Consider the following 113,251-nt stretch of genomic DNA (forward strand, 5'->3'; position numbering starts at 1 on the left):
TGATCGATGAAGAGCGCGGCGAGTTCCGCCTCCGTGAAGAGCTTGATGAACAGGGACCTCGGGCCCTTGGTTCCGGCCCCGACATCGATCTTGAGTTCGGGCATGAGCGCATGCACTTCAGCAACACGGCTTTCGTTCCCGCATTCTCGCATGCCGCGCCCCAGGCGCCTCCCGAGAAGATGGCCTGACCATCAAGAGCCCGCTCCGTGGTAGACGTCTACCTCTGGTGGGGGCAGATGTGCTCGATTCAAGGTGTAGCGAGGAAACGGGTTGCGGGACATCCAGCTCGAAAGCCATGGGCGATTCCACCCGGACTGCCTGCCGCTTCAGAATCCTCCGTGCTCCACCTGTGGTGTCGCCATGGGCCACGGCGTCCCGGACCCGTATTGCCTCGATGCCGCCTCACTGCCGCGGCACGTGGACCTCTTCCGGCTGGCCGACACCTCGACGCTCATCGTCGCCAACGAGCGTCTGGTGGACGCGGTGCGCCGCCTGGGTCTACTTCACGAACTGGTTTTCGAAGGTGGCGAACTGCGTCTCCATCTTCCACTGGAGGGCGGCGCGCTTGTGGGAGGCGAGGTAGGTCTTGCAGCTGGCCGACGAAGCGGCCTCTCCGAGCTTATCCTGGGCACAGGCCCTCACCGTGGCCGTGAAGTCATTGCGGTTGGCCCAGAGGCTGCCGCCCTCCACGAAGGCGTACTCCAGGCTGGTGCGCGCCATCTGCTTGAGCGTCTTGTAGTCGAGCCCCTGGTCGGTGGCGGCCGCGATGTACTCCTGGGAAATGTCCCCGCGCAGGATGCCCGAGTCATCGGTCGCCAGCGCCACCGGCACCTTGTTCTCCAGGTACGAGGCGAGCGGGTGTTGCGCGCCCGAGGCGCCGAGCAGGACGCGGTTGGAGGTCAGGCAGATCTCCACCATGACACTCAGGTCGTGCATGTCTCGCAGGAGGTCCGCGGCGCCATCGCCAGCCGTCTCGCCCAGCACATCCACGCCGTGGCCGATACGCTCCGCGTGGGCCTTCTCCACGGCGTTGCGGATGTGGAAGCGCAGGTGCTGCTGATCCTCGGCCTTGAGCACGGCGGGGATGAGCTCGCCGGCGTGCAGGGCGATGTGGACCGTCTTGCGGCCGACCGTGTTGTCATTGAAGTCATCCAGCGTGCCCAGGGCGAACATCTCGTCGTCGTAGTACGCGAGCGACTTCTCGTTCTCCTCGGGGGACACGAGGTTGACACCCACGAGCTCGGGCACGCGCTGGGCCAGCTCATAGGCGTGCACCCACTGGCCGAAGACGTTCGCGCGCTCCGCCGTGCGGTTGGCCGAGGAGAGCAACCGCACCTCCACGTCACAGCCTGGATCCGCCTCGGCGGTGCCGCACTTGAGCAGCTCCCGGGCGCCCTTCAGGGTCGCCGCGATGCTGGCGGCCTGCCGGTCGATCGAGGCCTGGAAGTCGGGCAGCGCGATGAGCTGCTTGCGCCTGGCCAACAGGGTCGCCGCATCCCAGGTGTCCGAGGTGGTGAAAAGCCCCTCGGCGAGCCTGCCACCGGTGCTCGCGCCAAACCCCTGCATCAGCTCCACATAGACCTGGTGGTGCTTGCCGGCGCGCGAGAGGATGTCCGCGTAGCTGTCGTCATTGCGCGAGTCGAGCTGTACCGCGCCGTACTTGCCGAAGGCGTCGAAGAAGTGCTGGTGCGCCTCCAGCAGCGAGCCCGTGTAGTCATGCATGGACCAGGCGCCCAGCACGGCGTCGTAGAAGGCCGGATCCTCCCAGACGTTGGCCAGCGGCGTCGTTCCGGCCGCGCACGGGTTGCTGGCCACGAAGGTCGTCGTGTTCACGCACGCGCCGTCCTCGGCGCCCCACTTGAGCAGGTTCTCGGTGGTGATGGCGCCCGAGGTGTGGCTGTGCAGATCCGCGCCCTTGGGCATGGCGAGCAGGAAGGCGCCGAGCGCCGCGGGGTCGCCTCGCAGCGACTCCATGTGCTAGTGCACCACGTCCTCCCGCGTCGGCTCCACGGGGGTCGGCTGGGGGTTCGGCTCCGCATCCTCGCCGCACGCGCTCATGCCGAGCGCCGCGACGACCGCCAATCCAAGGTTCTTGTAGTTCATATGTGTGGTCCACGCGGACGGAAGCGTCGACGTGGGTGTCTCCTGGTCGGGATGGCCGAACACCCTAGAAGGGACGCGCACACACTCCTCGTGAATTCGCCTTCCGAGTGTTCTTCACGAGGAGTCCTGGTCACGCCGACCTGGATTTTTTCACCGACCTTGTGCCTGCACACCTCACGCAGGCCAATCCGGAAGACGGTTGAACACAGAGGTCGCAGAGGCACAGAGGTCGAGTCTCCGTCGCGCTTCGAACCGGCACGCCAGCAGGCAGGGACACCTGCTGCCACGCGCGGAAGTATGCTTGTGCGCCTGGGCCGGCGCGGCAAGTCTCCTGCTATACCCCGCCCCTATGAAGCTCATCCTGCGGAATGTCCTGGCCGTTATTGCCGGGTTCATGCTCGGAAGCATCGTCAACATGTCGCTCGTCACCGCGGGACCGCATGTATTCGCGCTGCCGCCCGGCGTGGACATGAACGACATGAATAGCCTGAAGTCGTCGGCGCACTTGATGCAGCCGAAGAACTTCGTCTTTCCGTTTCTCGCGCACGCGCTCGGCACGCTCGTTGGCGCACTGACGGCTCATCTCATCGCCGCGAGTCATCGCTCGGTGTTCGCCTACATCATCGGTGTGCTGAACCTGGCTGGCGGCATCGCGGCGTCGTTCATGATTCCCGCGCCAACCTGGTTCATCGCGCTCGATCTCCTGGTGGCCTATATTCCGATGGCGTGGCTCGCGAGCAGGCTCGGTCGTACCCTACGGCCGGATCGCGCCGCGGTAACAGCGTAACCGGAGCCGAGGGCACCATGTCCTCGGAGAGATCGACGCCCATCACGCGCGCCGCCCCCCCGCGGAACTCGAATTCCGCGGCGGGGGCCCGCTTCATGCCCGAGGCCTACTTCTTCGGGAAGTTCGGGTCGGCCTTCACCTCTTCGATCTGCGCGATGTGCCGCTTGGAGTGCGCGGCCATGAAGAGCATCCACTGGTAGGCATCCAGATCACCTATGGGCGACGGACCGCTGACGTGGCTGCGCAGCTCGCTCTCCGGCGTCCCCTTGACCAGGGTAATGCTCGCCTCGCGCCTGGCGTTGAAGGCCTTGGCGGCCTCCTTGGCCGAGGCGAACTTGCTCGCGGGCTGGAGCTTCTCGGGCGCCTTGTACTTGTTGGTCCGATCCGGAATGCCCTGGAGGATCTTCTCCTCGAGCCCCTGGGTCTTGGCCTTCTGCTCGGCCGTCGCGGCGGGCGTCTTGAGGATCTTGCCCGTGATGTTCTCGCCGAACATCTCCTCGGACAGGGCGATGTGCTCGGCCACCTCCGCGACCGACCAGCGATCCGGCGCGGGCTTGAACTTCCACTGCGCCTCCGAGAGCCCATCGATGGACTTGAGGAAGTCCTTCTGGGTCTGGGTGAGGTAGTCGACGAGGAACTTCGAGTCCTTGGGCGCCGCCTTCGCGGGGGCGGCCGGCTCGGCGGCGAGGACCAGGGTGGGGAGCAGCACGGCGAGGGCAAGCACGGCACGATTCATGGTGTGATTCCTCCGATGGGGAGGCGCACCGTGTAGCGCAGGCCCCTGACATGCCCTGTTGGCAGCCGGGCGAGGCCGCCAAGGCGCGTGCCAGCGAATGACATCCTCCACGGCGGGTGCCGGCATCCGCGCACGCCCAGCATGACGGAGCGGGACTCCTCGAAGCGCTCGGCGAGGAATCCCATCAACGCGCGCACCCGTGGCACCTTCCGGGCCTCGCGCGAGGCCACCAGCCACACGTCCTCCAGGGGCAGCTCCACCTCCGGGAGTACGGGCCGCAGCTCCGGGTAGAGGCTGGCCAGCGCACACGGCAGCGCCGCCACGCCCTGGTGGGCGGCCACCGCGCCCGCAGCGGCCATGGCCGCTTTGCTGCGAAAGACGAAGCGTCCCGCCTTCCATTCCTCCAGCACGCGCAGTTGCGGCATTCGTGAGAGCACCGCGTCGAAGCCCACCAGCGCATGGCCCGCCAGGTCCTCCGCCGAGCGCAGGGGTGCGGCACGCTCCAGGTAGCGTGCACTGGCGTAGAGCCTCCAGGCGAGCTGCCCCACCTTGCGCGCCACCAGCGAGTCCCCCCTGGGACGCACCGTGCGCACGCCCAGGTCCGCCTCCCGTACGAGGTGTTTGACACCTTTCGGGCCTTTCGGAGGACATCCTGCCGTTGCACACCATAGCCTCGGGGCGCCCATGACCCGAACCCTCCGGCCTCGCACCCTGCTGCCGCTGTTCCTCTCCGCGCTGCTGCTGGCCGCGTGCGCCACCTCCCCACGCACCTGGGAGGCAACCGAGCCCAACGACACCACCGTCTGCGACGATGCGGATGCCGACCGGTGCATCGTGCTCGCCTGTGACGAGGGCGAGTGCGCCGTCTTCGACTGCGAGGACGTGGACCCGGAGGCGCTCACGCGAGGGCCCCTTGCGCAGGGGGCGGAGCTGGCACGATTCCCTCGCCCGCCTTTTCGCGCACCTGGCACCCAGCGCAACTGGAGGCGCGCGGGGCTCCGGGAGGACGCCCGACCCCGGATGACCTTCCACTTCCGCTACCGCCAGGGCTTCCTTCCGGCCTTCCCTCGGCTCGAAGGAAAGCTGATCAAGCACCACCTCTTTCCCCAGGCGCAGGAGTTCAGGACATGGCTCAACCGCAGTGGCATCAACATCCACGAGTGGACGATGCTCATCCCGGAACAAGTACACCTGCGCATTCACCGCGGTGCCAATGGAGGTACGTGGAACGCCGCGTGGCGGCAGGTCATGAGGAGCAGTCCCGGAGTCGTGCCAAAGGAAGTCCTGATCCGCAAGGCCTTCGAGCTGGCCCTGCGCTTCGACATCGCAGGTCCCCTCAGGTCGTACTACGCTCCAGTGCCTGCACCCGGACCCCAGCTTCTCGTTCCTTGACCTTCGGGTTCGAGACCCGGCCACATGAAATTCTACGAATTGGATGGAGACCCGTCGCCACGCTACACGGGCAACCTGAACGCTTCCCACAAATGGAGTCTGCCCGGTGTGGAACCCTGCCCTGTCTGTGATTTGCAGCCAGAGGGAGGGACATCGGCTCAATACCCGTGCGTGGACCTGTCGGCTCTGCCGCCCGAGGACCAGGAGAAGCTACTGGATTCCTGGCCCGTTCCGCGCGAGGAATTCATCCGGCGGCGCGAGCTCGTGCGTCCATTCGCGCCTCCCTACGCCGTACTGGAATCGGGAGCAGCGTTCGGCCCGCTCCAGGGAACAGGCTTGGGCTACTTCGGCCAGCTCATCATGCAGAACCCCTGGTCCCTCTGCATGCGCCGCGAGGCCCTGGAGCGCTTGCGGAGCGCGGGCGTGCGCGGCCTGACCGGCTGCCTCACCCAGGTGCGGTTCCGCACCAGACACGCTCCCGAGTTGCGGGACATCCAGCTCGAAAGCCATGGGCGATTCCACCCGGACTGCCTGCCGCCTCCGAATCCTCCGTGCCCCACCTGTGGTGTCGCCATGGGCCACGGCGTCCCGGACCCGTATTGCCTCGACGCCGCCTCACTGCCGCAGTACGTGGACATCTTCCGGCTGGCCGACGCCTCGACGCTCATCATCGCCAACGAGCGCATGGTGGACGCGGTGCGCCGCCTGGAACTGGACGGGGTCGTCTTCAAGGAGCTGGAGGTCCGCTGAGCCGGGGCGAAGGAGCGGCAGCGGGCGGTGCGCGACCTGCTGGAGGAGGTGGAAGCCGAGGCCCGAGGATTGGGTACGCCTGCATTGGGGGCACGGGTCGTGCGGGCACAGCACCGCATACTTGGCCTGAGCGCCTCAAGCGCAGTCTGCGGCCATTGGGGCATGCCTCCACGCGCCATGCGTTGAAGGAGTTGCGCGAGCAGTACCGGACCTTTGTCGCGGTGTTCCGAGAGGCGGCAGAGCGGTGGAGTCGGGGGGATTTCTCGGCTCGCTTTCCTCTCTTCTTCTTCCTACCGCGCGTCTTGCCGGGTCGTGCTGCTCAAGTTCTTTGACACCCTCTCGTGCTCGAGCAGTGCCTCAAGGAACTCGATCAGTGGCCCGCGGAATCCTGCTCCCACATCCCAGGTCGCCGTGGTCGCCTCCGGAATGACCTCTACGCTAGCGCGCCACCCTACACAATGCGGGAGAGCCACAAAATCGGGGCAGGCGCAGTCCAGCCGGTATGGTTTCTAGAGTGGTGTGGGGAATGCGGCTCACCAGTGACCGAGCCGACCCGGCAGCAAGCTGACCAGCGTCTGGATGGAGCTGGCCTGCTTCGGAAGCAGGTGGGCTCCACGGGGGGCCGAACAGTTCAGGTACCCGGAGGGCTGCTCAGGCCAGGACCCATCATTGTTGCGTCGGTATACCATCAGTCGGCCGCCATCCGCGGTGACGATGAGACGGCATCGCGTGAGATCCAGTCGCTCGACATAGACTCGGGCCTGCTCAAATGCTCTGTCGAGGGGCTCTCCCAATCCTTTCGCCTCGAACACCGCGACGCAGTTCTCTTGGGTGGTAGGCGTGCGGTCGAACACCGCGACGTCCACTCGGTTCCATTCAACCCCCAGGAGTTGCTCAGACCACCCCAGGCTTCGGAGGAGAGGGACGAGGATGTGTGCGACCACCTCGTGTTCCGTGGGCCGGTCTCCTGCGTACTTTCCCTTGTACCAGGCCGAGAGGCGCTTCACCTGTTCGAGCACATTGATGAGCCGATCCACGACGTCATTCGCCACGCCTGATGCGAACAATTCGATCCCGAGTTCCTCCCGCTTGAGTACGGGGCCGACAGTAGGCAGTGGCTTGAGTTCGCGCGCGACGAAGCGGGAGGCAAGCTGCTGGACGCGAGCACTGTCCACGACGTGGACACGCGTGAAGGTTGGCTGCTGCTTGCGGGTCGCGAAGACTTTCTTCAAATCGGGGAACTGCGCGAGGAGATCGGGCTCCCATTGGACACGGCGGGTATGTTGGAGATCCCAACCGAGGACATCATCGTAGTGCTCCTCCCAGGAGTATCCTCCTTCCTCCGGAATGATGCCGACCGCCACGACGTCATGTCCCAAGCGCATGAGGACCGGGTCTCCGGGGCTTGGCTCCGTCGCGAAAGAATGGATGGCGCCCATCATGCCGGCACCTTTGTAGGCAGGTCCTGGAGCGGGTCCCGGGGTGCCCGGGCCAATGAGCATCAGGTCATGCTCGAGAAAGAGTTCCCGGTAATCGCGTGCCGGTTCTCCCGCGGCGATCTGCCACAGCTGCGGCATGAATTTCCTCCTCGTTCACTCCGGTCGGATGGTCGTCGAGCGAATGCACTTCCGTTGGGAACACGGGTAGCTTCAAGCCACGGTGATGCGTGTGCCGGTGAGGCCCTCGCGCTCGATGGCCTCTTTGAGATCCTCGGAGACGACGAGGGCCAACGTCCAGCCCCAGGGGCGAACAATGTTCGTGCCCCTCGCTCTCGTCGGGTCGATGCTCATACCGTAGACGATCCGGTCTGGCCCACCCTCTCCGGCTGGCCGTCCTCGGGCTTGAAGTACCGCACCTCTTCGCAGCGCGCATCGTCGATGCAGCGGATGCTGCTGGGGCGTGACCGTCCCGGTCGCCTGCACCCACTGCAACGACGGACTTCAAGCGGTTCCCGGCGTACTTGGCAGACACGTATCCTACCTCGTGGTTCGGGCGGCGAAGGTTCAAACACCTCGTACCGCTGGGCTGGCGTGTGTCCCAAGGGGCTGCACGGCCTGTACTTCGGCCCCGCGCACAACCTGGGTGGCACCTGTCAGCGGCCCTCCTCGGCCCCTCTGTACCGTCCCTCCCTCTCAACAGGGCCTCCATTCCTCTTATGCGTCACGGAGATGCCGCGCGTCTGGGGCCTCCATGATATCCACCATTCTCCGTCCTCCGTAGCAGACCGGCTTGGTCAGCCACGGCGTCCGCGCCCTCTTCGGCTCATCCCTCGCTGCTGTCATCAGCAGCGCGCACCCCTCTTCCGATCTCAGCCCCATTTGAGGGAGCCGGGCCGGGCCCTTTCTTCGCCCCGTTCAGAGCAGGCATAATCGCCACGAATGGCCGAACCAGAGAGCAGAGCAGGAGAATGCATGACCGGTGAGGTGGTTGCCAGCGACCAGCAGTCGCATTCCCTTGCACAAAGGATCGGGGTGGAGGCGCTAATTGAGGCCACTGGGGAGTCGCTGGCGACGAGCGCTCCCAAGGATGCGACAATCAGCCTTCGCGCCGCTCGTTTTAACGTGGCTGCGAAAGCCGCAGCACCGGTGACCCAGGGAGTCGCTGATGGCAGGTGACGACACCCGAGTAACCAAGGTCTCCTCGGTCAAGGAACTCGCCCCGGTCGAGACGGAATGCTGCATCGTGCAGATTCACGGGCCGGAGTTGGGGAAGAAGTACACGCTCCAGGAGAGCGAGTTCACCATCGGGCGTGAAGAGGGCAACCGCATCGTGGTGGACCTCGACAACGTCTCGCGCAAGCACGCGCGCATCCTCCGCAGGCAGGGGAGGATGTTCGTGCAGGACCTGGGGTCCACCAACGGCACCTACCTGAACGACCAGGAGGTGACGCAGGAGACGCCGCTGCGTAGTGGGGACCTCATCAAGGTGGGCGGCTCCATCTTCAAGTTCCTCACCGGCGACAACGTGGAGCTGCAGTACCACGAGACCATCTACACGCTGACGATCGTGGATGGCCTGACCGGGGTGAACAACAAGCGCTACTTCCTTGAGCACCTAGAGCGGGAGATGGTGCGCTGCCACCGCTACGGGCGGCCGTTGACGCTGGCGATGTTCGACATCGACTTCTTCCAACGAATCAACGATGTGCACGGGCACTTGGCGGGTGACTACGTGCTGCGCGAGCTGGCGCAGACCATCAAGCGGCTGGTGCGCAAGGAGCAGTGCTTTGCGCGCTACGGCGGCGAGGAGTTCGCAGTCGTCATCCCCGAGGACGGGGGCGAGAAGGCGCGCATCTTCGCGGAGAAGATCCGCCGGTCCATCGAGGAGAAGCACTTTGCCTTCGAGAACCAGGAGATTCCGGTCACCCTTTCGATGGGGATGGCGGATATGACGCCAGACACGTTGGAGCCCCTGCAACTCATCAAGGTGGCGGACGCCAACCTCTACAAAGCCAAGAAGGGCGGACGTAACCGGGTTGTTGGTTCGAGCACACCGCTTCCGGCTCCTCCCGCCTCGCTGAAGCCGGGCTCGTCGGATGCGCTCACGACAATAACCCGGCTACCCCGTCGGCCCATTGACGGAATGGCACTTGTGCGACGCAACCTCGGCAGGTCTCCTCCGGGTCCCGTGTTGGCCTTCGAGGTGGCGGACGAGCGCACCATAATCGAGTTCCTGGGCTCATCGGGCTTCGAGGCATGGACTTTCGAGTTGGAGCAGGAAGTCGAAAAAGCCATCGGCCCCGTGGATCTCCTGGGAAGCTGGCGGGACCGCTACGTCCTCGCTGCCCTCGAAGTGAGGGGGCATGAGGACCGAGCCCATACCGTGGTCGATGCTGTCAGGACTGCGTGGACTGCGCGACCTGTTCCGGATGCCGCTAGCGGGAGGCTGACGCGCTCGTTGCGCACAGCGGTCCTCCCTCCGGACGCTGTCGTGGCTACTGGAGAGCGTTGCCTGGATCGTCTCGCGGTCCAGCTCCTCGATGACGCGGGGCGCGCAGTCTTGCAGGATGCTCGTTCCGATCTACCCTTTCCCCTGGCCGCACCGCGTGCGCTCGTGCTCGCCCAGCGCACGGCGTTCACCCGACTCAAGGCCATCGTGGATGCGCTGGAGTCATCGCTACGCTTCGTGGTGGCCCTGGAATTCGCTTTGTTGCGCGAAGGCGAGCACGCGGAGGCTCGTAATGAGGCTGCGGGTCTGCTCGCCAGTCATACCGGCCGGCCGCTCACGCTGGGTACATGGGAGGAACTGGCCATTCGGCTCGCCGCGCTCCTTCCTACGCCATCGAGCGAGCCCGTGATGGGCGCGCTGCGGAACCTGGTGCGCCCCGATGGTCAACGCTCCGCGCTGTCGGAGCGGGTACACGAAGCTGTCCACGAGCGGGATCGGCTCATCGGCCACGGCATTACCCTGTCCGATGATGCATATCGCGAGCAGGAAGAGGTATTCGGGAAGCTGCTCGATGAATTCCTCAAGCTGCTGGAGCCGCTCAAGCAGGCACGACTCGTCAGCGTGGCCGAGATCGAATCGCTGGAGACGGATGACGACAACGTGCGTTATGCGCTCTACGGCCACCAGGGAGCTACCGAACATTTCCCCATCGGCCACGAGAGCCTTGAAGCGCGTCTGGCTCGCGATTGGTGCTATCTCCTCGTCCCGGGTCGTGCTCCACTGTGCCTCGCGCCGGTCGTGGCTGCACGGACGTGCGAGAGCTGCGGGCGGATAGAGGTATTCCTAGCCGAGGGACTCTGGCCGGGACCCAAGGGGGCCGAGGCTCGCGTCAGGGGCGTTACCTCCAACCACAAGGCCTCGATCCGTGTTCCCTTCGACACACGAGCCCGGCTCTTCTTTGAGGCCATCAAAGCTGTCACCGATAAGAACCTCCCATCATCCACGGCTGTGCCCACGTCGAGTCCTACGTCTGAACGGCAATCGACCGTATCCGCCGGGCTCACGGCCACCTTGGCGGCATCAGCGACAGTGTCCCCGTCCACCACCGTGACGACGAACTCTATTGTCCATGCAACTCCGCCCCACTTGAGTCCTCCGTCTTCGCAAGGCCCGACGATGGCTGGGCAGGCTACTTCGTCTCCATCCATTACCGCGCTGACGACCCCGCTCATTCCCGCCGCACTACGTGCGGCGCTCGTCACCGGGCGCGTCATCCCCTTCGTTGGCGCTGGTGTGTCGATGGCGGTGATGGACGCGACACGGCCGGGCGAGCGCCTCTTCCCGAGCTGGGGGGCTCTACTCGGATTGACAGCGCAGCGGTTGGACGCGGAAGGGCTCACCGGCGACGCGATGGCGGTGCGGGGCGCGTTGTCGAAGAAGGTGCCGAATCACCTCGATGCCGCCCGCACCGCACGCGAGGGTCTTGGCCCAACCTGGTACAAGGTGCTTGGCGAGATGTTCGATCCGCCCCGTGGCCGCGCGCTAGAAGAGAGCCTTGAGTTGCCGCGTGCCATCTGGGAGCTCGGCAGCAAGCTCGTGATCACGACGAACTATGATCGCGTCCTGTTCTGGTCGAGTCCTGATAGGGATGACCTACGCTTATGGGACATCCAGGCACCCGCAGAGTTCGTGAAACTCCTGCGCAATGAACTCGACCACCCAACGATCTGGCATCTGCATGGCACAATCGCGAACGCAGCGAACCTGATCCTCACGCCCGACGGTTACAGCCGTCTTTATCCAGCGAGCGACGCGGGAGGCGTTCACTACGAGGCCGCGCTTACCTCGCTGCGTCACCTGCTCGCATCGCACACGCTGCTCTTCGTCGGCTTCAGTTTCGAGGACACGAGCTTCGGGGATCAACTCCGATGGCTAGAGGAGACGTTCCGGGGCGCTGGGGGCCCGCACTATGTGCTTGTGCGTGAGACCGAACGCGACCGCATGCGCGCTCGGCTGCAGGGGCTTCCCCTGGAGCTCCTGCCCTACGCGGATCATGGCAAGCCGCTCGTGGCTCGTGTACGAGAGCTCGCAGCTATACGCCAGCAACATTCATGAGCCTGTAATGGAGGCTGCTGGAACCCGGCAGCCGCACCCGCAGTCACGATTACGGTAGTTCCACCAGGCTCGAGGTTCGGGCTGCTCGCCTGGGACCGGGACGCCGTGCTCCGCACCTTCTTCGCGTATCCCGCCGATACCTACTCAGGGCTGACGCTCCAACTGCTCTCGTCGTCCTACGACGGGCGGGCCAACGCGCGGTACCTCCTGAAGCGGGGGACGCAACACACTTTCCTGGGCGGACTCGAGACCCTCACCAGCACCACCGGTGTGGCGCTCAATGATTGGGTCACACAGTGGGTCGCGGGGGATGCGGCCTGGAACAACGTGCTGGAACCGTGAGCGCACTCCTGGTGGAGTCATATGCTCAGCCCTGCAACTCCCGCAGCGTCACCGAGGGCGGCGCGTCCAGCACTCGCCGGGTGGCGAACATCCCCGCGCTCACCGCCGCCAGCACCCCCAGCCCGCCACCCACCAACACCAGCCGCCAGTCCGCCTGCCACGGCAGGTTGAACACCTGCGTGGCGATGACCCCGGCCAGGACGGAGGCCGCGCACGCCGCGGTGAGGCCCGACAGCAGGCCAATGGCCGCGAACTCCGAGGCCTGGGCGAGCCGCAGCTGCCGGCGGCTGCCGCCCAGCACCCGCATCACCCCTCCCTCCAGCAGCCGCTCGTCCTGGCTGGCGCTGACCGCGGCCATCAACACCAGCAAGCCCGCGAGCAGCGAGAAGTAGAACACCACCTCCACCACGGTGGAGACCTGGTCCGCCGTGGCGCGCACCTGCTTCAGCAGCGCGTCGATATCCACCACCGAGAGGTTGGGATGGCGCGCCACCAGCTCCGCGGTGAAGCGCGTGCGCTCGGCGGGCACGTGCACCGCGGTGATGTAGCTGGCCGCATAGCCCACGAGTGCGCCCGGCGAGACCAGCACGATGAAGTTCGGCCGGAAGCTCTCCCACTCCACCTCGCGCAGGCTGGTGACGGTGGCCTCGAGCCGCTGGCCCGCGATGTCGAAGGCCACGCGGTCGCCGAGCTTCCAGCCCATCGATTTGGCGAAGCCCTCCTCCACCGAGAGCTCCGGCTTCTCCGGGCGCCGTGGGCCCCAGAACGTGCCGGCGGTGATGCGGTTGTCCTCGCGAAGCGTGTCGGCCGTGGAGAGGTTGTACTCGCGATCCGTGCGCCGCTGCCTGCGACGCTCCTCCTCGGAGCCGGCGTCACCCGTGTCGGGCGCCGCCTTCACCGGCTCGCCGTTGTGCGCCACCAGTCGGCCGCGGACCATGGGGAAGAGGTCTGGCGCGGACAACCCCTGCTCGGCCATGAAGGCACGCACCGGCTCCATCTGGTCCTCCTGCACGTTGAGGATGAAGCGGTTGGGCGCCTCCTGGGCGAGTGACACCTGCCAGCGGTCGAGCAGGTCGGTGCGCACGAAGGTGAGCAGCAGCAACGCCATCAGCCCCAGGCCGAGCGCCGTCACCTGCGCGACGCTGGTGGCCGCCCGCCGGCTCACGTTGGCCAGTCCGTAGCGCAGGCTCCCGCGCAGCCGCGAGCGCAGCCGCCGCACCACGGCGATGAGCCCCCACGCCAGTGCGGCCAGCACTCCCAGCGTGGCGATGATGCCGAGGAGCATCGCGGACGCCAGCCCCGCCGAGCCGGCCTTCCACCACAGCAGCGCGGCCAGCCCCAGCACGCCCAAGAACCCCACCAGCCAGGAGCTCGGCTCGGTGCGGTCGAGGTCCCTGCGCAACACGCGCAGCGCGGGCACCCGGCGCAGCGCGAGGATGGGGGGTGCTCCGAAGGTCAGCAGCACCACCAGGCCCACCCCATACCCCTGCACCGCGGGCACCCAGCCCGCCGCCGGGATGGACAGCTTCAGCGCCTCGGAGAGCCAGTTGCCCACCAGCCACTGGAGGACGAAGGCGATCAGCACGCCGAGGGAGCTCGCGATGAGCCCGACGAGCAGCAGCTCGCCACCGTGGGTGGCCACCAGCGTGCGCTGGCTCGCGCCCAGACACCGCATCACCGCGGTGCTCGACAGGTGCCGCTCGCTGTGCCGGCGCGCGGCCATGGCCACGGCCACCGCCGCCAGCACCACCGACACCAGCGCCGCCAGGCTCAGGAAACGGTCGGCCCGGTCGAGCGCGGAGCGCATCTCCGGCCGCGCGTCCTGCACCGTCTCCAGGCGCTGGCCGCGCACGAGCCCCTGGCGCGCGGTGCGCACGAAGCGCTCCACCGCGGTCGGCTCTCCGGCGACCACCAGGCGGTAGCGCAGCCGGCTGCCCTCCTGCACCAGCCCCGTCGCGGGCAGGTCGGCGAGGTTGAGGAACACCCGGGGCGCGATGTTGAAGTAGTCGAGCGCCGCGTCCGGCTCCTGCACCACCAGCGCGGTGAGCCGCAGCCGCGACTCGCCAATGCCAATCATGTCCCCCAACCGGGCGCCCAACGAGTCCGCGCCGGCGCGGCTCATCCACACGCTGCCCCGCTCGGGGATGCCGTCGGCGTCATGCTCCGGGCCGTCCACCGTCTCCACGATGCGGAAGCGGCCCCGCAGGGGAAAGCCCTCGCCGAGCGCGCGGACATCTCCGAACTTGAGCCGCTCATCGTCCGCGTCGCCGACCCGGACCATGCTGGACAGCTCCTGCGTCTGGGTGCTTCGCAGCCCGGGGGCCCCCGCCGCCTCGCGCACCACCCCGTCGAGTGGGGTGTCGCCGATCACCACCGCATCACCCCCGAGCAGCCGGTTGGCCTCCAGGGCGAGCGCGCGCTCGGCCCGGTCGGTCACGAAGCCAATGGCCGTCACCGCCAACACCGCGAGCACCAGTGCGGAGAAGAGGATGCGGAGGTCTCCGGAGGCGAAGTCACGGCGCAGCTGGCGCCAGGCCATCCCGAGCAGCCTCATGACTGCCGCTCCTCGGCCACCAGTCGGCCGCCGTCGAGCCGCAGCCGCCGCCCGCAGCGCGCCGCGAGCCGCTCGTCATGGGTGACGAGCACCAGGGTGGTTCCCGCCTCCGCGTTGAGCGAGAACAGCAGCTCGACGATGGACTGGCCGGTGTTCGTGTCGAGGTTGCCGGTGGGCTCGTCGGCGAAGAGCACCGCCGGCCGGGTGACGAAGGCGCGCGCCAGGGCCACGCGCTGCTGCTCTCCCCCCGACAGCTGGCGCGGGTAGTGGCCGAGCCGCTCCCCCAGCCCCACCTTGCCGAGGATGGCCCGGGCGGGAGTCTCCACGTCCGCGTCTCCGCGCAGCTCGAGCGGGAGCATCACGTTCTCCAGTGCCGTCAGCGAGGGGAGCAGCTGGAAGCTCTGGAAGACGAAACCCACCTTCTCGCCGCGCACGCGCGCACGTCCGTCCTCGTCCAGGGCGGACAGCGGCTCGCCATCCAACAGCACGCTGCCGGAAGTGGGCGTGTCCAGCCCGGCCATCAGCGACAGCAGCGTGCTCTTTCCCGAGCCGGAGGCCCCGACGATGGCCACGGTGTCGCCATGGGAGATGGAGAAGCCCACCCCCTCGAGGATGGTGAGCGCTCCGGACGGCAGTGGCACCCGTTTGCCCAGTTCCGACACCTGCAGGGCCAACCGCTGGGGGTCGGGCTGGACTGGGGTGTGCATCGCGATGTCGTGGGGCATAGTGGTGTCTTCGTCAGGGGAGTGTCTGCTCGCGGAGCAGGCTTGTAATGGCGAGCCGGAGGAGTCGCAGCGAATGAGTCAACGATACATGAGGGAGCGCACTTGGGCCCGCGGTGTGCTCGGCTGCCTGGTGCTGACGCTGGCGGTGTCGCTGCCCGCTCTGGCGGAGCCAGCCGCGACGGCCGCACCCGTGCGGACGGTGTTGGTGATGGGAGACTCGCTGTCCGCCGCCTACGGGATCGCGCCGGAGGAAGGCTGGGTGGCGCTGACGGCCGAGCGCATGGCCAAACAGGCGCCTGGGTGGCGGGTGGTGAATGCCAGTGTGAGTGGTGAGACAACCGCGGGGGGCGCCTCGCGGATAGGGGGAGAGCTGGCGCGCAACCGGCCGGAGGTGGTGGTCATCGCCCTGGGGGGCAACGACGGCCTGCGGGGCCTGCCGCTCAAGCAGACCCGGGCCAACCTGGAGAAGATGGTGAGCGCGGCCAAATCCTCCGGGGCGCGGGTGCTGCTGGTGGGCATGCGCATGCCGCCCAACCTGGGGAAGGCCTACACGGAGGGCTTCACGGCCAACTACCGCGCGGTGGCCGAGGCGCATCAGGTGGCCCTGCTCCCGTTCCTGCTGGAGCCCATCGCGCTGGACCGCAACGCCTTCCAGGCCGACAACATCCACCCCATCGCCGCCGTGCAGCCCAAGCTGCGAGATCACGTCTGGCCCGCGCTGGCTCCGCTGCTGAAGTAGGCAGGAGAGCGGCCACGTCGGCGGCGGGGTGGGGGGTGTTCCGGCACCTGGATGCGTAGAGTGTGCGGGATGAGTGCCTCGCCCGACACCTCCACCCCTTCCTCCTCGTCCCAGGCCCGCCCGCGCCGACGCTGGCCGCGCCGCTTGCTGTGGATGGGCCTCGGTCTGGCTGTCTTGTTGGTTGTCGGCTCGGTGTACCAGGCCGTGTCCGCGGCGGCGGATGCGCACGACTTCCCCCCGCCGGGACGGATGGTGGACGTGGGCGGCTACCGCCTGCACCTGAACTGCACGGGGGAGGGGAGCCCCACCGTGGTGTTGGAGACGGGCGCCAACGCCATGTCCTCGGGCTGGGCCTGGGTGCAGCCGGAGGTGGCGAAGTCCACGCGCGTCTGCTCGTACGATCGGGCGGGGACGGCCTGGAGCGAGCTGGCTCCAGGGCCTCGCGACGCGGCGCACGTCGCCGAGCAGCTCCACACGCTGCTGGCGAACGCGGGTGAGCGGGGTCCCTTCGTCCTGGTGGGGCACTCGCTGGGCGGGCTCTTCGTACGCCTCTACGCGGACCGTCATCCGGGAGAGGTCGCCGGCATGGTGCTGCTGGATGCCTCGCACCCGGACCAGATGCAGCGGCTGCCGGAGTCCGCCCGGAAGCAGTTCGAGTTGGGCATGAAGGTGATGGACCTCGCGCCCGCGCTCATCCACGTGGGCCTGGTGCGCGCCACGGGTCTCTTCGCCGCGATCGGGCGGGGGCTGCCCGAGCGGGCCTTCGCGGAGGTGGAGGCCTTCTCCGCCACGACCCGGAACCTGGAGGCCGCCTCCGCCGAGATGCGGGCCTGGGACGACTCCGCGGCCCAGGTGCGTGCCACGCGGGGACTCGGTGAGCGGCCCCTGCTGGTGGTGAGCGCGGGGTCGGCCGCGGGGGCGGAGGAACTCGTTCCGGCGTTCCAGGCCCTGCACCGCGAGCTGGTCTCGCTCTCCTCCCGTGGCGAGTACCGTCTCATCCCCGAGGCCAACCACCTCTCGTTGCTCACGGATGAGGCACATGCCCGCCAGACGAGCGCCGCCATCCTCGAGGTGGTGGGCAAGGTGCGTGCCCCGCCGGTGGCCGGAGCGGCCTCGCCCTAGCCGCTCTGCAGAAGCATCAGACGGAAAGTCCAGTCGCCGCGTCCGCTCCTTCTTCGGTTCCGCCTTCGTTACTGCCTCAGGCGCTGGGGGACCGGACAATCTCCAGATTTCACCTGACGATATCACTCATCCATCCTTCAATGACTGGCAAGGGGCCGAGGAGGGGTCGTTCGTGCAACCGCTGCCGGCGAAATGGGGATAGGTTGGGTCGAAAAGTTCGAGAGAATCGATATGTCCTCCGAGCCCGGTACGCCGACCCTTGACCAGTTGCGAGTATTCCTGACGGTGGTGGAGGTGGGCAGCTTCGCCGGGGCGGCACGCCAGCTGAAGCGGGCCACGTCGGTCATCAGCTACACGATCGCCAACCTGGAGGCGCAGCTCGGCGTCTCTCTCTTCGACCGCGAGTCGACCCGGAAGCCGCGGCTGACCGAGGCGGGGCGCACGGTGCTGGCGGAGGCGCGCACCATCTCCAATGGCGTGGACGGGCTGCGCGCCAAGGTGAAGGGGCTTCTGCGGGGACTCGAGGCGGAGCTCCGCGTCGCGCTCGACGTGATGCTGCCGGCGTCGCGCGTGGTCGACGCGCTCACGTCCTTCCGCAAGGAGTTTCCGACGGTGTCGCTGCACCTGTACATGGAGGCGCTCGGCGCGGTGACGCAGCGGGTGCTCGATGGCGCGGCCACGCTCGGTGTCAGCGGACCGCTCGACGCGGGCATCGGCGGAATCGAACGTATCTCGGTGGGCAGCGTGGAGATGATTCCCGTGGCGGCACCGGAGCACCCGCTGGCGCGGGCGAAGCGGAATCAGCCGGGCGCCGGGCGGGCGCATGTGCAACTCGTGCTGACGGACCGCTCGACGCTCACGCAAGGCAAGGACATCGCGGTCCTGAGCCCCCGGACGTGGCGGCTGGCCGATCTCGGCTCCAAGCACATGCTGCTGAGGGAAGGAATCGGGTGGGGGAACATGCCCATCCCGATGGTGCGCGAAGACCTCGAGTCTGGACGCCTCGTCCACCTCGACATGCCCGACTTCAGGGGCGGGTCCTACGGCTTCCACGCCATCTACCGGACGGACTCTCCGCCGGGGCCGGCCGCTTCCTGGCTCATCTCCCGTTTCCAGGGGCAGCGCTCGGAGTAGACATGCCGATTTTCTCGAACGTTTCGACCGAGATTATGCCAGTTTCGTCGTAACAACAGACGCAGTACTTCTTCCTCATCAAGCCGGCCCGAACACCTCGGGACGGGTCGTACCCACGCCGTGCTCACTGTTGATGGAGGAAGTCTCACATGCGCCAGAACCTGCTCATTGCCATTCTTTCGCTGTCCTATGCCCTCGCCGCTTGTGGCGGAGACGCGCTGACCTTGGAGGAGGGCCTCGGGGTGAACGAGGACGGCGTGGTGACGCTCACCACCGCGACCTTCGACACGACGTACCAGGCGCCTTTCTGCGCCGACGCGGGTGCGAATTGTGATTCGGGCTCGCTGCTCAACGGCCGCTCGGACGCGGTGCCCGAGGCGAACGGGCCCAACACGCTCGAGGCGAGCTGCGCGGACGGCACCTGGGGTGGCTACTTCGTGAAGCGGGCCATCGAGCACCTCTCGGTGAGCACCCCGGACGGCTCGGCCCTGGCCGCGGGCAAGACGGTGAAGCTGGAGGCGACCGTGTATGCCTATTCGCTCGTGCAGGACAAGCTGGACCTGTACTACACGGCGAGCGTCGAGAACCCATCGTGGACGTACCTCGGCACGTACACGCCGGACCGCAGTGGCCTCAACACCTTCGCCGTCACGTACACCCTGCCCGCGGGCGGTGTGCAGGCCGTGCGCGCCAACTTCCGCTTCGTCGACTCCAACAACACCAATAGCCCCCCGTCCATCTGCAGCAGCGGCAACTACGACGACCACGACGACCTGATCTTCGCGGTGCGGTCTCCGGTTGCCCTCCGCTGACACACCCTGCCTGGGGGCACGGGCCGTCCAGCGCGGCATCCACATGCCCCGCCCGAGCGCCTCGGGCACAGCCCGGGGCCGTTGGGGCATGTCTCCTTGCCCCATCTCGACCCTCCTGACGCTCCGAGAGCCGGCTTCCGGGCGCGATTTCGAGCAACTGGTCCGATGGTCGGACCAGTTCGGGCCGACTGCGACCGGAAGGTGTTCCTCTCAACACGGCTGGAATCTCTGCCGACCATGTCCAAGAAATTCGTGGACAGTCCGCTAGAGGCTCCCGGAAATCGACGGGAGGGCCGATGAGCTCGAGCCGGTCCCACCGTCCAACGCTCAACCGAGAAGGAGCCGTCATGACGATCAAAGCAGCGACCCCCTACTTCATCCTCAATGGCAGGGCCGAGCAGGCCATCGCCTTCTACCAGCGTGCCCTCGGCGCGAAAACGGAGGCACTCCAGCGGTTCGGAGACGTCGACCAGAGTTGTCCCGTGGCGATGAAGAGCCGGGTCATGCACGCGGCCCTGCGCGTGGGCGACGCGCTGCTGATGATGAGCGACGGCTCCGACGAGGAGCTGCCGCCACGGAGCGGGAACGTGAGCATCGCCCTCCAGTTCGATGATCCCGACCAGGCCCGGCAATGCTTCGACGCGCTGGCGACGAACGGCAAGGCCATCCAGCCACTCATCGACGCCCCCTGGGGTGAGCTGTTCGGCGTGGTTTCCGACGAGTTCGGCATCAACTGGATGTTCAACAGCGCCAAGGTCAAGAAGGCCTGACGCACGTTCCCGCTGGCCATTGGCGCCGCCAGCGTCTGGGTCTTCAACGGAGCGTGCGTCCTCGGCGCCGTCGTGATGGGGGCCCTGACGCTGGGGCTGGCGTGGCGTTACCAGGTGACATCGACCCGCGCGGGCGCGGTGGTCCGAGCGGACCCGGAGCCCGCCAGGAAGCGCTCCAGCACCGTCTTGCGGAAGGGCAGGAACTGGTCGCGGAGCGCCGGGGAGATGGCGTAGCGGCCGGAGTCCGCCGGGTCATCGGTCTCGGTGCTGTGGACGAAGTTCGCCGACGCGGGCCACGTCAGGCCACCGCCCACGGGCCTGCCGCTGTTGCGCTGGTGGCAGCCGCCGCAAGAGAGGGCCTGGGCGCGGGCCACGACATCCCGAGGCGTCAGCGAGCTGCCCACTCGGGCGAGCTCCTGGCCGATGGCCTGGTGGAAGGCGCTGGGGCCGGGGCCGAACCGGGCGAGGTAGTCATCCGCCCCGCCCGGGGTCTGGGCATCATCCTGGGCGGCGTTGAAGGTATCCGGCACCGAGTAGTTGAAGCGGTCGAGGTCATCGAGGGCCAGGCTCGCCACCTGGGTGACGAAGTGGCTCTGGAAGGCGGAGGCGCGGGAGTCGGTGGACGCGGGGTTGAACAGCCCTCCGAAGGGGTTCGTCTTCACCGTCGCCGGGACGAACGCGAGCGTGCACGCGGCCCGCGAGGTGCAATCCCTCACCAGCTTGAACTCACGCAGCATCCACGGCACCGGAGGCGCGTCCGGCCCGCCCCGGAAGAACTGGTTGGTGCGCACCTGCCCGAGGCTCCTCGGGTTGTTGCCGTACAGGTTCATGCCCACCACCGGCTCGAAGCCCGGCAGCCCCGAGAAGTAGAAGGACTCCAGCTTGTCGGCGCGCGCCAGGGGGTCCGACACGGAGGACAGCCCGCTCCAGAACTCGGCCACGGGCCGGCAGCCCTCGAGCCCCAGCTCGGGGTGCGGGTTGGGCAGGACCGACTCGAAGTTGATGAAGTTCCGCATGCCGGGATTGAAGGGCAGCTTCGCCAGGACGATGCGGTATTGGCCGCAGTCGGAGCCGTCCGCGGCCGCCAGGTCGAAGCGGTTGTAGAGGCCCACCGCCCCATAGCTGTCCAGGTTGATGACGGACCCGAGCCGCGCCTGTCCGCCCTCGCTCGGGCGGCACACGTAGGGGAAGCCGTTGAGCGTGTTGCCGTTGTCGGTGCAGTGCGGCATGCCCGGCAGGTCCGCCTGCCCGGGCGCCGGGTTCTGCGTGTCCCAGAGCTGGCGGAAGAGCTGGTCGGCGGTGAAGCCCGTCCCGCCGTTGTCGGCGACCAGCCGGGTGAACACCCGCCGCCCGTTGAACCGGGACAGGATGCTCTTCTCCGTCACGATCAGCGAGCGGAAGGGATCCACGGGAGCGGGAGCCGTGGAGGGCTGGGGGGAAGGAGGCGGGGGAACCATTCCGATGCCGGTGCGATCCGACTGCGGCGCCTCGTCCGCTTCGGAGCCCGCGGGCCCCTCACACGCACTCAACATGGCGGCGGCGATCGCCACCCGACACACCCGATTGAAACGCTCGTGGCCCACGGAGTTTCCCTTTCGCGCGGCGCGAGGAGGCGCCGGACGAACAGTTGGACCCGTGAGCGCCCCCAAGTGGGCAACGCATCCCGCTTCCGAGGGCAAAGGAGTCTCGCAACGAGCCCTATGCCCGAACGGAAGGGTTTCTCAATCCTTGTCGTCCACTGGGACCTTCACCGCGACCGGCCGGATGCTGAAAGGCACGTCGATGTAGGAGTCGATGGTGTTCAGCACCCGGGCCATGACCGTCGGCCGCTCTCCTCGAGCCTGGGCCAGCCGCATCTGAGCCTGATGCCAGGCCGTGACGGAGCGGAGCGTCGGCGGGGTGAGGTTGATTGCCCGGCGCATCGTGCCCTTCAGGAGCTTCCACGCGCGCTGCTCTCCCGGTCCCCAGGCCAGTCCGTACGCCTCGCGCCAGCGCTCCGGCAGGAGGCCGGCGGTGAGCAACTCATCGAGCTGTCCCCGGGTGAATGGCGAATTGAAGAGCAGGCTGGCCAACTCGAGCGCCGTGTCTCCCGTGCGCAGCGTATCCCCCGCCAGCTGCTGGTCATACCACTCGTAGAAGGTCTCGAGCGTGGGCGACACCTGCTCCGGCAGGAGCCCGAATTGCGCCGCGGCGAGCAGCGTCTCCTGATAGTAACGGCGCTTCTCCTCGATGCTGAGCGGCCGCACGAATGTCTCGAAGACCTGGATGGCGCCGTCGATGAGGGTGGCGAGCACCCAACGCTGCAGCGCGGGATCGTTCGCGCGATAGTGGCCGTCGCCCCGCGGGCCGGCGCCGGCCGGAAGTGAGCCGTAGACGCGGCTGTGGAGGCTGTGGACCCGCTTCGCGGCGCCCGTCGCCTCGCGGAGGCCACCGAAGACGAGCTGGTACATCGCCGTATAGGTGCGTCGCGCACGGCCGAGCAGGTCACCCCGGAAGTTGCTGTTCTGGGATACGCCGTGAGCCACCGCCGGATGGGCGATCTGCAGCAGGATGGCGCGCAGTCCGCCGAGGAGGATCACCGGCTCGCGATAGATCAACCAGGTCATGCTGTCGGGGCCGTAAATGCCCTCGAGCTCGCCAGCCGCGTGCTCCCGCAGGTAGTCGAGACACTTGCGGAAGTGCTCGCGGTCCTGGCTGATCTGCTGCTCCACTTCCGGCGATGGCGACCACCGCTTCGGGTTCACCTGCGTTCCCACGACTCCGCCTCCATCGCGCTTGTCACGGCAGCCGCCGGGTGCCTGAGCGGCCTATCTCATGGGGTGGACTACCACACGTCCTGTCCCTTGCGCATTTCTGCCCCGGGGTCTCTCCCGCCGAGCCCGGGTCCAGGGGAACGAAAAAAGAATTCCCACGAAAAATCCCTCGGGCGACGGACGGGCATGTCGAGCCGAGAGCTCGCCTCCACCCAGGAAGAGACCATGCCCGTGTTCAAGTCCGCTTCGTCCTCCCCGTGGCTGTGTGCCCTGCTCCCGCTGTGGCTCGTGGCGTGCGGCCCCGGTGAGGAGGACATGCCCTCGAACGAGCCGAGCTCCCTCGCCACCCAACGGTCGCCCGTGGACATGCCCCTCGAGGATGACGAGTGTCACGAGTGGACGCGTGAATACACCACGACCTCCTCGGAGAGGCAGGTCCTCGGGACCTGGACCGCGCAAGGCTTTCCGGTGTGCTGGGTTTGTGTCAACTACAACGACTGTACGGTCACCAGGACCTGGCGTGAGTCGTACGTGTGCATGGGACCCACGGTCGAGGGCGCCGTCCTCGAGGTGCACCAGCTGTCCGAGAGCTGGTCCTGCGACCCCACCCTGCAGAGCGACTGCGGGTTCCGCCTCTTCTGCTGACCGCTCGCGAGCCCCTGGCCGTCGTGGGCTCCCGCGAAAAGGGTGTCAGACGATTTGTCTGCTACCTTCCCTGGCGAATTGGAGCCGAGCGAGGCGCCACGGCGACTGAAGCGCTGCGTGGAGGACCACGACCCCGACGAAGAACCGTCCTGTATTCAACATTCTCCGGAAGAGACGGTTTCGCCCGAATTCCTTCGCAATCTGATTGCAGTTACTGTAACCAGGAATGACAACGTTACGATTCATTCCTTCCCCTCTTGTGTCCGCGCGCTCTGTCCCGTTGCCATCGGGTTGAAATCTTTCTGTCGGCCGAAAATGACAACGTTACGATTCGCTCCTCCCCTCTTGTCCTGCCGCTGGGAATTGTCTCGGTTGGGCATGGCCACGGACTGATTCAGAAACCGCCATCGCGCAAGGGGTTGGACCGCGCCCATTCACCGGGCCTCGCGCTCCATCGACCGAAGTCGTGGATCCGCCTCGATCACTCACTTCTGGAGACACCTCATGTCCCGACAGACTCACCACGCTGATACCCGTAGTGCCTGGTTCTGGTGGCGAAGGCTCCTCACCACCGCGACCACCGCGGTGCTGACCGCTGCGCTCTCCGTCCTCGTGCCCAATGCCGCCCATGCCGCTGACGGCGGCTTCCATATCGCCAACGGCCGGCTCCTCGACGCGAACGGCAACGACTTCATCATCCGCGGTATCAGCCACCCGCACGCGTGGTACCCGCAGAGGACCAGTGCGTTCGCCGACATCAAGGTGGCGGGGGCCAACAGCGTCCGCGTCGTGCTGAGCGGTGGCCGGTGGCCGGTCAGCGACGTGGCGAACGTCATCTCGCTCTGCAAGCAGAACCGGCTCGTCTGCGTGCTCGAGAACCACGACACGACCGGGTATGGGGAGGTGGTTGGCGCCTCCAGCCTCGCTCAGGCCGTCGACTACTGGCTGAGCATCCGCAGTGCGCTCGTTGGCCAGGAGGCCTACGTCATCATCAACATCGGCAATGAGCCGTATGGCAACACCAACTACACGCCCTGGGTCGCGGAGACCATCGATGCAATCCAGCGCCTGCGGAGTGCCGGGCTGACGCACACCTTGATGATTGACGGGCCGAACTGGGGGCAGGACTGGTCCAACACCATGCGGGACAACGCCCAGACGATCTGGGAGGCCGACCCGCTGCGCAATTCCATCTTCAGCATCCACATGTACGGCGTCTACAACACCCCAGCGAAGGTCAAGGGCTACCTCGACTCGTTTACCAGCCGTGGCCTGCCCATCCTCGTCGGCGAGTTCGGGTGGTACCACTCCGACGGAGATCCGGATGAGGTGACGCTCGCGGAGTACACCACGTCGCAGGGTCTCGGCTACATCGGCTGGTCGTGGAGCGGCAACGGAGGTGGCGTCGAATACCTCGACATGGTCACCAACTTCAACCCGGCCAGCCGCACGGACTGGGGTAACTGGCTCATCACGAGTGCCAATGGCCTCGAGGCCACCTCCGTCGAGGCCTCGGTGTTTGGGGGAGGTGGTGGTGATACGCAGCGCCCGACCGCGCCCGGCAACCTGGCGGCGGCGGGTACGACGTCGAGCAGCGTGTCGCTCGCGTGGAGCGCCTCGACGGACAACGTCGCGGTGACCGGCTACGATGTCTACCGCGGGTCCTCCCGAGTGGCGACGCTCCCCAGCAGCATGCTGTCGTACACGGACACGGGGCTCTCGGCGAACACGGCCTACAGCTACAAGGTGTATGCGCGTGATGCCGCTGGGAACGTGAGCGATGCGTCCAACACCGTTTCCGCGACGACCCAGTCCTCCGGGGGAGAAACCGGTGGCTGCACGGCGACCTACCAGCTCGATAGCCAGTGGGGCACCGGCTTCGGCGCCACCGTGACGGTGAAGAACACCGGGAACACCGCGACCAAGGGCTGGACGATCAGCTGGACCTTCGGTGGCAACCAGCAGATCACCAACATGTGGAACGCCACGCCGACCCAATCCGGCGCGAGCGTGACGGCGCGGAACATGAACTACAACGGTGTCATCCAGCCAGGGAGCAGCACGACCTTCGGATTCCAGGCGGCGTATTCCGGTTCCAACACCTCGCCAACCGTGACCTGCACTGTCAACTGATGGAGCCCGTGGCTGGGAGGGTCGAGGTGGGGTCCCTCCCGGCCCGCGGGGAAGAGTGTCCGAAGCGAAATTGAATAAACGGGCCTGCCCTGCGTCGCGGACCGTCACATCCTCGCTTCCGTGCCACCCATGCTCCTCACGATCCTCGGCATCACCCTCCTCGCCTCCACGCCCTCGGTTCCGCCCGTCTCGTGTGTGTACGTCAACGGGAAGACGGCCTGTGGCTACTCCTGCCAGACCAGCGTCGACGACGCCCGCTGCGCCAGTACGCCCTATGGGACGTGCGCCATGTTCCAGGGCCAGGTGTACTGCTTCGATCCTCCGCCCTCGGCCATCCATCACCCTCCCGACGAGGGCCTGCGTCCCGAGTGCAAGGCCGTCGGCACCGAGGCGGCCTGTGGTTTCAACTGCCTGGTGGCGAAGGGGAAGGTGGCCTGTGCGCGGACGCCCTATGGCGTGTGCCGGGAGCACTTCGGCGAGCTGAAGTGCTGGGACCCGTCGGAGACCGCCATCCACGAGCTCGGCTCGGAGATTCCACGGCCCACGTGCCTCACGGCGTCGACGGTCATCGAGTGCGGCTATGACTGCAAGAACAACCGCACGGAGGTGAAGTGCGCGGCGACCCCTCGCGGCCGGTGCGAGAAGAACGACTTCCGGATCGACTGCTTCGATCCTCCGTCGCTCCTGCAGTGCGCGCACACCCAGCCGCCCGACCCCGCCGAGGTGCGCAAGCCGAAGTACCAGCGGCGGGAGGAGAAGCAGGCGGAGGCCGAACGGGCCGCGCACTGACGTGCGCCTCTCTCCTCTCCCACCGGGGATGCTGGGCCCGATGACGCCAGAACGGTGGGCTTCCCGCGCGCCAGAGCGCGAGCAGGGCCTGGGATAGCACCTGGCCGCGCGAGAGGGACTCCTCCCCTTCTGGGTTGCCCGGCGTCCACCGCGCGTGGGGAAAGCGGACGGGACCACTCGCCGCCGGATGGGGCTCGCGACGCGGTACTCCGGTGGCGGGCAGCTGCTCTAGCGCCGCTCGTGCCGCTCATCCAGCCCATCGAGAACCTGGCGGGCCTGCGCCTGGAGATGATGCGGCTCACAGCCGCACGAGCAGCCTACCGTCCCAACTCCCTGTCCCAAGCGTACAACTGCCCGTTCACCGCGTATTTGCAGGCGCTGGAGAGCGACTCGAACTTCTTCGAGGAAAGCGTGCCGAGGCGCTCACGCAGGAACCCCGGGTCACGGAGCACGTCGCGGTTCTTCAAGTCGCGGTTCACCTCCACCACGGCGGGAATCACCCGGAGCACGGCCTCCAGACAATCCTCCCGGGTCGCGCGAGCCATGCGCTCCACCGTCAGCGCCAGGTGCTCGCGGACCGGGGGGGGGCCTCCGGGACACCAGGCCTCCAGCGTCTTGCGCCAGCGATCCTCCATGAGCCCTTCCAGCGTGTAGTTGTCATCGAACGACCAGAACGCGTAGCGGGGGCCCTGGAGCGCGTCCCAGAAGCGCAGCACCGAGGCGAGCCGGACCGCCATGCGCTCAGCGCTCCACGGGGGCAGCGGAGACACGGCATGATGGAGTGCCCCCCAGGGAGTGCTCAGGCAGAAGGACTCAAAGGCCTCCTCCGTGCGTTGGTGCGCCTCCTCCGGGACACATTCGTCCAAGTGGGTGAAGACCTCGGCGAACAGGTGCATCCGCCAGCAGGAGTGAGGCGCGCCGAATTCGGCCCCCGCGTGCATCACCAGGACCTCACCGGGCTGCACCGGGAGCAGTTGCCGAGACTGGGGAAAGGCACCGGTCTCGAGGTACTTCCGGGCCCACCACTTGCCCTCGGCTCTCGCCTTGCGGAGGATGGCGGCGGTGGTGCCGTGGAGCCACGCTGGAAACTCGAGCACCGTGGACTGTTCCTGGGTCATGGCTTCTCGCCCCACCATAGCGGTCAGATGCTCCTTGAGCGCCAAGCCCTTCGCCGCTCCGAGGGCAGCACATACCTTCCGCCCGTTCAATTGCAATCCCCAGGTAGGTAGACCTGGCCCTGGAATCCCTCGGGACGTTCGCCCTTGTCATAGGCAGTCTGGATGGCCTGCTCGGCCAGCTCACCGCGCTGTTCTACTTCTTCCCTGGGCAACGCCTCTTCTTTCTGGGCCGCCCGCTCCTTCCAGGATGCATTGGGTTTCTTGCGCCGGTAGCTCCAGCGGTACAGCGTCACTCCGGGCTCTGGCGTGCGCCAGGACAACTGCCAGAGTGCTCCCCCGTTCTCGAATTCGAGGAAGAGGGACCCCTCGAAGTCGCTGCCCCCCTTGAGCTGCTTGTCAGGGTCGACGGCCTCATTGAGGGCCGTCAGATAGCGCCTCGCCTGTTCTCTGCCTTCCCCGCGCGACTCCTCATCGTCTGGCTTGATTTCGAACAACACGAGTGCGTGGGTATCAGTGATGTCCGGGCGCAAGAGCCTCACGAATTCCGAAAGACGCTTGGGGTTCCCCAAATTCCCCTCCTTCACAATTCTGGAGAGACTGGCGGGATCGAGGAAGACGCGGTTGGTGGGATGCCGCACGCTGTACTCCCTGCTAATGGCCACATGTGCGGCCTTGCCAAGGAAAGCGCCCCAGGACTCCCGGGAGTCTGGTTTTCGGCCTGGAAGCGTGAAGGAGGGCGGCTGCGCTTGAGCGCCGAGTGCCTCCACGAGCACCAGGAGAAAAACCGCCAGCCCCCAGGTGCTCCGCGTTCTGGTTCCATGCTCTCTCATGGCCAACGGGCTTCTCACGGTGCGAATACTACAAGGTCATTTCCTCCCCCAGTCCTTCCCAGCACGGCAACCACCAGCCCTTCCTTCACTCCGTGGGCGAGCACGTAGCGCAGTCGCCCCACCAACGCCGTGTCGTCCAACACCGGCTTCGCTGAGTAGCGCCGCTCCCAGAAGCCACCCCTCCAGTCCACCAGCCTCCCCACCTTCTTCCTTTGGGCCAGCCCTCTCTCGCCTCGCGGGAGCTTCGCGCTCCTCCCCCCAGGTGCCGCCTTTCGAGTAAAGTGTGGCTTCGTGACGGAGAGGCCACGTATTCCGCGGCGCGACGAGCTCGCGCGATTCCTCCGCAGCCGTCGTGCGCGCGTTCGTCCGGCGGATGTGGGTTTGCCGGACGGCAGCCGGCGGCGCACGCCGGGCCTGCGCCGCGAGGAGGTCGCCGTTCTCGCGGACGTCGGCGTGAGTTGGTACACGTGGCTCGAGCAGGGACGAGACATCCACGTGTCGGAGCCGTTACTCGAGCGCCTCGCCCAGGCGCTCCGCCTGACGCCCACGGAGCGGGCGCACCTCTTCGAGCTGGCGCACGGCCGTCCGGCGGCCCGTCCCACGCGCGCTCCCGAGGCGGTCAGTGACACCCTCCAGCGGGTCATCGATGCCCATCCCTATCCGGCTTTGGTCTCGACGAGGCGGTGGGACGTGCTCGCATGGAACGCACCGGCGGCGATTGTCTATGGGGATTACGGACAGCTTCCCGTCGGGCGGCGCAATGGGCTGTGGTCGATGTTCACGCAGCCCGAGCGGCGTGCGCTCATGCCGGACTGGGAGAGCGCCGCGCGCAGGTCCGTGGCGGGCTTTCGCCTCGACGCCGCGCGCGCCGCCGACAGGGCGGAGTTCGATGCGCTCGCGGCGGAGCTGGCGAGCGTCAGCCCGGAGTTCGCGCGCTTCTGGAGCGAGCACGATGTGATTGATCAGGTTCCCGAGGGACGCAAGGCGCTCGTCTTCCCGGAGGTGGGGGTGATCGAATTCGAGCACGTCACGCTCACGCACGCGGAGCCCGATGGCCGGGAGCTCCGCGTCTCGCTCTATTCGCCGCGGCCCGGAGAGAGCACGGCGCGCGCACGCAAGCTGTTCCGGCTCACGGGGTGAGCTTCACGCCGGTCCACTCCTCGCTCTTCGTCCAGAGGCGCTCGGCCAGCTCCGGATCCCTCGCCCACGGCTTCACCCCCCGTTGCTCGGGGGAATCAGCGGGCACCGGTTCGGCGAGGTCCACGTCCTCGCAATACACGCCGCCCATGCCGTCGAGCTGAGGGCTCGTCGCGCACCAGACGCTCGTGGCCGCGCCCTGTTCCAGGGTTTTGTAGAAGTCGCCTGGGTTCGCGGCCTGGATGGCGCGCAGCTCCTCGTTCGACAGCGAGCGCACCAGCTCCGTCAGGATGGCTCCGGGGTGCACGGAGAATGCGCGGATGCGATGCGGCTCTCCGCGCACGTCGAGCGCGAGCGCGAAGAGCGCATTCGCCGTCTTCGACTGGCCGTAGGCGGCCCACTTGTCGTAGGGGCGCCGCTCGAAGTGCGGATCCTCGAAGTCGATCGCGGCGCGGCGGTGGCCTCGCGACGACAGGGTGACCACGCGTGCACCGTTCGCCTTTCGCAGCGCGGGCCAGAGGCGTGCCGTGAGCTGGAAGTGGCCGAGGTGGTTGGTCGCGAGCTGGGACTCGAAGCCGCGGGCATCCCTCACGAGCGGAGTGGCCATGATGCCCGCGTTGTTCACGAGCATGTGGATGGGGCGGCCGGACTCGAGGAATCGCGCGGCGAAGGAATCGATCGAGGCTGGCTCGAACAAGTCGAGACGCTCGAGCTCCACGCGCTCCAGTCCCGCCAACGCCGTGCGCGCCTTGTCGGGCGTCCGGGCGGGAACGATGACCGTCGCACCCGCGGCCGAGAGCACGCGCGTGGTTTCGAGTCCAACGCCCGCGTACCCGCCGGTCACCACGGCGATGAGGCCATCGAGCCTGCGGCTGCCAATGACCTCACGCGCTGTCGTCCGCGCGCCAAAACCAGAATGAATGGGGGCTTGTTTCGTTGTCATGGCCAACACCTAACGTCGCGTGGCCCGGGCGAAAAGAGCGTGAATTCATCCTATGTCCCGCACCACCAGGATGCGCGCGACGTTCATCGCGCTGCTGCGCCGCGTGGTGCACAACCTCGACCCGGAGGCGGACACGCCGGGCGAGGGATGAAGCGTCGAGCTACGTCGCGAGGTACTTCTTCAAGGAGTCGTTGGCGGCGTTGCGGTACTCCGGGATGCGGTGGCGCTCGGCCTGGGCGAGAGCCTGCTTCAGGCGCGCCTCATCGAGGTCTTGGGTGTAGGCCGGGGTACCGGGCTGCTGGCGCCACGAGTCCGAGAGGCCGCCGGCATCGACGGGCTCGAACCCGAGTTCGTCCACGAGCCGGATCACCTTCGCCCGGGCTTCGGGCGGATCCCCCGCGACCGGCAGCGCAGTCCTCCCCGGTGTGCCCTTGGCCGTGCCCTTCTCCAGCAGGCTCTTGAAGTAGATGTTATTGAAGGCCTTGACGACGGGGCGGCCGAGCCGTGACGCGACCCACTCGCTCTCGACCATTCCGCCGTCGAGTTCCGCGAGTTGTCCGTCGCGGATGGGGTAGTAGTTGCCCGTGTCGATCACGACGACGTCCTTGGGCACGTTCGCGAAGAGATCCCTGGGCAGGTCCAGGACGGCCTTCTGGGGGATCGTCAGGACGACGACCTCGCCGGCCCGCGCCGCCTCGGCGCGGGTGACGGCCTTCGCGCCCGTCTCCGCCGCGAGCTCTCCAAGCGTCTCGGGCCCGCGAGAGTTCGCGATGAAGACCTCGTGCCCGAGTCGGGTCCAGCGTCGAGCGAGGGTTCCACCAATCATTCCAGCGCCGATGATTCCGATCTTCATGCCGCCATCCTCCTGGGAGTGATTCCCATGACTCCGTGCGCCGGTTTGATGCCCGACCCCCACGAGCGGTGCGCGGTGCGTGCCGGATTCTCGACCCGACCAACGGCTCCGGCTCCGGCGGCCCGGCTGTACGAGGTGTTTGACACCTCCACGGACACCTCCACGGCGCCTGTACGAGGTGTTTGACACCTCCACGGCGGCCCGGCTGTACGAGGTGTTTGACACCTCCACGGCGGAAGGAACCCGCGACCAGGGCCGTCCGGGCTCCGTCGCCGCCAATCCGAATCGACCCGACCCCGCGGGCCCGCTGGCATTCGCCATGCGCGAGGTCGTGCTGTACGAGGTGTCTGACACCTTCTGGCCGGCTGGCATTCGCCATGCGCGAGGTCGTGCTGTACGAGGTGTTTGTACGAGGTGTCTGACACCTTCTGGGGGTGGTAAGGGCCATCGTCGAGGCGAACTGGCCAGAGCTCGAGACGCTCACGCTCTGGTTCGGTTCCGCGAAATCCGGAGCCGAGGTGGACGCGCGCGAGCTGGCTCCGCTCTTCTCCGGTGAGCGCTTCCCGAAGCTGAAGCACCTTCGGCTCCAGGCCTGCGAGTTCGCCGACGAAGCCGTCGGCCTGCTCCTGGAAGCACCGCTGCTGTCGCGCCTGGAGAGCGTGGATCTCTCCTACGGGCTGCTCGGCGATGCGGGCGCGGACGCGCTGCTCCACGCGGCGCCGAAACTCGGCCAGTTGCGGAAGCTGACCCTCGTGGAGACGGCGGTGGGAGCCACGGCACGAGAGCTGCTCCGCGCCGTCGGCCCCCAGGTGAAGGTCGAGAACAGCGGGTATGGCCCGAACGACTCGGTGGACCACTTCGTCCCGAGCGCCGCGGGGGATGGGTTCGTCCACGTCCTCCACGTCGGCTGAGGCGGCAGTTGCGCGTGGACCAGCAGCAGCGGCTCGTCCCCTGGACTCGACGTCACCGGGTAGCGGTTACGTGGCGCTCCCGGCGCGGCAATCAGGTCCCGGGCGCCCATCCACTTCTCCGAAATCCAGACGCGGCTAGCGCGCGCTGCCCGCCGGGGCCCCGAGGCGCTGCTCATAGGCCTCCAGCGTCCGCCGCCAGGCGGGCCGTGCCTCACAGCGCTCGCGGTAGGCGGAGACCCGGGGGAAGCCGTCGAGCACGCCCGCGTTGCGCACCTCGCGCAGCACCGTGGTCATCAGGATGTCCGCCACGGTGAACGCCTCGCCGGTGAGATACGGACGCTCCCGAAGCCAGTCCTCGAGCGCTGTCAGCGCGCGCCCGGCCCACTGCACCAGCTCGGGACGCCGCTGCGCGCCGGTGGGATCGGCGGCGCCGAGCAGATCGATCATCACGATCTGGAACAGCGGGGGCTCCAGGGTGTTGAGCGCGGCGAAGCACCAGCGCGTCACCTGGGCGCGGCCTTGGAGATCCGCGGGTATCAATCTGCCCGTCTTCTCCGCCAGGTACAGCAGGATCGCGCCCGTCTCGGTGAGCACGAAGCCGTCGTCCTCGAGTACCGGCACCTGGGAGAAGGGGTTCAGCCGCTGGTACTCCTCGCTCCTGAGTTCCCCCGCGGGATGATCCAGGCCGTGCACCCGGTAGGGCACGCCCAGCTCCTCGAGTGTCCACAGGACGCGCAAATCGCGCGTGAGACCCACTACCTTCGAGTTGACGCGGCCGAAGCCGTAGAGCGTGAGCATTCCAGCATTGTTGATGCCGTGCCCGCCCGCTGTCGAGGAGGACGACGATGCTCACCGGCTCATGCTAGCGGCGACGACGGCTGGTCAGTCGATGAGCCCGTGCGCCCGGAACATCCGCTCGAGGATGTCGCGGATCACCGGCTGCTTGCGCTGGTTGTAGTCCATCACCACGCCGCCCTCCGCGTTGATCTGCTCGGCCGACGCGAACTTCGCCGCGGCGTACAGCTCGCGGTCCTCCGGATGCGCGATGAGCCAGTCCCGCAGCATCCGGTGCCGGATGGCCTCGGGGCAGTCGGGGCTCCAGATGTGGATGTTCGCGGGCGGCGAGTCACTGCGGGCGAACCGGTGCTCGTGGAAGACCGGCTCGCGGAACAGCACCGGGAAGCCCGCCGCCTCGAGCGCCGGGCGGTAGGCGTCCTCGTCTCGCGAGTCGGGAACCGTGAGGTCGATGTCGATGATCGGCTTCGCCGGCAGGCCGGGAACGGAGGTGGAGCCGACGTGCTCGATCGAGAGCGCCACCTCGCCGAGGGCGGCGCGGAGCCGTGCGGCGAGCTCGGCGAAGGCAGCCGGCCATGATGGGTCGTACGGCACCACCTCGATGTGCTCGCTCTTCGGAGGGGGAACGATGTACTCGACGCCGTTCGGGTCGTACTCGTGGTTGCGGACGATCTCCGCTGCGCTGGCCATGGCGACCGAGTGTAGTGAGCGACTGCGTCTTCAAGAAGACGCGGCTTTCGAGCGGTACGCGGTCGCCGGCAGCACGGCAACCAGCGCCGCGAGGGGGGGCCACGGCCGAGCCCTCGCGGGGCACCTTCGTGTCCGCCACCCGCCGGTGAAGACACCCAGGGGCTTCGGGAGCGCTCGGCGGCAGCGCATGCCGGGCAAGGCAGCCTTCCCGCTCGAGACGCCGGAGGTCAACCCACGCGGGGGAAGTCCACCTCCGTGGCGGCCACGACGTTGAGGTAGTTGGTGAGGACGTTCTGGGCGACGGCCGCCACCACCTCCACCAACTCCGCGTCCGTCAGCCCGGCCCGGCGCGCCTGGGCCAGCTGCGGGCCCACGTCCGCGCCGCGCGTGCGGGCGATGGCCAGCGCGAGGTCGAGGATGGCCTTTTCACGGGGGTCCGTCGACTGGCCCTTCCTGAAGCCGCTTGCCTCGTCGGGGCTGACACCGTGCCCCCTGGCGAGCGCCGTGTGCGCCGAGAGGCAGTAGGTGCAACGGTTGAGCTCGGCCACGGCAATGGCGATGGCCTCCTGGGTACGCGGCGACAGGGCCGCCTTGCCCATGGCGGTGAAGTAGCCCGCCACCGCCTCCAGCGCCGCGGGTGAGTGGGCGAAGGTGGCGAACATCTTCGGCACGCCGCCGAACTTCGCCTTCAGTGCGGCGAGGGTGGGCTCGGAGGCGACAGGGGTGTTGGAGGAGTCGACGGGGTGGATGGTGGGGGTGTTCATGGAGAACCTCATGGGAGGACCGCGGGTGGAGCGGGCACACGGGTGGCTGCAGCGCCGCTCCGGTCAGGAGCGGCGCACGACGGGTGCCCGGGACTGAAGGGAGAGAGGGGGCCTGCTGCGTCAGCGCAGCACGCGGCCGGGAAGGCTCAGGTCACCGGAGGCGACGTCGAAGGTGCCCGTGACGCACAGCAGCGGGTCGTGCAGGTTGGCGTTCACCTTGAGGGCCGCGGTGACACCGTCGTAGTTGAACTGCGCGGGGAAGGCGGCGGCCTCCTCGGGGATGCGCACCTCCACCACCTGTCCCCGCAGCGCGGGCTTGAAGCCCGGGGAGTCGATGAGGATGGGCAGGCCGGGCCACGTCTTCGGCAGCTTCGGCCTGGTGCCCTCCGGGATGTCGCGCACCTTGAGGCCGCCGGGACAGGAGGCGTCCTTCACCAGCACCACCCAATGGCTGTGCCACAGGTTGCCGTCGTTGCCCTTGTTGCCGTCCCCGTTCTCGTCTTCCAGCGGCGTGTCGTCGAAGTCCGGGTGGGCCGTCAGCACGAAGGCGAGGATGCCCTGCGCGGCGTCGAAGCCCACCGCCCCCGAGTCGATGGAGGTGGGCCAGACGTAGGAAAACACCTCGCTGCCGGCCAGTTGCCCGGTGGGCGTGGGAGTGAGCTTTCCTGCCTCCTCCCGCACCTCCTGACGGAAGAGGATGTGGCCGCCTTCGCGCCGCACCTCGGTGCGCACCAGGTCGAAGGAGGCCGTCACCTTCGGGGAGACGGGCGAGACGAGGCCCTTGGTGGGCTTCTCACGCTTGGGCGGTGAGTGGCCCTGAGCGCCGTGGGCGAGAGCGAGCGTGGGGATGAGGAGCAGCGGAGCGAGTAGGACATGGGACTTCATGGGGAGCGCCTCTATTTGGTTTCGACTCGATACTAAATGCGCGTGGCGCTCCGTCTTGTCAAGGAGGTTTCGGCTCGATACCTTCATCCACATGGGAGCCGACCGCACGTACGCGCTGCTCGAGCGCATCACGACGCTGCTGCGCAACGAGGAGCGCGCCGCGGGGCTACCCCACGGGCTGCAGCCGGTGCACTTGCAGGCGCTGGGCTACCTCGCCGCGTGCAACCGCTACAGCAACACGCCCGCGGCGCTCGCCGAGTACCTGGGCCTGACAAAGGGCACGGTGTCCCAGACGCTGCTGGTACTCGAGAACAAGGGGCTCCTCACCAAGCAGGGCAGCGCCGAGGACCGCCGCGTGGTGCACCTGCACCTGACGCGGGAGGGCCGGAGGGTGCTCGAGGACGCCGTGCCGCCGGAGCTCTTCCGGCGGGCGCTGCCCGCGCTCGGACAAGGAAGGGAGGCCCTGGAGCAGCAACTCACCCGGCTGCTGCAAACGCTCCAGTCCGCGCACGGACAGCGCTCCTTCGGCCAGTGCGACAGCTGCCGCCACTTCCAACACGAGGGCCCAGGCCGCTTCCGCTGCGGGCTGACCGGCGAGCCCCTCTCGCGCGAGGAGGGGACGCTGCTGTGCCGCGAGCACGTGGCGGTCGGAGGCTGAGGCGCGGGACTCCGCTCCTCGGGGCTCGGGGCCACGGGGCCGGCGTCTGGGGAGAAGCGGCGAGCGGCGTCTGGTGCCTCTGACGCGTGCTCTCTAGTCTCCGAGGCCGCTGGAGCACCAGGGGGGCACATCATGAAGCGGTTGCAGGACAAGGTCGCGGTCATCACCGGCGGCGGCAGTGGCATCGGAGCGGCGACGGCCGTGCTCTTCGTCCAGGAGGGCGCCCGGGTGGTGGTGGTGGGCCGGAACGAGGAGAAGCTCCGCAAGACGGCCCGGTTACGTGGCCGGCTGTGTCACCGCTCCAGCGACTGGGGTACCGGTTGTTTGGCGCTGAAGGCGGGCACGTAGCACTTGCCCTGGTATTCGTAGAGCTCATCCGGGCACGGGGCTTTGAGTTCGTGAGGCATCCAGCAGGCGCCGATGAGCTCGACCTCGCTGTAGCGCTTGCAGGGAGGACGCTTCTGCCCCTTGAAGGGCTCACTCGGTAGCGGACGGGCGAGCACGGGTTCTCCGCCATCCGTGGTGTCCGTGAGAAAGCCGCTGGAGAATGGGTCCGAAGTCCCGCCCGCCGTGAATTCCTCCATCTCGGGAGTCGACGGTGGTGGGGTTGGATGACCCATCGGACGGTTTCCCATACCCAACCAGAGACCTCCGCCCAGCGCGAGCACGGCGAGTCCCGCGGCCGCGAGTGCTTTCAGTGAAGGGCGACCCAGCCACCGGCCCATCGGCTCGCGGGTGAGGTGCGCGCGCGTTCTGGCGTTGCTCCCCACGGCGTCGAGCCCCGAGAGGAGCAGGGTCAGCAGGTGGGCCAACTCCGCCAGCGTGCCCGAGGCCGGCGCCTGCTCCATCTCCAGCGCGAAGAAAGGGGGGTGGGTCTGGAAGGAGACGCGCACCTGCCAGTTCTTCTTGGGGGACCGCCGTGGCCCGGGCATCATCACCAGGGCCGAGGTGCCCGTCTCGACGTTGCGCGCCTCGTGGATGTGGCCCAGCTCCGCCGCCGCGTGCTTGCACCGTCTTCCGAGCTGGAACGGGCCCAACCTCCTGCCCTGCTGCTTCTTCGTGGTTGTCATGCGCTGTCCTCTCCCGTGCTTGCCGGCCACGCCCGAGTGGCGTCGGCGGAAGCCCGGTGCGCTCGCTTCATACCACGGCCGGAGTCCCTTCCCGTTGGAGAACTCAAGAGGTCATGTCTCGGTTGCTCCTGGAGGAATCCACATGAGCCCTGCAGTGGATGGATCAAATGTGGGAGAGGCGTGGTGCAGAGACCGTGTCAGCGGCTCTCGCGCAGGACTCCGCCCCACTCCACGACCGAGAACCCCCTCGCGCGCGGGCACCGCCTCCGGCAGCACGGGGGCTTGGAGTTCGGGGCACTCCTCCACGGGAGTCGCGTCCATGAGGATGCGAATCATCCACGTGGGAGTCGGTGACACCCGCACCGGAGCCAGCATGTCCACCACCTCGCGCGGGTGGAACCCGATGACGTTGAAGGCCGCTCCCTCCATGCGTGGCACCCACGCGGCGAGGAAGTCCTCCGTCTCATGTGCCTGCAGACCCAGGCGCGGCAGCACCTCGCGGAAGTACTCGCTCGTCCGCGAGCCGGGGAGGCACACGCCCTCGGCCGGAGGGAAGCGCATCGACGTCCCCTCCCAGAACAGGTGCGGGAGGGGTGTTACCCCAAGCACCCCTGGCCGGATGAGCCGCTCTCCGCTCACCCCCGGCGGTGGTCGCGCCGGTACGCTCCGGGCGCAATCCCTCCCCAGCGCTTGAAGGCCCGGTTGAACGAGGCCTCGCTCTGATAGCCGATGGTCTCCGCGACCTCGCTCAGGGGCAGCTCGCTCTCGCGCAGGAACTGGGCGGCCTTCGTCATCCGCCACTTCGCGAGGTACTCCAACGGCGGCTCTCCCACGAGCTCGCTGAAGCGCGCGGCGAAGCCGGAGCGTGAGAGGGCCACGGCCGTCGCGAGACTCTCGACGGTCCAGGGCTCGGAAGGCCGCTCGTGGATGAGCGAGAGCGCCTTGCGAATCTGAGGATCCGCGAGCGCGCACAGCCCGTGCTCCTGGCACTGGCTTCCCGCGATGTGCGCCCGCAGGGCCTGCACGAGCAGGATGTCCGCGAGCCGGCTCATGATGACGGTCGCCCCCGGGCTGCTCGAGGCGCTCTCCGCGATGAGCAGCTGCACCGTCGACGCCAGCGTGGGGGAGGTCTTGGGGTCGTCCGCGGTGAAGTGGATGACGCGCGGAAGCCCCTCGAACAACGGCGTGCGCGGCACGGCGCCGAGCCGGAAGGAGCCCGCGACCAGCGCCGTCCGGGCTCCGTCTCCTCCGAGCCGGATGGTCCCCACCCCCCGGGCCCGCTGGCACTCGCCCTTTCCGAGCTCGTGCAGCGGACTTCCTTCCGCGTCGCGGAGCGTGTGCCCTGCGCCGTGCGGAAGCAGCGCCAGGTCTCCGGCAGACAGCGTGATGGCTCCCTCGACGCCCTCCACCTCCAGGCGGGCTCCCCCGCGAGCGATGACCACGATGTGCGCGCCAGGGCTCCCGGGGAACTGGATTCCCCAGGGTGCATACAGCTCGAAGCGGCCATACATGTGGGTCGCCAGGCGCATCGTGTCCAGCACATCCGCCAGGACGTCCGTTACCGGCTCGTCCAGGGCGTCTGGACGCTCGGCTAATTTTTTTGGACTGGATGCCATGGCACGTCCATAGCGGCCCCGGCATTTTCTGTCCACGCAAGCCGCTTTCCCCACCTCGCCGAGGAAGAGCCATGTCCAACCACTCGAATCTCCTGTCCCCCTTCCGACTGGGCCGTCTCGAGCTGAAGAACCGCACGGTGATGGCGCCGATGACGCGCAGCCGGGCGCTCGTCGACGGCAACGTGCCCAACCCCCTGGCGGTGACCTATTACGTGCAGCGCGCCTCGGCGGGGCTCCTCATCACCGAGGCCACCCAGGTCAGCCTCCAGGGCGTGGGCTACATCCGCACGCCTGGCATGCACTCGCCCGAGCAGGTGGCGGGCTGGAAGAAGGTGACGGACGCCGTCCACGCGGCGGGCGGGGTCATCTACGCCCAGCTGTGGCACGTCGGGCGTATGTCGCACCCGGACTTCCATGACGGCCAGCTGCCCGTGGCGCCCTCGGCGATCCCCGCCGATGGGGAGGTCTTCACGTTCAAGGGCAAGACGCGCATGGTGACGCCGCGAGCGCTCGAGACCGCGGAGATTCCCGGCATCGTCGAGCAGTTCCGCCGCGCGGCCGAGAACGCCAGGGAGGCGGGCTTCGATGGCGTGGAGCTGCACGGCAGCAACGGCTACCTGCTCGACCAGTTCCTGCGGGATGGCTCCAACCAGCGCACGGATGCCTACGGCGGCAGCATCGAGAACCGGGCGCGCTTCCCGCTGGAGGTGGCCCGGGCGGTGGTGGGCGTCTGGGGCGCGGAGCGGGTGGGCTACCGGCTCTCGCCGCAGCCGTTCCCCTACGGTGGCATGACGGACTCCAACCCGGTCGAGACGTTCACCTACATGGCTCGCGAGCTGAACCGGTTGAAGCTCGGCTACCTGCACGTGACGGAGGCCGTGTCGGGCAAGTCGGTGCCGAGCCCCGAGCAGCGCATCTCCCCGTTGCTGCGCAAGGCCTTCCAGGGCGCCTTCATCGTCAACGGCGGCTACGACGCGCGGACCGGTGAGGCGGCCATCGCAAGCGGAGAGGCCGACCTCGTGTCCTACGGCGTGCCGTTCATCGCCAATCCGGACCTGCCGGAGCGCTTCCGGCACGAGGCTCCGCTCGCTCAGCCCGACTTCGCCACCTTCTTCAGCGGCGAGGAGAAGGGCTACACGGACTACCCGGCGCTGCGCTGACCCGACGGGAGGTGGCGAGCGGAACGTCGGAACCGCTCGCCTCGCCATGAGGCACCCGGTGCGTCACTTCCTGGAGGCCGCATCCACGGCGGCCTCGGTCACGTCCAGCCGGGCCTTCCACGGATCGGGCTGGGCGACCGGCTCTCCGCTCGCCGAGAAGTCCAGGAGCACGTCCGTGGCGGCTTCATATCGAGGCCACTGGGGCAGGCCCTGCCCGTTCGGGTCTCCCGTCCTGGCGAAGTTGGCGAAGTAGGTGTTGGCCACGCGTCCGACCTGTCGGTCGCGGTCGGTCGTCTTCGCCTCGTACTTGAGCTCGACCGTGTCGAAGACATAGGGAATCTCGGTCGCGTGCGGAGCCCCGGTCTTCCACTCGTCGCGCATGGAGTCGGCGACGTAGGAGAAGCGGTAATGCCAGGCGGGAATCCCCTGGGAAGCCACGGCGCGGGCCGTGTACCGCGCGGGCTCGAGCATGAGGCGATCCATCCCGATGAGGGCGACCAGGGTCTGTACGTCTGCCTTCCCGTCCGGGTCATAGGTGGCACGGGCCGCCGCCTTGTCGGGGAAGAGCGCGAACGCCTCGTCCCGGGTCCGGGCGGAGAGGAAGCCGATGTCCGCGCGGGTGGCGCCCACCATGACCGGCACCTGGGCCCAGCGGCCGGCGCGATAGGCGGCGTCCGGCCACTCGACGACGAGCTGCCCGTCGAGCATCGGGCCCGAGTAGGTGGGCACGTTCAGGGTCATCAAGTTGAAATCGCAGAGCCGCTCCGCGGGCAGGGCGCGCAGCGCGGCCAGGGCCTCCGGGCCGGTCCGCTGGATGCCGACGCTCCGGGCGAACTCCACGCCGATCGACTCCGCCGAGCGCGGCCCGCCCGGGGTGTCCTCGCTCAGCCTGCTTCCGCCGAGCAGCGGGCCGCGTCCGCCACCGGACATGATGATGGCCTTGTGGAACAGCCCTCGTGATTTCGGAGAGGTCAGCAGGGTGTGGACCGAGCCGCCGCCAGCGGACTCGCCGAAGACGGTGATGTTGTTCGGGTCTCCCCCGAAGGCGGCGATGTTGTCGCGCACCCACTCCAGGGCGGCGATCTGATCCATGTAGCCGAAGTTGCCGGTGGGAGCGCCTCCCGCCTCGGCCGTCAGCGCCGGGTGGGCGAAGAAGCCCAGCCGCCCGAGGCGGTAGTTGAAGCTGACCAGCACCACGCCCTGCCTGGCGAAGCGCGAGCCGTCGTACACGGCCGGGGAGGCGCCACCGTTCACGAAGCCGCCGCCGTAGATCCACACCATCACCGGCAGCTTGCCGTCCTTGGGCGCCTCGGCCGCGCGCCAGACATTGAGCGTCAGACAGTCCTCGGCGGGAGACGTGCCCAACGGGGCGGCGTCGGCCGCGAAGGGGATCTGCATGCAGTCGTGACCGAAGGCGGTGGCCTGGCGCACGCCGCTCCACTCCTGGACGGGTTGGGGCGGGCGCCAGCGCAGGTCGCCCACGGGGGGCGCGGCGAAGGGGATGCCCTTGAAGGACAGGACGCCGTCTCGCACCGAGCCCTGCACGACGCCTCCGGAGACGCGCACCTGATGGGGCGCGGTGGCGCTCTGGACCGTTGCGCACCCGGAGAGCATTCCCGCCAGCGCCGCCAACATCACCCTCGCAGGCTTCATGGATTCCTCCTCCAACTCAGTCCCCGCGCGGGCGGGAGCTCTCCTCGACGGAGGGAGGATACTCGTCCCAGAAGATGGGCGAACCGACTGGCTGGAGAACTCGAAGCCGCTCTTTTTTTGGATGGCGAGGCGCGAGAACCCTCTTCCAGGAAGAAGGGGTTATCCGGCATTGTGACTCCTTCTACAAGAAAATGGGAAACCGGTAAGTCCACTTTTTCAAGGAGACGGTTGCATGCGCTCGAAGCTGCGGTCCACGTTCATGACGGTGATGTTGGGAGTCGCGCTGGCGGAAGGTGCCGCGCTCGCGGAGACCCCGAAGGAGTCCGCCGAGGCGTCCGTGCGTGCCGTCGCGCCGGGGAGCGCGAGCGCCGTGCGCTGGTCGGAGGAGCTCTCCACGGGAGAGGGCACGGGCGAGCTGGTGCGCACCCGGGACGGTCTGTTGTTCGAGCCCTACGCCGTCATGCGCAGGCCCGAAGGGCAGCTCAGCCTCACGGGCCTCTACACCTTCCCGGCGCGCAGGCTGGAGCAGCCGGTGGATACGATCCGGCCGGTGCTCCAGACGAAGGCGCTCCTGGGGACGGGGGTCGAAGTGGACGTCCGGGTGCGGACGGAGAGCGGTGCCTGGACGGAGTGGCGCACCTCCAGCGCGGGAGAGGCCGTGCGTCTTCCCCGTGCGGGCACGGAGGTGCAGGTGAGGCTCGCGCTGCTGGCGGACGAGCACGGCCGCGGTCCCGTGGTGCATGAGGTGGCGCTGGAGGGAACGCTGGAGGGTGGCCCCGAGGCGGACGCCCAGCCCCTGGCGGCGTTGACCTACCGCATCTACGCCACGCGCGAGGGTCTGGTGGGCGGCACGACGGCCAACGGCCATGTCATCAAGTCGTATGACCGTTTCGTCGCGCTGCCGTCGCGCCGGGCGCTCGCGAGCAATGGAGGCAGCGAGTACCAGGTGCGCGTGTGCTACCCGGTGACGGGCAAGTGCACGACCGCGTCCGTCTGGGACGTGGGGCCCTGGAACACGAAGGATGACTACTGGAATCCCTCCAGCGTGCGCGAGATGTGGAAGGACCTGCCGCAGGGCAAGCCCGAGTCCCAGGCCGCGTACCAGGATGGCTACAACGGCGGGTTGGATCAGTTCGGGCGCCGGCCGGCCAACCCCGCGGGCATCGACCTGGCCGATGGGACGTTCTGGACGGACCTGGGGATGAGCAACAACGACTGGGTCAACGTGACGTACCTGTGGACGTCGGGCGGTGGGACGACCACGGGCCTCATCATCGACAGCAACAACACCAGCAACGACACCACCAAGGGCTACATCCAGTTGGCGGGCACCAGCTGGACCTCGTCCACGAACGTGGCGGGCTACTACGGCTCGGGCTACTACGCCTCGGCCACGGCGGCCGTCTCGGAGCCGGCGACGTTCTGGTTCTACCTGCCGGCGGCGGCCACCAAGACGATCGACGCCTGGTGGACCTCGGCCAGCGACCGCTCGACGACGGCGCCCTTCATCGTCTGGAACGCCAGTGGCACCCAGCTGGCCACCGTGAAGGTGAACCAGCAGCTCAACGGCGGCAGGTGGAACACGCTCGGCACGTGGAGCTTCACGGCGGGCTGGAACAAGGTGCAGCTGAGCCGCTGGACCACGGCGGGCTATTACGTCATCGCCGACGCCATCCAGGTGCGGTGAGGACCCGGACGTAGCGGGTGGAGCGCGGCGCCCGGCCGCGCCCACCTACTTCTCGCCGGTGACGACCTGACAGCTATGCCGCTCCGTGTACTGGCGCATGGGGCGGCATTGGAGCACGGGCGCGCCGGCCTTGGGGGAACCGCGCAGCGGCTGGAGCTTCTTGGAGAGCGTGCAGCTCGGCGCGTTGGGGTCCTTCCAACCGCAGGTGGCCGCCGTCAGGCGCTCGAGCGGCATCCACTTCGCGGCACGGCTCTTCTCCTCGTCGCACACCTCCTCTTCGGGGCCGGGCTTGATGCACCGGAACGCGAACCTCGCCTCGTCGCTCGTGGGCGCCAGCCGCTCGCACCACCGGCGGATGATCGCCCTCCGGCACGGCTCGTCCGTGGGGACGACCTCGTGTGACGTCTGGACGAGCTGGAACGCTCGATTGTCCCGGGTCATCCCCACCTCGACGACGACGCGGTCGTCGCCGCCGGGGCCAGGAGTCCGGAAGGGGCGCTGCTCCTCGTAGGCCCGGCGCGCTGCATCCGCTCCCAGGATGGGGACGCCCGCGACGGTGTCCACGTCACAGGGCTTGCAGGTCACCACCTCACGCCGCAGGGCCACGGGAGTGACGGGAGCCTTCCCCGTGCGGAGCCACGTCAGCTCCATGTCATCCGCCCGGGCCTGGACCTGCCGGGTCCGTGTGCACAGTCTCACGCTCGTGGGCTGGCCATGGGCGTACACCAGGTAGTCGTTTCCCTTCTTGAACGGGAAGGTGCAGTCGCCTCCGCCGCCGGAGGGGAGCTGGAGCCGGGTGCCCACCGCGAGCTCCCCCTCTCCCTTGAACACCTCGAGCACCTCCACGGTCGCGGTGCCGCCACTGCGCAACCCATCGGCCGCGTGGACGCGGGCGAGGTAGACGTGGCTCGCCTTGTCGCGAGCGGTCCGGAACGCCTGGGCGGGCGGGGCATGGGGGGATTCGCTCACGCACCGGCAGGCGTGTGACACCTGGGGCCACAGCCCGAGCAGAACACCGAGCACCACGACGGCCAGTCGCATCACGAAACTCCGGGGGATTGGCGCGTCACGCCTCCGGCTGTTCCACCGGAATCTGCTCCGGCTGGCGCGAGGTGTCCACCCAACCGGCGCTGGCCACGACGAAGGTCAGGAAGACCACGAGCATTCCGAGCGCGAGGGACAGGCCCGCCACGTCCGCCACGAAGCCCACCAGCGGAGGGCCGGCCAGGAAGCCGCCATAGCCCGCCGTGGACATGGCGGCGATGGCCAGGCCCGAGGGCATTCCCGGCGTGCGGCCGGCGGCGCTGAACATCTGCGGGCTCATGTTGGACAGGCCCAGGCCCATGCAGCCGAACCCGACCACCGCGGCCAGGGGATGGTGGAGCAGCAGCGCCGCGCCCAGTCCTCCGGCGGCCAGCACCCCTCCGGTGCGCAGCAGGGTCACCGGGCTGAAGGCCGCGGCCAGCCGATCCCCCACCAGCCGCCCGGCGGTCATGGTCAGCGAGAACACGGCATAGCCCGCGCCCGCCAGGTGCGTGTCGGCGTTCAGCGCGTTGCGCAGGTAGACGGCGCTCCAGTCCGCCACCGCGCCCTCGGCGAGCAGGACGAGGAAGGCCAGCGCCCCCAGCATCAGCAGCGGCCCGCGCGGCATCACGAAGAAGGGCGTGTTGCCGCCGCTCCCGGCCGAGCCCGGCCCGAGGAAGCGCGTGGCGATGGCGACGAGCAACAGCCCTCCTCCCGCCGCCACCACCATGTGCGTGGCCGGGGCGAGGCCCAGCTTGAGCGCCAGCATGGAGCACCCGGCTCCCACCAGTCCTCCGAGGCTGAACAAGGCATGCAGCGAGGAGAGGATGGGCCGGCCCATCCAGTTCTCGACGGCCACGCCATGGGCGTTCATCGACACATCCATGGCTCCGTTGGCGGCGCCGAAGGCCGCCAGGGCCAGCACGAGCGCGAGCTGGCTGGGCGCGCGCACCGGCAGGGCCGACAGCGCGCAGAAGAGCACGGAGGTGACGAGCGTCACCCGGGCGCTGCCCCACTTCCCGAGGAAGATGCCCGTGAGGGGCATGGACACCAGCGCTCCCCCGGCGACGGCGAGCAGCGCCAGTCCGAGCTCTCCGGCGCTCAGCCCCAGGCGCGCCTGGACGGTGGGGATGTGCGGCACCCAGCTCGCGAAGGCGAAGCCATTGACGAAGAAGATGGTGGCGATGGCGCTACGGCGGACCAGGGCCAGCCGCGCGTCGACGGGAAGGCTCGTTGCGTTCATGCAGTGAGGATCCTGAGTTGGAGCTTGTGAAAGGGGGCGAGCAGGGCCTCGCTACTGCTGGCCTCCGTCACCAGGGTGGTCAGCCGGCTGGCGGGCGCCACCACGAAGGGCGACACGGTCCCGAGCTTGTCCGCGGTGAGCACGGCGACGGTCTCGGTCGCGCTGTCGATCATGGCGCGCTTGGTCGTCGCCTCCTCGGCGTACGCGGTGGAGATGCCTGTCTCCGCATGCAGGCTGCACACGCCCAAGAGACAGAGGTCCGCCCGCACCCGGCGCAGGGCCTCCACCGTGTCGGCTCCCACCAATGTCAGGGCTCCAGGGTGGAGTCGGCCCCCGACCAGATGGACCTCGAGGCCCGAATAGTCTGCCAGCGCCACCGCCACGGTAGGGCTGGGAGTGATGATTGTCGCGCGCAGATCCGCTGGCAGGGCGCGTGTCACTTCCAACAGCGTGGTGCCTCCATCCAGGAACACCACCTGTCCGGAGCGGATCAACCCGGCGGCGACCCGGGCCACGGCCTGCTTCGCCGGTTGGGGCGTCCCGAAGGCTCGACCCACGGACCCCTGGGTGATGGGCAGGGCCCCGCCATGCACCCGCTTGAGCAGGCCCGCCTCGTCCAGGTCCTTCAGGTCCCTCCGGATGGTGTCCTCGGAAACCTGCAACATCCGGCAGAGATCCTGGGCCAGCACCCGGCCTCGAAGACCGAGCTGTTCGAGGATGAGGCGCCGACGCTCGTCGGGCAGCAGGACCGGGGCAGGGGCTTCTGGGACGACTGGAGGTTGCGGGCTCATGCGTTCATTCTACGTGAACACGCATCTTCCCGCATATTTCATGTGAAAACCAAGAAGAATCCGCGTGAATCCGGCAGGAAACGCGTTGTTCCCGGGCAAAACCCATGATATTCCGGCATCTGTCGAGATGAACACGCGGGTTCATGCAGCGCGGTACGCGGGACGAGGTGGCGCCTCGGTCCAGGTCCAGGGCCCCCGGGAGCACGCAGCGCGGGGCCGTCAGGAGCACGGAGTGTTTGACCCGATTTGTCCGCCAGCCCCCTCTTCACCGCCATCAGGATGATGCGCGGCGAGGGGCCCAGGCGGGCCGCGGCGCGTGTGAGTGGCCGCTGCCCGGAGGACGACACGCGAGGTGTTCGCGACGTCAGTCTTTTCGTGCGCGCGCCCTGTCAACCCCCATGTGAGTGATTGACAGTTTGAAGCTAGAGATTCGGGCGCATGGCGCACGCCGTGCCAGCCATTGGAGAAAATTTCCAATGACAGGCCTTCCAATCTTCTCGCCCGCAGGAAAAAACATCTGACAACTTCATGTCACTTGCGATGTTTTGAACCTTCCGTATAAAGACTCGCGAGCCGTGAGGATCCGGTGAAAGCCGGAAGACGTGTTATCGCGGTTTCATCAACAGGAGGCATGACAACCGTGGGAAATGCAGCCAAGTCCGTGGTGCAGGACGGGGAGAAGTTCGTTCAGCGGGACGTGCGTAAAAACATCTATTACGACGTCAGTGACCTGGTCATGGAGCGGGGCCAGGGCGTCTACCTCTATGACTCGGACGGCAAGGAATACATCGACTGCGCGTCGGCGACCTTCAACCTCATCCTTGGCTACACCAACCATGAGGTGCTCTCGGCGGTGAAGAAGCAGGCGGACAGCCTGGTTCACGTCACCTCGAGCTTCCAGACGGGCCCCATCAACGAGGTGGTGCAGCGGCTGGTGGACCTGGCGCCCAAGAACCTGACCAAGGTTCACCCGAAGGTCTGCAGCGGCTCCACCGCGAACGAGGGCGCCATCAAGATGGCGCAGAACTTCAACGGCGGCCGTGACGTCATCTCCCTGTTCCGCAGCCACCTGGGACAGACGATGATGATGGCGAGCCTGTCGGGCAATGCCTTCCGCAAGGAGCCGTTCCCGAACCTGTTCCCGGGCGGCATCCAGGTGCCGGACCCCTACTGCTACCGTTGCTTCTACAAGCAGAAGCCGGAGACGTGCAATTTCCTGTGCGTCGAGCGCATCAATGACTTCATCGACTATGGCAGCACCGGCAAGGTGGCCTGCATGGTGGTGGAGCCCATCTCCGGCAATGGCGGCAACATCATGCCGCCTCCCGGCTACTTCCAGGCGCTCAAGAAGCTGTGCGACGAGCGCGGCATTGCCCTCATCTTCGACGAAATCCAGACGGGCTTCGGCCGCACCGGCCACATGTTCGCCGCGGACTACTACGGCGTGCAGCCCCACATCATGACGGTGGCCAAGGGCCTGGGTGGCACCGGCTTCCAGATCGCCGCCATCATGACCGAGGAGAAGTACGGCGGCCTCGAGGGCCACCACCACTCCTTCACCTACGGCGCCAACGTGCTGGCCGCGGCCGCCGCCGCCAAGACGCTGGAGATCGTCGCCCGCCCCGGCTTCCTCGGCAACGTGCGGGTGGTGGGCGAGTACATCATGGGCCGCCTGCACAAGATGAAGGAGCGCTTCTCCTTCATCGGCGACGTGCGCGGCGCGGGCCTGATGATCGGCATCGAGATCGTCGACCAGGACGGCGAGCCGGATGTGGCGCTCACCAACAAGATCGCCAAGAGCGGCATGCACTACGGCATCATCCTGCGCACCTCGCGCTACGGGTTCGGCAACGTCTTCAAGATCCGCCCGCCGCTCATCATCACCCCGGACGAGGCGGTCAAGCTGTGCGACCAGCTCGAGAAGTGCCTGGCCGAGGTGAAGAAGTAATGCAGCGCTACCTCATCGAGATGGCCGCGTACGTGCGCGAGGCCGTCCTCAACACCAAGGGCACGCTGAAGAACCGGCAGGTCAACGGCTACTCGCCGGGCGGCGATGCGCAGTTCGACATCGACGAGGTGGCGGAGTCGGCCGTCTGGCGCTTCGCCCAGGAGCGAGGCGAGCCCATCGCCCTGTACTCCGAGGACGAGGGCCTGCGGCGCATCGGGGATCCGAAGTACGTGCTCATCGTGGACCCCATCGACGGCACCCGGCCGGCCGCGGCCGGACTGGAGATGGCGAACATCTCCATCGCCGCCGCGCGCTTCAAGGAGAACGCGCGAATCGACGACGTGGAGTTCGCCCTGCTGCAGGAGATCAAGTCCGGGGCGTTCATCTTCGCGGACCGCGCCAAGGACGGGCTCCTCTCCGAGGGCTACCGCACGCCGGTGCCCCGGCTGTCGAGCACCACCTCACTGGAGCGGATGTTCTGGTCCATGGAGTTCAACGGGCACCCGGCCCAGATGATGACGAAGGCCTACGGGCACATCATCGACCGGTCCGCCAACACCGGTGGCGTGTTCGTCTTCAACAGCGCCTCCTACTCCATCTCGCGCGTCGTCACCGGCCAGCTCGATGCCTACGTGGACATCGGCAACCGGATCCTCAAGGACCACCCCGCCACGAAGGCGGACTTCGAGCGGGTGGGCAACGGGAAGGTGCTGCACCTGTTCCCGTATGACATCGCGGCCAGCGTGCTCATCGCGGAGAAGGCGGGCATCATCATCACCGATGCCTACGGCAAGTCGCTCGGGTCGACCCTGCTGATGGACCTGTCGCCCGAGAACCAGCGGTCGTGCATCGCGGCCTCCACCCGGGAGCTGCACGGCCGGCTCCTGGACAGCATCCACTGGAAGTAACCGGAGAATCCCTACATGAAAGCCATCATCTTCAAGGGCGTGAACCGCCTGGCGCTCGAGGAGCGCCCGGAGCCCGCCATCACCCACGCCGACGACGTCGTCGTCCGCATCGACTCCACGGGCATCTGCGGGACCGACCGCAACATCTACCTGGGCAACTTCAAGGCGCGCGAGGGCGTCATCCTCGGCCACGAGTCGGTGGGCGTGGTGGCGGCGGTGGGTCCGGCCGTGCGCAACTTCAAGGCCGGGGACCGGGTGATCGTCAACCCCACCCTGAACTGCGGGCGGTGCGACTTCTGCCAGCGCGGGGAGCTCAACTTCTGCGACAACAAGGCCGGCTCGGAGATCGGCGTCGACCGTGACGGGACGTTCGCCTCGCACTCGGTGTTCCCCGAGCAGTTCCTCTACAAGCTGCCGAAGGGGATGGAGTTCAGCCGGGCGGTGGTGGTGGAGCCGCTGGCGTGCGTGCTCAACAACGCCAAGGCGGCGAACCTGCGGGCCGAGGATGACGTGGCCATCATCGGCGCCGGGCCCATCGGCATGGTCTGGGGGCTGTACGCCCAGCGCGTGGCCCTGCGCACGACGATGCTGGAGAACAACCCCTTCCGCATCCAGTTCGCCCGCAAGCACCTGGAGCGCGTCATCGACTCGGGCGCGGACAACGCCGTGGCGGCCGCCATCGCCGCCAACGGTGGGCGCAAGTTCCGCGTCGTGGTGGACACCACGGGCGTGATGCTGGAGCGCTCGCTGGAGCTGGTCTCCAAGGGCGGGTGCGTGGTGCTGATGGGCTTCAACGCGGGCTACAAGGCCACCATCCACCCGCTCACCCTGGTGGGCAACGGCATCCGCATCATCGGCGCCGGTGACTACAACAGCCAGATCTTCCCCGCCGCCATCGACCTGGCCGCCACGCTGCCGCTGGAGAGCCTGGTGACGCACCAGATCGGGCTGGATGAGTACGAGAAGGCCTTCGGTCTGATCGCCGGTGGTTCCAACAACGCGGCGTACGGCGCGATGAAGGTCGTCATCCGCTCCTAGTCTCCGAGGAGTACAGCCATGCAGGGACGAAGCGCGCGGTTCGAGGACGGTGTCCTGGTGGTCGATGGCGACACGCGCCTGATGATCTCCGGGGACTATCCCTACTACAGGGACCGGCCCGAGCACTGGGCGGCGAAGCTGGCGGAGCTGCGTGACGCCGGCATCCAGGTGGTGACGTTCTCCATCCCCTGGCGCCACCACGTGGTGGAGGGGGAGGGGAGCCGGCGCTTCGTCTTCTCGGGCGGCTCCGAGGACAACCGGAATGTCCTGGGCTTCATCGAGCAGCTCGGCCGGGCCGGGCTGCTGGGACTCGCCAGGACGGGGCCGTTCGTCCACGCGGAGGAGCGGCTGGGCGGAATGCCGGACCACGTCGGTCCCGCCCATGGGGGAGCATCGCCCGCGGTGCTCTCCGCCGACGGCACGCCGCTGCTCTTCCAGGGGCTGGCGCTTCCGTCTCCGCTGGCGCCCACCTTCCTCGCGGAGACGAAGGAGTGGCTGCGGGCCCTGACGAACGAGGTGCTCGCGGACCGGCTCCACCCGCGAGGGCCGCTGCTGGGCGTGCAGCTGGGCCACGAGGGACTCTACGGAGACGCCGCCCTGGCGCTCGGTGCCTTCGACTACTCCGAGCCGGCGCTGCGAGGCTACCGGCGCTTCCTGGCCCGCAAGTACCGCGTCATCGACATGTTGAACGAAGCGCATGGCACCACCTGGAAGTCCTTCGGGGAGGTGCCACCCGTGAAGGGCTGGGAGGGCATGGCCACCCTGGGCGCCTGCCTCGACTGGGGCGAGTGGTGCGGGCACTACCTGGGGGAGGTGCTCCAGGAGTGGGCCACGGGCCTGCCGGGCTCGTGCCCGAGGTTCGTCAGCCTCCCGCCTCCCGAGCGGGCCCGGCTCGATGACTGGCTCGGACGCGTAAGGCCCGAGCGCCTGCGCGGCCTGCAATACGGCTTCACCCGCGGGACGGGCAATGTCCGGGAGGACGACGGCGCCTTCCTCGGTACCGTGCTGGCCGCCCGCCGCCAGAGGGGGCCCGACCTGGAAGCGGCTCCCAGCGCCGAGGCCTACTCCGCCCTGCTCGCGCTCGCTTCCGGGGCCACGGGCATCGGCGTTCCCACCGGAGCGCGGGGCCCCACCTCCGAGGCGCTCTCGCTGCTCACGGACTTCCTGCGCCACGAGGGCCAGTCGCTGCCGGGCCGTGCCCACCGCGCCGAGCTGGCGTGGGGCATCTACACGTCCTACGACTACGTGGCGGCGTGGGAGTCGGCGTCCGCCCAGCGCTACAAGGGACTGCGCCTGCCGCGGCCGGCCAGGGAGTCACTGGCACACTTCGCGGACGACTGCCTCGCCAAGGGCGTGGACTTCCGCCTGGTGGACCTGGAGCAGGCCTCCGCGGAGGAGCTGGCCTCCTGCCCCCGCATCATCCTGGACGGCAGCTTCTACATGTCCGAGGCCCTGCAGGAGAAGCTGGCCGACTACGTGGAGAAGGGCGGGTTGCTGGTGGTGTGTGGAGAGAGCCCGCTCTTCGACGAGCGGCTGCGCATCTGTGAGATCTTCCAGGAGCGCGTGCTCGGCCACCACTTCCAGGGCCGGGAGTCGGTCCAGAGCGTGAAGGGACTTCCGGGAGAGGTGGCGTGCCGCCCGTTGGGATTGCCCGAGGGCGCCGAGCCGTTCATGGCCTCCCCGGCCGGAGTGCACGGCTACCGGGTGCGGCGGGGCGAGGGTTACGCGCTCTACCTGGACGTGCGCGTGGGCCCCGGCGTCATCTGCCGGGTGCTGGAGGTGCTGGGGCTGGGTGGGACGCCCGCGCGGCCGAGGGCCTTCGTCACGGAGTACGGGGGCGAGGAAGAGGCCTTCCTCTTCGCGCTGGGCCGTGGCGCGGGCGGGACGGTGAAGCGCACGTTGCTGGGTGTGCCGCTCGAGCTGGAGCTGGCGGACCAGGGCTGTGCCGTGGTGAAGGTGCGGCGGGGCGGAATCGTCGGCTGCTTCGTCCAGGGCCGGGATGAGCGACCGGGACGGGGAGCGCCCGTGCGCATCCGGTACGGCGAGGAGGAGCTGTCCACGGACGTGCCCTGCGACCTGTCGGCCATCTCGGAGGAGGGCGGCCTGCGCGTGCGGTGGGCCTCCGGTGGAGCTCCGGTCCGGGTGCGTGTGCCAGGGAAGGGCGAGCCCCGGCCTTGAAGCCCACGAGGGCCCTCGTCCGCGGATGTTCTTCGCGACAAGGGCCCTCGTGTTTCTCAGGCTCGACTAGTTGAGCTGCTTCTTGATGCGGATGTTGCGCAGCTGGAAGTGGATGTTGCCACCCTGGTCACCCCAGGCGGGCAGCATCTCCATGACGGAGCTGACCTTGGTCTTGTCCCAGGTGGCCGGGTAGGACGGGTCGGAGAAGGGCATCTTCACCGTCGTCCAGGTTCCGACCTCCGGGTGCCCGACGAGCGTCTTCAGGTCGCCCGTCGCGCAGCTGTCCGGCTTGCGGTTGCAGATGCTCTTCACCCAGAAGTCCTGGGTGGTGGTGCCGTAGTCGAGGATCCGCACCTCGAACTGCACGCCGCCCGTCTCGGCGATGGCGGAGACGTCGAACAGGTTCGGCTCCTTGAGACCGAAGGCGAAGCCTCCGTTGCCGCCGCCCTCCTTGAGGCCCTTCATGTCCACGTCGATGACCTTCTCACCGCCGCCGATGTCGAACGCGGAGTTCACCGTCACGGTGCCCGTCGTGCCACTGGTCCACCCGTTGGGCGTGGCGAAGAGCGAGGTGTCGGAGATGCCGTTGACGAAGGCGTCCTTGTCGTCGGTGATGGCGATGGGGGCCGGGGGCGGCTCGCCGCCGGTGCAGCTCACGTTGCCCGCCTTGTTCGGCTCCCAGCGGATGTTGGCGAGCGTCAGGTCCAGCGTGCCCGTGGTGTAGAGCAGGAAGGGCGAGTTGACGTTGGTGAAGTCCAGACCCGTCTGCTCGAAGCACGAGAGCGGAACCGCGAGCTCGTTCCAGCCCTTGCCCGCGAGGTTCGTGAGGGTGTCGGTGAGCCTGATCTCCCCGAGGCACGGGTAGACGCAGTGCATGGAGAGGTTCACCGAGGCGGCCGGCGCCACGTTCACCTTCACCGAGAAGACGAGCGCGCCGTTGGAGTTCAGGTAGGCCTGGAGGTCACGGCCCACGCCGCCATTCTTGTTCTGGGTATAGACCTGACCGGTGCCGTTGAACTTGACGTTGACGGCGGCCCACTGGAGGCCGCCCTGGTCGTCGACCGGGGTGACGCTGAGCTCATTGGGGGCGAGGCTCGTGGTGCTGCTGGTGTTCTGCAGCACGTCGATGCCGCCCCAGTTGGACGGCGCGCCGATGCGCATCACCCAGTCGTCCTGGTTGCCGCGCTCGAAGATGGCCAGGGGCACGTCGGTGGTGCCACCACCGCCCGGCGTCATGCCACAGCCGTGGGTCTGGGTCGTCTCCTCCAGGGCGCTCAGCGCCTGGGGCTGGGCGTAGGTCAGCCCGTAGCCATAGGCGAAGAGCGGGTCATAGCCGGCATCGCCCTTGTTGAGCGAGACCTGGCAGGGGGCCTTGGGCCACGAGTAGGAGAGCTTGCCGTGGAAGTCGAAGTTGATGGAGCCGTCGTCCTTGCGGAACAGCACGTCCGCCATGCCATCACCCTCGGTGCCGGGCAGCCACGCGGCGACGAAGGCATCCGACACGTTGAGCTCCTTGTTGGTGAAGAGCGGACGGCCGGAGTAGAGCACGGTGACGATCTTCTTCACGCCCTTGGCCTTGAGGCTCTGCAGGAGCGTGTAGTCCTCGGAGCGCAGCCGGGCGAGCTCCAGGGTCTTGGTCCTGGCGATGTCACCCTGGCCCTCGGCGTAGGGCGTCTCGCCGATGACGACCACGGCGGCGTCGTAGGTGTCATTGGCCATGGCCCCATCCGCGCTGGTGTCGAGCGTGGCGTTGGGGGCGATCTTCTGGATGGCCTGCCAGAGGGTGGTGCCGCCGCCGAAATCGGCGTTGGTGTTGTCCGTGCCCTGCCAGGTGAGGGACCAGCCACCGGACTGGTTGGACAGGTTGTTGGCGCTCTTGCCCGCCACGAGCACCTTGGCCGCGCGCGAGAGCGGCAGGGTGCCACCGTTGTTCTTGAGGAGCACCAGCGACTTGCGGACGGCCTCGCGGGCCACGGCCCGGTTCTCGGCGGTGCCGATTTCATGCGAGGCGTTGCGCGCCGAGGGCTTGGGCCTCTCGAAGAGGCCGGCGCGGTACTTCACGCGCAGGATGCGGCGGACGGCGTCATCCAGGCGCGCCTGGGGAATCTCTCCGCTGCGCACCGACGCGAGGGTGTTGGTGATGAAGGCCTTCCAGTCGTCGCGGTAGGGCACCATCACCATGTCGACGCCGGCGATGATGGCCTGCGGGCAATCGCTGTTGGTGCAGTCCCTGGGCGAGTCGCTGTTGTTCTTGGTGATCTGCCCGATGCCGTTCCAGTCGGAGATGACGAAGCCGTCGAAGCCCATCTTGGTCTTCAGCACGTCCGTCAGCAGGTACTTGCTGCCGTGCATCTTGTAGGCCTTGGCGGTTTCGGGCTGGTCCGCGTCCTGCCAGCTGTTGAACGAGGCCATGACCGTCTGGGCCCCGGCCGCGAGCGCGGGGAAGTAGCCGCGGCCATGGATGGTGCGCAGCTCCTTCTCGGTGACGCGGGTGATGCCCTGATCCTTGCCCTCCTTGGTGCCACCGTCGCCCAGGAAGTGCTTGGCCGAGGCGATCACCTTCTGGTTCGCCTTCGCGTCCTTGCCGAGCTGGCCCTGGAGTCCCTCGATGATCTTCCCGGCGTAGGCCTCGACGATGGCGGGGTCCTCGGAGTAGCCCTCGTAGGTGCGGCCCCAGCGGTCGTCGCGCACGACGGCGAGCGTCGGCCCGAAGGCCCAGTCCAGACCCGTCTGGGCCACTTCGCGCGCCGTCACCTCGCCGATGCGCTTCATCAGCTCGGGATCATTCGCGGCGCCCAGGCCGATGTTGTGCGGGAACAGGGTGGCGCCCTTCACGTTGTTGTGGCCGTGAACGGCATCCACGCCCCAGATGATGGGGATGCGGTGGGGGTTGCTCGGGTCCATCGAGGCCTCCCACAGCTGGTCGGCCAGCGTGTACCACTCCTCCACGGTGGAGCTCTTCTTGGCGTTGGGCCACGAGCCACCGCCGTTGAGCACCGAGCCGAGGTGGTACTGCTTCACCTCGTCGGGGGTGACGTGGCCGATCTCCACCTGGGTGATCTGCCCGACCTTCTCCTCGAGCGACATGCCGGCCAGCAGGGTGTCGACCTTGGCCTCGATCGCGGGATCCTTGGGGATGGCGCTCTGGACGGGCGTCCAGTCGTCGGTGGGCTGGGTACCCGCGTCCGTGCCCGCGTCGGTGGGATTGTTGGTCCCCGCGTCGTCGGGCCCCGGGGTGGGCTCGGGGTCCTTACAGGCCGCGAGCGTCAACATCAGGACAGCGGCGAGCGAGACACTCTTCCGCAGAGAGAACGACCATTCCATTGACATCTCCAGTGTGTCGGGCGCGCCGACGCCGCTGACGCGAGGGAATGGAGGCCCCTGCTGTCGGCGGCGGATCAACGCGGGAGGGTCAACCTAGAAGGAGATGAAAGCGCTTGCAACAAGGTGGACTCGTGACGAGGTGCGTCGAAATCACGCCGGCCGATCGAGGCCAGGCCCCTCCCCACCACGGGTGAATCGTCTGGTTTCGGACTCGCATGGGGCGCGGCGGCCCGGCCCCGCCGCGGCCCCGGGGCTCCTCATGCCGCGCGCTTGTTGCTCACGTGCTGGAGCACGGGCTTGTGAGTCGAAGGCAACCAGAGCAGCGGAAAGCCGATGGTCGGGTAGCGGGAGATCATCTCCCGGAGGTCGCGGGACATGCTGAGGACCATCGTCACCCCCATGACCAGGAGCAGGCCGTGGTGGAGCGCGGGCTGGAGCGACGAGGGCAACAGCGACAGGGGAAGCACCAGGAGGAACAGCGCGCACTCGGGCGTCAGCCAGAGGGGCGGCTTGTTGACGAGCTGGCGCGCATGGACGCTCACCGTGAGGCTGCTCATGGCGATGGCGACCAGGGCCCGGGCGGAGAAGACATCGCTCCAATGCTGGAGCCAGGCCACGTACAGGCCGAGGATGAGCGTTGGCGCGGTGAGGATGCGCACGTAGAAGCGGAGGGAGGAGAGCGGCGAGCGGTACATGAGCACGAGGTCTCGCAACAGGGACCAGAGGCCGACGCCGAAGGCCAGGAGGCTCAGCAGGGAGTAGGTGAGCTGGAAGCCGGGCGTGTCGAGAACCGCCACGCCGTGGACGCAGACGGACAGCCCCAGGAACAGACAGAAGACATAGTTCCAGAGGTGGTTGCCGTAGGGCTCGCGCATGATGCCCGTGGCGAAGTAGCGGCACAGCCCGAGGTAGAAGAAGAGCTGCCCGATGGCGGTGAGCAGGATGTAGGGCAGGAGGAGGACACCCTGGCGGGGACCGAGCTGGGCGATGATGAGCACCGCCATCGCGGAGTTCACGACGTCGACCCAGTGGTCCCAGAAGTGGCGCGCGGTGGACTGTGTTCCGTTGCGCCGGGCGAGTGTGCCGTCCATGGTATCCAGACAGAAGTGGAGCACGCGGCAAACGACCCAGAGCGCATACATCCACCGGGCGCGCTCGAAGGTATGGACGGCGACGAGCAGGAACAGATGGAGCAGCAGCCCGGGAACGCCGAGGATGACGGGGGAGAGCCTGTAGGGGAGGTGGTGGACGGCGAAGTACCGGCAAGCCTCCCGGACGGACCGGATGAGGGCATCCTCCTCCAGGCGCTTGTAGCTCTGTTGCGTATCGAGGACCAACACATGGGGTTCCAACGCCTGTGCTTGCGGCTTGCTCATCGCGATGCTCTCGGTGTTCGTGCGCCACGGGCCGGTTTCGTTGCCCGGGCGAGTCGAACAATCGCGGAGGAGAGGGCTCGGGCGCGGTGCGCCACGTCACACCAGGGCTGTGGGCTGCGTCACAGCTCAGTCGAGGAAGCGTCTCCATCAGCGCCAGGCCTCACTCTCGGTGAGGCGAAGCAACGCGTAGCGTGGTGGCTCCACGGACACCGTGGTTCGCGGAGGACCTTCCGGTTGCGCATCGTGCGAACTGGTCCGACTGTCGGACCAGTTGCTCCCGAGCGCGCCCGGGGACCTCCTCCCTGCCTGGACCTGCCCCACCTGGCTCAGGCGACCGTGCCCTCGGGGAAGTCGATCTGCTCCCACCGGTGGCCGGTCATGATCGCGCGCTGCTCGGCGGCGGCGAGCAGCTCATGCGGGTAGCCGAGCGGGACCGCGGTGATTTCGTCCAGGCGGCGGAGCTGCTCGTCGCTCAGCTGGAGCGTGGCGGCGGCGAGGTTGTCGTCGAGTTGGGCGCGGGTGCGCGGTCCGATGACCGGAAGGACGCCCTTCGCCTTCACCCAGGCGATGGCGACCCGGCCCGGATTGGAGTCGAGCTCCCCGGCGATGGCGGTGAGCGCGTCGAGCACGGGGGCATTGCGCACGGGGTCGTCATGGAGAACGCTTCCCTTCAAGTCGGTCGCGCGGCCCTTCTCGCCCTTGCGGTACTTGCCGGTGAGCAGCCCTCCGCCCATCGGTGACCACCCCATGATGCCCAGGCCGAGGCCATTCGCCATCGGCAGCAGCTCGCGCTCGGCCGTGCGCTGGATGAGGCTGTATTCGAGCTGCACGGCGGCGATCGGTGCCCAGCCCCGCAGGTCGGCCGTATTGGCAGCGGTGGCGACCCGCCACGCCGGGAAGTTGGACAAGCCCCCATAGACAATCTTGCCGGCGCGCACGAGATCATCGAGGCCGCGTGCTATCTCCTCGGCCGGCGTCACGCCGTCGTCCATGTGGACGAAATAGAGGTCGATGCGGTCCGTCTTGAGTCGCTTCAAGCTGGCCTCGACCGACTGCACCATCGCCTTGCGGTTGTTGCCGAGCGCCGCCAGCGACGGTGCCCTCGTGGCGCCGCGACTGTATTTCGAGGCGATGATGAAGTCATCGCGATGGGGCGCGATGAACGCGCCAATCAGTGTCTCGGATTCGCCGAGCTGATAGTTGTCGGCGGTGTCGATGAAGTTGCCGCCCGCCTCGGCATAGCCTCGCAGGATGTTGCGGACTTCGTCCGGCGCGGCGCCATAGCCAAAGGCAGTGCCAAACATTCCAGTGCCGAGAGCCAGCTCCGAGACCTTGAGGCCCGTCCTCTGGCCAAAAATCCTGTAGCGCATTGAGTGCTCCTCTGATTGCGCCCGCGTTGCGCGGGCTGGGTGCGATGCGCGCAAGGTATCGGTTAGGATTTCGGCATGACAAGAACGCACGAAAAAGTGGGGGACTCACCAGAAGGTAAGGGCGTCGAGGTGGTGTCGGACGCCGAGCTCGCCGACTGTGTTGCTCGTGCGGTCAAGGGCACCGAGGAGGCGCTGAGCATGCTGGAGGGGCGCTGGAAGATGATGATCCTCTTCCACCTCTTCGCCCGGCCCGTGCTGCGGTTCTCGGAGCTGGAGCGAGCCATTCCGGCCATCTCGCAGAAGATGCTGAGCCAGCAGCTCCGAGAACTGGAGCGCGATGGAATCGTGCGGCGCACCGTTCATCCCCAGGTGCCACCCAAGGTGGAATACGCCCTGACGGACTGGGGGCGCTCCCTGTGCCCCGTCCTGGACGCTCTCCTGAAGTGGTTGGAGTCGCGAGGCGCCTCGCCGACTGGGTGACGGGACAGCCGTCACCACTGGGTGTGGCGATAGTCCTTGAAGAAGTTGCCCCACACGTACTGTCCGGTGTTCACCGAGGAGATGACCGGATCCACCACGCGCGCGGCGCCGTCGACGATGTCCAGGGGCGGCTGGAAGTCGAGCTCCTGCTGCTTGCGCTCGGCGAGCATCGCCGGGTCCTCGTCGGTGACCCAGCCGGTGTCCACCGCGTTCATGAAGATGCTGTCCTTCGCGTAGTCGGGCGCCGAGGTCAGCGTCATCATGTTCAGCGCGGCCTTCGCCATGTTGGTGTGCGGATGTCTGTCCGTCTTCGTCCCGCGCGAGAAGCTGCCCTCCATGGCCGACACGTTCACGATGTGGCCGGGTGAGGAGCGGTCGCGCGTCATCAGCGGCTTCAGCTTCCCGCAGAGGATGAAGGGCGCCACCGCGTTCACCAGGTGCACCTCGAGCATCTCCGCCGTCGTCACGTCCGCCAGCTTCATCCGCCAGGAGTTCATCTGCCGCAGATCCACCTGCTGGAGATCCGCGTCCAGCCGTCCCTCGGGGAAGAGGGCGCGCGTGTCGCCCTCCTGCTCCATGGCATACGGGAGCAGCGACAGCGCGGCGGACGAGTGGATGCCGAGCGCCGGATCGCTGCTGCGCCACGTGGTCTCGAGCGCCGAGGCCCCAGCGCCGCCTTCACCGAGGGCGGGCCGCACCGCCGCGACGCACGCCTGGTGTCCGGCGAGCAGCGGGCGCGTCTCCTCGGGGAGCTCGTCGAGGGGACGCAGCTCGCCCTCCAGCAGGTGCGCGTAGAAGCCGGGCGGACGGCGCACGGTCTGCGCCGCGTTGTTGATGAGGATGTCCAGCCGGTGGTGCGTCTGCTCCACGTGCCGCGCGAAGAGCTCGACGCTGGGCGCGTGCCTCAGGTCCAGGCCATGGATGTGCAGCCGGTGCGACCACTCCGCGAAGTCGGGCTCTCGCGCGTAGCGATGCGCCGCGTCCTGGGGAAACCGCGTGGTGGCAATCACTCGCGCCCCCGAGCGCAGCAACATCAGTGACGCCTGATAGCCGATCTTCACGCGCGCGCCGGTGATGAGCGCGACCTTCCCGGACAGCGGGGCCCGCTGGGTCCGCTTCGCGTAGTTGAAGTCCGCGCACGTGCCGCACATGGAGTCGTAGAAGAAGTGCAGCTTCCGGAACTCCGCCTTGCAGACGTAGCACCTGCGCGCCACCTCCAGGAGCCGCTCCGGCTCCTCCGTGGGCGGCGGGGGCGGAAGCAGCGGCACCGTGAACACGGCGGTCCGGCGCAGCGTGCGAATCTCGGTCGTCGCGCGCAGGCCCCGGTCGTGCTCGCGCTTCGTCTGCTTGCGCTCGCGCCTCAGCGCCTTCGCCAGCCGGGCCTTCGTGTCGCGATCCGGATGCACCAGGTGGCCCGCGGCGGCCAGCAGGGCGATCCTCTCCGCCTCGGGGAGATTCGTCAGCAGGACACGTTCCTCGCTCATCCTCTGGAGGATGTGCGTGCATCGGCGCACCTCGTCCAGTGACAAGGGGGTCGGCTGCTCGGCGGGCGGTGGCGTCTGGGTGGTCTCGGCGTCCTTCATGCCACCGGTGCATACCCTCAGCGGCGGTGCGCGGAAAGGACAAGGATGGGATCGGGCTCGATGGGCGGGTGGGGGACCGTCCGGCCGAGCGGTCCGGGTCAGACGGCCTCGGAGGGCTCGCCGATGGGGACGTGGTTGCGGCGGCGGCGGTAGTCGGCCGAGGCCTTGTAGACGGCCCTGCGAGCGCGGTTGATGCTCCCCACGGGTGCGTGCTCCGGGAGCGCGTGCCAGGGCGAATAGGAGAGGTTGTCGATCGCCTCGGGCTGGCCAGGGGTGTCGATGTCCTGTCCCGCCGGCAGCTCGAGGGTGGCGACCTGGATGAGCGGTGAGAGCTCCTCGCTCCAGCGCACGGTGGCCTTCTCGAGGGGCATGGACTCCGGGTCCTTCTGGAACTGGAGGAAGAAGTCGAAGCGGGCCCCTCGCTCGAGCAGCCGCCGGCGCAGGTCTCGCCGCAGGTGGTTCGGGCCGCGCTTCTCCTTCGGGACGGGCGGCGGGTCGCAGCTGTCCGCGCGGGGCCGGAGGGCGTATTTGACGAAGCGGTCGCCGAACGCGTAGGGCACCGTGCTCGAGTAGCGGGCGAGCAGGGCGCTGTCCTCTTCCTTCGCCATCTCCTGGAGGATGCGGGCCGTGTCGGGGTGGCTCGCGAGGAAGGCCTCGAAGGCCTCCGCGCTCGCCAGGGAGACCTCGGTGAAGTCGGCGAAGGTCTCGGCGTCATCGACGAAGAAGACATCGTGGTTCTGCAGCACGAAGTCGTGCGTCAGGGCCTGCTCCTCACCCCCGAGGAGCTTGGGACCCGGCACGTCGAGCAGCTTGATGGCCAGTCCGAGGGTGGCGTTCGCGGCATCGGGGATCTGGGGCGAGGTGTCGGAGGAGAAGCGGACCCAGGCGGAGCTCTCCTCCAGGGCGAAGACTCCGACGCGCAGCTCCGCGGGAAGGTCCGGCCGGATGGTGAACACGCCGCGGGCATGACCCTGGGGCTTGAGGAAGACCGGGCGCTGGACGCGGCGATCCAGGCCGACATAGCGGCTCGCCTGGAGGCCGAGGAACAGGTTCTCGAGCCGGGTGATCGCCGCGCGCTCGCGGTCTGACGGGGTCGCCATGGGTCCTCCACACGGGGTAGATGCCGGGGCCTTGGAGTCCCAGGCCGTGAAGACAGAGGGCGCCCGAGGTGGACGTGATGGCGCGCCGGGAGGGATGCGTGCACGGAGGGGGCGCGGCCGAGTGCGCCCACGAGTCACAGGTAGGGATGGCGACTCCAACCAGATGCCCGAGCAAGGGCATGACAAGGAGGACGCCATGAGTCGTCGAGAGCAGATCATCCGAGCGTGGAAGGACCCGGAGTACCGGGCGAGACTGTCGGCCGAGGAGCGCGCGGAGTTGCCGGAGAGCCCGGCGGGCCAGTCGATGGGGGAGCTCGAGGAGTCGCAACTGGACCAGGCCGTGGGCGGCGGAGGTCCGGGCTTCTCCTCGCCCATCCGATGCCGCAGCCTGAATGTGATCACCTGCGGAACCGTCGGCTCCGTGAAGATCGCCCTGTGCCCTCCCCCCGTGCTGACGGTGCTGGAGTGAGGGAGTACGTCGTTGGCGCTGGAGCCCGCTGCACCGGGCTCCAGCCCGTCACGGGACGGCGGCTTGGATGAACAGCAGACAAGGGCTCAGCGACTGAAACGTTCCGCCACCGGAGTGCTGCCATTGAGCAACAGCACCTCCCCGGTGTGGAGCAGCACGGCGGCGCCGCGCGAGGTGGAGGCGGTCGCGGACGCGGCGGGCAGCCACGCGTTCTGGGTCGGAGAGTAGAGCGCCGCCTGCCCGGCGTTGTTCACCACCAGCACCTCCCCCGAGTAGAGCAGTGTCGCGGAGGTGGGCTGGGTGAAGGGAAGGGCCGGGCCCGAGAACCAGCGCCCGTTGTAGGGGTCATACATGTCCACCGGCGTCTCGGAGGCGCCCATGGTGGTGACCAGGACCATCACGTTGCCCGAGTAGAGCCGGAGGGCGCGATGCTCCCCGCCGGGGTGGGGCATGGGGCTCGTGGCCGTCCAGGTTCCCGTGGAGGGATCGAAGAGCTCGGCCGGAGCCTCCGATGAGGCGCCTCCCGTCACCAGGACCTTTCCCGAGTAGAGCAGCGTCGCGCTGTGTCCGTATCGCGGTGTGGTCATGGACCCTGGCAGCGGGGTCCACGTGTCCGAGTCGGGGTCGTACTCCCGTGCGGTCGCCAGGGGGACCAGGTTGCCGCCCAGGTAGGTATAGCCTCCCGCGAGGAGGACCTTGCCCGAGTCGAGCAACGTCACGCTTCCACGGGAGTAGGACGCGTTCGCATGGGACCAGGAGTCGGTGCCCGGATCGTAGAGCATCATGCCCGGGGTGCCTCCCATCCGGCCGGCGAACATGACTCCCGCCAGGACCTTGCCCGAGGGAAGTTCCGTCAACACGGCGTTGGAACAATAACCCGGGGAGCACATGGGGTTCATGGCCCGCCACGTGTTGGTGTACGGGTCATAGCGATGCACGAAACCGAAGTAGGGATCCAACACCTCGCCCGTGCCGCGAAGCAGAATGGCGCTCGTGCTGGGATAGGTCTTGGCGGACGTGGGAGTCCATGTCCCGACTTCGCCCGCCAGCGCTCCGGCCCGGCTCTCCAGGGTGGGCGCTTGGGTCTCGGGCTGACACCCCACGGCCATGGAAAACAATCCCGTCAGCAACACGGACGACCACTTGAGCGTCATGACGCACTCTTTCAATGGAAGTGCACACTCGGGAGCGGGCGTGCGCTGACAGGGTAGGAGAGACGCGAGGGCCATCAAAACCCAGCACTTCTCACGACGAGCCGCGTCATTTCCGGAAAATGCCGGGAAACTTGGTTTTTATGTTTTTCAATTGACCCGAAAATCATATTCCCCGCCTCTTCGGGACTTGGATGCGTGCGTCCATCGCTTTCTCAGAAAGAGGGAATAATGAGAGGTAGAACCATGACAGATTGGACCCGGGCTGGCGGCTTCGTGCTGCTGCTCCTGCAGATGGTGCTCACCGCCTGCGGGGCCCAGCCGTCGGCTCCGTCGGACACGGGCGCCGTGGCTCTCGGCCTGGCGACGAACGTGGCGCTCGGCAAGGCCATCTCGACCTCGGGCTATACCCAGACGTACGTCCCGGCGAACGCGAACGACGGCAGCCGGACCACCTACTGGGAAGGGACGGCCAATGCCTATCCCAATACCCTGACGGTGAACCTGGGCGGCAATCACGACATCACCTCGGTCGTGGTGCAGCTCAACCCGGACAGCGTCTGGGGCACGCGCACGCAGAACATCGCGGTGCTGGGTCACAACGCGAGCACGAGCACCTTCTCCACGCTCGTGGCCGCGCAGACCTACACCTTCGACCCCGCAAGCGGCAATCAGGTGACGATTCCCCTGACGGCCACCGCGAGCGAGGTCCGTCTTCAGTTCGCGTCGAACAGTGGCGCCCCGGGCGGGCAGGTCGCCGAGTTCCAGATCTTCGGCGCGCCGTCCGGCGGAACGCAGACCTATGCCCTGACCGTCAACAACGGCACGGGCAGTGGCTCGTACGCGGCCGGCACGGTCGTGAGCATCACGGCCAACGCCCCTCCCTCCGGTCAGGTCTTCAGCTCCTGGTCGGGTGGCGTCGCCTCGAGCTTCGGCAACATCTACGCGGCCTCGACCACGTACACCATGGGCTCGGCGGCGGCGACCGTCACCGCCACCTACGCGCCGAGCACCGGCGGCAGCAAGTACGAGGCGGAGTCCGCCACCCTGAGCGGTGGTGCCGCGGTGACCACCAACCATGCCAACTACAGCGGCACGGGCTTCGTGGAGGGCTACTGGGCCCAGGGCGCCAGCACCCGCTTCAACGTCTCCGTCGCCAGCGCCGGCTGGTACGACGTGAGCCTGCGCTACGGCAACGGCTTCGCCGACTCCAACATCTCCGTCTACGTGAATGGCTCGCGCATCGTGCAGAGCGCCCTGCCCACGACGGGCAACTGGGACACCTGGGCCAACAAGGCCGAGACCTTCTATCTGAACGCGGGCTCCAACCAGGTGGCCTACCAGTACGACTCCGGTGACGGCGCGAACATCAACCTGGACTTCATCACCGTCGCTCCCTCGGCCGTGAAGAAGGCCGACCTGATCGTCACCGACATCCAGTGGACCGCGGCGCACAATCCTCCCCAGGAGGGCGAGGCCATCACCCTGAAGGCCGTGGTGAAGAACAATGGCACCGCCGCCAGCCCCGCCGGCGTCCACAAGGTCTCCTTCCGCATCAACAACCAGGAGATCGCCGCCTCGACGCTCCCCACCACCACGTCCATCGCCGCCGGCGCGAGCGCGACCCTGTCGGCCAATGCCACCTGGTCCACCGCCAATGGCACGTACTCCATCACCGCCATCGCGGATCCGGACAACGCCATCGCCGAGTTCAACGACGGCAACAACAGCTTCAGCAAGAGCCTCACGGTGACGCAGCTGCCCGGGCCGGATCTGGTCGTCCGCGGCATCTCCTGGACGCCGAACACCCCCGCCGCTGGCGCCGCCGTCAGCTTCCTGGTGACCATCGCCAACCAGGGCCTCAACGCGGCGGGTAGCGCCGCCACCGTCCGGCTGGTCATCGATGGAACGACGACCCTCACCGGCGTCTCCTCCACGGCCCTCGCCGCGGGCGCCACCGCCGTCGTCAACCTGAGCGGCACCTGGACCGCCACCAATGGCAACCACACCCTGCTCGCCACCGTCGACCCCGCCAACGCCATCTCCGAGGCCGTGGAGAGCAACAACACCTCCGCCACCAGCTTCTACGTCGGCCGCGGCGCCAACGTGCCGTGGATCGAGTACGAGGCCGAGAACGGGACGACCAACGGTCAGGTCCAGGGTCCCAGCCGCGCGCTCGGCACCATCCCGGGCGAGGCCTCCGGCCGCAAGGCCGTCGTGCTCAACGCGACCGGCCAGTACGTGCAGTGGACCACCACCGCGGCCGCCAACGCCATCGTCGTGCGCAACAGCATCCCCGACGCCCCCGGCGGCGGCGGCATCACCGCGACGCTGAGCCTCTACGTCAACGGTAGCAAGCTCACCACCCTCACCCTCTCCTCCAAGGAGGCGTGGGTCTACGGTGGCGATGACTTCCAGTCCAACAGCCCCTCGGCCGGCGCCCCTCGCCGCATCTACGACGAGTCCAGCAAGCTGCTGAGCACCACCATCCCCGCTGGCGCCACCGTCCGTCTGCAGAAGGACTCGGGCGACACCGCCGCGTACTACGCCATCGACTTCATCGACCTGGAGCTGGTGGGGGCCCCCATCGCCAAGCCCGCTGGCTACATCGACATCACGGAGCCGGGTCACAGCTGGACGCCCGCGGTGCCCAACGACGGCGTCTCCGACGACAACGCCATCAACCAGGCGATCATGGCGGCCATGGCCGGGCAGTACAAGGGCGTCTACTTCCCGCCGGGCGTCTTCGACCAGACCAACAAGTACCAGGTCAAGGGCATCCCCATCCAGGGCGCGGGCCTCTGGTACACCAGGCTCTACAACGCCAGCCTGGCGGAGGACGCGGGCTGGGGTCAGACGGGCTTCATCATCACCGGCGACGGCGCGCAGTTCCGCGACTTCGCCATCTTCGGCAACACCGACGGTCTGCGCACCCAGGGTGGCAAGGCCTGGGTGAACTCGGCCTTCAAGAACACCGTCATCGAGAACATGTGGATCGAACACGTCCACTGCGGCTACTGGGTCGGTGGTAATTCCGAGTCCACCAACCTGCGCATCAGCAACGTGCGCATCCGCAACACCGGCGCGGACGGCATCAACCTCTGCAACGGCACCAAGGACAGCGTCATCGAGAACTCCCACGCCCGCAACACGGGCGACGACGCGTTCGCCATCTGGTCCGCCACCGACCTGTACCCCCAGCCGAACATCAACAACGTCATCCGCAACTGCACGGTGCAGATCACCTGGCGCGCCGCGGCCTTCGCCATCTACGGCGGACGCGGAAACCGCATCGAGAACAGCATCGCCTATGACACGCTCACCTATCCCGGTCTGACCGTCAGCTCCGAGTTCCAGCCCTTCCCGATGGAGTCGGCGACGATCGACGGGCTGACCCTGGTGCGCACCGGCGGCACCTACTGGGGCGGGCAGCAGTTCGGCTCCATCTGGCTGCGCGCCGACATGAACCCGACCAACGGCATCACCATCCGGAACGTCGACATCATCGACCCGACCTACCAGGGCATCAGCATCCAGAGCAACAACGGGGGCGTCTTCACCAACGTCGCCTTCGAGAACGTCACCATCTCCAACCCCACGACCTACGGCCTCCAGGTCCTGTCCACCGCCAAGGGCAGCGGCACCTTCACCAACGTGACGGTGAACAACGCCCCCAGCGGCAAGGCCGTCAACCAGAGCAACGGTGGCTTCACCATCGTGAATGGCGGTGGCAACAACTGGTAGGCTGAACCCTTCGGTTCATCCCTCCGAGGCCGCCCCTTCACGGGGGCGGCCTTTTTTCTTTCCGGGCCGGGAGAATGAGGGATGCTTCCGCGCGTCGTTCTTTACCCCCCACAGGAGGCAATTCCGAATGCGTCGAATGATGCTGGCGATGAGTGTCGCCACCACCCTGGTCATCCCCACCGTGGCCGCCGCGGAGACGATCGCCATCGCGTGTGGCACCGTCGGCAAGGAGTTCGAGCTGTGCAAGTCGGGTGCGGAGGCCTGGGCCAAGAAGACCGGCAACGAGGTGAAGCTCATCAGCGGCTCCACGGACGCCAGTGAGCAGCTCACGGTGTTCCAGCAGCAGCTGACCGCGGGGGCGACCGACCTCGATGTCCTTCGCATCGACATCGTGTGGCCCGGCATCCTCGGTGCCCACCTCATCGATTTGAAGCCATACATTCCCAATGACGTGGTGCAGCAGCACTTCCCGGCCATCGTTCAGAACAACACGGTGGAAGGAAAGCTCGTGGCCATGCCCTGGTTCACCGACGCGGGCGTGCTCTACTACCGCAAGGACCTTCTGGAGAAGCACGGCCAGAAGCCGCCCACCACCTGGCAGGAACTGGCCACGGTGGCCAAGACGGTGCAGGACGCCGAGCGCAAGGCCGGCAACACCAAGATTGTCGGCTTCGTCTTCGAGGCCAAGGCGGCCGAGACCCTGACCTGCAACGCGCTGGAGTGGATCGACTCCTTCGGCGGCGGGACCATCGTCGACGAGAGCGGCAAGGTCACCATCGACAACCCCAAGGCGGTGGAGGCGCTGAAGACGGCGGCCTCGTGGATCGACACCATCTCGCCGCGCGGCGTGCTCAACTACGAGGAGGAGGGCGCTCGCGGCGTCTTCCAGTCCGGCAACGCGGTGTTCATGCGCAACTGGCCGTACGCATGGGCCCTGGCCAACGCGCCGGACAGCCCCATCAAGGGCAAGGTGGCCGTCATCGCCCTGCCCAAGGGCGGCGCGGAGGGCAAGTCCACCGGCACGCTGGGCGGCTGGCAGCTCGCGGTGTCCAAGTACTCCAAGCACCCGGCCCTCGCGGCCGACCTGGTGAAGTACCTGACGAGCGCCGAGGAGCAGAAGCGTCGCGCCATCCAGGGCTCCTTCAACCCCACCATCGTGAGCCTCTACAAGGACAAGGAGATCCTCGAGGCCAACCCGTTCTTCGGCACCCTGCTGGACACCTTCACCAACGCGGTGGCGCGTCCGGCGAAGGTGACGGGCTCCAAGTACAGCCGCGTGAGCGCCGACTTCCGCAACGCCGTGCACTCGGTGCTGTCCGGCTCCGGCAAGCCCGAGGCCAAGCTCAAGGACCTGTCGCAGAAGCTCGGCCGCATGAACAAGGCGGGGAAGTGGTAGTCCGTCCCTCTCCGTAGCACGCCGCTGCCGGGCACTCCTTCCCGCCCGGCAGCGGGTTACAGCCTTTCGGGTGTGTCTAGAGCCGGACCTCGACGCGGCTCCACCCCGCCTCCACCTCCAGCAGCAGCAGGCCGTCCACGAAGCGGTGCTCCCGCGCGCCGTGCACCTCGCGCGGCGGCGTCAGGGCGTAGACGCACAGCGTCTCCGTCTCGCGCGCCAGGGGCAGCGTGCCCTCCGTGCTCCGCTCCAGCACGAAGCGGTCTCCCTTCCACCCACCGGCCAGCCGCGTCAGCCGCGACGCGCCGTAGCCGTCTCCCTCGTCCTCGTAGAGGCGGGCCTCCACGTGCTCGGCCGCGTGGATGTGCCAGGTGAGGTGCGCCCAGTTGGCCGTCGTGGTGTGCTGCGCGGGCTCGGTGAGGGCCAGCGCGCCTCCGGCCCGCAGCCACATGGGCACCGTGCCCAGCGGCGCCTCGGCGAGGACGTGCTGGCGGCCCTCGAGGGGCTCTCCCGACAGTCCGAGGTTGGAGAAGGGCAGCCACCTGCCCTCGGGCAGGTACATGTGCCGCCGCGTGCGGCCCTGGCGCACCACGGGGGCCACGAGCAGGTCCCTTCCGAAGAGGAACGCGTCGTCCATGCGCAGCGCCTCCGTGTCCCCCGGCGCGTACATGACGAGCGGGCGCAGCGCGGGCAGGCCCTCCTGGGAGGACTCGTGCATGAGCGAGTAGAGCGTGGGCAGCAGCTGGTAGCGCCGCTCGAGCCACTCGCGGGCGATGGACAGGTAGGGCTCGCCGAAGCGCCAGGGCTCCTGGAAGCGCGTGCCCTTGGCGGAGTGGTTGCGCAGCAGCGGGTAGAAGGTGCCCAGCTGCTGCCAGCGCACGAGCATCTCCCCCGTCGTGTTGCCCATGAAGCCGGCCACGTCCGAGCCGGTGAAGGACACGCCGGACAGGCCCAGGCCCAGCAGCATGGCGATGGACAGCTCCATGTGCGACCAGTAGCTGGAGTTGTCCCCCGTCCACACCGCGGTGTAGCGCTGGATGCCGGCCGAGCCCGCGCGCGTCAGCAGGAAGGGCCGCCGCTCCGGTGCCAGCTTGCGCAGGCCCTCGTACGCCGCCTGGGCCATGCCTATCGCGTAGACGTTGTGCACCTCCAGGTGGCGCTTGTCGCCGTGCCGCGCGTCGTGCGGCAGCGTGGGCCCTTCCACCTTGCCCTTGTCCCGGGCGGCCGCCGAGATGATGGAGAAGGTCTCATCGCCGTTGACGAGCCGGAAGCAGGCCGGCTCGTTCATGTCGTTCCAGAAGCCCGCGATGCCCGCCTCCACGAAGCCCTTGTGCAGCCCGCCCCACCAGGCGCGCGCCGCCTCGCGCGTGAAGTCCGGGAACACGGCTGGCTTCGGCCACACCTCGCCCACCAGGACGCTGCCGCGGTCGTTGCGCACCAGATGGTCGCCCGCGAGCGCCTCGTCATAGACGCGGTAGCCCGGCTCGGCCTTCACCCCGGGGTCGATGATGGTGACCAGCCGCACGCCCTGCGCGGCCGCCTCCTTCGCCAGCCCCGCCGGATCCGGATAGCGCGCCCGGTCCCACGTCCAGACCTTGTAGCCCTCCATGTAGTCGATATCGAGGTACACGCAGTCCAGGGGCAGCTTGTGGGCGCGGTAGCCTTGGATGACGGAGCGGATCTCGTTCGCGTTCTCGTAGCCCCAGCGCGACTGCTGCGCGCCCAGGCTCCACAGCGGCGGCAGGGGCTGCCGGCCGGTGAGGGCGGTGTAGCGCCGCACCACGTCCGCGGGCAGGGGGCCGGCGAAGAGGTAGGCGTCCAGCTCGGGTCCGGTGGACTCCCAGCGCACGGCCGTGGGGTCCTCGGCCGCCACGTCCGCCTCCAGCCGCCAGGACTCGTCGAGGAAGAAGCCCCAGGCGACCCCGTCGCGCAGGCCGAGGCTGAAGGGGATGGACTGGTAGAGGGGGTCCGTGTCCGGGTGGTGCGGCACCACGTCCGTGTTCCAGAAGACGAAGTGCATGCCGCGCTTGTCCAGCGCGCCCACCTTCTCACCGAAGCCCAGCCAGGCCTCGTCGGGGGGCGCGTGCAGGGAGATGCGCGAGCGGAAGCGCGTCACGGGGTAGTCCGGCATGGCCTCGCCGGAGAAGCCCTCGCACCGGGCGAGCTCCCGGCCGGAAGCGTCCCGCAGCAGCCAGTTGCCCTGGGCGAGCCCCACCTCCAGGGACAGCTCCTCCGTCGCCACCACGGCGACCTGGCCGTCCATCTCGCGGCGCAGGGAGAGGGGCCGCTGCCCCTGCTCCACGACGGCCCAGGACTGCTTGGGCGCCAGCTCGCGGGGGCCGAGCGCGGAGTGGCCGAGCGACGGGACGTGGCGCAGCCTCAGGACTCCGGGAAGGGGGCTGCGGACCTCCAACGCGGTACGCGGGCCCCAGAACGTGATGCGGGTGGACTCGATGGAAATGTCGTCGAAGCGCATGGGCGCGCGCAGCCTATGCGCTGTGAGCCACCCGGCGCGGCACTTCTTCGCACCGCCCGTGTCGCCGCTTTCACGGGGATCGGATTTTTCGCCGTATCGAGGTGGGAAGCGGACCAGCACTGGTTCACGGCCATCCCGCGGTGGCCTCCGCCATCACATCCGGCACCTTGCTCCTCTGTCGTTCATAGCAGGGCAAGGCAGCGCGGGCCTTTCAACCAGACCACCGCGTGAACACACACGTATGGAGAAAGGAACCCATGAACATCATCGGAAGGACCCGCTCGCTGCTGGGGAGTGTATTCCTCATCGCGGGTACCGCCATGGCCCCCGTCCAGGCCGCCAATGTCGCCGTGCAGCCCCAGGCGGGCACGTGCGAGAAGACCTGTGACGCGCAGTATCTGGCCTGCTCACGCCCCTGTGGCGGCTCGGATCCCTGCCTCAACCGCTGTGATCGCCAGTTCGAGCGCTGCGTCACCGCCTGCCCCGGCTCCGACCTCGATGGAGACGGCGTCCCCCGGGAGCAGGACAACTGCCCCAAGGTCGCCAATGCCTCTCAGTCGGACTGTGACCAGGATGGCCTCGGTGACGCTTGCGAGACCGACCCCGGTGTCTTCGTCTTCAAGGAGCCCACCATGCTGCTGTGCCACTTCGACGCGGACAAGAACCTCCTCAGTGGCTTCACCGTGGAGATCTACACCGCGGACGCGTACCGGGACAGCAGCTGCCTGAAGCTGCCGGATCGCTACCGCAAACGGATGGTGACCAGCGTGCACTGCGGTTTCAACCTTCCGAGCACGTGTGAGGGCCGCGTGGCCCGGCGTGCGGCGGAGCTGGTGGCTCAGGGATACAAGCCCCCGAGCTCGAGCCCGGGCGACCAGTGTCCCCAGCCTCGCATCTGAGCGCCCGCCTTCCGCTCCACCGATGGCTGCGAGACAGAAGGGCGTGAAGTCATGAGAGGACCTCCCGGTGCTGGGGCAGAGTACCGTCAGGTGCAATCCCGGAAACCGGCGAGGACCTTTCATGAAGCAAGCGGCCCAGGTGGTGAAGGAGATCAGCGAGGCGCTTCGGGAGGTGGACGAGCAGCTCCGCCACCATCCCTACCCCGCGGCGCTGGAGCGGGGCGAGGTGACGGTGGAGGCGCTGCGAGCCTTTCCCGGGACCCAGTACCACGTCGCCACGAGTGACCTCCGCTCGATGGCGATGATGGTGCAGCGCTTCGGTCACACCTCCGCGCGTGGCTTTCTCAACGGCATCCTGCAGGGCGAGTTCGCCGCGCTGGACGGTCTGCGGGTGCTGGCTCGCAGGCTGGGGATGACGCAGGAGGATCTGGAGCGGTACGAAGTGACGCCCGAGGGCTTCGCCTACGCCACCAACATGGCCTGGATGGCGGCCAATGTGTCGGCGGCGGAGTTCGTGGTGGGCATCCTGGTCAACTTCCCGGCATGGGGGCTCACCTGCGGCCGGATGAGCCAGGCGCTCCGGACTCGCTACGGTTTCACGGAGCAGGAGACCGTGTTCCTGGATGCCTTCGCCCAGCTGCCTCCACTCGAAGGCGCCGCGCTCCCCATCATCCAGGAAGGGCTGGACCAGGGGGTGGAGCCCCGGTTGCTCCACCGCGCGGCACGCTTCTTCCAAGCTTACGAGAAGATGTTCTGGGACGCGATGATGGAGGCCACCCGGCATGCCCGCGTGGGAGGCGGTGTGTAGCATCCGCGCATGACCCCAGTTCGACTGTTCGTCCTCTGTCTCACCCCGCTGCTGTTGTTGGGTGCGTCCGCTCATGCGGCTCCCACCCCGGCCACTCCTTCCGCCGCGTACCAGTGGCTGGACATCACGCTCGAAGCCACGGCCCGGGAGGTGGAACGGCGCGGCGCACGGCCCACGGTCATCTCCCGTGCGCACGCCATCGCCGTGACCGCCATGTTCGACGCCTGGGCGGCGTACGACGCGCGGGCGGTGGGCACCCGGCTGGGGGGCACCCTGCGCCGGCCTCCCGCCGAGCGGACCGTGGCCAACAAGGAGAAGGCCATCGCCTACGCCACCTACCGCGCCCTGGTGGAGCTCTACCCGGAGGACCGCGCGTGGTGCGCGGACCAGATGCGGCGGATGGGGTTCGATCCGGAGGACACCTCGACCGACGTCTCCACACCCCAGGGCGTGGGCAACGTCGCGGCGGCCGCGCTCCTCGACTGGCGGCGGCACGATGGCTCCAACCAGCTCGGTGACGAGCCCGGCTCCAGTGGCGTCCCGTACTCCGACTACACCGGCTACGCGCCCGTCAATCCACCGGACCGCATCATCGACCCCGACCGGTGGCAGCCCATCTCGTTCGATGATGGGAAGGGCGGCACGATCACTCCCGGCTTCCTGACGCCCCACTGGTACCAGGTGAAGCCCTTCGCGCTCCAGTCCAGCAGCCAGTTCCGCCCGCCGCCTCCTCCGAAGGTGGGCTCGTACCAGCTCGCCCGGGATGTGTGGGAGGTCATCTACTACAACGCCCACCTCACCCCGGAGCAGAAGGCCCTCGTCGAGTTCATGCGCGATGGTCCCCGCTCCACGGCGCAGTCCGGCCACTGGCTGCGGTTCGCGCAGGACGTGTCCCGCCGCGACCAGTACGGCCTGGACCAGGACGTGAAGCTCTTCTTCAGCGTGAGCAACGCGGCGCTGGATGCCTTCATCGCCGCCTGGGAGGCCAAGCGGTTCTACGACTCCTCCCGCCCGTGGACGCTGGTGCGGTACTACCGCGCGGGTGACGAGCTGTTGGGCTGGGTGGGACCGGGCCAGGGTGTGGACAAGATTCCCGCCGAGCAGTGGCATCCGTACTCGCCCACCACCTTCATCACGCCGCCCTTCCCGGGCTACGTGTCGGGGCACAGCACGGTGAGCGCCGCTTGTGGCCGGGTGCTGGAGCTGTTCACCGGCAGCGACTCCTTCGGGAAGGTGGAGCATCTCACCGCGGGAGCCCTCACGGAGCCGGGCTTCGCCTGCAACATCATCCAGCAGCGCAAGGGGAAGCCCTCCAAGGACACGCCCGAGGACTGCGAGGTGACCCTGGTGCTGCCGACCTTCAGCGAGACGGCGGAGATGGCCGGCATCTCGCGCGTGATGGGCGGCTACCACATCCAGGCGGACAACATCGCGGGACTGACGCTGGGGCGCCAGGTGGCGGATTACCTCTGGCCCCGGACGCGCGCCTACTTCGACGGCACGGCGCCGGTGCCCTGAGCACGGCCCTCCGGTGAGGTCCGGGCCCTCGGGCCCGGGCTTCCCGGCTCGCGGGCGCCATTCCCAGCAAATGCCTGGGTCTGGCGCACTGTCGCTCCCTCATTGAGCAACGGGTTCCTGGATGGTGGGCTGCTGCTGGGCCGCCGCCTGCTTCTGCCGCCGGAAGTGCAGCCGCGCCAGATAACCGCGCACGGCGCTCTGAATCACCGGTGCCGCTTCCTGCCGCTTCTTCGCCAGGTCGATCCGGTCCTGGAAGACCTCCAGCTGCGTCTTGGGCTTCACGGGCACCACCGGCGGCGGCGCGGCGATCCGCGGCCGGTACGTCGACAGGTCCGGTACCCTGCTCCAGTCGTTCTTGTTGATGCCGCTCACCAGCAGCTCCAGCTGCGTCCTCAGGTTGGCCTGGAGCCACGTGTCGAATTCCGTGGTCGGCGCCTGGGTCTGGTGAAGTGACATCATCCAGGTGATGAGCAGCTCGACGCAGCGGTCGAAGTAACGCCAGTCGTCGTAACGCGGCTCTCCCTTGTTCTTGTAGAACTTCATGGCATCGACGGCGCCGTCGGTCTGCGGAGCCCAGAGCTCGTCCTTCACGAGCGTGCCCCACGGAATCACCCGCTGGCGCACCAGCTCGATACCGATGCGCCCCAGCAGATGCCATTCCACGTGGCGGCCGGACTCGGCCAGACACGCCACCATGAACCACAGCCGCGTCGGCCAGTCGAGCCCCGGGTTGATGATGTCGCAGGGACTCGCGAGGAGTTGTTGCAGAAGACTCGCATCCGGAGAGCCCGCACCGGCGAGGATCTCCAGGTACCGCAGCCCCAAGAACGTATGGCTCTTCTCGGGCTTGAGCTTGCCCGGCATGTCCATGTGGTTGGGGTCGTAGTACTTCGTCTCCTTTGCCAGCTGTGTCTTGGGCTTGAGCAGGCGGTGGTCGATATAGACGTACCAACTCGGCCCTACGAGCGGCAGGAAGGTCGTTCCCAGGTCGGTGGTCGAGAGCCGCGTCTTGAAGTAGGTCGTCGCCTTGGTGAGCAGATCCCTCGAGAAACCCGAGACGCAGCTCACACTCTCGCTCGCCCTGATCAGCTCATCGATCATCCACAAGCCAGGGATCTTCTCCTTGCTCTTCATCTGCTGGACCGTCGTGTAGGCCTGGTCCCTGAGCGATGGGGCCGAGGGCGCGCTGGTGGACGCCTTCCCCTGCTTCTTCTCCTCTTGCTTCCCCGGCTTGGGGAAGAGGTGCAGGACGGCGTCGTCACTCCGGCAGAGCTCGATGAATTCGAAGTACGCGGTGAGGATCTTGAACTGCCGGCTGGGGACGTTCTTCTTCGTCACCACGGACTCGGCCACGCCATCGAACTGCTTGAGCGTTTCGATGAGCCAGTTCGCGTTGTGTTGGGCGGGAGAACCCTTCGTCTCCTTCACGACATCATTGGCGCTGAGCCCCGTGCCGTATTCCAGGATCTTCATCAGGGTCCTCCCCTCGTGGGCGTGTCTCGTGAACGGCGCCCATCGTAGAGGAGGACCCCAGAGCTGTCAGCCCGGAGAGCCCGGAAAGAGGCGAGTCTGGATTCTCACGGTGTGGGAAGGATGCCGAGGCGGAAGGGGCCGCACTCGGTGTCGTAACCGTCGACGGTGACGAGGACGGTCTGCCCGGCCGACAGGCTCACCGTCACGGACGACTGGAGCGTCTCGTTCGCGTCGTCGTTGCACCCCAGCGACGTGCCGGAGGCGGAGTCCGACACCTCAAGGCTCGTGTCATAGCTGGAGCCCGCCGTGGTGAAGGTGAAGACCCCCGCCGAGGGGGCCGTCCAGGCGAACGTGGAGTCCGGAGCCAGGGCGTTGTAGGTGCAACTGGGAGTCACATGGCTCGCCGCGGTGCACGTGGTGCCCTGGACGACGGCGGTGCCGGTGGCCGAGCCGAGGTCCCTGGGGATGGCGAGGAACCGCGGCTCGCGGCCGTACGCCTTGTCACCCGCCATGAAGAAGAGCCTGTCCCCCACGCGGGCGAACGAATCGGGTTCGGAGGAGTCGGGGCCGGGCACGAGGTCCAGCATCCGGAACGTGCCCGCCACCGTCCCATCCGTCCGCCACAGCTCCGCGCCGCCGGCCTCGTCCACACCGGTGAAGAGCGCCAGGCCCCGCTCCTCCAACCCGAGGATGTCGACGAGGTAATCCTGCTCCCTGGGGCGGACGCCTCCTCGCGGACCCGGAAGCAACTCCACGAGCAGGTGCGTCCCGGCCTCCGTGCCGTCGGTTCTCCAGAGCTCCCAGCCGTGGGTCTCCTCGTAGGCCACGAACACCACTCCCGAGCCCGTGGCCGTGAGCGCATGCGACGCGGAGCCCCCGAGTCCGGGATGGATGTCCTCGAGCAGGTGCGTCCCGGCCTCCGTGCCATCGCTCCGCCACAGCTCGTAGCCGTGAACGCCATCGTCCGCGGTGAAGTACAACAGGTTCTGTGAGGGCACCGGGTGGGACATCTCCAGGGCCTCGAACCCGCCCTTGACGAGGACCGTGCCGCTCTGCGTGCCATCGCTCTTCCAGAGCTGCTCCGCGCCGTATCCGTCGCGAGCGCTGAAGAACAGCGTGCCGTTCACCGCCATGAACATGCCGAGCGAGGCGTAGTTATTGGCGAAGGGCACCTTGACCAGGCTCGTCCCGCCCGGAGTGCCGTCACTCTTCCACAACCCCGGCTCGTGAAGGCTGTCATCCGCCTCGAAATAGAGGACGCCTCCCATCACCGTGAGCTCGTCGACGCTCCCCGAGGAGTCCTCCTGGCCCATGGACTTGACGGGAACGGTGCCGGCCTCGGTTCCATCGCTGCGCCACAGGGACATCCCGTTGACGTCGTCATACGCCTTGAAGAACAGGGCGCCGTTGAACGCGGTGAGCTCCCCGGGTTCGGAGGAGTCGGGGCCCGGGCGGAGGTCCTTGACCAGCACCGTCCCGACGGCGGTGCCATCGCTCTTCCACAGCTCGAGGCCATGCACCCCGTCGTCCGCCGTGAAGAAGAGCGTCCCGCCCACGTGCGCCGCTCCGGGCGTGCGCAGCCACGTGTCCTCCTCCGGAGCCACCCGCGCCAGGGCCCTGAGCTGGACCGTGCCGGCCGCCGTCCCATCGCTCTTCCAGAGCGCCTCGCCGGGGTTGCCATCCGAGGCGACGAAGAAGACCGTGCCCCCGACGACGCCGAGCGGGCGCTGCCGGGTCTGGGAGCTCCGGGTGCCGGCCCAGACGCCCGCCAGCTCCCGGGTTCCCTTCACGGTCCCGGTCGTCCTCCACGTGTTCCGCGGCCTGCGGTCCAGCGGGGAGCCCGACTCGTCCACCGGGCCCTCCGGCACGGAGAAGAGCAGCGCGCTCCCCACCGGGGTGAGATAGGGAGACTGTCCGTACCAGGGGTTCTCCGCTTCGGCCCACGTCTTGAGGGCGAGCGTTCCGGCGGCGGTGCCGTCGCTGCGCCACAGCCCGCGCGTGCCCACCGCGGCCGAGGCGGTGAAGTAGAGGCCACCGTTCCAGGGGACGAGCTCCTGGGGGGCCGAGCCGTCCACGCCCGGGACCAGATCCTTCACCTGGCGCGTGCCCGCCGTCGTGCCATCGCTCGTCCACAGCTCACGTCCGCCCAGGGCGTCGGTGCCAATGAAATACAGGGCATTGCCGAGCGCGGTGAGCGAGCCCGGCGCGTCATCGAAGCTCCGGACGAGGACCGGCGCCGTGCCATTGCTCTTCCAGAGCGACGCGGAGCTCGAGAGGAAGAGGGTGCCGTTGACGGCCTCCAGGTCGGCGATCCTGGAGGACTGCGTGGCCACGGCGACCGTTCCCGCGGGCGTCCCGTCGCTCTTCCACAGGACCTTGTCCACGGTGAAGAAGAGCGAGCTGCCCACCTGGGTGAGGAGGTGACTGGAGATGTAGGAGCTGGACGGCACGGGGATCGTCTTGAGGAGCACGGCCGCGCCGGTCCCAGCCCGCTTCCACAGCACCAGGTTGTTCGCGGCGTCCCTGCCGGTGAAGAACAAGGTGGTGCCCGTGGAGAGCAGCTCGAAATCGCAGCCGCAGCTGTCCGTGGGAGCCAGTTGCTGGAGGAGCACGGTGCCCGCCTCGGTGCCATCGCTCTTCCAGAGCTGCTGCAGATAGTTCCCGTCGTACTGGTGGTAGATGAAGAACACCGTTCCACCCACCTGGACCATGGCTCCAATCTGGTCCGAGTCACCGGTCCTGGGCAGGCGCTTCACCAGGACGGTGCCCGCCGCGGTGCCGTCCGTCTTCCAGAGCTCCTCGCTCCCGAAGTCGTCCGCGCCCCCACTCTGGGCCGCGAAGAAGACCGTCCCCTGCGCGAGCGTCAGGAGCCGGGGCCCAGAGCCCTTCAGTCCTGGCGCGAGGTCCTTCACCAGCGAGGTGCCCGCCTCGGTCCCGTCACCGCGCCACAGCTCCCTGCCATGCAGCTCGTCTTCCGCCACGAAGAGCGACACGCCACTCGTCAGGGCCACGGACCCGGGGCGGTGCTGGGGAAACCGGACCGGGCGGGTGTTGATGTCCCGCACCTGGGCCGCACCCAGCGGTAACACCTGGCTCGCGGTGCTCGGAGCCGGTTCCTGAACGTCATCCCTTCCACGTGTCTCCGTGCAGCCGCCGAGCACAACCACCATTCCGGCGAGCAGCAACCGGGTTGCCTCTGTCACCTTCATTCACATCCCCTGTGGGGGAAGGAGGACAGAGGCGGCACACGCCTCCCCCGTGAGCGCGCCGCGTGGCCCCCGCGGCGCTCCCGGTATCAGGCCCTCGAGCCCGCGTGCGTGAGGATCGCTCGCGCCATCTCCCCGAGCAGTGGGCGGGGAAAATCGTGGCCCAGCCCTTGTAGCATGAGCAGCCTGGCTCCGGGGATGGTCTCGGCCACGGCGACCCCGTGCGCGGGAGGAAGGATCGGATCCTCGGATCCGTGAATGACGAGCGTGGGGACGCGCAGGCGCTTCAGCGCCTCGGCCTGCTCGTGAGTGGCGGAGGGCACGAGCCCGTGGTTCATCGCGGCGGCCGGGTTGCGCGCACGTTCGAGCATCCGTTCCACCTTCCGCCGGATATCCGGCTCGTCGAAGGGGGCCGCGCTGCCGGACAGGGCTCGGACCATCTTCACCTGGAAGTCGATGTGCTCCTGGCGCGTGACGGGCGGTTTGCTGGCCGCCGCCATGTGCATCTCGATGATGTGTGGGGCGGGCGGTGGCAGCGGCGCCTCCGTCGTTGTCCGACCCTGGATGGCCTGCTGGATGGACTCCAGGGTCGCGGGCCGCAGCGGCGTGGACATCATCACGGTGAGGGTACGCACGCGCTCGGGGTGGAGGATGCTCACCATCTGGGAAATCATTCCTCCCATCGAGGCGCCCACCAGATGGGCCGCGGTGATGCCGTACGCATCGAGCAAGCCCACCGTGTCCGCGGCCATGTCCGCCAGCGTGTAGGGATTCTTCTGGAAGTCGAAGCAGGTCGACTGGCCGGTGTCTCGATGGTCGTAGCGGATGACGAAGTGCCCTCCGGCGACCAGCTGCTCGATGAGCTCCTCGGGCCAGGCGATGCCCTGGGCCGAGGCGCCCATCACCAACAGGATGGCTGGGTCCCTGGAGTCGCCAAAGCTCTCGGTCCACAACTCGATGCCATTGGACTGCACCTTGCGTTCCGCCATGCCGCTCTCCTTCTTCTGTGATTGAACCTGGGCGCGCGTGACGATGCCGAGGCTCGCACACGTCCGCATCAAGATTCGTGAAACGCTCCCCGCCGCGCTCAGGTGTGACGCGAGCTCCCCATCCGGGTCACACGCTGAAATCGTACGGGCACCTTGGGAATAAATCCTCCCAGCGGCGTTATGTCCGCAGCGCTTCATCGGAGCCCGAGCTCGATGGGGCGGCTCGCAAACCCTACATGGAGAACAACATGAGCAAGATGCAGCCGAAGACCCGCCTCCAGGTGAAGGACATCGCCGAGACCTCGAAGCGGCTGGGTGAGCGCGAGATCTCCGAGGCGGAGCTGAAGTTCGTCACGGGCGGCCAGGGCCCCACCCAGGGTGGCACCACCTCCGACACCGGTGACACCGACCAGTAAGAAGTAGGAATCAGGCGCGTCTGGTCCGCCAGATGGCGAGCCGGGCGCGCCTGCTTCACCAACCCCTTCCGCGGAGCGGGTCATGATTCTCATCGTGAGTGAACCCAAGGACCTGCACGCCAACGCCGTCGAGGCGAAGCTGCTCCAGCGCGGCGCCAGGGTGTGCCGCTTCGACTGGGCCGAGTTCCCTGGCACGGCGGCGATGTCCATCTCCTATCGCGGCGGGCACAAGAGTGTCCGGCTCACCCGCGGCGGCGAGGTGTTCGAGCTGGCCGAGTGCACCAGCGCCTGGTTGCGCCGCCCGAGCAAGCCTCGCGTCCCCACGCACATCCCCTTGCCGCTGCTCAAGGAGTACGCGGACGAGGAGTGCTACCGGCTCGTCCAGGACACCACCAACGCCTTGGAGGAGGTCCCCTGGTTGCCAGGGCCCATCGACGCCATCCGGCGCGCGGACAACAAGCAGCTCCAGCTTCAGTTGGCCACGCAGCTCGGGCTCGAGATTCCTCCCACGCTCATCACCAACGAGCCGGATGAGTTCCTGGAATTCTATCGCCAGCATGACGGGCAGCTCATCGACAAGTTTCCCAGTGTCGCCATGCCCGCCAGCCAGCGCACCGGCCGCGAGCTGATCCGCTACACGCAGCCAGTCACCACCCGCGACGTGGGCTACGCGCGGCGCCTGCGCCACAGCCCCATGTTGTTCCAGGCCCGTGTGCCCAAGAAGTTCGAGCTGCGCATCACCGTCGTCGGTGAGGCGGTGCTCGCCGCCGAAATCCATTCCCAGTCCACCAAGCGCACCCAGCTCGACTGGCGTCACTATGACCTGGGCCACACTCCGCACCGCGAGCACCACCTGCCGGACTCCGTCCGCCGCGCCTGCCTGGAGCTCGTCGCCCGCCTGGGACTGTGCTTCGGCGCCATCGACATCATCGTCACCCCGGATGACCGCTACGTCTTCCTGGAGATCAACCCCAACGGCCAATGGTTGTGGATAGAGGAGCAGACGGGCCTGCCCATCGGCGATGCCATCTGCACCGCGCTCATGAACCCGGGCGCTCCCACCCGTTTTCCCACCAGCCGGCCCTCGCGCGCCTCACAGGAGAAGTGCCCATGAAGGAGTCCCTGCTTGCCGCCGTCCGCGACTCGCTCGAGCTGCTGGTGCGGCTGCGCCAGGAGCGGCTCGAGCCCGACCAGGCCAAGGAGCTGGTCCGCGAGTTGAAGGCCCGTCACCCCGCTCACTGGATGAACATGGTCTGGGAGCAGGAGACGTACGAGGACAAGCGTCACTACGACATCCTCGTCGGCGATGATGACGGCACGTACTCGCTGGGCTACTGCGCCGACGAGTCGCTGCCCTGGCCCGCGCGCGGGCTACAGCGGATGAACGAGTCGCTCGTGGTGCGCGTCAACGACGAGCCCATCCGCATCAACCAGGTCATCACCAGCCTGGACTACGCGTGGCACACCCTGCACATCGGCCGTCACCTCATCAACGTGGCCATCATCGAGCAGGAGCTCCAGGGCGGCGTCGTCGAGGTCACCGACGAGGACTTCGCCGAGGCGCTGCTCGAGTTCCGCCAGCGGCGGCGGCTGTTCACCGCGGCCCAGGTGGAGCGCTGGATGCTCGAGCACGGCACCACCGAGCAGCTGCTGGAGAATCACCTGCGCTCGACGGTGGCGCAGAAGAAGCTGCGCCAGCGCGTGTCCGAGGGCCGTGAGGAGGCGTGGTTCAACAGCCACCGTGCCGAATTCGATCGTGTCCAGGTCGCCCGGGTGTTCATCGCCGACCAGGCCGAGGCCCAGCGGACGTACGAGCAACTGCGCGGCAAGCCGGGCCAGTTCCTCCAGATGGCCCAGACGCGCTTCCTGGAGCGCAACGAGCCGAGCGACCTGTTCGTCACGCTGCGGCGCGGAGAGGTCGAGCCCCAGCAAGCCGAGGTCCTCTTCTCCACCGAGCCGGGGCAGTTGGCCCCTCCCGTCAGCAGCGGGAATGGCTGCGAGCTGGTGCAGGTGTTGCGCTTCCTCCCCGCCCGGTTCGACGAGGCGATGCGCGCGAAGGTGGCGGACCAGATGTTCGAGGAGTGGCTCGCCCAGAAGCGCCGCGAGGCCCGCGTGGAGTGGTACTGGGGCGCGGCCGAGGCCGCTCCGTTGCCCGCCGTGTCCTTGTGAGCCGAGGGGCCTCGCGCCCCTGTGCCCTGGAGGTCTCTCATGAAAAGGTCTCTCGCGTTCCTGGCGTGTGCGCTCGCCGTGGCCCTGCTCGGGCCGGGGTGCGCCCACGCCCCGGCACCCACCGCCGCTTCGGCGCCCGCTGTCGCTCCGGCGCCCACCGCCGCTCCGGTGGATGCGAATGCGCTGAGGCAAGAGGCCGAGGCGGCGTACTTCGCGCTCGACTTCCCTCGCTGTGCCGAGCGCTACCGCTCGTCCGCGGACGCGAGCCCGGAGGCCGCCACCCGTGGCGAGCTCCTCTATTCCGCGGCGTGCTGCGCATCGTTGGCCGGTGCTCACCAGGAGGGGCTCGGGCTGCTGCGGCGCGCGGTCCAGGAGGGCTACCCCCAGGCCGACACGCTGGCGAATGATCCCGAGCTCCGCCCGCTGCGCGCGCTCGAGGGCTGGGACGCGGTGCTCGCCCAGGCGAGGGCCAATGCCCAGAAGGCGCCCAAGCCCCCACCGCCCCTGCGCGTGCTCGCGGGGGTCGACGTGTATGGCTCGCGCCGCGTCGATGCCGAGACGGTGCGCCGCGCGTTCGGCTTCGAAGTGGGCCGGCCCTTCGTGTTCAGCCAGGCGCTGGTGACGATGAAGGAGACCGAGCTCCGGAGACAGTACGCCCTGGCCTTCTCCCATGTGGCGTACATCAGCTACCACGCGGGCGCCGAGGCGGGCCGCGACTACATCACCGTGGACCTGGTGGACGAGGACGAGGCCTGGCGGCTGAAGTTCCTCCCCGAGCCGGCCGGGCATCCGGAGGACCCGGAGGGGCTCGTGGCGCGGTGGCGGGAGTACGAGGACCGGGCCTGGACGCTGCTGCGCCGGGGCGAGCTGGACCTCGCGAAGCCCGTCTGCCGGGTGACGCACTGCTCGCTGGGCTTCGGCCACCCCGAGCTGTCGTCCTTCGAGCCCGTCTTCGTGGAGAAGGTCCCCGCCCGCGTGGACGCGCTGGCCCGCGTGCTGCGCGAGGACGCCGACCCGAAGAACCGGGCCGCCGCCGCCTTCCTGCTCGCGTATGCCTCCGAGTCGGGTCCAGCCATCGAGCGGCTCGTGGGCTCCATCCGGGACTCTTCCCCGCTGGTGCGCAACAACGTGCTCCGCGTGCTGGGCGCCCTGCAGCGCAACGCGGACCGGCCGCTCGTCGAGCTGTCCCGCGTGCTCGATGCCATGGCCCTTCCGCAGACGACCGACCGCAACAAGGCCACCAGCCTGCTCGCGGCCGTGCTCGAGAAGACGAGCCCCTCGGAGCTGACGGCCCGTCGCGCGGACATCCTCCGTCAGGCCGGTGCGCAGCTCGTGGCCATGACCGCGCTCCAGCAGCCCATCAACCGCGACCCGGCCCGCACCGTGCTGGAGCGCCTCTCGGGAGAGCAGCACGACTCCGAGGGCTGGCGAGTGTGGCTCCGGAAGCAACAACGGCCGTGAGCCCGTTTTTCCAGTCCTCGCCTTGATTCGAGGTCTGGCTCGCATTCATGCTCTCCCGGTTCGACGGCATGCTGCCGTCGAAGGGGAGGAAGACCTGGATGCGTACCCGCATGCTCGCAGCTTGTCTCACGTTCGCCCTCACGGCCTGTGGCACGGAGCAGTCGGACCCTTCCGCCGGTGAGGCGAAGGTCGATGCCACCGACCTCGGCTCCACCCAGGACATCGAGGCGGCCCTCGCCGCCTTCCCCTCGACGCAGGTGCTCGGCACGCACGACAACGGCGTTCCGTACATGGTTCGCGGCGACTTCGGCTCGACCGACCTGTCGCTTCAGGGGCTCGCGGCCCGGGATGCTCACGCGCAGGTCAACCAGGCCCTGGCCGGCATCGCTCCCATGTTCCGCTTGAATGCCGCCGACCTCGTCGTGCGCCACCTCACCCAGGACGAGCAGGGCCACACCCACATCCGCTATGCCCAGATGAAGAACGGGCTGCCGGTCGTGGGCCAGGAGCTTGCCGTCCACGTGGACGGTGACGGCCGCATCTACGCCGCCAATGGCTCGGCCCGCGATGGCGAGCAGCTCCCCTCCCGCGCCCGCATCTCCCCCGAGGCCGCGCGTGTCGTGTCGCTCGAGAGCACGCCGGGTGGCAGCTCCACGCAGGAGTCGCCCCGGCTCGTCTACATCCGCTCCAGCGCGGACGGGCGGTTGAAGCTGGCCTTCGAGACCCTCGTCACGGGCTCGCACGAGGGCATGCCGGTGAAGGATCGCGTCTTCGTCAACGCCCTCGATGGTGCCGTCGTGGAGCGCATCTCGGAGATCCACGACGCACTCAACCGCGCCATCTACTCGGCGACCCCTCCGCCCACCCACCTGGTCCGCAGCGAGGGGCAGGCTCCCACGGGGGACCCCGTCGTGGACAAGGCCTATGACAACCTCGGCCTCTTCTACAATTGCTTCTCTCAGAACCTCGGCCGCGACTCGTTCAACGGCGCCGGGGCGCAGCTGCGGGCCACCGTCCACTACGGCAGCAACTACGTCAACGCCTACTGGGACGGCAGCCAGATGACCTGCGGTGACGGAGATGGCGTCAACAGTGGTTCGCTGTGCAACGACCTGGATGTCGTCGTCCACGAGTTCACCCACGCGGTGACCGAGTACGATTCCAATCTCATCTACTCGGGCGAGTCCGGCGGCCTCAACGAGGGCATGAGCGACATCTTCGCCGCCTACTGCGAGAGCTGGACGCGCACCTGGGCCACGGACCTGGACGTGTGGAAGGTGGGCGAGGACATCTGGACGCCCTCCACCGCGGGTGACGCGCTCCGCTACATGTATGACCCGGCGCTGGACGGCTCCTCGCTCGACTACTGGACGAGCAGCGCCGGCAGCGTGGACGTGCACTACAGCTCGGGTATCGCCAACCTGGCGTTCAAGCTGCTGTCCACGGGCGGCACGCACCCGCGCGGCAAGTCGACCACGGTGGTGACGGGCATCGGCGTGCAGAAGGCCGGCGCCATCTTCTACAAGGCCAACAGGGATTTGATGACGGCCTCCACCACCTTCGCCCAGGCGAAGACCTACACCGAGCAGGCCGCGATTTCGCTCTACGGCACTGGCTCGGCCGAGGTGGCCGCGGTGACGGCGGCCTGGACGGCCGTGGGCGTGGGCGTGTCGGTGCCTCCTCCGCCGGCCAGCCCGCTGACCAACGGCGTGGCGAAGACGGGCCTGTCGGGCGCCACGGGCTCGCAGACCTACTACTACCTGGACGTGCCGGCCAGCAAGGCGTCCAGCTTCGTCATCAGCGGCGGCACGGGTGACGTGGACCTGTATGTGAAGGCGGGCTCCGCGCCGACCACGTCCTCGTACGACTGCCGTCCGTACCTGAGTGGCAACAACGAGACGTGCAACATCGCGGCGAAGACCGCGGCCACCCGCATCTACGTGTTGTTGCGCGGGTACTCCACGTACGCGAGCGTCTCACTCAAGGGCAGCTACTAGCCTCTGGGCGCGGGGGGCACCTCGCCCGGGGTGCCCCTCGGAGTGTTGGTTGCTTGACACATGGGTCTCCGGCCACGGAGCATCCCGCCTCCCCCTGCACGGACGTGGAGCCCATTTCCGAGGCTCCCTCCCGTGGCAGGGTGGGGGAAGACATGCTGCTCAAGGACAAGGTCATCATCGTCACCGGCGCCACGTCTGGCATTGGAGCCGCCACCGCCGTGGAGGCGGCCCGGCAGGGTGCCCGGGTCGTGCTCGCCGGCCGCCGCGCCGACAGGGGCGAGGAGCTGGTGGGGCAGATCCGCGCCAGCGGAGGCCAGGCGCTCTTCGTGCGCACGGACGTCTCGCAGGAGTCGGAGATCGAGGCGCTCGTCGCGCGCACCGTCCGCGAGTACGGCAGGCTGGATGGTGCCTTCAACAACGCCGGCATCCCCGGCCCGCTCGGCAAGCTCGCGGACCTCCCGGCGGCCGAGTACCGCCAGCTGATGACGGTCAACCTGGACTCCGCCCTGCTGTGCATGCGTTGCGAAATCCAGGCGATGAAGAAGACCGGGGGTGGCTCCATCGTCAACTGCGCCTCCATCCTCGGGCTCGTCGCCGGTTCCGGCTTCGGGGCCTACACGACGGCCAAGCATGGATTGCTGGGCATGACCAAGGCCGCGGCCCTGGACTACGCGACGGAGGGCATCCGGGTGAACGCCGTGATGCCCGGCCCGATCGAGACGGAGATCTGGAGCCACATCCAGCAGGGCGAGCCGGTCCGCCAGGCCTTCGTCGACGGCGTGCCGATGCAGCGCGCGGCCCGCTCGGAGGAGGTGGCGAAGCCGGTGCTGTTCCTGCTGTCCGACTGGTCGTCGTACATCACCGGCACGGCGCTCGTCATCGACGGCGGCTACACGGCCCGGTAGGGCTCCAGGGCGCTCCTACCGCTCGTAGAAGAGCAGGCCCGGGTCGAGGATGGGCCCGGAGCCTGCCAGGGTGCCGAACACGATGGCATCCCAGGTGCGGCGCCAGTTGGTGTACCGCGCCACCTGGGCGATGCTTCCGCGTCCATCCACCGCGTACAGCTCTCCCTGCCCCACGCTCCGGTCGTAGAACAGCAGGCCGTTGGCGCCGGTGTCGGAGATCCTGCAGGGGATGATCATGTCCCAGGTGCGGCGCCAGTTCGTGTGCGCCGCCAGCAGGGCGATGCCTCCTTGCCCATCCACCGCGTACAGCTCTCCGTGGCCCGCGTTCCGGTCGTAGAACACCAACGTGGTGCGATTGGCGTCGCTGGTGGACTGGGTGAAGGGGACGATCAGGTCCCAGGTGCGGCGCCAGTTGGTGTGACTCGCCACCCGGGAGATGCGTCCCTGTCCATCCGTCGCGTAGAACTCGCCGTGGCCCGCGGCCCGGTCGTAGAAGAGGATCGAGTCGAAGGCCAGCGGGGCGTCGGGAGCCACGTCCAGGGGGAGGATGGGAAGGATGGCGTTCCAGGTGCGGCGCCAGTTGGTGAACCGCGCGACCCGGAAGATGTCCCCCTCATCGCCCGTTCCATAGAGCTCTCCCAGCCCCTCCTCCCGATCGTAGAAGAGCAGCGAGTCACCCTTGCTGGCCTCCAGGAAATTGCTCGGGACGATGAGATCCCACCCACGGCGCCAGTCGGTGTGTCGCTTCAGGAGCTGGGGCTCGCCCCCTTCCCCGCTCGGCAGGTAGAACTCCCCCACGCCCGCCGTGCCGTCATAGAAGAGAAGGTTCGTGGCTTCCGTGAACTCCAGAAAGGCGCCCGGGATGATCATGTCCCACGTGCTCCGCACGTCGCGCTGGGTGTACGCGCGCTCGAGCTTGCCGGCCAGGAAGGTGTAGCCCTCGAGCTCTCCGTCGAAACGGATATCCGGGGCCCTGGCATCGGACAGCTCCTGCGTGGATGGGGCCTGCTGTGTCTCGGTCGACATGATTGTCTCCAGGTGTTGGAAGCGCACTGCGCTGGAGATTGAGTGGGCTGGCAGATGATGTGAGCCGCGCGGTCCAATGGCAGGCGGGCGGGCGAGGCCGTGCTCGCCCTCTTCCACGGTGGACCCTCCGAGACTTCATCACCCGCGAGGGAGTTCCTCAGCCCGCCTTGTCGTGCTTCAGCTCGGAGCCGGGGGCGTGCACCAGCGTGGCGTAGAAGCCTCCCCGCCGCATCAACTCCTCGTGCGTGCCGGACTCCACCACCTGCCCGGCGTCCATCACCAGGATGAGGTCCGCCGCCTGCACCGTGCTCAACCGGTGTGCGATGACCACCCGGGTGCAGCGCAGCTCCGCCAGCGCGTCCTGCACCCGCCGCTCGGTGACGGTGTCCAGCGCGTTGGTTGCCTCGTCCAGCAGCAGCACCGCGGGCTTCATCGCCAGCGCCCTCGCCAGGGCCAGTCTCTGCCGCTGGCCTCCCGAGATGGCTCCGCCCATGTCCGACAGCAGCGTCTCGTAGCCCATGGGCATTCCCATGATGTCCTGGTGCACCTGCGCCAACTGCGCCGCCCGCTCCACCTCCTCGAGCGTCAGCGACGGGTCCGCCAGCGCGATGTTGCTGCGGATGCTGCCGCGGAAGAGCGCCGGATTCTGCATGACGATGCCCAGCTGCCGCCGGACCGCGCGCAGGTCCAACGAGGCCAGGTCCACCCCGTCGTAGAGGACCCGGCCCGAGCTGGGCAGGTACATGCCCACCAGCAGCTGCGCCAGCGTCGTCTTCCCCGCTCCGGAGCGGCCCACGATGGCCACGAACTGCCCGGGCGGGATGTCCACCGTCACGTCCTTCACCACCAGCGCGCCCTGGGCGGAGTAGCGGAAGGACACCTGCTCCAGCTTGATGCCACCGCGCAGCGTGTGCGGCGGCCGGGGCTCTCCCCGGGGCTGCTCGGGAGGGCTGTCCAGGATGTCTCCCAGCCGCTCCATGTACCCGCCCAGCAGCTGCAGCTGGTTGGCGGTGCCCACCAGCGTGGCCAGGGACGTGAGGAAGCCCGCGGCCAGGGCGCTCAGCGCCAGCATGGTGCCCAGCGACAGCTGGCCCTGGAGCACCAGCGAGGCTCCCACGCACAGGATGACGAGCGGCGAGGCCAGCCTCAGCGCGTTGCCGGCCGACTCGGTGAGCGCGTTGAGACGGCCCCGATCCAGCGAGCTGTTGAGCACGTCCACGTAGAGGTTGGACCAGTGCTCCACCGAGCGGGGCTCCACGCCCAGGGCCTTGAGCGTCGGCATCCCCGTGAGCATCTCCAGCAGGTAGCTCTGCGAGGTGGCTTCCGCCTCGAGGTTGCGCGCCAGCAGCTCGCGCTGCTTCGCCATGGGCACCACGAACACCAGCACCTGCACCACCGCCAGTCCCAGCGAGAGCAGTCCCAGCGCCGGGCTGAGCACCATCAACAGCACCAGGTAGCCGCACACCATCACGCCATCGAGCAGTCCGGAGAGCGCTCCCGTGGTGAGCATCTCGCGGATGGTGCTGTGGCTGTTGACGCGGCCCATCAGGTCGCCCGCCGAGCGCAGCTGGAAGAAGGAGAGCGGCAGGTCCACCATGTAGTCCAGGAAGCGCAGTGTCATGCGCGCGTCCAGCCACGTGCGCAGGTGCAGCAGCAGGTGCGCGCGCACCAGCGTGACCAGGAACTGGAAGACGGTGAGCGACACCAGCCCCGCGCCCACCACCATCAACAGCCGTGAATCCCCTCGGGGGATGATGCTGTCCACCACCGCCCCGGTGAGCGATGGCACCGCGAGCGCGAAGAACTGCAGCGCGGCGGACACCAGCGCGACGCGCGCCAGCAGCGGCCACTGCTGCACCACCTGGCGCACGTAGCGCCCCGCCGGGCTGGTCCGCGTGCCGCCCTTCTCGAAGCCCTCGCCCGGCTCGAACAGCACGGCCACGCCCGTGAAGGAGCGCGCGAAGGACTCCAGGGGGATGTGGCGCCGCCCCAGCCCTGGATCCAACAGGTCCACCCCGCCGTCGCGCACCGCCTCGAAGACGACGAAGTGCTTGAACTCCCAGTGGAGGATGGCGCCGGGCTCGAGCAGCTCCACCTCGTTCAGCTCCACCTTCACCCCGCGCCCGTGCAGGCCGTAGGCCCGGCCCGCGCGCAGCACGTCCAGCGCCGTCGTCCCGTCCCGGCCCACCCCCATCGTGCCGCGCAGCTCGTCCAGGCTCACCCGGCGGCCGTGATACGCCAGCACCATGGACAGGCAGGCCGCGCCGCACTCGGTCGCCGCCAGCTGCCGCACCAGCGGAATGCGCCGCTTGCGCCCGCTCCTCCCCAGCTGGAGCAGGGCGGGAAACCTGTCGAAGAAGCCTCGGGGGTTTTCTTCACTCACGGGAAGGCCACAACGGCTTGAGGACGGGGAAGAGCGCCACCAGCGCGCCGCGCGTACCCACTCGCGCCCGCGCCGTGCCGGTCATCCCGTCGTGGTAACGGTAGGTGCGTCCCTCGCTGGAGAACTCGCGCGAGGGCAGTTGCGCCCGGACGAGCACCAGCGAACCCTGCTGCAAGGACACCACGTCCCCTCGCGCCTGGCCCAGGTAGCGCCGCACCTCGGTGGGGCCCACCAGCTCGTCCGCCATCTCCGAGATGGTCAGGTCCACGTACTCGTAGGGGAAGCCGTGCAGCTCCAGGCGCACGGCGCCTCCCACGCGCAGCATCGGGCGGGAATAGCCCGGCAGCAGCACCGTCACCGAGACGGGAGCCGCGTCCCGGCGCAGCGACAGCAGCACATCGCCCGGGCCCACCGCCTGTCCCGGGCGGACGCGGATGTCACCCACCACGCCGTCGGTGGGGGCCCGGAGCGAGCGCTCGTCGAGGCGGGCCTGGGCCAGCGCCAGCTGCGCCCGCAGGGAGGTGAGCGTCTGGCGCGCGCTCTCGTCGGTGAGATCCAACATGCGCCGGACGAGCTGTGCGTCCAGCTCGCGCTGGAGCCGATCGCGCTCGGCGAGCTCCTGCGCGGGGTAGAGGCGCAGCAGGACGCGGCCCGCCGTCACGCGCTGCCCGGGGCGCACGTCCACGTTCGTGACGATGCCCGAGGCCGTCGCGGTGAGGTCCTGCCCGCCCTCCACCTGGACGAAGGCGGGCCCCTCGGCGTACTCGTCGATGGAGGCCAGGACGAGGCCCAGCACGCCCGCGGCCAGCGCCCCGGTGAGCACCCAGAAGCTCGCGCGCAACCAGACGGGCGTGAGCGTCAGCAGGTTGCCCTGGGCGGCTCCGGCGGCATGCTCCTCGAGTGCCTGGCGTCGGAAGATGGATTCAGGCCCTGCCGGCAACGCCCCGACCTCCCCGGCGCGTCCGCCGCGCTGGTGAATGGCAATTACCACACCGGTTCCGCTGGGAGGAGCGGCTCATGGGGTCTCACCCACCCGCGTCGTCCGAGGCCCGCCGAGCGCCACGCGCACGGTGGTGCCGCCGAAGACGCGCGCGGCCCCGGCGTCGGGCGTGAGGGTGGCCAGGGCGAAGACCTGCTGGGAGGCCGCGTCGACCTCGGGGGCCACGCTCTCCACGGTGGCCTGGAGCAGCCGGCCGGTGGCCTCGACGGACACCTGGACGGGAGCGCCCGGGGCGAGCCGCGCGGCCACCTGCTCGGGGACGGCGAAGCGCACGCGCAGTACGTCGGCGCTGAGCAGCCGCAGCACGGGCGTGCCCTTGGCGAGCCGGGTTCCAGGGCTCACATAGCGCGCGGCCACCATGGCGTCGAAGGGCGCGCGCAGCCGGCCTTCCTCCAGTTGGGAGCGCAGCTGCGTCACCCGCGCCTGCTGCTCCTGTTGGCGTGCCTCGGCCGCCACCAGGCGCGCCTCGGCTCCGCGCTTCTGGTACTCGGCGATGGAGAGCTCCTCCGCCGACAGGGCCGCCTCCTTGGTGGCCTGGCGCCGCGCCAGACGCTCCCTGGCCTCCTCGACCTCCAGGGCGATGCTCTCCCGCTGGGCGATCGTCACCTGCAGCGCGGCCTCGGCGGCCAGGAGCTCCTGCTGCGTCTCCCGGGCGTCCAGGGCCGCCACCACGCTGCCTCGGTTGATCCGCTCACCCACCTGGCAGCAGACGGAGGCCAGCCGCCCTTCCACTCCGGCGGTGAGCTCCACCACCTCGCCGTGGAGGACCACGCCGAGGAACTGCTCTCCCGGCTCCGCCGCGTCCGAGCCGGGCCCCCGTGAGGCCTCGGGTACCGGAGCCGTGCTGGAGGGCGATGGAGCCTGGGCGCCACGGTTGGCCAGGACGACGCCCAGCCCACTCAGCCCCAGCAGCCCGGCGATGAGCCATGTGCTCGGAGGAATCCGCCGCCTGCCCCGTCCGCCTGTCATTCCAGAGTGCTCGTCCATGACGCGTCGTGAAGTGGAGCGCCCAGGGTAGAGGATGGGCGGGCCGGAGCATAGGCGGACATGGCTGCGTCTCCAGTCCCTGGCGAACGGATGCGACCGCCTGCCTGCTCGTCATCCCGGAGGGAGGAATCCCACCCCGGCGGACCAGCGTGGGCGTCAGCTTCCCTGGAGCGCTCGGGTGAGGGTGATGGCCAGCTGGCTGCGCACCAGCTCGAGGATGTCATTCAGCTCCTCGGCCTCCACCTTCAGGAGTGATTGCAGTTCCCGCTGGGTCGCGAGCAGCAGCCGCGTTCGGGCGTGCGTCAGCCAGCGTGCCATGGTGATGCGGTGCACGTTGTACAGCTTGCCCAGCTGCTCCTGGGTGGCTCCTCCCACGAAGTGCAGGCGCAGGATGTTGAGCTCCTGGTCCGTGAGCGTGTCGAGCGCGGCGCGGAAGGCCCGCTGGAATGCCTCGCGGTACTGGCTCTTGATGAGCTGGAGCTCCGGGCCCGCGCTGTCCGTCCTGAGCCCGGTCGCCAGACGTTCATCCAGCGGAACCTCGGCCGAGGCGCCGCGACGCAGGTTGATGGCCGCCCGGAGCGTGACGGCGCGCACCCAGCCCGCCAGCGGGCCCGTGCCCGCGTAGGACGCGATCTTCGGGCCACTCCGCTCCCGGCGCAGGAAGAGCCGCTCGCGCACGGCCTGCAGCGCCTCGTCGACGAAGGAGGGCGATGGATCCAACCGCCGCAGCGCGGCGCTCATCTCGGCGCCGAAGCGCTGGTCGAACTCGGCCAGGGCCACGGGGTGGCCCGCGGCGCACCCCAGCGCCAGCACGACGTCCGCGGCGTGGATGGACCGCAGCGTCCCCAGTGCATCCCCCGCTGGCGTCACCTGACGCAGGAGTGCCTCGAGGAAGTCGTCATCCGTGACCTCGAACCGTGTCCGGGCCTGGGCGCTCGCTTCGAAGAGCGCGTGGAGCACCGGCCCCAGCTGCTCCTCCTTCTCCAGTGCGCGCGCGGCCGGAGAGGGAAGCAGCGCGAGGGCTCGTGCGCGGAGCTGTTCCGGAGAGAGGTCGGTCTCGGGAGGAGGGGCAGGCGGCGAGGGTGATGTCATGGAACCGCCCGCAGTCTAGCCTCAGGGAGACGCGGGATGGGCACCGAGCCATGCGTCCGCCTCGGTACGGGCGGCCTCATCCAGCTGGTCTCGCAGTTCGAGAATCCGCTGACGCGCCCGCCCTCTATCCGCGCCGCCGTTCTCCCACTGGAGCAGCGCCAGACGGAACCGCGTCTCCGCCTGCTCCGGGCCCAGGTTCGCATGCCGCTCGAAGATGGCGAGCGCTCGTTCCAGGGAGGTGCGCGCCTGGGCGAGCCGCCCCAGTCCGGCCAGTGCCAGGCCCACCTGGTAGTGAGCCGTGGCCACATGGGGATGCTCTCCCGGGAACGAGGCGGTGAAGATCTCCAGCTCGCGCCGGAAGTGCTCGAGTGCCTCGGTGTACCGCCCCAGCTTCATCAGCGAGATGCCCATCGAGTCCAGCGACACCCCCACCAGCACGTGGCGGGGGCCGAACTTCGTGGTGCGCAGGGAGAGCGCCTCCTGGTTGACCGCCAGCGCCTCCTCGAATCGCCCGAGGTGCCTGTACACGGAGGCCATGTTCGTGAGGACATTGGCCAGGGAATCCGAGTCCTGCTCCTTGCTCGCCCGCTCGATGTCCACGGCGCGCTGGAACGCGGTGAGGGCCTGCTCATTGTCTCCCAGCTCGTTGAGCAGGGCGCCCAGGTTGGCCAGCGTCTGGGCGTAACGGGAGGATTGTTCACCCGACAGGCGGGCGTAGATCCGCAGCGCCCGTTCATACGCCTCGCGTGCTTCGGGGAGCTGATGTCTGTGTTTGGCGATGATGGCGAGCAGGTTGAGCCCCGTGGCGAGCTTCAGGGTCTCGGGCCCCCAGTACCGCTCGCTCAACACCAGGGAGCGATGGATGGCGGTGTAGGCCTCATCCAGGCGCCCCTGCATGTAGCGCGAGGCGGCCAGACCGTACAGGGCTCTGGCCAGGGCGGGCGCGTCCGGCCCGAGCCGCTGCTCCAGCGCCGTGACGCGCTCCTGGTCCAGCGCGGCCGCCTCGGCGTACTTCCCCTCTCGGTCCGCCAGCCCCGCGCGAGTCCCCAGCAACTCCGTCTCCAGGAGCAGGTCCCGGTGGCCCAACCGGTCGAGCTTCGCCTGGGCATAGTCGATGCTGCGGTGCGCCTCGGCGAACTCCTTCTTATCGGTGGCGTAGATCAGGGCCAGCAGCGTCCAGGCTCGCGTGGCGAGCGTGTCCTCGTGCCCTCTCTCCGCTCGGAGCGCCGCCTGGCGGAGCCGCTCGAGCGCTTGCGGTATCTGCTCATCCAGGCGCAGCAGCTCTCCTTCGAGGAGGAGCACCTCGGCCTGCAGGGGAGGGTAGGCCAGCGCCTCGGAGGCCCGGGTCAGTGCTTCGGCGCGCGGGAGCGCCTCCTTGAGGTGACCCAGCTCCTTGAGCGTCTCCAGTTCCGCCAGCTGTCCGCGCAGTGTGAGCACCTGCTGCCGGACGGAGGCATCCTGGGGCAACCCCGGAGCCTCCAGCAGGGCCGCCGCGTTGGCGCACTCGCTCAACGAGGGGAGCGCATGCACGGCGTCCAGCGCCTTGTCCGCCGTGGCGCGATCGGCGTGCTCCAGCTGACGTGCCAGGGCCGACATGCGTTGCAGCGCGTGCTCCAGACACAGCATGCGGCGATCGAGCAGTTGCTCGGACTGCTCACCCCGGACGCGAGTGGCCTCGCAGGCCTCGCGGTGCATGGAGGCCCAGTCCGAGGTGTAGCCATCCACGCGCTGGGTGAGCAGTTCCCAGGTCCGTTCCGCACCGGGAGCCCCGCTGGCCAGCAGCCCGCGGCGCACGTTCTCCCGGGCCGCGGCTCCCCACGCGGACTGGACGCGGGCGGGCCCTCCGGCACACAGCTGGGCCGAGCGGTACGTCCACTGCGCGAGGCCCGCTCCCAACAACCCCAGCAGCAACACCCCCGCTCCCAGCAGCGCCGCGACGCGCCTGCGCCTCCGCGCCGGGTCCAGCTCCAGGAGGGCCAGCAGCGCCTCCATGGAAGGGTGGCGCGCCGAGGGCTCGGGCTGGAGCCCGCGCACGAGCGCCGCGTGGATTCGCGCGGGAATCTGCCGCTGAGCGGGCGCGGCGCGCAGGCGGCCCGCGAGCACTTCCTGTCTCAGCGCGGCGGGCGAGTCGCCGGCGAAGGGGTGCTCGCCATGGAGCGCCTCCCAGAGCGCCACGCAGAAGCTGAATTGATCCGTAGAGGGGCCCGTGGCCGCTCCCAACCACTGCTCGGGCGCCATGTAGCGGGGGGTGCCGGCCTGGGCGCCCGACAAGCTCGAGGGCTGGGCCTCCGTGCGCACCTGTCCCGCTTCGGCTCCGGGGAGCGTGTCCGGTGTGACTTCCGTCACTCGCGCCAGGCCGAAGTCGGTGACGCGCACCCGGCCCTCGCGCCCGAGGAGCACGTTGTCGGGCTTGAAGTCGCGGTGGACGAGCCCCACCGCGTGGGCGGCGGCGAGCCCCCGGCCCGCCTCCGCGAAGCAGTGCAACACCCGCCGCCAGTCGTGGGAAGCGGCCGACAGCCACGTCCCGAGCGTCTGCCCGTCCACCAACTCCATGGCGACGAATACCTGCTCGCCCTCGGTGCCCACGTCGTAGACGGTGACGACGTTGGGATGGGACAGCCGGGCCAGCGCGCGGGCCTCGCGTTGCAGTCGGAGCCGTCCCTCGGGAGAAGAGGCGCCATGAGGGCCGTGGGGCGACAGCAGCTTGAGCGCGACCTTGCGGTCGAGCTCCGGGTCATACGCCGAATACACCACACCCATGCCACCGATGCCGATGGGGTCGAGCACCAGGTAGCGCCCCATGGCCGTGCCGCGGGACAGCACGGGCGCGGGTTGGGGCGGTGACGAGACGCTGGCCGCGGGGCCGTTCTCCGCGACCAGTGCCGACACCACCTCGAAGCACACGCTGCATCGAGCCAGGTGTGCTTCGAGCGCCGAGCGCTCCGTGTCGGGGAGCGAGCCGGTCGCGAAGCCGACCAGTACCTGCTCGGGGGGGCACCCCACCGCCCCTGATGAAGACGATTGGCTCATGGAGACACGACGAACTGACGGGAGCACCTTACCGCTCAGGGAGCGCTTCTGGCACCCGCGCCCGTCCGCCGTATCCTTCGCGACTTCTGGGAAACTGGGACCTCTCAGACGGCGGTGTAACCGCCATCGGCCATCACGACGGAGCCGGTGACGAAGCTCGCGCGGTCAGAGGCCAGGAAGGCGATCACCTCGGCGATCTCACCCGGCTGGGCGACGCGGCCGATGGGCGCGGCCTTTCCATGCTCGACCAGGAACTGGCGGCCGTCCGGCCGGACTTCATCCAGGATTCCGGTCTCCACGTCGCCCGGCGCGACCGCGTTCACCCGCACGCCATGGGCGGCGTTCTCGATGGCGAGCACCTTGGTCAGTTGGGCGACGGCGCCCTTGGAGGCCGCGTAGGCGGAGATCGTCGGCAGGGCGTAATAGCAGGCGTAGGAGCCGACGTTCACGATCGACCCGGCTTCCCTGGGGATCATCGCCCGCAGCGCCTCGCGCGCATGGACGAACATCCCGCGCGCATTGACCGCCATGAGCGAGTCCCACTCGTCGACGGTCATGTCGACGGCCAGCTTGTTCAGGATCCGCGCGGCGTTGTTCACGAGGATGTCGACCTTGCCGAAGCGTTCGAGGGCGAGGGCCACCGCGCGCCGGGCGGTCTCTTCTTTCGAATGGTCTCCGAACCGGTGGACCCACCTCTTCCTCCGTACCACGACGGAGCGATGGCGCATCACCGGGTCCATGCTTCCGCCGGGCGGCGGTGTTCGATCAATCGAACCTACATATCTAGATTCTTCGGCTGTTCCGTCAGTGCGTCGAACGCCATATTGCATCCGTCCCCGGCGCTGCCGGATGGCTGTGCCGCGACGGAATGAATTCCGCGTTCGGCTGTCAGTGGAGCGTTCAACTCGTCACTGCCACGGGTTCCGGGGCGGGACTTCGCGGGGGGGTCGTCGCCGACGACGGGAGGAAGGGCCGCCGCTCAGTCGTCGAGGTCCCGATGGTCGCGCACCGGGGAACAGGAGGGGCACTGGCTCCGGCGCGCGGGCGCGAGCGTGTGCGGGTCGATGCTCAGGTATTGGAGCACCCGCGCCGGGTGGCTGGGAATCCCCCGCGTCTTCAGATGGAGCCCCGGCAGCCGGGCCAACCCCTGGACGAGCAGATCCAGGGCGAAGTCCTGGAAGGTGTTCACCCTGCTGAAATCCAATTCCAGGTGGCCCGCGTCGGCCTGGCGCTGGAGGAGCGCCAGGACATCCCGGGCCGCACTGGCATCGAAGGTTCCTTGCAGTTCGATGCAGGAGCACGCGGAGAGACGCTCCCGCTCTTCTTGGATGGGTGTGGACGGGTTCATGGACGGTCCTCCTTTCCAGGACACCCTGTTTGAAAGTCGCGTGCCAGCCGAGCCGCCCGGAAAGTCGGGGCGCCGGGCGAAAAGCGTGCGCTTCCGCACACTGCGGCGTGCAGTCGTTGCGCCCCCACACCGCGGGTTCTCTCATCGACTCACAGCCAGTACGTGGTGCCGAGCGCCAGCGCGCCCACCGCCAGCGTCGCGCCGAAGGCGAGCAGCACCCACCGGCCGAAGCTCCACCCGCCCACCACCGTCGCCATCACGCCCTTGGCGAGGGTGTTGGAGACCGTGCCCAGGAAGATGGTGGTGACCGCCACCGCCTCGGGCAGGGATCCGCCCTGCGCCAGCTTCGCCATGGAGAGGGTGATGGCGTCCACGTCCGTGAGCCCCGCCAGCACGCCGGCGAGGTACGCACCGCTTCGCCCGAGGTACTCGGTGGCGGCCCGGGCTCCCAGCAGCACCCCGGCGAAGAGCAGGGTGAACTTGAACGCCGAGCCCAGGGCGAAGGGATTGGCGAACTCCACCTCGGCGCCCTCGCCGCGCACCTCGCGCGTCTGGCGGTAGAAGAGGACGCCAGCCCCGAGCAGCGTGAGCGCCATGGCCCCCATGGGCACCGCCACGAGCCGCAGCAGCGGCGGGTGCACCACCGCCACCTCCACCATCACCCGCGCGAACATGAGCGCCGAGGCCAGCAGCACCGCCAGCGCGCACCCCAGGCGCAGCTCGCGCGGCGCCCCCTTCGCCCTCCCGGAGAAGGACAGCGTCACCGCCGTGGAGGACACCAGCCCGCCGATGAGGCCCGTCACCACCAGTCCGCGTCGCGAGCCCAGCGCCTGGATGGCCACGTACCCCGCGAAGCCGATGCCCGCGATGAGCAGCGTCAGCCAGCCGAGCTGCCTCGGGTTGAGCACGTCCAGGGGCCCGTAGGTGGCGTCCGGCAGCAGCGGCACCACCACCACGGCGACGAAGAGCAGTTGCACCCCGGCCGACACGTCGCGCCGCTGCAGCCGGCCGATGAAGGCGTGCAGCACGGGCTTCATGGACAGCAGCAGGGTGGCCACCACCGTGAGGCCCGCCACCGTCAGCACCTTCACCCGCGGCGAGCCGAACACGCCTTCCGTCAACGCCAACACGCCCAGCAGGTAGCTGAGCAGCAGCGCCACCTCGGAGGTGAGCCCGTGCGAGTACCCCTTGCGCACGTCACCCGCGTAGGACACCACCAGCAGCGCCCCCACCGCGACGAGCGACACCAGCAGCAGCCACGGGCCGAACTGCCGCGCCACCAGCGCCGAGGCCGCTCCCGCCAGTGACACCAGCGGGTAGGTGCGCGAGCCGCCGAGGAAGGACTCCTTGCCCTCGCGCGGGTCCGGCGCCGAGTACTCCCGCTCCTGGCCGATGAGGAATCCGGCCGCCAGGGCGAGACCGAGTGAGAGAAACGGCTCGTAGGTGTCCATGTGATTTCCTCTATCAGATCGCACCCCGCGTTCGTGTAGCGCTTCCCCCCGGGCCGTCACCAGGGCCAGGGCAGGTGTCAAAGAATTTCTGACACCCGCGCAAGCGCGCCCGAGGGTGCCTGTTCTCGCGGTATTTGATTGGCATTCGGGTTGGGTTGCTTTCCAAGACCCTCTATGTCGGACCAGGGAATGGCTCGGTGCTCTTCGCCTGGAGCGCTGGCTTCAAGGTTTCCAGCCTCGAGACGGGGAGGGCCTGGAGCGGATTCCTGGCCCAGGACACGTGCCTCACCAAGAGCAACGGGACCAAGGTCATCTGCGCGGCCATGGGCACCAACTCCTCGGGCGGAGCCACGAACTGGCTGCAGTTCGACGCCAATGGCTACGTCTACGTCGTCTCGGGCAGCTGCAAGGTGCTTGGCTCCTGTTAGATGCGGAGTGCCGAGGCGCGCCGTGCTGCCCCCGTGAATTGAGAAAGCGACACAACGAACAGGGTGGGTGCCAATCCCCGGTATGGATGCACCTGCCCACCGCGCCGGCTGTCGATCGCATGTGACATCCCGGCGCCTGCCTGTGTCTTACGGGCAATCGTTCATGACGAACGAGAGCATCAAGGACACAGCTCGATGAACTCCAATTCCAGGAACCTGCTCCTTCTCCTTTGCATGGCGGGTACCGCCGCGTGCGGCCCCGAGGCCGCGCAGGCAGGCAATGGCGCGCCGCTCGGTCTCAGCCAGCAGACGCTCAGCCCGCCGCTGCAGGATTCGCAGCAGTGCAACCTGCCCGCCGGCCGTTACGTGGTGGCGGCGAAGCCGACCACCCTGGCCAACGTCTACGACGTCTCCTTCTACAATGACGCGTACGACCCCAACAACAAGCCCTCCACGGGCTGCAAGAGCATGATCTTCGTGTGGAACGAGGCCACCAACCCGGTGCCTCCCACTCCGCCGCAGGTGGAGCAATTCAGCATCCACCTGTTCGAGGGGTGGTGGTTCGGCTCGTATCCCGCCACGGGGCAGCGGCGCTTCGCGGTGAAGGCGGTCTGGCGGACGGAGAACCGGGTGTCCGTGTTCCCGACCACCTATCAGGCTCGCTTCTTCACCTACGGCGAGTTCTACGACTACGGCGCCACGTTCAACGTCATCAGCCCGGGCGTCGATCAGAACCACAGCGTGTGGAACTACATGGCCTCCGCGGGTCAGGATCACAACACGATCACCATCACCCCCTGGAACACGGACTCCACCATCGTGCAGTCGCTCTACCTGGCGTCGGGCACGACCCGGCTCGGAGGCTTCGAGCTGGTGCGCAACTACGATGGAAGCTGCCCGGCGGGCTACACCTGCGCTCCGCTGCCGCCCAACGGATGGTAGCCGCCGTCCGTCGTTCATGACCTCTGGCGCGAGGCGCGGTTCCGCACGCGCCAGCGGAGCTCCTCGGCGCCTCCAGCAGGGTTTCCTCGAGCCCGCGCCCGTCTGGAAGCTGGGCTTCCCGTGTCCAGGCATGCGTTGTTCTGCCAGACGGGCCGAGACAGGGCCGTGATGGGGTTCACTCCGCCATCGTGAAGACTGTCACAGCCTGCGGTGCGGTGTGGGTGAGGTGGCCCGTTGTGTGCTTGGGGAGCGGTTCGCCATGTCTGGACCGCATGACCTCTTCGCCCGTTACACCTTCGGCCACCCCGAGCGGGCCGCCGCCGAACTACGCGCCGTGCTGCCTCCACAAGTCGTCTCGGCGGTGGACTGGTCGTCCCTGCGGCGAGAGCCAGGCAGCGTGGTGGACCCGGAGTTGAGGGAGACGGAGAGCGACCTGCTCTTCTCGGCCCGGTTGCGCACGGGCCAGCCGCTGCTGCTGTACGTGCTGCTGGAGCACCAGTCCACGGTGGATGGGTGGATGGCGCTGAGAATGCTGCGCTACGTAGTGCGGCAGGTGGAGCGCTGGCGCCAGGAAAACCCCGAGAGAGCCCTGCTGCCGCTCATCATCCCGCTCGTCATGTACCACGGGCCGGAGGGGCGCTGGACGGCGCCGCGCCGGGTGGAGGACCTGTTCGATCTACCTGAAGAGGAGCGGGAGCGATGGGGCGAGTTGGTGCCGCGCTTCGAGTACCTGCTCGATGACCTGACGGCCGAGCGGGAGGAGGCGTTGAGAGAGCGCCCGGGCCCACCGCTGGCCCGGCTGGCGTGGCTCGTCCTGCGTCACGGGCGTAGTGAGGAGTTGGCGCGGAAGTTGCCGGAATGGGTGGCGCTCTTCGCCTTGGTGCAGGAAGGCCCGGAGGGAGCCGAGCATCTGGTGGTGCTCCTCCGTTACCTGCTGTGGGTGGGGGACGAGGCAGTCCATGAAGCGGCCAGGCGGGTGTTACATTCGGTGCTGGATGAGCAACGAGCGGAGGAGCTGATGCGAAGCTATGGCGAGCAACTCATCGAGCGGGGACTCCAGCGGGGGCTGACCCGAGGGCGTGCCGAGGACATCCTGCGGATTCTCGCCGCGCGGGGAGTGAGCGTCGACGAGGAGGCCCGCCAGCACATCCTCACGTGCACGGACGTGGCCACCCTCGACCGTTGGTTCGACCGTTCCCTGAACGCCACCACTCTTGCCGACGTGCTGGATGACCCCGCGGTGTGAGCGAGCCGTCACCAGCCGCCGTAGGGAACGGTGATGGCCTCCATGTAGTGACCCGAGGGGTCCTGGAAGTAGACCCCGCGGCCTCCGTCGTTGGTGTTGATCTCATTGCGGCGCTGGCCGCGCGGGTCGGCCCAGTGTTCGATCCCCCGGTCGCGAATCTTGGTGATCAGCGCGTCGAACACGTCGTCCGACACGAGGAACGCATAGTGCTGGCCGGGGAAGTCGGTATCGGTGCTGATGTAGTCGAGCGATACCCCATCATCCAGCGTGACGGCCTGGAAGTGACCGACGGGTTTCGGCTCGGGCAGCCCGAGCAGCTCGGCGAGGAATCGCGCGGAGCGCACCTTGTCCTTCGCGGCGATGATGGTGTGGTTGAAACGGACGGTCATGGATGGGTCCTTGTCGTCTGGCTTCAGGAACTTCGTGGATACTCCCCTACGAGGCGCTCACCGCGGCGAAGCGCGAGCGGCCCACGCTCAAGAGGTAGATCGCCACCAGGAGGCCCACGCCACACAGCGCCGCCACGTAGTATGCGGGCGAGAGCCGGTTCGTGTTCGTCAGCAGGGTGACCGCCGGCGGCGTCAGGCCCCCGAAGATGGCGTAGGCCACGTTGTACGAGAACGAAATCCCCGAGAAGCGCACCGCCGCGGGAAAGGCTCGCACCATCACCGTGGGCACAACCCCCACCACGCCGACGCAGAACCCCGTCAGGGCATACAGCTCGACGAGCCGCTCCGGCGCTCCGGCCACGCCGCGATAGAACAGGTACACCGTCACGAGCAGCGCGATGCACCCGGCGCCCAGCGCCCGCCCGACACCGAAGCGATCCGCGGCCAGTCCGAAGGCGATACATCCGAACGTGAGGCTCAGCGTGGCCATGCTGTTGGCCTTCAGCGCGTGGGTGGGGGAGATGGCGTAGTGTTGCTGGAGCAGCGTCGGCGTCATCAGGATGACCACCACGATGCCGGCGGTGAGCACCCAGGTGAGCAGCATCGACACCGTCACCGCGACGCCGTGGCCGCGCAGCACCGCCTTGATGGGCAACTCCCGCACCAGGGCCTTGCGCTGGCGCATCTCCTCGAAGACCGGCGTCTCCGCGAGCCACCGGCGCAGGAACACGGCGAAGAAGCCAAACACGCCACCGAGGATGAACGGGATGCGCCAGCCAAAGGTCCGCACCTCCTCCGGGGTGTAGGCCTCGTTGACCGCCCTCGCCACCAGCGAGCCCAGCAGGATGCCGAACGTGAGCCCCGCCGTGAGCGTTCCGCAGGCGAAGCCGACACGGCGCTCCGGCACGTGCTCGGAGACGAAGACCCAGGCTCCCGGCACCTCGCCGCCCACCGCCGCGCCCTGCAGGACGCGCAGCGCCAGCAGCGCCAGGGGCGCCGCGTACCCCGCAGTGGCGTAGGTCGGCAGGATGCCGATGAGCAGCGTCGGCACCGCCATCATGAACACGCTCAGCGCGAACATGCGCTTGCGGCCGCTCCGGTCTCCGAAGTGCGCCATGATGATGCCGCCCAGCGGACGCGCGAAATAGGCCACCGCGAAGACCCCGAACGTCTGCAACTGGCGCAGCACGTCCGACGTGTTGGGCGGGAAGAACAGCTGGCCGATGACCGGCGCCAGGAAGACGTAGATGATGAAGTCGTAGAACTCCAGGGCGCCGCCCAGCGCGGCCAGCGCGAGCGTCTTGGCATCCTGGCGGGTGAGCGGGCGCTGGGCGGCCGGCTGGCCAGCGTCGGGAGTCGGGGAAGTCGGCATGGGCGGATGAGAGCGTGACAGGCACCGGGCGGGCAAGGGCCAGCAGCCAGCCAGTCGAGCCTGGAGGTCCGGACCGCTCGCGCTTGCCCAGTCAGGGGAGCTCGGCACGGCTGCCCTGCCTTGCCGGGAACCGTTCAGGGTCACACGTTTGGCCCCAGGTGGAATGGAGTCCGGGAGGACGGGAATGCTGCATCCGCTGGTGGCGCTGCTGGCCGTGGTCAGCCTCGGCACGGCAGGGGGAGCGACGGAACAGTCTCACGGCCCGAGCGAGACCGGGGCGGGGGGGAGCGTCGTCCAGTCGCCCCGGGACGAGCTGACACGCCTGCGCGAGGAGAAGCGTCGGCTCCACCAGCGCTTGAGCGAGCTGCGCGCGGAGGAGGGGCGCCACCAGGAGGACTCGGAGCATGCCACGGGCGGCGCGGGCGAGGCGGGTGAGCCCGAGGCCCCGGCTTCCTCCGAGCAGGCGGCTCCACCCTCCGCGGTTCCACCCTCCCAGGAGCAAGCGGTGTCCGAGGAGCTCCGCGCGTTGCGCCAGGAGGTGGCGGAGCTGCGCCAGGCGGTGATGTCGGCCGAGGCCCGCTTCGCCAGGCCCGTGGAGCCCGTGAAGCCCCCGGAGGCGAAGTCCGAGCCCGAGCCCCCCTCCGAGCGCGAGGCGGCGTTGGACCTGCTGCGCAACTCGGAGGTACTGACGGTGCAGAACGCCAGCCCCCTCGAGCGCCAGGTGATGGGCGAGGTGATGGTGGCCAACCGGACGCAGACGGGGGAGGTGGGCTTCGTCCTGGAGCCGCGGGTGCGGGTGGGCACACCGTGGAAGGTGGAGTTCGGCGCGGGCGCGCAGTTGCAGAACCTCGCGGGCGAGCAGGAGGGCACCACGGGCGCGGTGGAGGCGTACGCCCTGGGCCAGCTCGTCGAGGAGAAGCGGGCGGTGCCCCAGGTGGCGCTGCTCGGCGAGGTGACGAGCCCGCAGGGGGACGAGGGCGTGAGCGCGGAGGCGCGGGTGCTGGCGACGAAGACGTTCGGCCAGACGCGGCTGCACGGCAACGTGGGGTACCGGGCGAGCCAGGACTCGCCGGACGATTACCTGCTGGGGCTCGCGGCGGACCACCCGATCGGGGACCGGCTGCTGCTCCAGGGGGATGCGTATTACGTCAATCCCCTGGGGGACGAGGAGGCCTCGGTGAACGCGAGCGTGGGCACGGGTGTGCGGGTGGGCTCGTCGTTCGTGGTGACGGGGGCGGTGGGGGTGAACGCGACGGCCGCGGACGTGGCACCCCGGCTGCTGTTCGGGGTGATCGGCCGCATCTGAGGAGGCGCCATGCCGATTCTCTACCTGTTGCTGGGACTGGGGCTGCTGGCCTTGTGGGTCGTCGCCCTGGTGCAGGGTGGGGTGGTGGGGTGGTTCCTCTGGTTGACCTTCGGGGTGGCGGTGGGCGTGGTGCTGCTGGCCATCCTTCATTTCGCCTACGAGCGGAGGCGCGAGGTGACGTGAGCCGGGCCGCGTGCGGCGGTGGTCGAGAGGAGGCAGGCCGTGGAGAGCTGGAAGAGTCCCGAGGCGGGCATGTCGACGAACGAGCTCGTCCGCCGGGCGATGTACGAGGCGCGATTGCTGGCGAAGGCGGAGCTGCTGCACGCGAAGGTGGAGCTCACGAAGGAGGCGCGCGCGGCGCGCTTCTCGGGGGTGTTCCTGGGCGGAGCGGCGGCCCTGTCGGTGGTGGGCCTGGCGCTGCTCTTCACGGCGGGCGCGGCGGCGCTGGCCCTGCCGCTCTGGGCGGGGGCGCTCCTCGCCGCGGGTGTGGTCTTCGTGCTCGCGGCCCTCTGCGCGGCCATCGGCTGGGTGAAGCTGCCGAAGAAGCCCATGCGGCACACGCTCGAGCGCCTGTCGATGGACCTGGAGGAGATTCGCCAACACGTCGAGCGCACCCGGCACTGAGGCACCCGGGAGCATCCGGTGCTGGCACGGCCCCGAGCCGGGCCGCTAGGGTCTCGCGTGCAGGGGGGAGCCATCGGGGCTCCCGCGGACATCTCCGGAGACACTGACGATGCGGCTGCGCGCGATGCTTCTGCTGGGCCTGCTGACCGGCTGTGCCACCACGGCCTCCTCCAGGTCCGAGGCTCCCTCCGGGGCCTCCGCTCCGGCACGGGCCCCGTCCGCCGCCGGGCCGAAGCTCGATTTCAAGGCGCTCTCGGCGCGCGAGCTGGCTCCCCTGTCCAGGCAGCAGGTGTCCGCGCCGGATGGCTCCTTCACCGGCGAGGTGGAGACGGCGGGCACTCCCACCTTCCAGCAGCAGCAGGGCTTCCTCGTGCTCAGCGTGCCGCTCGGCACCCGGAGCCCGCTCACCTGCTTCATCTACTCCGAGCCCCTGGACGCGGGCGCGGCCATCCACCGGTTGCTGTCCATGGTGGGCCAGCACACGGACCTTCAGCTCGCGCGCGCCACGGACGTGCGGCTCATCGGTGACGCCCCCGCCGTGTTCGCCGAGGCGCAGTACCTCGTGGACACGCCCCAGGGGAAGGCCGTGGGCCAGGCCAAGCTGATGGTGCACGTGGACGACCAGGTGCCGCTGGTGTGCTCGCACGACGAGCTGGGCTATTCGGAGAGCTTCGAGCGCATCACCAGTGCGCTGGCCAGCTCGCTCACGAGCTCCACCGCCGGCAAGCGGAAGGCCTCGCGCTACTCCGAGTTCCACCTCGTCCGCGTGGAGGGCCGTCCGGTGGGGTTCGAGAAGCGCGCCGTCCGCGACTCGGCGGGGGGCGCGAAGCTCACCGAGGTGGAGACGAGCCTGCTGCTGCCGCGCACGGCTCGCGAGCTGATGGTGCAGGACACCGTCTCCACGGAGCTGACGGACAAGGACGGCAGGCTGGTGGCGCGCGACTACGCCCGCTCCACCAACGGCGAGCTCGACATCCAGATGTCGCTCGAGCAGGTGGGCGGGCGCGAGTACCACTACGAGGGCAAGCACAGCGGCAAGGAGCTGAGCGGCAACTTCACCGTGAAGACGGACCTGTCCACGAGCCCGTCCACCGCGCGGCTGGTGCGCGAGCAGCTGCTATCGGGCAGGAAGAAGGAGCTGACGCTGCGGGTCTACGACCCCGCGGCCAACCCCATCGCGCCGGTGGACCAGGTGTTGAGCAGGGAGTCGGACAAGGGCCGCGAGCTGAAGATGAAGATGGGTCCCCTCGAGGCCACCCTCACCGTGGACGTCCAGGGCCTGGTGGAGAAGGCCGAGCTGCCCTTCACGGGAGACCTGCGGATGGTGCAGGAGCGCGTGAGTGTGAGCGGCTCGCCCTGACGGGCTCCCGCTTCTCGGCCCTCCAAGACATTCGAATCGGGGCGGTGGCTCCTTGAACGCGCGGTCCATGGCGGCGGGAGGTTTCGCGTGGTACTGGCGCCGCCATGTCCGCTTCCGGGGCCTCGCGTGCCCGCCTGCTGTTCGCCTACATCGCCTGCTTCGTCCTCTGGGGCTCCACCTGGTCCGTGGTGAAGGTGGGACTCGCGGACCTGCCACCGCTGCGCTTCGCTGGCACGCGCATGCTGCTCGCCGGCCTGGTGCTGGTGCCCTTCAGCGGTCTGCGCCGCTTCAGGCCCGATGCCCGGACGTGGTGGATGCTGGTGGGCGTGGGCGTGCTTCAGATCGCCCTCCCCTACGGGCTGCTCTTCGTGGCGCAGCAGTGGATTCCCTCCAGCTGGTCCGCGCTCCTCTTCTCCACCTATGCGGTGTGGCTGCTGCTGGTGGGCCGGCTGCTGTTGCCCGACCAGCCGCTCACGCCGCTCAAGCTCGGCTCCGCGGCACTGGGGCTCGCTGGCATCGTCGCGCTCCAGTACGAGCACCTGCGCGGCCTCGGCTTCTCCGGCCTGGTGGTGGTCGGGTGCGTGCTCACGCTGCTGGCCACCGTCTCCATCTCCGTGGCCAACGTGCTCGTCCGGCGCTCCCTGGCGCACGTGTCCACCAGCCTGTCCGTGTGCGTGCAGACGCTCAGCAGCTCCGTGCTGCTGCTCGGCGCCTCGTTCGCCTTCGAGTCCCACCTGCCCGGCCACTGGACGCCTCGCGCCGTGCTCGCCATCGTCTACCTGGCGGTGGGCGCCACCGCCCTCACCTACCAGCTCCTCTTCTGGCTGCTGCAGCGCGTGCCGCTCGCCGTCATCGGCGCCATGCCCCTGCTGGACACGCTCGTGGCCGTGTTCCTCGGTGTGCTGATGCTCGGCGAGCGCGTGGACTCCTCGCTGCTGGTGGGCGGTGCGCTCATCCTCGCCAGCGCGGCCCTGGCCAACCTCGCGCCCTCCTCGTCCACTCCGCCTTCCGACGCGGCCCCCGGGACGCCCCGCTCCGAGCCCCTGGCTCCCTCTCCCCGCGAGGCGACCTGAGGCTCGCCGCTCTCCCGCGCCTCCCACCCGGGCCGGGGCTCGGCTAGCGTTGTCCTCATCGAGCGGGAGGGGGCGACGGCGATGGGCCGAGGTGCTCGACGTCCGTCGTCAGGAGCGAGTGGATGGGTCACGACATCCGTAGGTGTGGTGCCAACCGGTGGTGGATCGACGACGCGAGGCTGCACGTGCGGCGCGAGCGCGGGGTGAAGCGGGTCCTGAAGGGAGTGGCGGCCCTGGCGTTGTCCGCGGGGCTGTCGTTGTTCCTGGTGAAGGCAGGCTCGTGGGATCCGCAGGGGCTCCTCGCCGTGGCGCTCTCGCTCGCCTACGGGCTCCAGAGGGCGCTGGGGGTCTGGGAGGTGTCGCTGGACCGGGTGCGCGGGAAGGTGTCCTGGGTGTGGGGACTTGGGGTGCCCATGTTGCGGTGGTCGCGGCGAGTGGCGGACTTCGACCGGGTGCGGCTCTTCACCCAGGAGCAGTCGCCAGCGCGCGACGTCCGGCTCATCGGGCCGGGCAGGGACCAGCTGGTGGCCAGGGGCGCGGACCCCGACGAGGTGTTCGCGCTGGCCGAGGCCGTGGTCCGCCACGTCCGTCTGGGATTGCAGGTGGGCACCGGGCGCGTGCGTCCACCCGGTGAGCTGGATTCACCCGAGCGTGCACGGGCCCTGGCGCAGCTGAGCGCCCGTCTTCAGGGCGTGGGGGAGGGCTCCGCGCTGGAGGCCTCGCGGTCCGAGCCCATCGAGGTGCCCGAGCCTCCGCCGGGCTGCCGTGTCCGGGTCCACGAGGAGGACGGACAGTGGCGGTTGATTCTGCCCGAGCCCGGTTGGGTGAATGGATTCCGCTTCCAGTTCGGTATGGGCGTCGTGACGCTGATGCTGACGCTGGGCGCGGGAGGCTACCTGCTCTCGCTGACCCTGGAGACGGTGTCCCTCCTCATGGTGATGCCCTTCGTGCTGGTGCTCGGCCTGTTCGGAGCCCGCTTCATGTGGAAGGCGATGATGGGGGCCATCACCACCTGTCATCTCTCCGTGTCACGGCCGGGCCTGGCGGTGGAGCGCTCCACGAGCGGGCTTACTCAACCCCTCCGGATTCCGGCGCAGCTCATCCGGGACGTCGACGTGCGAGACCACTCGGAGGGGGCTCCGCTCATGAATCTCTTCGATCCTTCCACCTGCCCCATGCTCATCATCGACCGGTACGACGGGAAGCAGCTCACGTTGGGGGCGGGGCTGCCGCGAGAGGAGCTGGAGTGGGCGGCGGCGCTGGTGCGCCAGCGGCTCGCCAGGGAGGCGGAGGCGCGGCGCCAGGAGTCACTCCCGGAGAAGGCGGCGCGCGGGAAGTAGGGAGGCGCTCAGGGCCGGCGAGGGGCGAGCAGGTCGGGGCCGACGTCGGAGAGGCGGGGCAGTCCGGCGAGGGCGAGCGCGTGGGAGGTGTCCTCGCGCAGGAAGTTGAGCACCTGGCGCACGCCGTCGGCGCCGTCGGTGGCGAGTCCCCAGAGGATGGGCCGGCCGAGCAGCACGGCGCGAGCACCGAGGGCCAGGGCGCGCAGCACGTCGCGGCCGGAGCGCACGCCGCCGTCGACGAGCACGGGGACGCGGCCCTCGGAGGCCTCGACGACCTCGGGGAGTGCGTCGGCGGTGGCGAGGGCGCCGTCGAGCTGCCGGCCGCCGTGGTTGGAGACGATGAGGCCGGCGGCGCCGTGGTGGAGACACTCGCGGGCGTCATCGGCGCGCAGCACGCCCTTGACGAGCACGGGCAGGCCGGAGTCCTGACGCAGGCGATCGATGTCCGCGAAGGTGACATCGGGGGCCTGCTCGGCGAGTGAGCGGTGGGTGAGGCCCTCGAGGTTGGCGAGGAGATCCTCATCGGGGAGGAGGAGGGAGCAGTCCCCGCGGTTGCGGCGCTTGCGGCCGACGTAGGGGGTGTCCGCGGTGAGGACGAGGGCGCGGGCCCCGGCGGCGGTGGCACGCTGGACGAGGGAGCGGGTGAGGCCGCGGTCGCGGAAGACGTAGACCTGGAACCACCAGGGCCCGGCGTGGGAGGCGACGGTTTCGATGCGGCGGGAGGCTCGCGAGGAGAGGACGAGGAGGGAGCCGGCCTCGCGGGTACCGCGGGCGGTGGCGAGCTCGGCCTCGGGGTGCGCGAGCGAGTGGAAGGCGGTGGGCGCGACGAGGACGGGGGCGCGCAGTGGGGTGCCGAGCAGCTCGGTGGAGGTGTCGACGGAGGACACGTCGCGGAGCACGCGAGGGCGGAGGCGGAGCCGGGCCCATGCGGCGGAGTTGTCGGCGAGGGTGGATTCCTCGCCGGAGCCCCCGGCGAAGTAGTCATACACGGCCTGGGGCAGGCGCTCGCGAGCCAGGGCCTCCAGGGCGTCGTAGGGGAGCATGGCCTGGGAGCCTGTCACATTGTTGGCGCTGAAAGCAGCGCTGGACGTGCGGCACGTCGTGCTCACTCGAAGGGAAATGGCTTTTGCCAGGAGTGAACGGTCTATAGGGTGGGCGGGATCTGTTCGAGGCAGAGGAGTGCGCAATGCAAAGGCAGTTGTCTGGGATCTGGATTCTGTGTGCGGTGCTTTGGGGCCTATGGGTGACAGGTTGTGGAGTGTCGGTCTCGGAAGGTGACATGCTCGAGAGCGAGTTCCCGGCGCGAACGGGAGAAGCGCTGCCAGCCGAGGCGAAGGACGAGCGGACCGTAGCCGCCGCGCTCGTCACCCGCAGCACCGTGACGAAGGCCATCTCCGCCGGCAACTTCCACTCCCTGGCCCTGCGCACGGACGGCTCGGTGTGGGCGTGGGGACAGAACACGGAGGGGCAACTCGGCAACGGGACGCAGACTCTCAGTAAGGTCCCGGTCCGTGTGACGGGCCTTCCCGCCATCAAGGCGATCGCCGCGGGCAGGAACCACTCGCTCGCGCTCGGGGTGGACGGCACGGTCTGGGCCTGGGGACAGAACAGCTCTGGCCAGCTGGGTGATGGAACGACGACCGGCCGCCTGACTCCCGTGTCCGTGACCATTCCGGGCGGCGCCGTGGCCATCGCCGGAGGTCTGAGCCACTCGCTGGCCATTGCCGCCGATGGCGGTGTCTACGCGTGGGGCGCCAACACCTATGGCCAGCTCGGAGATGGAACGACGAGCGCCCGGCTGACGCCGGTGCGCCTCGGCCTGCCTGGCGGCATCGCGGCCATCTCGGCGGGGTGGTACCACTCGATGGCACTGGGGGCGGACGGACGTGTGTGGACGTGGGGCCGCAACGTCAATGGGCAGATCGGCAATACGATCGCCTCGAGCGTCAATCAGCTCTCGCCGTACCAGGTGAGCCTGGCGCGCGGAGCCACCGCCATTGCCGCCGGAGCCAACCACGCGCTGGTGCTGCTCTCCGACCAGAGCATGGTGGCGTGGGGGCAGAACACCAATGGACAGCTTGGCAACGGGACGACCGCCACGGCGCAGAGCACGCCCGTGGTGGTGGGACTCACGGGGGCCGTGACCGCCATCGCCACGGGAAGCAACTTCTCGCTGGCCATCGACTCCACCGGGGCGGCCTGGGGCTGGGGACAGAACACCAATGGACAGCTCGGCGACGGGACGACGGTCCAGCGCACCAGCCCGGTGCGAGTGCAGGGGTTGAATGATGCGCTGGCGCTCTCCTCGGGACTCTTCCACGCCCTGGCGCTGCGGCCCGGCTGCCCGTTCTGGGCCTGGGGGGTGAACTCCTCGGGGCAACTGGGCGATGGCACGCAGAGCAACCAGCTCACGCTGACCCAGGTGCAGTTGCAGAACATCTACTTCTACGATGCCGATACCGATGGCTATGGCGGCGACCTGCTTTCCCCCGTGGAAGACTGCCAGCCTCCAGGCCCCGAATACGTGGAGAATGACCTGGACTGCGATGACTTCGATCTCGCGGTCAACCCCGAGGCCACGGAGGTATGCGATGGCCTGGACAACAACTGCAATGGCCAGACGGATGAGGAGGGGGGCAGCACCTGGTACCGCGACGCGGATGATGACAAGTATGGCAATGCGGCGGTGATCAGCCAGGCCTGCGTGCAGCCCTCGGGCTACGTGACCAACTCCAGCGACTGTGATGACAGCAAAGCCAGCGTGAAGCCTGGAGCCACCGAGGCGTGCAACGGGGTGGATGACAACTGCAACGGCTCCATCGACGAGGCAGGGGGCAGCACCTGGTACCGCGACGCGGATGGGGATGGGTATGGCACTGCGACGGTGAGCACCCAGGCCTGCGCGCAGCCCTCGGGCTACGTGTCCAACTCCAGTGATTGCAACGACACCCAGGCCAGCGTGAAGCCTGGAGCCACCGAGGTGTGCAACGGGGTGGATGACAACTGCAACGGCTCCATCGACGAGGCAGGGGGCAGCACCTGGTACCGCGACGCGGATGGAGACGGGTATGGCACTGCGACGGTGAGCACCCAGGCCTGCGTGCAGCCCTCGGGCTACGTGTCCAACTCCAGTGATTGCAACGACACCCAGGCCAACGTGAAGCCTGGGGCCACCGAGGTGTGCAACGGGGTGGATGACAACTGCAACGGCTCCATCGACGAGGGGGTGCCCACGACCACCTGGTACCGCGACGCGGATGGAGACGGGCGCGGCACTCCCTCCGTGAGCACCCAGGCGTGCTCGGCCCCTGCCGGTTACGTGTCCACCTCCGACGATTGCAACGATGCCGACGCCTCGCTGCCTCGCTACTTCGTCCGGGATTCCGATGAGGACGGGTACGGCTATGGTTTTGTCGTAAGCCCGGCTCCCGCGGCGCCCTGGGGCTGCATTCCGCCCGCGGGTTACTCCACCAGGTCCGACGACTGCGACGACAGCAGGTCCAGCGTGCATCCCGGAGCCGCCGAGGTGTGCGACAGGCAGGACAACAACTGCAATGGCTCCCTCGACGAAGGCTGCTCGTGCTCGGCGTGGCTCACCAGTAACAGGATCCCCAGTGGTGGCACGGCGACCTTCGGTTTCACCTCGTCGGGCCCCTTCCCCGCGGGCTCCAGAGCCTACCTGTATGGAACGAGGAATGGCGTGGTGGATACGAACGGCTCGTTGTCCTACGACCAGATCTCGTTCTCCTACCTCGTCCTCAACTCTCCCGGCCTCGAAGGCTACTACGAGCGGTATGTCGTCATCCGAGGGCCTGACAACCTCGACCTCTGCACGACCAACACCGTCTCCGCGTGGTTCCTCTATCCGTAACCCTTCGACGTGTCGTGACGGACAGGGCCCCATCCTCTTGGGGGTAGGGCCCTGGGCCAGGCCGGTATCCCCGCGTACCCCGGCTCAGAACGCGTAGCGCACGCGGCAGTACGGCATGCGCCGGGCGAGCAGTTGCTTGAACTCCTCGACGAGCCTGCCCTTGAGCCCGGTGCGGTAGCGCACGTTGGCGCCGCCGCCCTGGGACACCTTGGCCTCCTGGAGCTCGGGCCGCCACAGCAGCTCCTCGGCCTTCGGGTGCCAGCGCAGGTTCACCTCGTGCAGCCGCTCGTTGTGGGTGAGGAAGATGACCTCGGCGGCGAGCTGCTCCTTCGCCTTGTCGCCGATCGTGTCGTCCACCTGCTGGAACAGCGCGTCGTACGCGTCCTGCCAGCCCTCGGAGACGACCACGGGCGAGAAGTTCAGGTGCACCTCGTAGCCGGCGGCCACGAAGTCGTCGATGGCGGCGATGCGCTCGGCGATGGGGCTGG

General features: G+C 68.5%; 96 protein-coding genes and 1 pseudogene (2 of these 97 running past the window's edge). 48 read left to right on the forward strand and 49 right to left on the reverse strand.

Annotation, left to right across the window (positions count from 1 at the left end):
* On the reverse strand, window positions 1-104 hold the beginning of the coding sequence (locus tag JRI60_RS00770) for a hypothetical protein (protein ID WP_204223885.1). Its footprint begins 826 nt before the window's first position; the window shows 104 of its 930 coding nt (coding positions 1-104); the start codon lies at window positions 102-104; its stop codon lies off the left edge, out of view.
* Window positions 105-270: 166 nt separating this feature from the next.
* Between JRI60_RS00770 and JRI60_RS00775 the strand changes: the two are divergent.
* A pseudogene (locus JRI60_RS00775) lies at window positions 271-489 on the forward strand (double-CXXCG motif protein); the annotation flags it as partial.
* A gap of 9 nt (window positions 490-498) precedes the next feature.
* Here JRI60_RS00775 and JRI60_RS00780 read toward each other — a convergent pair.
* Together JRI60_RS00780 and JRI60_RS54280 are read right to left on the reverse strand one after the other, a co-directional pair.
* The gene (locus tag JRI60_RS00780) at window positions 499-1,974 is read right to left on the reverse strand and encodes an adenosine deaminase (protein WP_239470265.1); all 1,476 of its coding nucleotides are present in this window, start codon (window positions 1,972-1,974) and stop codon (window positions 499-501) included.
* A gap of 3 nt (window positions 1,975-1,977) precedes the next feature.
* Window positions 1,978-2,103 carry a hypothetical protein gene (locus tag JRI60_RS54280; protein ID WP_275439092.1) on the reverse strand — a complete coding sequence of 42 codons (126 nt, stop codon included), beginning with the start codon at window positions 2,101-2,103 and terminating at the stop codon, window positions 1,978-1,980.
* A 349-nt stretch (window positions 2,104-2,452) separates the two neighbouring features.
* Here JRI60_RS54280 and JRI60_RS00785 point away from each other — a divergent pair, with 349 nt between their 5' ends.
* Window positions 2,453-2,890 (forward strand): hypothetical protein, encoded by a 438-nt coding sequence (locus tag JRI60_RS00785; protein WP_204223886.1) that lies wholly within the window; start codon window positions 2,453-2,455, stop codon window positions 2,888-2,890.
* A 106-nt stretch (window positions 2,891-2,996) separates the two neighbouring features.
* On the opposite strand, the gene JRI60_RS00790 is transcribed toward JRI60_RS00785, so the two are convergent.
* Together JRI60_RS00790 and JRI60_RS00795 are read right to left on the reverse strand one after the other, a co-directional pair.
* A complete protein-coding gene (locus JRI60_RS00790; protein ID WP_204223887.1) occupies window positions 2,997-3,626 on the reverse strand; it encodes a DinB family protein in 630 nt (209 codons plus the stop codon).
* The gene (locus JRI60_RS00795) at window positions 3,623-4,219 is read right to left on the reverse strand and encodes a LysR substrate-binding domain-containing protein (RefSeq protein WP_204223888.1); all 597 of its coding nucleotides are present in this window, start codon (window positions 4,217-4,219) and stop codon (window positions 3,623-3,625) included. Before JRI60_RS00795 ends, JRI60_RS00790 begins: the two co-directional genes overlap by 4 nt.
* A 91-nt stretch (window positions 4,220-4,310) precedes the next feature.
* On the opposite strand from JRI60_RS00795, the gene sitA6 reads away from it, so the two are divergent.
* Entirely contained in the window at window positions 4,311-5,018 is a 708-nt protein-coding gene (gene sitA6 / locus JRI60_RS00800; RefSeq protein WP_204223889.1) for a SitA6 family polymorphic toxin lipoprotein, read from the forward strand.
* A gap of 24 nt (window positions 5,019-5,042) precedes the next feature.
* The gene (gene sitI6, locus JRI60_RS00805; RefSeq protein WP_204223890.1) at window positions 5,043-5,768 is read left to right on the forward strand and encodes a SitI6 family double-CXXCG motif immunity protein; all 726 of its coding nucleotides are present in this window, start codon (window positions 5,043-5,045) and stop codon (window positions 5,766-5,768) included.
* 533 nt (window positions 5,769-6,301) lie between these two features.
* Here the strand turns inward: sitI6 and JRI60_RS00810 are convergent.
* Entirely contained in the window at window positions 6,302-7,345 is a 1,044-nt protein-coding gene (locus JRI60_RS00810) for a hypothetical protein (protein ID WP_204223891.1), read from the reverse strand.
* Between the two features lie 72 nt (window positions 7,346-7,417).
* Window positions 7,418-7,558 carry a hypothetical protein gene (locus JRI60_RS00815; protein ID WP_204223892.1) on the reverse strand — a complete coding sequence of 47 codons (141 nt, stop codon included), beginning with the start codon at window positions 7,556-7,558 and terminating at the stop codon, window positions 7,418-7,420.
* A gap of 621 nt (window positions 7,559-8,179) precedes the next feature.
* Here JRI60_RS00815 and JRI60_RS00820 point away from each other — a divergent pair.
* From JRI60_RS00820 to JRI60_RS00830, 3 genes are all read left to right on the forward strand, one after another.
* Complete coding sequence (locus JRI60_RS00820; RefSeq protein ID WP_204223893.1) at window positions 8,180-8,383, forward strand: hypothetical protein; 204 nt, start codon at window positions 8,180-8,182, stop codon at window positions 8,381-8,383.
* The gene (locus JRI60_RS54285) at window positions 8,373-11,771 is read left to right on the forward strand and encodes a diguanylate cyclase (RefSeq protein ID WP_204223894.1); all 3,399 of its coding nucleotides are present in this window, start codon (window positions 8,373-8,375) and stop codon (window positions 11,769-11,771) included. Before JRI60_RS00820 ends, JRI60_RS54285 begins: the two co-directional genes overlap by 11 nt.
* Window positions 11,772-11,876: 105 nt before the next feature.
* Window positions 11,877-12,113 carry a hypothetical protein gene (locus tag JRI60_RS00830; protein ID WP_204223895.1) on the forward strand — a complete coding sequence of 79 codons (237 nt, stop codon included), beginning with the start codon at window positions 11,877-11,879 and terminating at the stop codon, window positions 12,111-12,113.
* Window positions 12,114-12,138: 25 nt separating this feature from the next.
* On the opposite strand, the gene JRI60_RS00835 is transcribed toward JRI60_RS00830, so the two are convergent.
* A complete protein-coding gene (locus JRI60_RS00835) occupies window positions 12,139-14,667 on the reverse strand; it encodes an ABC transporter permease (RefSeq protein WP_204223896.1) in 2,529 nt (842 codons plus the stop codon).
* The gene (locus tag JRI60_RS00840; protein WP_239470266.1) at window positions 14,664-15,374 is read right to left on the reverse strand and encodes an ABC transporter ATP-binding protein; all 711 of its coding nucleotides are present in this window, start codon (window positions 15,372-15,374) and stop codon (window positions 14,664-14,666) included. Before JRI60_RS00840 ends, JRI60_RS00835 begins: the two co-directional genes overlap by 4 nt.
* Before the next feature lie 106 nt (window positions 15,375-15,480).
* On the opposite strand from JRI60_RS00840, the gene JRI60_RS00845 reads away from it, so the two are divergent.
* The 5 genes from JRI60_RS00845 (at window position 15,481) to JRI60_RS00865 (ending at window position 19,969) form a co-directional block, all read left to right on the forward strand.
* Window positions 15,481-16,131: an arylesterase gene (locus tag JRI60_RS00845; RefSeq protein ID WP_239470267.1), complete on the forward strand. Its 651-nt coding sequence runs from the start codon at window positions 15,481-15,483 to the stop codon at window positions 16,129-16,131.
* Window positions 16,132-16,200: 69 nt separating this feature from the next.
* A complete protein-coding gene (locus tag JRI60_RS00850) occupies window positions 16,201-17,253 on the forward strand; it encodes an alpha/beta hydrolase (RefSeq protein WP_204223898.1) in 1,053 nt (350 codons plus the stop codon).
* 231 nt (window positions 17,254-17,484) lie between these two features.
* Window positions 17,485-18,387, forward strand: a complete 903-nt coding sequence (locus JRI60_RS00855) for a LysR family transcriptional regulator (protein WP_204223899.1) — start codon at window positions 17,485-17,487, stop codon at window positions 18,385-18,387.
* Between the two features lie 149 nt (window positions 18,388-18,536).
* Window positions 18,537-19,199, forward strand: a complete 663-nt coding sequence (locus JRI60_RS00860) for a hypothetical protein (protein ID WP_204223900.1) — start codon at window positions 18,537-18,539, stop codon at window positions 19,197-19,199.
* A 347-nt stretch (window positions 19,200-19,546) separates the two neighbouring features.
* The gene (locus JRI60_RS00865; RefSeq protein ID WP_204223901.1) at window positions 19,547-19,969 is read left to right on the forward strand and encodes a VOC family protein; all 423 of its coding nucleotides are present in this window, start codon (window positions 19,547-19,549) and stop codon (window positions 19,967-19,969) included.
* A gap of 107 nt (window positions 19,970-20,076) precedes the next feature.
* Here JRI60_RS00865 and JRI60_RS00870 read toward each other — a convergent pair whose 3' ends face one another.
* Together JRI60_RS00870 and JRI60_RS00875 are read right to left on the reverse strand one after the other, a co-directional pair.
* On the reverse strand, window positions 20,077-21,552 hold the full coding sequence (locus tag JRI60_RS00870; RefSeq protein ID WP_204223902.1) for a hypothetical protein: 1,476 nt from the start codon (window positions 21,550-21,552) through the stop codon (window positions 20,077-20,079).
* A gap of 138 nt (window positions 21,553-21,690) precedes the next feature.
* The gene (locus JRI60_RS00875; protein ID WP_204223903.1) at window positions 21,691-22,725 is read right to left on the reverse strand and encodes an oxygenase MpaB family protein; all 1,035 of its coding nucleotides are present in this window, start codon (window positions 22,723-22,725) and stop codon (window positions 21,691-21,693) included.
* 183 nt (window positions 22,726-22,908) lie between these two features.
* On the opposite strand from JRI60_RS00875, the gene JRI60_RS00880 reads away from it, so the two are divergent.
* From JRI60_RS00880 to JRI60_RS00890, 3 genes are all read left to right on the forward strand, one after another.
* On the forward strand, window positions 22,909-23,367 hold the full coding sequence (locus JRI60_RS00880) for a hypothetical protein (RefSeq protein WP_204223904.1): 459 nt from the start codon (window positions 22,909-22,911) through the stop codon (window positions 23,365-23,367).
* A 504-nt stretch (window positions 23,368-23,871) separates the two neighbouring features.
* On the forward strand, window positions 23,872-25,500 hold the full coding sequence (locus tag JRI60_RS00885; protein WP_204223905.1) for a cellulase family glycosylhydrolase: 1,629 nt from the start codon (window positions 23,872-23,874) through the stop codon (window positions 25,498-25,500).
* A 129-nt stretch (window positions 25,501-25,629) separates the two neighbouring features.
* On the forward strand, window positions 25,630-26,289 hold the full coding sequence (locus tag JRI60_RS00890; RefSeq protein WP_204223906.1) for a hypothetical protein: 660 nt from the start codon (window positions 25,630-25,632) through the stop codon (window positions 26,287-26,289).
* A 317-nt stretch (window positions 26,290-26,606) separates the two neighbouring features.
* On the opposite strand, the gene JRI60_RS00895 is transcribed toward JRI60_RS00890, so the two are convergent.
* A complete protein-coding gene (locus tag JRI60_RS00895) occupies window positions 26,607-27,407 on the reverse strand; it encodes a hypothetical protein (RefSeq protein WP_204223907.1) in 801 nt (266 codons plus the stop codon).
* Window positions 27,408-27,493: 86 nt separating this feature from the next.
* On the reverse strand, window positions 27,494-28,045 hold the full coding sequence (locus JRI60_RS00900; RefSeq protein WP_239470268.1) for a hypothetical protein: 552 nt from the start codon (window positions 28,043-28,045) through the stop codon (window positions 27,494-27,496).
* 567 nt (window positions 28,046-28,612) lie between these two features.
* Here JRI60_RS00900 and JRI60_RS00905 point away from each other — a divergent pair.
* On the forward strand, window positions 28,613-29,377 hold the full coding sequence (locus tag JRI60_RS00905; RefSeq protein WP_239470269.1) for a helix-turn-helix transcriptional regulator: 765 nt from the start codon (window positions 28,613-28,615) through the stop codon (window positions 29,375-29,377).
* On the opposite strand, the gene JRI60_RS00910 is transcribed toward JRI60_RS00905, so the two are convergent.
* Both JRI60_RS00910 and JRI60_RS00915 read right to left on the reverse strand, forming a co-directional pair.
* Window positions 29,367-30,317, reverse strand: coding sequence for an oxidoreductase (locus JRI60_RS00910; RefSeq protein WP_204223909.1), 951 nt, complete (start codon window positions 30,315-30,317; stop codon window positions 29,367-29,369). The two genes, JRI60_RS00905 and JRI60_RS00910, sit on opposite strands and share 11 nt — an antisense overlap.
* A 160-nt stretch (window positions 30,318-30,477) precedes the next feature.
* Window positions 30,478-31,170 (reverse strand): NADPH-dependent F420 reductase, encoded by a 693-nt coding sequence (locus tag JRI60_RS00915; protein WP_204223910.1) that lies wholly within the window; start codon window positions 31,168-31,170, stop codon window positions 30,478-30,480.
* Between the two features lie 434 nt (window positions 31,171-31,604).
* Here JRI60_RS00915 and JRI60_RS00920 point away from each other — a divergent pair, with 434 nt between their 5' ends.
* Window positions 31,605-32,081, forward strand: a complete 477-nt coding sequence (locus JRI60_RS00920) for a hypothetical protein (protein WP_204223911.1) — start codon at window positions 31,605-31,607, stop codon at window positions 32,079-32,081.
* Between the two features lie 135 nt (window positions 32,082-32,216).
* On the opposite strand, the gene JRI60_RS00925 is transcribed toward JRI60_RS00920, so the two are convergent.
* The 4 genes from JRI60_RS00925 to JRI60_RS00940 all read right to left on the reverse strand — a co-directional run bounded on the left by JRI60_RS00925 (window position 32,217) and on the right by JRI60_RS00940 (window position 35,215).
* The gene (locus JRI60_RS00925; RefSeq protein ID WP_204223912.1) at window positions 32,217-32,879 is read right to left on the reverse strand and encodes a glutathione S-transferase family protein; all 663 of its coding nucleotides are present in this window, start codon (window positions 32,877-32,879) and stop codon (window positions 32,217-32,219) included.
* Window positions 32,880-32,963: 84 nt separating this feature from the next.
* The gene (locus tag JRI60_RS00930) at window positions 32,964-33,566 is read right to left on the reverse strand and encodes a GrpB family protein (RefSeq protein ID WP_204223913.1); all 603 of its coding nucleotides are present in this window, start codon (window positions 33,564-33,566) and stop codon (window positions 32,964-32,966) included.
* Between the two features lie 227 nt (window positions 33,567-33,793).
* Entirely contained in the window at window positions 33,794-34,330 is a 537-nt protein-coding gene (locus JRI60_RS00935; protein ID WP_204223914.1) for a carboxymuconolactone decarboxylase family protein, read from the reverse strand.
* Between the two features lie 120 nt (window positions 34,331-34,450).
* Window positions 34,451-35,215: a hypothetical protein gene (locus JRI60_RS00940; protein WP_204223915.1), complete on the reverse strand. Its 765-nt coding sequence runs from the start codon at window positions 35,213-35,215 to the stop codon at window positions 34,451-34,453.
* 91 nt (window positions 35,216-35,306) lie between these two features.
* Here JRI60_RS00940 and JRI60_RS00945 point away from each other — a divergent pair, with 91 nt between their 5' ends.
* Together JRI60_RS00945 and JRI60_RS00950 are read left to right on the forward strand one after the other, a co-directional pair.
* On the forward strand, window positions 35,307-35,873 hold the full coding sequence (locus JRI60_RS00945) for a MarR family winged helix-turn-helix transcriptional regulator (RefSeq protein WP_204223916.1): 567 nt from the start codon (window positions 35,307-35,309) through the stop codon (window positions 35,871-35,873).
* 132 nt (window positions 35,874-36,005) lie between these two features.
* Window positions 36,006-36,221, forward strand: a complete 216-nt coding sequence (locus tag JRI60_RS00950) for an SDR family NAD(P)-dependent oxidoreductase (protein WP_204223917.1) — start codon at window positions 36,006-36,008, stop codon at window positions 36,219-36,221.
* Here JRI60_RS00950 and JRI60_RS00955 read toward each other — a convergent pair.
* From JRI60_RS00955 to JRI60_RS00965, 3 genes are all read right to left on the reverse strand, one after another.
* The gene (locus JRI60_RS00955) at window positions 36,167-36,943 is read right to left on the reverse strand and encodes a hypothetical protein (protein WP_204223918.1); all 777 of its coding nucleotides are present in this window, start codon (window positions 36,941-36,943) and stop codon (window positions 36,167-36,169) included. The genes JRI60_RS00950 and JRI60_RS00955 overlap by 55 nt on opposite strands.
* A gap of 111 nt (window positions 36,944-37,054) precedes the next feature.
* Window positions 37,055-37,504, reverse strand: coding sequence for a hypothetical protein (locus tag JRI60_RS00960; protein WP_204223919.1), 450 nt, complete (start codon window positions 37,502-37,504; stop codon window positions 37,055-37,057).
* 74 nt (window positions 37,505-37,578) lie between these two features.
* Entirely contained in the window at window positions 37,579-38,472 is an 894-nt protein-coding gene (locus JRI60_RS00965; RefSeq protein WP_343213387.1) for an AraC family transcriptional regulator, read from the reverse strand.
* A 158-nt stretch (window positions 38,473-38,630) separates the two neighbouring features.
* Here JRI60_RS00965 and JRI60_RS00970 point away from each other — a divergent pair, with 158 nt between their 5' ends.
* On the forward strand, window positions 38,631-39,719 hold the full coding sequence (locus JRI60_RS00970) for an alkene reductase (RefSeq protein WP_204223921.1): 1,089 nt from the start codon (window positions 38,631-38,633) through the stop codon (window positions 39,717-39,719).
* 63 nt (window positions 39,720-39,782) lie between these two features.
* Here the strand turns inward: JRI60_RS00970 and JRI60_RS00975 are convergent, their stop codons facing one another.
* Window positions 39,783-41,372 carry a carboxylesterase/lipase family protein gene (locus JRI60_RS00975; protein WP_239470270.1) on the reverse strand — a complete coding sequence of 530 codons (1,590 nt, stop codon included), beginning with the start codon at window positions 41,370-41,372 and terminating at the stop codon, window positions 39,783-39,785.
* Window positions 41,373-41,604: 232 nt separating this feature from the next.
* Between JRI60_RS00975 and JRI60_RS00980 the strand changes: the two genes are divergently transcribed.
* On the forward strand, window positions 41,605-43,059 hold the full coding sequence (locus tag JRI60_RS00980) for a hypothetical protein (RefSeq protein ID WP_204223922.1): 1,455 nt from the start codon (window positions 41,605-41,607) through the stop codon (window positions 43,057-43,059).
* A gap of 45 nt (window positions 43,060-43,104) precedes the next feature.
* Here JRI60_RS00980 and JRI60_RS00985 read toward each other — a convergent pair whose 3' ends face one another.
* Genes JRI60_RS00985 through JRI60_RS00995 form a run of 3 tightly spaced genes read right to left on the reverse strand, consistent with a single transcriptional unit; the run spans window position 43,105 to window position 46,116 of the window.
* The gene (locus JRI60_RS00985; RefSeq protein WP_204223923.1) at window positions 43,105-44,100 is read right to left on the reverse strand and encodes a hypothetical protein; all 996 of its coding nucleotides are present in this window, start codon (window positions 44,098-44,100) and stop codon (window positions 43,105-43,107) included.
* 25 nt (window positions 44,101-44,125) lie between these two features.
* Entirely contained in the window at window positions 44,126-45,325 is a 1,200-nt protein-coding gene (locus JRI60_RS00990) for an MFS transporter (protein WP_204223924.1), read from the reverse strand.
* On the reverse strand, window positions 45,322-46,116 hold the full coding sequence (locus JRI60_RS00995; protein ID WP_204223925.1) for a DeoR/GlpR family DNA-binding transcription regulator: 795 nt from the start codon (window positions 46,114-46,116) through the stop codon (window positions 45,322-45,324). The genes JRI60_RS00990 and JRI60_RS00995 overlap by 4 nt, the downstream gene beginning before the upstream one ends.
* 640 nt (window positions 46,117-46,756) lie before the next feature.
* On the opposite strand from JRI60_RS00995, the gene JRI60_RS01000 reads away from it, so the two are divergent.
* Genes JRI60_RS01000 through JRI60_RS01015 form a run of 4 tightly spaced genes read left to right on the forward strand, consistent with a single transcriptional unit; the run spans window position 46,757 to window position 52,188 of the window.
* Window positions 46,757-48,064 (forward strand): aspartate aminotransferase family protein, encoded by a 1,308-nt coding sequence (locus JRI60_RS01000; protein ID WP_239470271.1) that lies wholly within the window; start codon window positions 46,757-46,759, stop codon window positions 48,062-48,064.
* Window positions 48,064-48,972, forward strand: a complete 909-nt coding sequence (locus JRI60_RS01005) for an inositol monophosphatase family protein (protein ID WP_204223927.1) — start codon at window positions 48,064-48,066, stop codon at window positions 48,970-48,972. The genes JRI60_RS01000 and JRI60_RS01005 overlap by 1 nt, the downstream gene beginning before the upstream one ends.
* Before the next feature lie 15 nt (window positions 48,973-48,987).
* Complete coding sequence (locus JRI60_RS01010) at window positions 48,988-50,010, forward strand: zinc-dependent alcohol dehydrogenase (RefSeq protein ID WP_204223928.1); 1,023 nt, start codon at window positions 48,988-48,990, stop codon at window positions 50,008-50,010.
* 18 nt (window positions 50,011-50,028) lie between these two features.
* Window positions 50,029-52,188 (forward strand): beta-galactosidase, encoded by a 2,160-nt coding sequence (locus tag JRI60_RS01015; protein WP_204223929.1) that lies wholly within the window; start codon window positions 50,029-50,031, stop codon window positions 52,186-52,188.
* A gap of 66 nt (window positions 52,189-52,254) precedes the next feature.
* On the opposite strand, the gene JRI60_RS01020 is transcribed toward JRI60_RS01015, so the two are convergent.
* The 3 genes from JRI60_RS01020 to JRI60_RS01040 all read right to left on the reverse strand — a co-directional run bounded on the left by JRI60_RS01020 (window position 52,255) and on the right by JRI60_RS01040 (window position 58,258).
* Entirely contained in the window at window positions 52,255-55,512 is a 3,258-nt protein-coding gene (locus JRI60_RS01020) for a glycoside hydrolase family 3 protein (protein WP_204223930.1), read from the reverse strand.
* Window positions 55,513-55,769: 257 nt separating this feature from the next.
* The gene (locus tag JRI60_RS52865; RefSeq protein ID WP_239470272.1) at window positions 55,770-56,888 is read right to left on the reverse strand and encodes a CDP-alcohol phosphatidyltransferase family protein; all 1,119 of its coding nucleotides are present in this window, start codon (window positions 56,886-56,888) and stop codon (window positions 55,770-55,772) included.
* Window positions 56,889-57,214: 326 nt separating this feature from the next.
* The gene (locus tag JRI60_RS01040; protein ID WP_204223932.1) at window positions 57,215-58,258 is read right to left on the reverse strand and encodes an aldo/keto reductase; all 1,044 of its coding nucleotides are present in this window, start codon (window positions 58,256-58,258) and stop codon (window positions 57,215-57,217) included.
* Window positions 58,259-58,333: 75 nt separating this feature from the next.
* Here JRI60_RS01040 and JRI60_RS01045 point away from each other — a divergent pair, with 75 nt between their 5' ends.
* Window positions 58,334-58,738 (forward strand): winged helix-turn-helix transcriptional regulator, encoded by a 405-nt coding sequence (locus JRI60_RS01045; protein WP_275439093.1) that lies wholly within the window; start codon window positions 58,334-58,336, stop codon window positions 58,736-58,738.
* 11 nt (window positions 58,739-58,749) lie between these two features.
* Here the strand turns inward: JRI60_RS01045 and JRI60_RS01050 are convergent, their stop codons facing one another.
* Both JRI60_RS01050 and JRI60_RS01055 read right to left on the reverse strand, forming a co-directional pair.
* On the reverse strand, window positions 58,750-60,321 hold the full coding sequence (locus JRI60_RS01050; protein ID WP_204223933.1) for an SDR family NAD(P)-dependent oxidoreductase: 1,572 nt from the start codon (window positions 60,319-60,321) through the stop codon (window positions 58,750-58,752).
* A 98-nt stretch (window positions 60,322-60,419) separates the two neighbouring features.
* Complete coding sequence (locus JRI60_RS01055) at window positions 60,420-61,421, reverse strand: hypothetical protein (RefSeq protein WP_204223934.1); 1,002 nt, start codon at window positions 61,419-61,421, stop codon at window positions 60,420-60,422.
* 196 nt (window positions 61,422-61,617) lie between these two features.
* Between JRI60_RS01055 and JRI60_RS01060 the strand changes: the two genes are divergently transcribed.
* Entirely contained in the window at window positions 61,618-61,890 is a 273-nt protein-coding gene (locus JRI60_RS01060) for a mersacidin/lichenicidin family type 2 lantibiotic (RefSeq protein ID WP_204223935.1), read from the forward strand.
* A gap of 86 nt (window positions 61,891-61,976) precedes the next feature.
* Here JRI60_RS01060 and JRI60_RS01065 read toward each other — a convergent pair whose 3' ends face one another.
* Window positions 61,977-63,044 carry a Kelch repeat-containing protein gene (locus JRI60_RS01065; protein ID WP_239470273.1) on the reverse strand — a complete coding sequence of 356 codons (1,068 nt, stop codon included), beginning with the start codon at window positions 63,042-63,044 and terminating at the stop codon, window positions 61,977-61,979.
* A 243-nt stretch (window positions 63,045-63,287) separates the two neighbouring features.
* Between JRI60_RS01065 and JRI60_RS01070 the strand changes: the two genes are divergently transcribed.
* Complete coding sequence (locus JRI60_RS01070; RefSeq protein WP_239470274.1) at window positions 63,288-66,785, forward strand: CARDB domain-containing protein; 3,498 nt, start codon at window positions 63,288-63,290, stop codon at window positions 66,783-66,785.
* 127 nt (window positions 66,786-66,912) lie between these two features.
* Window positions 66,913-68,181, forward strand: coding sequence for an ABC transporter substrate-binding protein (locus tag JRI60_RS01075; RefSeq protein WP_204223937.1), 1,269 nt, complete (start codon window positions 66,913-66,915; stop codon window positions 68,179-68,181).
* Between the two features lie 76 nt (window positions 68,182-68,257).
* Here JRI60_RS01075 and JRI60_RS01080 read toward each other — a convergent pair whose 3' ends face one another.
* Window positions 68,258-70,654, reverse strand: coding sequence for a TIM-barrel domain-containing protein (locus JRI60_RS01080; RefSeq protein ID WP_204223938.1), 2,397 nt, complete (start codon window positions 70,652-70,654; stop codon window positions 68,258-68,260).
* A 257-nt stretch (window positions 70,655-70,911) separates the two neighbouring features.
* On the opposite strand from JRI60_RS01080, the gene JRI60_RS01085 reads away from it, so the two are divergent.
* From JRI60_RS01085 to JRI60_RS01095, 3 genes are all read left to right on the forward strand, one after another.
* Window positions 70,912-71,553 carry a thrombospondin type 3 repeat-containing protein gene (locus JRI60_RS01085; protein WP_204223939.1) on the forward strand — a complete coding sequence of 214 codons (642 nt, stop codon included), beginning with the start codon at window positions 70,912-70,914 and terminating at the stop codon, window positions 71,551-71,553.
* A gap of 121 nt (window positions 71,554-71,674) precedes the next feature.
* Complete coding sequence (locus tag JRI60_RS01090) at window positions 71,675-72,361, forward strand: hypothetical protein (RefSeq protein WP_204223940.1); 687 nt, start codon at window positions 71,675-71,677, stop codon at window positions 72,359-72,361.
* Between the two features lie 9 nt (window positions 72,362-72,370).
* Window positions 72,371-73,879, forward strand: a complete 1,509-nt coding sequence (locus JRI60_RS01095) for a vanadium-dependent haloperoxidase (RefSeq protein ID WP_204223941.1) — start codon at window positions 72,371-72,373, stop codon at window positions 73,877-73,879.
* 99 nt (window positions 73,880-73,978) lie between these two features.
* On the opposite strand, the gene JRI60_RS01100 is transcribed toward JRI60_RS01095, so the two are convergent.
* From JRI60_RS01100 to JRI60_RS01110, 3 genes are all read right to left on the reverse strand, one after another.
* A complete protein-coding gene (locus JRI60_RS01100; RefSeq protein WP_204223942.1) occupies window positions 73,979-75,352 on the reverse strand; it encodes an IQ calmodulin-binding motif-containing protein in 1,374 nt (457 codons plus the stop codon).
* A 104-nt stretch (window positions 75,353-75,456) separates the two neighbouring features.
* Window positions 75,457-78,561, reverse strand: coding sequence for an ELWxxDGT repeat protein (locus JRI60_RS01105; protein ID WP_204223943.1), 3,105 nt, complete (start codon window positions 78,559-78,561; stop codon window positions 75,457-75,459).
* Between the two features lie 86 nt (window positions 78,562-78,647).
* Window positions 78,648-79,547 (reverse strand): alpha/beta fold hydrolase, encoded by a 900-nt coding sequence (locus JRI60_RS01110; protein WP_204223944.1) that lies wholly within the window; start codon window positions 79,545-79,547, stop codon window positions 78,648-78,650.
* A 248-nt stretch (window positions 79,548-79,795) separates the two neighbouring features.
* On the opposite strand from JRI60_RS01110, the gene JRI60_RS01115 reads away from it, so the two are divergent.
* The 6 genes from JRI60_RS01115 (at window position 79,796) to JRI60_RS01140 (ending at window position 86,495) form a co-directional block, all read left to right on the forward strand.
* The gene (locus tag JRI60_RS01115; RefSeq protein ID WP_204223945.1) at window positions 79,796-79,963 is read left to right on the forward strand and encodes a hypothetical protein; all 168 of its coding nucleotides are present in this window, start codon (window positions 79,796-79,798) and stop codon (window positions 79,961-79,963) included.
* Window positions 79,964-80,045: 82 nt separating this feature from the next.
* Window positions 80,046-81,077: an MvdC/MvdD family ATP grasp protein gene (locus JRI60_RS01120; protein WP_204223946.1), complete on the forward strand. Its 1,032-nt coding sequence runs from the start codon at window positions 80,046-80,048 to the stop codon at window positions 81,075-81,077.
* The gene (locus tag JRI60_RS01125) at window positions 81,074-82,132 is read left to right on the forward strand and encodes a TIGR04500 family putative peptide maturation system protein (protein ID WP_204223947.1); all 1,059 of its coding nucleotides are present in this window, start codon (window positions 81,074-81,076) and stop codon (window positions 82,130-82,132) included. The genes JRI60_RS01120 and JRI60_RS01125 overlap by 4 nt, the downstream gene beginning before the upstream one ends.
* 39 nt (window positions 82,133-82,171) lie before the next feature.
* Window positions 82,172-83,593, forward strand: a complete 1,422-nt coding sequence (locus tag JRI60_RS01130) for a HEAT repeat domain-containing protein (RefSeq protein WP_204223948.1) — start codon at window positions 82,172-82,174, stop codon at window positions 83,591-83,593.
* 98 nt (window positions 83,594-83,691) lie between these two features.
* A complete protein-coding gene (locus JRI60_RS01135; RefSeq protein ID WP_239470275.1) occupies window positions 83,692-85,590 on the forward strand; it encodes a M4 family metallopeptidase in 1,899 nt (632 codons plus the stop codon).
* Between the two features lie 152 nt (window positions 85,591-85,742).
* Window positions 85,743-86,495, forward strand: a complete 753-nt coding sequence (locus tag JRI60_RS01140) for an SDR family NAD(P)-dependent oxidoreductase (protein ID WP_204223950.1) — start codon at window positions 85,743-85,745, stop codon at window positions 86,493-86,495.
* A gap of 15 nt (window positions 86,496-86,510) precedes the next feature.
* Here JRI60_RS01140 and JRI60_RS01145 read toward each other — a convergent pair whose 3' ends face one another.
* From JRI60_RS01145 to JRI60_RS01185, 9 genes are all read right to left on the reverse strand, one after another.
* Window positions 86,511-87,521: a hypothetical protein gene (locus JRI60_RS01145; RefSeq protein ID WP_204223951.1), complete on the reverse strand. Its 1,011-nt coding sequence runs from the start codon at window positions 87,519-87,521 to the stop codon at window positions 86,511-86,513.
* A gap of 157 nt (window positions 87,522-87,678) precedes the next feature.
* Window positions 87,679-89,904, reverse strand: a complete 2,226-nt coding sequence (locus JRI60_RS01150) for a peptidase domain-containing ABC transporter (RefSeq protein WP_204223952.1) — start codon at window positions 89,902-89,904, stop codon at window positions 87,679-87,681.
* Window positions 89,897-90,844: an efflux RND transporter periplasmic adaptor subunit gene (locus JRI60_RS01155; RefSeq protein ID WP_204223953.1), complete on the reverse strand. Its 948-nt coding sequence runs from the start codon at window positions 90,842-90,844 to the stop codon at window positions 89,897-89,899. The genes JRI60_RS01150 and JRI60_RS01155 overlap by 8 nt, the downstream gene beginning before the upstream one ends.
* 75 nt (window positions 90,845-90,919) lie before the next feature.
* Window positions 90,920-91,873, reverse strand: coding sequence for an efflux RND transporter periplasmic adaptor subunit (locus tag JRI60_RS01160; protein WP_204223954.1), 954 nt, complete (start codon window positions 91,871-91,873; stop codon window positions 90,920-90,922).
* A gap of 174 nt (window positions 91,874-92,047) precedes the next feature.
* Window positions 92,048-92,983 carry a sigma-70 family RNA polymerase sigma factor gene (locus tag JRI60_RS01165; protein ID WP_204223955.1) on the reverse strand — a complete coding sequence of 312 codons (936 nt, stop codon included), beginning with the start codon at window positions 92,981-92,983 and terminating at the stop codon, window positions 92,048-92,050.
* A gap of 21 nt (window positions 92,984-93,004) precedes the next feature.
* A complete protein-coding gene (locus JRI60_RS01170; RefSeq protein ID WP_204223956.1) occupies window positions 93,005-96,013 on the reverse strand; it encodes a serine/threonine-protein kinase in 3,009 nt (1,002 codons plus the stop codon).
* A 104-nt stretch (window positions 96,014-96,117) separates the two neighbouring features.
* Window positions 96,118-96,753 carry an SDR family NAD(P)-dependent oxidoreductase gene (locus JRI60_RS01175; RefSeq protein WP_239470276.1) on the reverse strand — a complete coding sequence of 212 codons (636 nt, stop codon included), beginning with the start codon at window positions 96,751-96,753 and terminating at the stop codon, window positions 96,118-96,120.
* A 239-nt stretch (window positions 96,754-96,992) separates the two neighbouring features.
* Window positions 96,993-97,361 carry an STAS domain-containing protein gene (locus tag JRI60_RS01180; protein ID WP_204223958.1) on the reverse strand — a complete coding sequence of 123 codons (369 nt, stop codon included), beginning with the start codon at window positions 97,359-97,361 and terminating at the stop codon, window positions 96,993-96,995.
* A gap of 149 nt (window positions 97,362-97,510) precedes the next feature.
* A complete protein-coding gene (locus tag JRI60_RS01185; protein WP_204223959.1) occupies window positions 97,511-98,812 on the reverse strand; it encodes an MgtC/SapB family protein in 1,302 nt (433 codons plus the stop codon).
* 155 nt (window positions 98,813-98,967) lie between these two features.
* On the opposite strand from JRI60_RS01185, the gene JRI60_RS01190 reads away from it, so the two are divergent.
* From JRI60_RS01190 to JRI60_RS01200, 3 genes are all read left to right on the forward strand, one after another.
* Complete coding sequence (locus JRI60_RS01190) at window positions 98,968-99,240, forward strand: hypothetical protein (protein ID WP_204223960.1); 273 nt, start codon at window positions 98,968-98,970, stop codon at window positions 99,238-99,240.
* Between the two features lie 195 nt (window positions 99,241-99,435).
* Window positions 99,436-100,182 (forward strand): hypothetical protein, encoded by a 747-nt coding sequence (locus tag JRI60_RS01195; protein WP_204223961.1) that lies wholly within the window; start codon window positions 99,436-99,438, stop codon window positions 100,180-100,182.
* 259 nt (window positions 100,183-100,441) lie between these two features.
* Window positions 100,442-101,428 (forward strand): Rpn family recombination-promoting nuclease/putative transposase, encoded by a 987-nt coding sequence (locus JRI60_RS01200; RefSeq protein WP_204223962.1) that lies wholly within the window; start codon window positions 100,442-100,444, stop codon window positions 101,426-101,428.
* A gap of 8 nt (window positions 101,429-101,436) precedes the next feature.
* Here the strand turns inward: JRI60_RS01200 and JRI60_RS01205 are convergent, their stop codons facing one another.
* Both JRI60_RS01205 and JRI60_RS01210 read right to left on the reverse strand, forming a co-directional pair.
* Window positions 101,437-101,817 carry a VOC family protein gene (locus JRI60_RS01205; protein WP_204223963.1) on the reverse strand — a complete coding sequence of 127 codons (381 nt, stop codon included), beginning with the start codon at window positions 101,815-101,817 and terminating at the stop codon, window positions 101,437-101,439.
* 46 nt (window positions 101,818-101,863) lie between these two features.
* Window positions 101,864-103,189 (reverse strand): MFS transporter, encoded by a 1,326-nt coding sequence (locus JRI60_RS01210; RefSeq protein ID WP_204223964.1) that lies wholly within the window; start codon window positions 103,187-103,189, stop codon window positions 101,864-101,866.
* A 184-nt stretch (window positions 103,190-103,373) separates the two neighbouring features.
* On the opposite strand from JRI60_RS01210, the gene JRI60_RS01215 reads away from it, so the two are divergent.
* The 6 genes from JRI60_RS01215 to JRI60_RS01240 all read left to right on the forward strand — a co-directional run bounded on the left by JRI60_RS01215 (window position 103,374) and on the right by JRI60_RS01240 (window position 108,892).
* Window positions 103,374-104,495 carry a hypothetical protein gene (locus tag JRI60_RS01215; protein ID WP_204223965.1) on the forward strand — a complete coding sequence of 374 codons (1,122 nt, stop codon included), beginning with the start codon at window positions 103,374-103,376 and terminating at the stop codon, window positions 104,493-104,495.
* 9 nt (window positions 104,496-104,504) lie between these two features.
* A complete protein-coding gene (locus JRI60_RS54290; protein WP_204223966.1) occupies window positions 104,505-104,678 on the forward strand; it encodes a hypothetical protein in 174 nt (57 codons plus the stop codon).
* Window positions 104,679-104,717: 39 nt separating this feature from the next.
* A complete protein-coding gene (locus tag JRI60_RS01225; RefSeq protein ID WP_239470277.1) occupies window positions 104,718-105,119 on the forward strand; it encodes a phage holin family protein in 402 nt (133 codons plus the stop codon).
* Between the two features lie 109 nt (window positions 105,120-105,228).
* Window positions 105,229-106,479 (forward strand): hypothetical protein, encoded by a 1,251-nt coding sequence (locus JRI60_RS01230; protein WP_204223967.1) that lies wholly within the window; start codon window positions 105,229-105,231, stop codon window positions 106,477-106,479.
* Window positions 106,480-106,583: 104 nt separating this feature from the next.
* Window positions 106,584-107,552 (forward strand): DMT family transporter, encoded by a 969-nt coding sequence (locus JRI60_RS01235; RefSeq protein ID WP_204223968.1) that lies wholly within the window; start codon window positions 106,584-106,586, stop codon window positions 107,550-107,552.
* A 122-nt stretch (window positions 107,553-107,674) separates the two neighbouring features.
* On the forward strand, window positions 107,675-108,892 hold the full coding sequence (locus tag JRI60_RS01240) for a hypothetical protein (RefSeq protein ID WP_204223969.1): 1,218 nt from the start codon (window positions 107,675-107,677) through the stop codon (window positions 108,890-108,892).
* An 8-nt stretch (window positions 108,893-108,900) separates the two neighbouring features.
* On the opposite strand, the gene JRI60_RS01245 is transcribed toward JRI60_RS01240, so the two are convergent.
* Window positions 108,901-109,935 carry an alpha-hydroxy acid oxidase gene (locus JRI60_RS01245; RefSeq protein WP_204223970.1) on the reverse strand — a complete coding sequence of 345 codons (1,035 nt, stop codon included), beginning with the start codon at window positions 109,933-109,935 and terminating at the stop codon, window positions 108,901-108,903.
* Between the two features lie 236 nt (window positions 109,936-110,171).
* On the opposite strand from JRI60_RS01245, the gene JRI60_RS01250 reads away from it, so the two are divergent.
* Window positions 110,172-112,763, forward strand: coding sequence for a MopE-related protein (locus tag JRI60_RS01250; protein WP_204223971.1), 2,592 nt, complete (start codon window positions 110,172-110,174; stop codon window positions 112,761-112,763).
* An 84-nt stretch (window positions 112,764-112,847) separates the two neighbouring features.
* Here the strand turns inward: JRI60_RS01250 and JRI60_RS01255 are convergent, their stop codons facing one another.
* Window positions 112,848-113,251, reverse strand: the end of a protein-coding gene (locus JRI60_RS01255) for a spore photoproduct lyase family protein (protein WP_204223972.1). It continues 703 nt past the right edge of the window; only the last 404 of its 1,107 coding nucleotides appear in the window; the start codon falls outside the window, past its right edge; its stop codon occupies window positions 112,848-112,850.

This window comes from Archangium violaceum, from assembly GCF_016887565.1.
GTDB lineage: Bacteria > Myxococcota > Myxococcia > Myxococcales > Myxococcaceae > Archangium > Archangium violaceum_B.

Excerpts from the sequence above, each read along its gene's own strand:
- JRI60_RS00780 (WP_239470265.1), bottom strand. The coding sequence starts at position 1,974 with ATGGAGTCGCTGCGAGGCGACCCCGCGGCGCTCGGCGCCTTCCTGCTC.
- JRI60_RS54280 (WP_275439092.1), bottom strand. The coding sequence starts at position 2,103 with ATGAACTACAAGAACCTTGGATTGGCGGTCGTCGCGGCGCTCGGCATG.
- JRI60_RS00785 (WP_204223886.1), top strand. The coding sequence starts at position 2,453 with ATGAAGCTCATCCTGCGGAATGTCCTGGCCGTTATTGCCGGGTTCATG.
- JRI60_RS00790 (WP_204223887.1), bottom strand. The coding sequence starts at position 3,626 with ATGAATCGTGCCGTGCTTGCCCTCGCCGTGCTGCTCCCCACCCTGGTC.
- sitA6 (WP_204223889.1), top strand. The coding sequence starts at position 4,311 with ATGACCCGAACCCTCCGGCCTCGCACCCTGCTGCCGCTGTTCCTCTCC.
- sitI6 (WP_204223890.1), top strand. The coding sequence starts at position 5,043 with ATGAAATTCTACGAATTGGATGGAGACCCGTCGCCACGCTACACGGGC.
- JRI60_RS00810 (WP_204223891.1), bottom strand. The coding sequence starts at position 7,345 with ATGCCGCAGCTGTGGCAGATCGCCGCGGGAGAACCGGCACGCGATTAC.
- JRI60_RS00815 (WP_204223892.1), bottom strand. The coding sequence starts at position 7,558 with ATGAGCATCGACCCGACGAGAGCGAGGGGCACGAACATTGTTCGCCCC.
- JRI60_RS00820 (WP_204223893.1), top strand. The coding sequence starts at position 8,180 with ATGACCGGTGAGGTGGTTGCCAGCGACCAGCAGTCGCATTCCCTTGCA.
- JRI60_RS54285 (WP_204223894.1), top strand. The coding sequence starts at position 8,373 with ATGGCAGGTGACGACACCCGAGTAACCAAGGTCTCCTCGGTCAAGGAA.
- JRI60_RS00835 (WP_204223896.1), bottom strand. The coding sequence starts at position 14,667 with ATGAGGCTGCTCGGGATGGCCTGGCGCCAGCTGCGCCGTGACTTCGCC.
- JRI60_RS00840 (WP_239470266.1), bottom strand. The coding sequence starts at position 15,374 with ATGCACACCCCAGTCCAGCCCGACCCCCAGCGGTTGGCCCTGCAGGTG.
- JRI60_RS00845 (WP_239470267.1), top strand. The coding sequence starts at position 15,481 with ATGAGGGAGCGCACTTGGGCCCGCGGTGTGCTCGGCTGCCTGGTGCTG.
- JRI60_RS00850 (WP_204223898.1), top strand. The coding sequence starts at position 16,201 with ATGAGTGCCTCGCCCGACACCTCCACCCCTTCCTCCTCGTCCCAGGCC.
- JRI60_RS00855 (WP_204223899.1), top strand. The coding sequence starts at position 17,485 with ATGTCCTCCGAGCCCGGTACGCCGACCCTTGACCAGTTGCGAGTATTC.
- JRI60_RS00860 (WP_204223900.1), top strand. The coding sequence starts at position 18,537 with ATGCGCCAGAACCTGCTCATTGCCATTCTTTCGCTGTCCTATGCCCTC.
- JRI60_RS00865 (WP_204223901.1), top strand. The coding sequence starts at position 19,547 with ATGACGATCAAAGCAGCGACCCCCTACTTCATCCTCAATGGCAGGGCC.
- JRI60_RS00880 (WP_204223904.1), top strand. The coding sequence starts at position 22,909 with ATGTCGAGCCGAGAGCTCGCCTCCACCCAGGAAGAGACCATGCCCGTG.
- JRI60_RS00885 (WP_204223905.1), top strand. The coding sequence starts at position 23,872 with ATGTCCCGACAGACTCACCACGCTGATACCCGTAGTGCCTGGTTCTGG.
- JRI60_RS00890 (WP_204223906.1), top strand. The coding sequence starts at position 25,630 with ATGCTCCTCACGATCCTCGGCATCACCCTCCTCGCCTCCACGCCCTCG.
- JRI60_RS00895 (WP_204223907.1), bottom strand. The coding sequence starts at position 27,407 with ATGACCCAGGAACAGTCCACGGTGCTCGAGTTTCCAGCGTGGCTCCAC.
- JRI60_RS00910 (WP_204223909.1), bottom strand. The coding sequence starts at position 30,317 with ATGACAACGAAACAAGCCCCCATTCATTCTGGTTTTGGCGCGCGGACG.
- JRI60_RS00915 (WP_204223910.1), bottom strand. The coding sequence starts at position 31,170 with ATGAAGATCGGAATCATCGGCGCTGGAATGATTGGTGGAACCCTCGCT.
- JRI60_RS00925 (WP_204223912.1), bottom strand. The coding sequence starts at position 32,879 with ATGCTCACGCTCTACGGCTTCGGCCGCGTCAACTCGAAGGTAGTGGGT.
- JRI60_RS00930 (WP_204223913.1), bottom strand. The coding sequence starts at position 33,566 with ATGGCCAGCGCAGCGGAGATCGTCCGCAACCACGAGTACGACCCGAAC.
- JRI60_RS00935 (WP_204223914.1), bottom strand. The coding sequence starts at position 34,330 with ATGAACACCCCCACCATCCACCCCGTCGACTCCTCCAACACCCCTGTC.
- JRI60_RS00940 (WP_204223915.1), bottom strand. The coding sequence starts at position 35,215 with ATGAAGTCCCATGTCCTACTCGCTCCGCTGCTCCTCATCCCCACGCTC.
- JRI60_RS00945 (WP_204223916.1), top strand. The coding sequence starts at position 35,307 with ATGGGAGCCGACCGCACGTACGCGCTGCTCGAGCGCATCACGACGCTG.
- JRI60_RS00950 (WP_204223917.1), top strand. The coding sequence starts at position 36,006 with ATGAAGCGGTTGCAGGACAAGGTCGCGGTCATCACCGGCGGCGGCAGT.
- JRI60_RS00955 (WP_204223918.1), bottom strand. The coding sequence starts at position 36,943 with ATGACAACCACGAAGAAGCAGCAGGGCAGGAGGTTGGGCCCGTTCCAG.
- JRI60_RS00960 (WP_204223919.1), bottom strand. The coding sequence starts at position 37,504 with ATGCGCTTCCCTCCGGCCGAGGGCGTGTGCCTCCCCGGCTCGCGGACG.
- JRI60_RS00965 (WP_343213387.1), bottom strand. The coding sequence starts at position 38,472 with ATGCGCCTGGCGACCCACATGTATGGCCGCTTCGAGCTGTATGCACCC.
- JRI60_RS00970 (WP_204223921.1), top strand. The coding sequence starts at position 38,631 with ATGTCCAACCACTCGAATCTCCTGTCCCCCTTCCGACTGGGCCGTCTC.
- JRI60_RS00975 (WP_239470270.1), bottom strand. The coding sequence starts at position 41,372 with ATGAAGCCTGCGAGGGTGATGTTGGCGGCGCTGGCGGGAATGCTCTCC.
- JRI60_RS00980 (WP_204223922.1), top strand. The coding sequence starts at position 41,605 with ATGCGCTCGAAGCTGCGGTCCACGTTCATGACGGTGATGTTGGGAGTC.
- JRI60_RS00985 (WP_204223923.1), bottom strand. The coding sequence starts at position 44,100 with ATGCGACTGGCCGTCGTGGTGCTCGGTGTTCTGCTCGGGCTGTGGCCC.
- JRI60_RS00990 (WP_204223924.1), bottom strand. The coding sequence starts at position 45,325 with ATGAACGCAACGAGCCTTCCCGTCGACGCGCGGCTGGCCCTGGTCCGC.
- JRI60_RS00995 (WP_204223925.1), bottom strand. The coding sequence starts at position 46,116 with ATGAGCCCGCAACCTCCAGTCGTCCCAGAAGCCCCTGCCCCGGTCCTG.
- JRI60_RS01005 (WP_204223927.1), top strand. The coding sequence starts at position 48,064 with ATGCAGCGCTACCTCATCGAGATGGCCGCGTACGTGCGCGAGGCCGTC.
- JRI60_RS01010 (WP_204223928.1), top strand. The coding sequence starts at position 48,988 with ATGAAAGCCATCATCTTCAAGGGCGTGAACCGCCTGGCGCTCGAGGAG.
- JRI60_RS01015 (WP_204223929.1), top strand. The coding sequence starts at position 50,029 with ATGCAGGGACGAAGCGCGCGGTTCGAGGACGGTGTCCTGGTGGTCGAT.
- JRI60_RS01020 (WP_204223930.1), bottom strand. The coding sequence starts at position 55,512 with ATGGAATGGTCGTTCTCTCTGCGGAAGAGTGTCTCGCTCGCCGCTGTC.
- JRI60_RS52865 (WP_239470272.1), bottom strand. The coding sequence starts at position 56,888 with ATGAGCAAGCCGCAAGCACAGGCGTTGGAACCCCATGTGTTGGTCCTC.
- JRI60_RS01040 (WP_204223932.1), bottom strand. The coding sequence starts at position 58,258 with ATGCGCTACAGGATTTTTGGCCAGAGGACGGGCCTCAAGGTCTCGGAG.
- JRI60_RS01045 (WP_275439093.1), top strand. The coding sequence starts at position 58,334 with ATGACAAGAACGCACGAAAAAGTGGGGGACTCACCAGAAGGTAAGGGC.
- JRI60_RS01050 (WP_204223933.1), bottom strand. The coding sequence starts at position 60,321 with ATGAAGGACGCCGAGACCACCCAGACGCCACCGCCCGCCGAGCAGCCG.
- JRI60_RS01055 (WP_204223934.1), bottom strand. The coding sequence starts at position 61,421 with ATGGCGACCCCGTCAGACCGCGAGCGCGCGGCGATCACCCGGCTCGAG.
- JRI60_RS01060 (WP_204223935.1), top strand. The coding sequence starts at position 61,618 with ATGAGTCGTCGAGAGCAGATCATCCGAGCGTGGAAGGACCCGGAGTAC.
- JRI60_RS01065 (WP_239470273.1), bottom strand. The coding sequence starts at position 63,044 with ATGACGCTCAAGTGGTCGTCCGTGTTGCTGACGGGATTGTTTTCCATG.
- JRI60_RS01070 (WP_239470274.1), top strand. The coding sequence starts at position 63,288 with ATGACAGATTGGACCCGGGCTGGCGGCTTCGTGCTGCTGCTCCTGCAG.
- JRI60_RS01075 (WP_204223937.1), top strand. The coding sequence starts at position 66,913 with ATGCGTCGAATGATGCTGGCGATGAGTGTCGCCACCACCCTGGTCATC.
- JRI60_RS01080 (WP_204223938.1), bottom strand. The coding sequence starts at position 70,654 with ATGCGCTTCGACGACATTTCCATCGAGTCCACCCGCATCACGTTCTGG.
- JRI60_RS01085 (WP_204223939.1), top strand. The coding sequence starts at position 70,912 with ATGAACATCATCGGAAGGACCCGCTCGCTGCTGGGGAGTGTATTCCTC.
- JRI60_RS01090 (WP_204223940.1), top strand. The coding sequence starts at position 71,675 with ATGAAGCAAGCGGCCCAGGTGGTGAAGGAGATCAGCGAGGCGCTTCGG.
- JRI60_RS01095 (WP_204223941.1), top strand. The coding sequence starts at position 72,371 with ATGACCCCAGTTCGACTGTTCGTCCTCTGTCTCACCCCGCTGCTGTTG.
- JRI60_RS01100 (WP_204223942.1), bottom strand. The coding sequence starts at position 75,352 with ATGAAGATCCTGGAATACGGCACGGGGCTCAGCGCCAATGATGTCGTG.
- JRI60_RS01105 (WP_204223943.1), bottom strand. The coding sequence starts at position 78,561 with ATGAAGGTGACAGAGGCAACCCGGTTGCTGCTCGCCGGAATGGTGGTT.
- JRI60_RS01110 (WP_204223944.1), bottom strand. The coding sequence starts at position 79,547 with ATGGCGGAACGCAAGGTGCAGTCCAATGGCATCGAGTTGTGGACCGAG.
- JRI60_RS01115 (WP_204223945.1), top strand. The coding sequence starts at position 79,796 with ATGAGCAAGATGCAGCCGAAGACCCGCCTCCAGGTGAAGGACATCGCC.
- JRI60_RS01120 (WP_204223946.1), top strand. The coding sequence starts at position 80,046 with ATGATTCTCATCGTGAGTGAACCCAAGGACCTGCACGCCAACGCCGTC.
- JRI60_RS01125 (WP_204223947.1), top strand. The coding sequence starts at position 81,074 with ATGAAGGAGTCCCTGCTTGCCGCCGTCCGCGACTCGCTCGAGCTGCTG.
- JRI60_RS01130 (WP_204223948.1), top strand. The coding sequence starts at position 82,172 with ATGAAAAGGTCTCTCGCGTTCCTGGCGTGTGCGCTCGCCGTGGCCCTG.
- JRI60_RS01135 (WP_239470275.1), top strand. The coding sequence starts at position 83,692 with ATGCGTACCCGCATGCTCGCAGCTTGTCTCACGTTCGCCCTCACGGCC.
- JRI60_RS01140 (WP_204223950.1), top strand. The coding sequence starts at position 85,743 with ATGCTGCTCAAGGACAAGGTCATCATCGTCACCGGCGCCACGTCTGGC.
- JRI60_RS01145 (WP_204223951.1), bottom strand. The coding sequence starts at position 87,521 with ATGTCGACCGAGACACAGCAGGCCCCATCCACGCAGGAGCTGTCCGAT.
- JRI60_RS01160 (WP_204223954.1), bottom strand. The coding sequence starts at position 91,873 with ATGACAGGCGGACGGGGCAGGCGGCGGATTCCTCCGAGCACATGGCTC.
- JRI60_RS01165 (WP_204223955.1), bottom strand. The coding sequence starts at position 92,983 with ATGACATCACCCTCGCCGCCTGCCCCTCCTCCCGAGACCGACCTCTCT.
- JRI60_RS01170 (WP_204223956.1), bottom strand. The coding sequence starts at position 96,013 with ATGAGCCAATCGTCTTCATCAGGGGCGGTGGGGTGCCCCCCCGAGCAG.
- JRI60_RS01175 (WP_239470276.1), bottom strand. The coding sequence starts at position 96,753 with ATGGACCCGGTGATGCGCCATCGCTCCGTCGTGGTACGGAGGAAGAGG.
- JRI60_RS01180 (WP_204223958.1), bottom strand. The coding sequence starts at position 97,361 with ATGAACCCGTCCACACCCATCCAAGAAGAGCGGGAGCGTCTCTCCGCG.
- JRI60_RS01185 (WP_204223959.1), bottom strand. The coding sequence starts at position 98,812 with ATGGACACCTACGAGCCGTTTCTCTCACTCGGTCTCGCCCTGGCGGCC.
- JRI60_RS01195 (WP_204223961.1), top strand. The coding sequence starts at position 99,436 with ATGAACTCCAATTCCAGGAACCTGCTCCTTCTCCTTTGCATGGCGGGT.
- JRI60_RS01200 (WP_204223962.1), top strand. The coding sequence starts at position 100,442 with ATGTCTGGACCGCATGACCTCTTCGCCCGTTACACCTTCGGCCACCCC.
- JRI60_RS01205 (WP_204223963.1), bottom strand. The coding sequence starts at position 101,817 with ATGACCGTCCGTTTCAACCACACCATCATCGCCGCGAAGGACAAGGTG.
- JRI60_RS01210 (WP_204223964.1), bottom strand. The coding sequence starts at position 103,189 with ATGCCGACTTCCCCGACTCCCGACGCTGGCCAGCCGGCCGCCCAGCGC.
- JRI60_RS01215 (WP_204223965.1), top strand. The coding sequence starts at position 103,374 with ATGCTGCATCCGCTGGTGGCGCTGCTGGCCGTGGTCAGCCTCGGCACG.
- JRI60_RS54290 (WP_204223966.1), top strand. The coding sequence starts at position 104,505 with ATGCCGATTCTCTACCTGTTGCTGGGACTGGGGCTGCTGGCCTTGTGG.
- JRI60_RS01230 (WP_204223967.1), top strand. The coding sequence starts at position 105,229 with ATGCGGCTGCGCGCGATGCTTCTGCTGGGCCTGCTGACCGGCTGTGCC.
- JRI60_RS01235 (WP_204223968.1), top strand. The coding sequence starts at position 106,584 with ATGTCCGCTTCCGGGGCCTCGCGTGCCCGCCTGCTGTTCGCCTACATC.
- JRI60_RS01240 (WP_204223969.1), top strand. The coding sequence starts at position 107,675 with ATGGGTCACGACATCCGTAGGTGTGGTGCCAACCGGTGGTGGATCGAC.
- JRI60_RS01245 (WP_204223970.1), bottom strand. The coding sequence starts at position 109,935 with ATGCTCCCCTACGACGCCCTGGAGGCCCTGGCTCGCGAGCGCCTGCCC.
- JRI60_RS01250 (WP_204223971.1), top strand. The coding sequence starts at position 110,172 with ATGCTCGAGAGCGAGTTCCCGGCGCGAACGGGAGAAGCGCTGCCAGCC.